The sequence below is a fragment of the Terriglobus roseus genome (assembly GCF_900102185.1).
GTDB lineage: Bacteria > Acidobacteriota > Terriglobia > Terriglobales > Acidobacteriaceae > Terriglobus > Terriglobus roseus_A.
Window position 1 is genome coordinate 4,028,046 of sequence record NZ_LT629690.1, and the last position, 115,343, is coordinate 4,143,388.

General features: G+C 57.6%; 105 protein-coding genes and 1 tRNA gene (2 of these 106 cut by a window edge). 58 read left to right on the top strand and 48 right to left on the bottom strand.

Translation table 11 applies throughout. From position 1 onward, the window contains the following. On the bottom strand, positions 1-369 hold the 5' portion of the coding sequence (locus BLT38_RS16830; RefSeq protein ID WP_083346224.1) for a CDP-alcohol phosphatidyltransferase family protein. Its footprint begins 210 nt before the window's first position; 369 of the gene's 579 nt are visible here — the first part of the coding sequence; its start codon is at positions 367-369; its stop codon lies off the left edge, out of view. A gap of 151 nt (positions 370-520) precedes the next feature. Between BLT38_RS16830 and BLT38_RS16835 the strand changes: the two genes are divergently transcribed. The 3 genes from BLT38_RS16835 to BLT38_RS16845 all read left to right on the top strand — a co-directional run bounded on the left by BLT38_RS16835 (position 521) and on the right by BLT38_RS16845 (position 2,608). Continuing rightward, positions 521-1,126 carry a hypothetical protein gene (locus BLT38_RS16835; protein WP_083346225.1) on the top strand — a complete coding sequence of 202 codons (606 nt, stop codon included), beginning with the start codon at positions 521-523 and terminating at the stop codon, positions 1,124-1,126. A 102-nt stretch (positions 1,127-1,228) separates the two neighbouring features. After that, positions 1,229-1,305: transfer RNA gene (locus tag BLT38_RS16840), tRNA-Val, on the top strand. Between the two features lie 214 nt (positions 1,306-1,519). After that, complete coding sequence (locus BLT38_RS16845) at positions 1,520-2,608, top strand: alpha/beta fold hydrolase (RefSeq protein WP_269456848.1); 1,089 nt, start codon at positions 1,520-1,522, stop codon at positions 2,606-2,608. Positions 2,609-2,636: 28 nt separating this feature from the next. Here BLT38_RS16845 and BLT38_RS16850 read toward each other — a convergent pair whose 3' ends face one another. The 3 genes from BLT38_RS16850 to BLT38_RS16860 all read right to left on the bottom strand — a co-directional run bounded on the left by BLT38_RS16850 (position 2,637) and on the right by BLT38_RS16860 (position 9,794). After that, positions 2,637-4,058: an HD-GYP domain-containing protein gene (locus BLT38_RS16850; RefSeq protein ID WP_083346227.1), complete on the bottom strand. Its 1,422-nt coding sequence runs from the start codon at positions 4,056-4,058 to the stop codon at positions 2,637-2,639. A 119-nt stretch (positions 4,059-4,177) separates the two neighbouring features. Further along, positions 4,178-5,278, bottom strand: a complete 1,101-nt coding sequence (gene pal, locus BLT38_RS16855) for a peptidoglycan-associated lipoprotein Pal (protein WP_083346228.1) — start codon at positions 5,276-5,278, stop codon at positions 4,178-4,180. Positions 5,279-5,366: 88 nt separating this feature from the next. Further along, positions 5,367-9,794: a beta strand repeat-containing protein gene (locus BLT38_RS16860; protein WP_083346229.1), complete on the bottom strand. Its 4,428-nt coding sequence runs from the start codon at positions 9,792-9,794 to the stop codon at positions 5,367-5,369. 636 nt (positions 9,795-10,430) lie between these two features. Here BLT38_RS16860 and BLT38_RS16865 point away from each other — a divergent pair. Next, the gene (locus BLT38_RS16865) at positions 10,431-10,652 is read left to right on the top strand and encodes a toxin-antitoxin system HicB family antitoxin (protein ID WP_083346230.1); all 222 of its coding nucleotides are present in this window, start codon (positions 10,431-10,433) and stop codon (positions 10,650-10,652) included. A gap of 98 nt (positions 10,653-10,750) precedes the next feature. Here the strand turns inward: BLT38_RS16865 and BLT38_RS21210 are convergent, their stop codons facing one another. The 13 genes from BLT38_RS21210 to BLT38_RS16925 form a co-directional block, all read right to left on the bottom strand. Then, positions 10,751-11,254 (bottom strand): TadE/TadG family type IV pilus assembly protein, encoded by a 504-nt coding sequence (locus BLT38_RS21210; RefSeq protein WP_083346231.1) that lies wholly within the window; start codon positions 11,252-11,254, stop codon positions 10,751-10,753. After that, positions 11,241-11,723: a TadE/TadG family type IV pilus assembly protein gene (locus BLT38_RS16875; protein ID WP_083346232.1), complete on the bottom strand. Its 483-nt coding sequence runs from the start codon at positions 11,721-11,723 to the stop codon at positions 11,241-11,243. The genes BLT38_RS21210 and BLT38_RS16875 overlap by 14 nt, the downstream gene beginning before the upstream one ends. After that, entirely contained in the window at positions 11,720-13,147 is a 1,428-nt protein-coding gene (locus BLT38_RS16880; protein WP_083346233.1) for a Tad domain-containing protein, read from the bottom strand. The genes BLT38_RS16875 and BLT38_RS16880 overlap by 4 nt, the downstream gene beginning before the upstream one ends. Beyond that, positions 13,122-13,505: a DUF192 domain-containing protein gene (locus BLT38_RS16885; RefSeq protein WP_156785179.1), complete on the bottom strand. Its 384-nt coding sequence runs from the start codon at positions 13,503-13,505 to the stop codon at positions 13,122-13,124. Before BLT38_RS16885 ends, BLT38_RS16880 begins: the two co-directional genes overlap by 26 nt. A 17-nt stretch (positions 13,506-13,522) precedes the next feature. Further along, positions 13,523-13,615, bottom strand: coding sequence for an LPXTG cell wall anchor domain-containing protein (locus BLT38_RS20575; protein WP_156785180.1), 93 nt, complete (start codon positions 13,613-13,615; stop codon positions 13,523-13,525). Between the two features lie 70 nt (positions 13,616-13,685). Continuing rightward, positions 13,686-14,579, bottom strand: a complete 894-nt coding sequence (locus BLT38_RS16890) for a type II secretion system F family protein (RefSeq protein WP_083346235.1) — start codon at positions 14,577-14,579, stop codon at positions 13,686-13,688. Between the two features lie 4 nt (positions 14,580-14,583). Then, entirely contained in the window at positions 14,584-15,546 is a 963-nt protein-coding gene (locus tag BLT38_RS16895; protein WP_083346236.1) for a type II secretion system F family protein, read from the bottom strand. Positions 15,547-15,550: 4 nt separating this feature from the next. Beyond that, entirely contained in the window at positions 15,551-16,849 is a 1,299-nt protein-coding gene (locus BLT38_RS16900; RefSeq protein ID WP_231966576.1) for a CpaF family protein, read from the bottom strand. 83 nt (positions 16,850-16,932) lie between these two features. Beyond that, positions 16,933-18,171 carry an AAA family ATPase gene (locus tag BLT38_RS16905; protein ID WP_083346238.1) on the bottom strand — a complete coding sequence of 413 codons (1,239 nt, stop codon included), beginning with the start codon at positions 18,169-18,171 and terminating at the stop codon, positions 16,933-16,935. Between the two features lie 42 nt (positions 18,172-18,213). Next, entirely contained in the window at positions 18,214-19,716 is a 1,503-nt protein-coding gene (locus BLT38_RS16910; protein ID WP_083346239.1) for a type II and III secretion system protein family protein, read from the bottom strand. After that, the gene (gene cpaB, locus BLT38_RS16915) at positions 19,716-20,543 is read right to left on the bottom strand and encodes a Flp pilus assembly protein CpaB (RefSeq protein ID WP_083346240.1); all 828 of its coding nucleotides are present in this window, start codon (positions 20,541-20,543) and stop codon (positions 19,716-19,718) included. Before cpaB ends, BLT38_RS16910 begins: the two co-directional genes overlap by 1 nt. Positions 20,544-20,547: 4 nt before the next feature. Continuing rightward, positions 20,548-21,084, bottom strand: a complete 537-nt coding sequence (locus BLT38_RS16920) for an A24 family peptidase (RefSeq protein WP_083346241.1) — start codon at positions 21,082-21,084, stop codon at positions 20,548-20,550. A gap of 72 nt (positions 21,085-21,156) precedes the next feature. Beyond that, positions 21,157-21,336 carry a Flp family type IVb pilin gene (locus BLT38_RS16925; RefSeq protein ID WP_083346242.1) on the bottom strand — a complete coding sequence of 60 codons (180 nt, stop codon included), beginning with the start codon at positions 21,334-21,336 and terminating at the stop codon, positions 21,157-21,159. A 361-nt stretch (positions 21,337-21,697) separates the two neighbouring features. Between BLT38_RS16925 and BLT38_RS16930 the strand changes: the two genes are divergently transcribed. The 3 genes from BLT38_RS16930 (at position 21,698) to BLT38_RS16935 (ending at position 25,182) form a co-directional block, all read left to right on the top strand. After that, positions 21,698-23,929 carry a putative bifunctional diguanylate cyclase/phosphodiesterase gene (locus BLT38_RS16930; protein WP_083346243.1) on the top strand — a complete coding sequence of 744 codons (2,232 nt, stop codon included), beginning with the start codon at positions 21,698-21,700 and terminating at the stop codon, positions 23,927-23,929. Between the two features lie 141 nt (positions 23,930-24,070). Continuing rightward, the gene (locus tag BLT38_RS21215; RefSeq protein WP_419865779.1) at positions 24,071-24,262 is read left to right on the top strand and encodes a toxin-antitoxin system HicB family antitoxin; all 192 of its coding nucleotides are present in this window, start codon (positions 24,071-24,073) and stop codon (positions 24,260-24,262) included. 149 nt (positions 24,263-24,411) lie between these two features. Next, complete coding sequence (locus BLT38_RS16935) at positions 24,412-25,182, top strand: SDR family oxidoreductase (protein WP_083347153.1); 771 nt, start codon at positions 24,412-24,414, stop codon at positions 25,180-25,182. Positions 25,183-25,233: 51 nt separating this feature from the next. Here the strand turns inward: BLT38_RS16935 and BLT38_RS16940 are convergent, their stop codons facing one another. Genes BLT38_RS16940 through BLT38_RS16950 form a run of 3 tightly spaced genes read right to left on the bottom strand, consistent with a single transcriptional unit; the run spans position 25,234 to position 28,230 of the window. Further along, complete coding sequence (locus tag BLT38_RS16940; protein ID WP_083346244.1) at positions 25,234-26,664, bottom strand: MFS transporter; 1,431 nt, start codon at positions 26,662-26,664, stop codon at positions 25,234-25,236. Between the two features lie 35 nt (positions 26,665-26,699). Continuing rightward, positions 26,700-27,680 carry a nucleoside hydrolase gene (locus BLT38_RS16945; RefSeq protein WP_083346245.1) on the bottom strand — a complete coding sequence of 327 codons (981 nt, stop codon included), beginning with the start codon at positions 27,678-27,680 and terminating at the stop codon, positions 26,700-26,702. A gap of 19 nt (positions 27,681-27,699) precedes the next feature. Then, a complete protein-coding gene (locus tag BLT38_RS16950; protein WP_047491774.1) occupies positions 27,700-28,230 on the bottom strand; it encodes an inorganic diphosphatase in 531 nt (176 codons plus the stop codon). 175 nt (positions 28,231-28,405) lie between these two features. On the opposite strand from BLT38_RS16950, the gene purS reads away from it, so the two are divergent. Next, positions 28,406-28,651, top strand: a complete 246-nt coding sequence (purS, locus tag BLT38_RS16955) for a phosphoribosylformylglycinamidine synthase subunit PurS (RefSeq protein WP_047494718.1) — start codon at positions 28,406-28,408, stop codon at positions 28,649-28,651. Positions 28,652-28,728: 77 nt separating this feature from the next. Here purS and frr read toward each other — a convergent pair whose 3' ends face one another. Next, positions 28,729-29,313, bottom strand: a complete 585-nt coding sequence (frr, locus tag BLT38_RS16960) for a ribosome recycling factor (RefSeq protein ID WP_083346246.1) — start codon at positions 29,311-29,313, stop codon at positions 28,729-28,731. Between the two features lie 219 nt (positions 29,314-29,532). Between frr and BLT38_RS16965 the strand changes: the two genes are divergently transcribed. Next, positions 29,533-29,880, top strand: a complete 348-nt coding sequence (locus BLT38_RS16965) for a hypothetical protein (protein ID WP_083346247.1) — start codon at positions 29,533-29,535, stop codon at positions 29,878-29,880. Positions 29,881-29,886: 6 nt separating this feature from the next. Here the strand turns inward: BLT38_RS16965 and BLT38_RS16970 are convergent, their stop codons facing one another. Then, positions 29,887-30,528, bottom strand: coding sequence for a flavin reductase family protein (locus BLT38_RS16970; RefSeq protein WP_083346248.1), 642 nt, complete (start codon positions 30,526-30,528; stop codon positions 29,887-29,889). A 118-nt stretch (positions 30,529-30,646) separates the two neighbouring features. Between BLT38_RS16970 and BLT38_RS16975 the strand changes: the two genes are divergently transcribed. The 3 genes from BLT38_RS16975 (at position 30,647) to BLT38_RS16985 (ending at position 34,544) form a co-directional block, all read left to right on the top strand. Then, positions 30,647-31,447, top strand: coding sequence for a TIGR03435 family protein (locus BLT38_RS16975; RefSeq protein ID WP_172838322.1), 801 nt, complete (start codon positions 30,647-30,649; stop codon positions 31,445-31,447). Positions 31,448-31,490: 43 nt separating this feature from the next. Then, a complete protein-coding gene (gene alr / locus BLT38_RS16980) occupies positions 31,491-32,735 on the top strand; it encodes an alanine racemase (protein ID WP_083346250.1) in 1,245 nt (414 codons plus the stop codon). Between the two features lie 78 nt (positions 32,736-32,813). Further along, complete coding sequence (locus BLT38_RS16985; RefSeq protein ID WP_083346251.1) at positions 32,814-34,544, top strand: coagulation factor 5/8 type domain-containing protein; 1,731 nt, start codon at positions 32,814-32,816, stop codon at positions 34,542-34,544. 6 nt (positions 34,545-34,550) lie between these two features. Here the strand turns inward: BLT38_RS16985 and glmM are convergent, their stop codons facing one another. From glmM to BLT38_RS17000, 3 genes are read right to left on the bottom strand one after another with little or no spacing between them, the layout of a single operon-like run. Then, a complete protein-coding gene (gene glmM, locus BLT38_RS16990; protein ID WP_083346252.1) occupies positions 34,551-35,900 on the bottom strand; it encodes a phosphoglucosamine mutase in 1,350 nt (449 codons plus the stop codon). Between the two features lie 60 nt (positions 35,901-35,960). After that, a complete protein-coding gene (gene xseA / locus BLT38_RS16995) occupies positions 35,961-37,526 on the bottom strand; it encodes an exodeoxyribonuclease VII large subunit (protein WP_083346253.1) in 1,566 nt (521 codons plus the stop codon). A 23-nt stretch (positions 37,527-37,549) separates the two neighbouring features. Then, positions 37,550-38,287, bottom strand: a complete 738-nt coding sequence (locus BLT38_RS17000) for a tetratricopeptide repeat protein (RefSeq protein WP_083346254.1) — start codon at positions 38,285-38,287, stop codon at positions 37,550-37,552. Between the two features lie 156 nt (positions 38,288-38,443). Here BLT38_RS17000 and BLT38_RS17005 point away from each other — a divergent pair, with 156 nt between their 5' ends. Beyond that, positions 38,444-39,202 (top strand): TIGR03435 family protein, encoded by a 759-nt coding sequence (locus BLT38_RS17005; protein ID WP_083346255.1) that lies wholly within the window; start codon positions 38,444-38,446, stop codon positions 39,200-39,202. Between the two features lie 4 nt (positions 39,203-39,206). Here the strand turns inward: BLT38_RS17005 and BLT38_RS17010 are convergent, their stop codons facing one another. Both BLT38_RS17010 and BLT38_RS17015 read right to left on the bottom strand, forming a co-directional pair. Beyond that, the gene (locus BLT38_RS17010; protein WP_083346256.1) at positions 39,207-40,037 is read right to left on the bottom strand and encodes a hypothetical protein; all 831 of its coding nucleotides are present in this window, start codon (positions 40,035-40,037) and stop codon (positions 39,207-39,209) included. After that, entirely contained in the window at positions 40,030-41,382 is a 1,353-nt protein-coding gene (locus BLT38_RS17015) for a multicopper oxidase family protein (RefSeq protein WP_083346257.1), read from the bottom strand. The genes BLT38_RS17010 and BLT38_RS17015 overlap by 8 nt, the downstream gene beginning before the upstream one ends. 242 nt (positions 41,383-41,624) lie before the next feature. On the opposite strand from BLT38_RS17015, the gene BLT38_RS17020 reads away from it, so the two are divergent. From BLT38_RS17020 to BLT38_RS17040, 5 genes are all read left to right on the top strand, one after another. Next, positions 41,625-42,059 carry a hypothetical protein gene (locus BLT38_RS17020; protein ID WP_083346258.1) on the top strand — a complete coding sequence of 145 codons (435 nt, stop codon included), beginning with the start codon at positions 41,625-41,627 and terminating at the stop codon, positions 42,057-42,059. A gap of 136 nt (positions 42,060-42,195) precedes the next feature. Beyond that, positions 42,196-43,335, top strand: coding sequence for a lactonase family protein (locus BLT38_RS17025; protein ID WP_172838323.1), 1,140 nt, complete (start codon positions 42,196-42,198; stop codon positions 43,333-43,335). Positions 43,336-43,359: 24 nt separating this feature from the next. Beyond that, on the top strand, positions 43,360-43,626 hold the full coding sequence (locus BLT38_RS17030; RefSeq protein WP_083346260.1) for a hypothetical protein: 267 nt from the start codon (positions 43,360-43,362) through the stop codon (positions 43,624-43,626). Between the two features lie 27 nt (positions 43,627-43,653). Then, entirely contained in the window at positions 43,654-44,811 is a 1,158-nt protein-coding gene (locus tag BLT38_RS17035) for a lactonase family protein (RefSeq protein ID WP_156785182.1), read from the top strand. A 31-nt stretch (positions 44,812-44,842) separates the two neighbouring features. Next, entirely contained in the window at positions 44,843-45,889 is a 1,047-nt protein-coding gene (locus BLT38_RS17040) for a lactonase family protein (RefSeq protein WP_083346262.1), read from the top strand. 85 nt (positions 45,890-45,974) lie between these two features. Here BLT38_RS17040 and BLT38_RS17045 read toward each other — a convergent pair whose 3' ends face one another. Beyond that, positions 45,975-46,514: an adenine phosphoribosyltransferase gene (locus BLT38_RS17045; RefSeq protein WP_083347154.1), complete on the bottom strand. Its 540-nt coding sequence runs from the start codon at positions 46,512-46,514 to the stop codon at positions 45,975-45,977. 135 nt (positions 46,515-46,649) lie between these two features. On the opposite strand from BLT38_RS17045, the gene BLT38_RS17050 reads away from it, so the two are divergent. Next, a complete protein-coding gene (locus BLT38_RS17050; RefSeq protein ID WP_083346263.1) occupies positions 46,650-46,856 on the top strand; it encodes a DUF2188 domain-containing protein in 207 nt (68 codons plus the stop codon). 30 nt (positions 46,857-46,886) lie between these two features. On the opposite strand, the gene BLT38_RS17055 is transcribed toward BLT38_RS17050, so the two are convergent. Genes BLT38_RS17055 through BLT38_RS17065 form a run of 3 tightly spaced genes read right to left on the bottom strand, consistent with a single transcriptional unit; the run spans position 46,887 to position 48,617 of the window. After that, positions 46,887-47,192, bottom strand: a complete 306-nt coding sequence (locus BLT38_RS17055; RefSeq protein ID WP_419865719.1) for an acylphosphatase — start codon at positions 47,190-47,192, stop codon at positions 46,887-46,889. Beyond that, positions 47,189-48,091 (bottom strand): alpha/beta fold hydrolase, encoded by a 903-nt coding sequence (locus BLT38_RS17060; protein WP_083346264.1) that lies wholly within the window; start codon positions 48,089-48,091, stop codon positions 47,189-47,191. Before BLT38_RS17060 ends, BLT38_RS17055 begins: the two co-directional genes overlap by 4 nt. A 52-nt stretch (positions 48,092-48,143) precedes the next feature. Beyond that, the gene (locus BLT38_RS17065) at positions 48,144-48,617 is read right to left on the bottom strand and encodes a YybH family protein (RefSeq protein WP_083346265.1); all 474 of its coding nucleotides are present in this window, start codon (positions 48,615-48,617) and stop codon (positions 48,144-48,146) included. A 23-nt stretch (positions 48,618-48,640) separates the two neighbouring features. Between BLT38_RS17065 and BLT38_RS17070 the strand changes: the two genes are divergently transcribed. From BLT38_RS17070 to trpE, 4 genes are all read left to right on the top strand, one after another. Continuing rightward, positions 48,641-50,845, top strand: a complete 2,205-nt coding sequence (locus BLT38_RS17070; protein WP_331711385.1) for a molybdopterin-dependent oxidoreductase — start codon at positions 48,641-48,643, stop codon at positions 50,843-50,845. Between the two features lie 105 nt (positions 50,846-50,950). Then, the gene (locus tag BLT38_RS17075) at positions 50,951-52,678 is read left to right on the top strand and encodes a hypothetical protein (RefSeq protein ID WP_083346266.1); all 1,728 of its coding nucleotides are present in this window, start codon (positions 50,951-50,953) and stop codon (positions 52,676-52,678) included. Positions 52,679-52,743: 65 nt separating this feature from the next. Then, positions 52,744-53,697, top strand: coding sequence for a VWA domain-containing protein (locus BLT38_RS17080; RefSeq protein ID WP_083346267.1), 954 nt, complete (start codon positions 52,744-52,746; stop codon positions 53,695-53,697). A 40-nt stretch (positions 53,698-53,737) separates the two neighbouring features. After that, positions 53,738-55,255 (top strand): anthranilate synthase component I, encoded by a 1,518-nt coding sequence (trpE, locus tag BLT38_RS17085; RefSeq protein WP_083346268.1) that lies wholly within the window; start codon positions 53,738-53,740, stop codon positions 55,253-55,255. Here the strand turns inward: trpE and BLT38_RS17090 are convergent. Continuing rightward, the gene (locus BLT38_RS17090; RefSeq protein WP_083346269.1) at positions 55,252-57,174 is read right to left on the bottom strand and encodes an ArnT family glycosyltransferase; all 1,923 of its coding nucleotides are present in this window, start codon (positions 57,172-57,174) and stop codon (positions 55,252-55,254) included. The two genes, trpE and BLT38_RS17090, sit on opposite strands and share 4 nt — an antisense overlap. A gap of 26 nt (positions 57,175-57,200) precedes the next feature. After that, a complete protein-coding gene (locus BLT38_RS17095) occupies positions 57,201-58,568 on the bottom strand; it encodes an RDD family protein (protein ID WP_083346270.1) in 1,368 nt (455 codons plus the stop codon). A 148-nt stretch (positions 58,569-58,716) separates the two neighbouring features. Between BLT38_RS17095 and BLT38_RS17100 the strand changes: the two genes are divergently transcribed. From BLT38_RS17100 to BLT38_RS17125, 7 genes are read left to right on the top strand one after another with little or no spacing between them, the layout of a single operon-like run. Further along, on the top strand, positions 58,717-61,224 hold the full coding sequence (locus BLT38_RS17100) for an LPS-assembly protein LptD (protein ID WP_231966579.1): 2,508 nt from the start codon (positions 58,717-58,719) through the stop codon (positions 61,222-61,224). A 21-nt stretch (positions 61,225-61,245) separates the two neighbouring features. Next, a complete protein-coding gene (locus BLT38_RS17105) occupies positions 61,246-62,040 on the top strand; it encodes an SDR family NAD(P)-dependent oxidoreductase (protein ID WP_083346271.1) in 795 nt (264 codons plus the stop codon). An 18-nt stretch (positions 62,041-62,058) separates the two neighbouring features. Further along, positions 62,059-62,928, top strand: a complete 870-nt coding sequence (locus BLT38_RS20715; protein WP_172838324.1) for a hypothetical protein — start codon at positions 62,059-62,061, stop codon at positions 62,926-62,928. Positions 62,929-62,947: 19 nt separating this feature from the next. Further along, a complete protein-coding gene (locus BLT38_RS17110) occupies positions 62,948-63,511 on the top strand; it encodes a DUF4232 domain-containing protein (RefSeq protein ID WP_172838325.1) in 564 nt (187 codons plus the stop codon). 49 nt (positions 63,512-63,560) lie between these two features. Continuing rightward, positions 63,561-64,097, top strand: coding sequence for a 3-hydroxyacyl-ACP dehydratase FabZ (gene fabZ / locus BLT38_RS17115; protein ID WP_083346273.1), 537 nt, complete (start codon positions 63,561-63,563; stop codon positions 64,095-64,097). 4 nt (positions 64,098-64,101) lie between these two features. Continuing rightward, on the top strand, positions 64,102-64,887 hold the full coding sequence (gene lpxA, locus BLT38_RS17120) for an acyl-ACP--UDP-N-acetylglucosamine O-acyltransferase (protein ID WP_083346274.1): 786 nt from the start codon (positions 64,102-64,104) through the stop codon (positions 64,885-64,887). A gap of 46 nt (positions 64,888-64,933) precedes the next feature. Then, the gene (locus BLT38_RS17125; RefSeq protein ID WP_083346275.1) at positions 64,934-65,356 is read left to right on the top strand and encodes an EamA family transporter; all 423 of its coding nucleotides are present in this window, start codon (positions 64,934-64,936) and stop codon (positions 65,354-65,356) included. A 19-nt stretch (positions 65,357-65,375) separates the two neighbouring features. Here the strand turns inward: BLT38_RS17125 and BLT38_RS17130 are convergent, their stop codons facing one another. After that, complete coding sequence (locus tag BLT38_RS17130; protein ID WP_172838326.1) at positions 65,376-66,008, bottom strand: hypothetical protein; 633 nt, start codon at positions 66,006-66,008, stop codon at positions 65,376-65,378. A gap of 78 nt (positions 66,009-66,086) precedes the next feature. Here BLT38_RS17130 and BLT38_RS17135 point away from each other — a divergent pair, with 78 nt between their 5' ends. From BLT38_RS17135 to BLT38_RS17145, 3 genes are all read left to right on the top strand, one after another. Continuing rightward, on the top strand, positions 66,087-66,944 hold the full coding sequence (locus tag BLT38_RS17135; protein ID WP_083346277.1) for an LpxI family protein: 858 nt from the start codon (positions 66,087-66,089) through the stop codon (positions 66,942-66,944). 109 nt (positions 66,945-67,053) lie between these two features. Next, positions 67,054-67,614: a peroxiredoxin gene (locus BLT38_RS17140; RefSeq protein ID WP_083346278.1), complete on the top strand. Its 561-nt coding sequence runs from the start codon at positions 67,054-67,056 to the stop codon at positions 67,612-67,614. Positions 67,615-67,691: 77 nt separating this feature from the next. Next, positions 67,692-68,156: a GNAT family N-acetyltransferase gene (locus BLT38_RS17145; RefSeq protein ID WP_083346279.1), complete on the top strand. Its 465-nt coding sequence runs from the start codon at positions 67,692-67,694 to the stop codon at positions 68,154-68,156. A 169-nt stretch (positions 68,157-68,325) separates the two neighbouring features. On the opposite strand, the gene BLT38_RS20815 is transcribed toward BLT38_RS17145, so the two are convergent. Further along, positions 68,326-69,339: a hypothetical protein gene (locus tag BLT38_RS20815; RefSeq protein ID WP_197674900.1), complete on the bottom strand. Its 1,014-nt coding sequence runs from the start codon at positions 69,337-69,339 to the stop codon at positions 68,326-68,328. A gap of 277 nt (positions 69,340-69,616) precedes the next feature. Between BLT38_RS20815 and hisS the strand changes: the two genes are divergently transcribed. Next, positions 69,617-70,954 carry a histidine--tRNA ligase gene (gene hisS, locus BLT38_RS17155; protein WP_083346280.1) on the top strand — a complete coding sequence of 446 codons (1,338 nt, stop codon included), beginning with the start codon at positions 69,617-69,619 and terminating at the stop codon, positions 70,952-70,954. Positions 70,955-71,014: 60 nt separating this feature from the next. Here the strand turns inward: hisS and BLT38_RS17160 are convergent, their stop codons facing one another. From BLT38_RS17160 to BLT38_RS17170, 3 genes are all read right to left on the bottom strand, one after another. Next, positions 71,015-71,860: a TIGR03435 family protein gene (locus BLT38_RS17160; protein WP_083346281.1), complete on the bottom strand. Its 846-nt coding sequence runs from the start codon at positions 71,858-71,860 to the stop codon at positions 71,015-71,017. A 73-nt stretch (positions 71,861-71,933) separates the two neighbouring features. Beyond that, positions 71,934-72,494, bottom strand: a complete 561-nt coding sequence (efp, locus tag BLT38_RS17165; protein ID WP_083346282.1) for an elongation factor P — start codon at positions 72,492-72,494, stop codon at positions 71,934-71,936. A 121-nt stretch (positions 72,495-72,615) separates the two neighbouring features. Then, positions 72,616-73,797, bottom strand: coding sequence for a M20 family metallopeptidase (locus BLT38_RS17170; RefSeq protein ID WP_083346283.1), 1,182 nt, complete (start codon positions 73,795-73,797; stop codon positions 72,616-72,618). Positions 73,798-73,980: 183 nt separating this feature from the next. Here BLT38_RS17170 and lpxC point away from each other — a divergent pair, with 183 nt between their 5' ends. From lpxC to BLT38_RS17200, 6 genes are all read left to right on the top strand, one after another. Beyond that, positions 73,981-74,883, top strand: a complete 903-nt coding sequence (gene lpxC / locus BLT38_RS17175; protein WP_231966584.1) for a UDP-3-O-acyl-N-acetylglucosamine deacetylase — start codon at positions 73,981-73,983, stop codon at positions 74,881-74,883. A gap of 7 nt (positions 74,884-74,890) precedes the next feature. Continuing rightward, complete coding sequence (gene folK / locus BLT38_RS17180) at positions 74,891-75,367, top strand: 2-amino-4-hydroxy-6-hydroxymethyldihydropteridine diphosphokinase (protein ID WP_083347160.1); 477 nt, start codon at positions 74,891-74,893, stop codon at positions 75,365-75,367. A gap of 18 nt (positions 75,368-75,385) precedes the next feature. Then, on the top strand, positions 75,386-75,706 hold the full coding sequence (locus tag BLT38_RS17185; protein WP_083346284.1) for an ArsR/SmtB family transcription factor: 321 nt from the start codon (positions 75,386-75,388) through the stop codon (positions 75,704-75,706). A gap of 131 nt (positions 75,707-75,837) precedes the next feature. After that, positions 75,838-76,587, top strand: coding sequence for an SDR family NAD(P)-dependent oxidoreductase (locus BLT38_RS17190; protein ID WP_083346285.1), 750 nt, complete (start codon positions 75,838-75,840; stop codon positions 76,585-76,587). Positions 76,588-76,695: 108 nt separating this feature from the next. Beyond that, positions 76,696-77,823 carry a tRNA guanosine(34) transglycosylase Tgt gene (gene tgt, locus BLT38_RS17195; RefSeq protein WP_083347161.1) on the top strand — a complete coding sequence of 376 codons (1,128 nt, stop codon included), beginning with the start codon at positions 76,696-76,698 and terminating at the stop codon, positions 77,821-77,823. 202 nt (positions 77,824-78,025) lie between these two features. Continuing rightward, positions 78,026-79,057, top strand: a complete 1,032-nt coding sequence (locus tag BLT38_RS17200) for a LacI family DNA-binding transcriptional regulator (RefSeq protein WP_083346286.1) — start codon at positions 78,026-78,028, stop codon at positions 79,055-79,057. Between the two features lie 49 nt (positions 79,058-79,106). On the opposite strand, the gene BLT38_RS17205 is transcribed toward BLT38_RS17200, so the two are convergent. Beyond that, positions 79,107-79,835, bottom strand: a complete 729-nt coding sequence (locus BLT38_RS17205) for an SDR family oxidoreductase (protein ID WP_083346287.1) — start codon at positions 79,833-79,835, stop codon at positions 79,107-79,109. 245 nt (positions 79,836-80,080) lie between these two features. Between BLT38_RS17205 and BLT38_RS17210 the strand changes: the two genes are divergently transcribed. From BLT38_RS17210 to BLT38_RS17220, 3 genes are read left to right on the top strand one after another with little or no spacing between them, the layout of a single operon-like run. Further along, complete coding sequence (locus BLT38_RS17210) at positions 80,081-82,423, top strand: PQQ-binding-like beta-propeller repeat protein (protein ID WP_156785185.1); 2,343 nt, start codon at positions 80,081-80,083, stop codon at positions 82,421-82,423. A 5-nt stretch (positions 82,424-82,428) separates the two neighbouring features. Then, positions 82,429-83,469 (top strand): sugar phosphate isomerase/epimerase family protein, encoded by a 1,041-nt coding sequence (locus tag BLT38_RS17215; protein WP_083346289.1) that lies wholly within the window; start codon positions 82,429-82,431, stop codon positions 83,467-83,469. Further along, a complete protein-coding gene (locus BLT38_RS17220; RefSeq protein ID WP_083346290.1) occupies positions 83,466-84,728 on the top strand; it encodes an MFS transporter in 1,263 nt (420 codons plus the stop codon). The genes BLT38_RS17215 and BLT38_RS17220 overlap by 4 nt, the downstream gene beginning before the upstream one ends. 72 nt (positions 84,729-84,800) lie before the next feature. Here BLT38_RS17220 and BLT38_RS17225 read toward each other — a convergent pair whose 3' ends face one another. After that, complete coding sequence (locus BLT38_RS17225; RefSeq protein ID WP_172838327.1) at positions 84,801-85,568, bottom strand: SDR family NAD(P)-dependent oxidoreductase; 768 nt, start codon at positions 85,566-85,568, stop codon at positions 84,801-84,803. 275 nt (positions 85,569-85,843) lie between these two features. On the opposite strand from BLT38_RS17225, the gene BLT38_RS17230 reads away from it, so the two are divergent. From BLT38_RS17230 to BLT38_RS17240, 3 genes are all read left to right on the top strand, one after another. After that, positions 85,844-89,194, top strand: coding sequence for a TonB-dependent receptor (locus BLT38_RS17230; RefSeq protein WP_083346292.1), 3,351 nt, complete (start codon positions 85,844-85,846; stop codon positions 89,192-89,194). A 130-nt stretch (positions 89,195-89,324) separates the two neighbouring features. Next, positions 89,325-90,314: an N-acetylglucosamine kinase gene (locus BLT38_RS17235; RefSeq protein ID WP_083346293.1), complete on the top strand. Its 990-nt coding sequence runs from the start codon at positions 89,325-89,327 to the stop codon at positions 90,312-90,314. After that, entirely contained in the window at positions 90,289-92,457 is a 2,169-nt protein-coding gene (locus BLT38_RS17240) for a PQQ-binding-like beta-propeller repeat protein (RefSeq protein WP_083346294.1), read from the top strand. The genes BLT38_RS17235 and BLT38_RS17240 overlap by 26 nt, the downstream gene beginning before the upstream one ends. Here BLT38_RS17240 and BLT38_RS17245 read toward each other — a convergent pair. The 5 genes from BLT38_RS17245 to BLT38_RS17265 form a co-directional block, all read right to left on the bottom strand. After that, positions 92,441-94,042, bottom strand: coding sequence for an arylsulfatase (locus tag BLT38_RS17245; protein ID WP_083346295.1), 1,602 nt, complete (start codon positions 94,040-94,042; stop codon positions 92,441-92,443). The two genes, BLT38_RS17240 and BLT38_RS17245, sit on opposite strands and share 17 nt — an antisense overlap. Positions 94,043-94,083: 41 nt before the next feature. After that, a complete protein-coding gene (locus BLT38_RS17250) occupies positions 94,084-94,797 on the bottom strand; it encodes a copper homeostasis protein CutC (RefSeq protein ID WP_083346296.1) in 714 nt (237 codons plus the stop codon). Positions 94,798-94,823: 26 nt separating this feature from the next. Beyond that, complete coding sequence (locus tag BLT38_RS17255; protein WP_083346297.1) at positions 94,824-95,972, bottom strand: sugar phosphate isomerase/epimerase family protein; 1,149 nt, start codon at positions 95,970-95,972, stop codon at positions 94,824-94,826. A gap of 42 nt (positions 95,973-96,014) precedes the next feature. Further along, positions 96,015-97,553, bottom strand: a complete 1,539-nt coding sequence (locus tag BLT38_RS17260) for a M81 family metallopeptidase (protein WP_083346298.1) — start codon at positions 97,551-97,553, stop codon at positions 96,015-96,017. Between the two features lie 79 nt (positions 97,554-97,632). Beyond that, entirely contained in the window at positions 97,633-101,007 is a 3,375-nt protein-coding gene (locus BLT38_RS17265; RefSeq protein WP_083346299.1) for a TonB-dependent receptor, read from the bottom strand. Positions 101,008-101,364: 357 nt separating this feature from the next. On the opposite strand from BLT38_RS17265, the gene BLT38_RS17270 reads away from it, so the two are divergent. The 8 genes from BLT38_RS17270 to BLT38_RS17305 are packed head-to-tail and all read left to right on the top strand — an operon-like array spanning position 101,365 to position 109,420. Further along, positions 101,365-102,507 (top strand): ROK family protein, encoded by a 1,143-nt coding sequence (locus BLT38_RS17270; protein ID WP_083346300.1) that lies wholly within the window; start codon positions 101,365-101,367, stop codon positions 102,505-102,507. A 29-nt stretch (positions 102,508-102,536) separates the two neighbouring features. Beyond that, a complete protein-coding gene (locus BLT38_RS17275; protein ID WP_083346301.1) occupies positions 102,537-103,529 on the top strand; it encodes a sugar phosphate isomerase/epimerase family protein in 993 nt (330 codons plus the stop codon). A gap of 23 nt (positions 103,530-103,552) precedes the next feature. Then, positions 103,553-104,815 carry a Gfo/Idh/MocA family protein gene (locus tag BLT38_RS17280; protein WP_083346302.1) on the top strand — a complete coding sequence of 421 codons (1,263 nt, stop codon included), beginning with the start codon at positions 103,553-103,555 and terminating at the stop codon, positions 104,813-104,815. A 14-nt stretch (positions 104,816-104,829) separates the two neighbouring features. Beyond that, the gene (locus tag BLT38_RS17285; protein WP_231966585.1) at positions 104,830-105,879 is read left to right on the top strand and encodes an oxidoreductase; all 1,050 of its coding nucleotides are present in this window, start codon (positions 104,830-104,832) and stop codon (positions 105,877-105,879) included. 22 nt (positions 105,880-105,901) lie between these two features. Further along, positions 105,902-107,032 carry an SIS domain-containing protein gene (locus BLT38_RS17290; protein WP_083346304.1) on the top strand — a complete coding sequence of 377 codons (1,131 nt, stop codon included), beginning with the start codon at positions 105,902-105,904 and terminating at the stop codon, positions 107,030-107,032. Between the two features lie 59 nt (positions 107,033-107,091). Next, on the top strand, positions 107,092-107,598 hold the full coding sequence (gene msrA / locus BLT38_RS17295; RefSeq protein WP_083346305.1) for a peptide-methionine (S)-S-oxide reductase MsrA: 507 nt from the start codon (positions 107,092-107,094) through the stop codon (positions 107,596-107,598). Between the two features lie 20 nt (positions 107,599-107,618). Continuing rightward, positions 107,619-108,587, top strand: a complete 969-nt coding sequence (locus tag BLT38_RS17300) for a Gfo/Idh/MocA family protein (RefSeq protein ID WP_083346306.1) — start codon at positions 107,619-107,621, stop codon at positions 108,585-108,587. Then, positions 108,578-109,420: a sugar phosphate isomerase/epimerase family protein gene (locus tag BLT38_RS17305; RefSeq protein ID WP_197674901.1), complete on the top strand. Its 843-nt coding sequence runs from the start codon at positions 108,578-108,580 to the stop codon at positions 109,418-109,420. Before BLT38_RS17300 ends, BLT38_RS17305 begins: the two co-directional genes overlap by 10 nt. Before the next feature lie 67 nt (positions 109,421-109,487). Here BLT38_RS17305 and BLT38_RS17310 read toward each other — a convergent pair whose 3' ends face one another. Next, on the bottom strand, positions 109,488-109,691 hold the full coding sequence (locus BLT38_RS17310) for a cold-shock protein (protein WP_083346307.1): 204 nt from the start codon (positions 109,689-109,691) through the stop codon (positions 109,488-109,490). 216 nt (positions 109,692-109,907) lie between these two features. Beyond that, on the bottom strand, positions 109,908-111,296 hold the full coding sequence (gene dnaB / locus BLT38_RS17315; RefSeq protein ID WP_047491592.1) for a replicative DNA helicase: 1,389 nt from the start codon (positions 111,294-111,296) through the stop codon (positions 109,908-109,910). Between the two features lie 321 nt (positions 111,297-111,617). On the opposite strand from dnaB, the gene BLT38_RS17320 reads away from it, so the two are divergent. The 4 genes from BLT38_RS17320 (at position 111,618) to BLT38_RS17335 (ending at position 115,158) form a co-directional block, all read left to right on the top strand. Beyond that, complete coding sequence (locus tag BLT38_RS17320; protein WP_052200661.1) at positions 111,618-111,914, top strand: DUF5076 domain-containing protein; 297 nt, start codon at positions 111,618-111,620, stop codon at positions 111,912-111,914. Between the two features lie 15 nt (positions 111,915-111,929). Beyond that, positions 111,930-112,304: a VOC family protein gene (locus BLT38_RS17325; protein ID WP_083346308.1), complete on the top strand. Its 375-nt coding sequence runs from the start codon at positions 111,930-111,932 to the stop codon at positions 112,302-112,304. A 57-nt stretch (positions 112,305-112,361) separates the two neighbouring features. Further along, positions 112,362-114,116 carry an amidase gene (locus BLT38_RS17330; protein ID WP_083346309.1) on the top strand — a complete coding sequence of 585 codons (1,755 nt, stop codon included), beginning with the start codon at positions 112,362-112,364 and terminating at the stop codon, positions 114,114-114,116. A gap of 235 nt (positions 114,117-114,351) precedes the next feature. Continuing rightward, positions 114,352-115,158: a hypothetical protein gene (locus tag BLT38_RS17335; protein ID WP_231966586.1), complete on the top strand. Its 807-nt coding sequence runs from the start codon at positions 114,352-114,354 to the stop codon at positions 115,156-115,158. Positions 115,159-115,278: 120 nt separating this feature from the next. On the opposite strand, the gene BLT38_RS17340 is transcribed toward BLT38_RS17335, so the two are convergent. Continuing rightward, positions 115,279-115,343, bottom strand: partial view of an acido-empty-quinoprotein group A gene (locus BLT38_RS17340; RefSeq protein WP_083346311.1) — the 3' portion only. 1,597 nt of this gene lie beyond the right edge of the window; 65 of the gene's 1,662 nt are visible here — the last part of the coding sequence; the start codon falls outside the window, past its right edge; its stop codon occupies positions 115,279-115,281.

Consider the following 115,343-nt stretch of genomic DNA (forward strand, 5'->3'; position numbering starts at 1 on the left):
TCGGAAATCCCGCATGGTGCCTGAAAAAAAGAGCAGGATGCTGATACAGAGAATGCCGATATCGCGCGCAAATACCAGTACTGTCACATACTTAGGAACCAGCCCTACCCAGGTGACGGTCAGGAAGAGCGTAGAAAGCATCAGCTTGTCTGCGATGGGATCCAGATACTGACCGAGACGTGTGGTCTGGTTCAGTCTGCGGGCAAGGCGTCCGTCCACAGCGTCAGTGGCACCAGCAACTACGAAGATCAGTAGCGCAATCTCCTCGTGCTGCGCCAGAATCGCTTCCACCAGGAACGGCACCGCCAGCAGGCGCAGAAGCGTCAGCAGGTTTGGCGCGGCACGGAGCTGTCGAAGGAGCGAATTCATACTGGCGCTGAAGGAATCACTTCAATCATATGCGGCAAACGCGGTGGCGCATGGGTTGTCTTGAAGGTACGGTCCTGCGACTTCTGCGCCACTCCCTGTTGTTTTTTCCCGAGATCGAGCCGATATAGTCCGGTGAAGGACTTCCGAACAAATGCGCGTTGTTTATCAGTGGACACAGGCGGAGTGGGATGAGGCACTGCGGCTGGCCACAGAGCGTCAACGGCGACCGGGCGGCATTCCGGGAATGACGTACGCCGTGATTCTTGTCCCACTGGTGGGTGCGTCTTTGAGCGGTCTGCTGAGTCTGCGTCGTGAAGGAAAGCTGACCGATGCAGGTCTTGAGGTACCGCTTCTCTTGGGATTGGCTGCCCTCTGCGTCGTCGTTTGGATAGCGGGGATGATCTGGAAACGACAGCGTCGCAAAGCCGCAGCGGCTCCAGTTCCGACATGCGATTGCGAAGCCATTCTGCAGGAGAGTGGATGGTGCTTCCGCATTCCCAACCGCGAAGATGCCAGGGGCACAATCCGAGCGATGTCTTCCAGAATCGACATCGCCGCACAGGCGGAATCTTTGCTGTCTCCATGGACCAGCCTTACCGGGATGCGGCGAGGGAATCGCGTGGTGGTGTTTCTGCATGAGGGAGGCTTCTCTGCACTGCCAATCCGCTGCCTGACAGAAGATCAGGCGGGGCATATGCAGCGACTGATCACGCGCAAGTTGCGTCCACAAACAGCACGAGTTTCTTCTGCAAAGTAAGCCTGCTCACGAGGCAATGGTTTGCCACGAGAGATGGCGAGAGTTACACTGAAGGAAGTCGGCAGCCCGCCCGGGCAGCCCGGGAGCAATCCCACCAAACGCAGGCGCGTAGCTCAGTTGGTTAGAGCGCTACCTTGACACGGTAGAGGTCGATGGTTCGAATCCATTCGTGCCTACCATTTTCTCCTCCATATCCAAACAACATTCGCCTTGGCGGTCGCTCGCATCTCTGTACCGTCGTAGCTTGATATCCGTGTGTGTCGCCAAGCTTTCGTAGGTTCGGGATCGAGCGCTGTAGATTGTTTTCGATGGTCTGCACGTGAATCGGGCTGAATAGTAAGCACGACCGGAGGAGTGATGGTACGAGTGCGTATTGCACGACATTGCATAGCGATGATTTGTGCTTTCCTGCTTTCTTCAATATGCCGAGCAGAACCCGGCAGGCTAATCTCTGCAACGGAGATATCGGGTGCTCCTGCCGGGGCGAAGGCGTGGCGCATACGCTATGAGACCTCGGATCAGGCGGGGCACGTAACAGAGTCAACCGGCATTCTTGTTTCACCCTTGGGCGCGGCGCCAAAAGAAGGAAGGAATGTGATTGCGTGGGCACACGGCACAACTGGCATTGCCGAAAGCTGTGCACCTTCCCAGAGTCCACACGCCTTTAGCTCGATTCCCTCCTTGGACCAGTTGGTGGGCAAGGGATGGGTTGTGGTGGCAACTGATTATCCCGGCCTTGGCACACCCGGTCCGCACGCTTATCTCGTTGGCAAGGCGGCCGCACACGCGGTGCTTGATTCAGTGCGCGCGGCACGGCATGTGCCGAAGGTGAATGCGAGTTCGCATTACATTGTTTGGGGATTGTCGCAGGGTGCTCATGCAGCGCTCTTCACTGGCGAAGAAGCTCATCCGTATGCCCCGGAGCTGCACCTGGTGGGAGTCGCGGCGGCTGCACCTCCGACTGATTTGACGAAGAATCTAGCAGCCACTGGCAATCCGGTGGTGCACACCATTCTGACTGCGTTCGCGGCTGAGAGTTGGTCGCAGGTGTATCACGCGGATCTATCGACCATTCTTTCGCCGATGAAACAACGCGTACTTCATCGCCTTGCGCAAACTTGCGGGAGCGAAGATCCAGCGCTTCGTACGAAGATTCAAGTCCTGCGGCTACGCGATCTCGGAAAGATCGACCTCTCAGCGATTGAGCCGTGGCGCAGCCTGTTGAACACAAATTCCGCTGGCCATCAGCCTGTTGGCGCACCACTCTTCATCGCGCAAGGAACGAAAGATGTTGTGGTGTCTCCGAACGTCACCAAGCAGTTCGTAGATGAGGCATGCAAGCGCGGCGAACGAGTTCGGTTTATGTCGATTCCTGACGGCGTTCATCGTACGACAGCCATGGCATCCTCAACAGAGGCCATACGGTGGATGACAGACCTGTTCGCAGGAAAGCCCGCCTCGAATGGATGTCCACTCAATTAAGGCTCTCCAGGTCTCGCGACAGTGAGACTCAAGGCACGATGTTGAAATGCTTTGCCTGCATCAGGATGTTCTTGAGAGCCGCGACGCAGTCGGCATCCAGCAGATGCGGCGTTAGCGTCTCCATGATCCTTAGCACGGTGTCTGGCTCCAGATTGTTTCGGTAAGGACGGGGCGAGCAGATGGCGTCATACACGTCGGCCACGCTGAGGATGCGCGTGGGCAGATCAATGTCTGCTGCGGTGAGTCCCTGCGGATAACCGGAGCCATCCAGACGCTCATGATGATCGCGTGCGATGCGTGCAATGTCTTCAAAGCCGCGCACTTTGCACAAGAGGTTATAGCTGTGCTGAGCATGTTCGCGAACTGAGGACCACTGCTGCTGTGTGAGCGGGCCTTCTTTATCCATGATGGCGTTCGAGATTCCCAACATGCCGATGTCATGCAGCAGGGCCGCGCGACGCAGAGATGTGATCTGATCTTCGGGCAAATGCATCTGTCGAGCGATCGCTTCTGTGAGCATGGCGACGTTCTGCGAATGCATGAATGTGTAATGCGACTTGGCGTCGATCATGTCTGCGAACGCAGAGCAGATGTTCTCAAACGCGTCGTAGTCGCAGGCAATACTGTCTGGATCCGGATCGCGCGAGATCACTTCCCGCATAAGGTCAGGAGTATCTGCACCGTTCCACAGGGTGCCTTCCTCATGCATGATGATGACGAGAGCCACAAGCCCGGGATCAAACCAGGTGCCAGAGCGGGCTTCAATGATGCGGACCGCTTCGTCGCGCCCCAGGAGAGTGTCCAGCGATTCAAGCGTCTGCGCAATGGAACACGTCTGAGCCATCAACGGGATCTCATGTTTCTTCAGTCCCGCAGGACCTCCCGAACCATCCCATCGTTCATCCACGCATCGGATGGCGTCAATCGTAGCTTCTGAACGCGCGACCTTACGTGCGATGAGTTCGCTTGTAACCGCACGTGGGCGAGCGGACTGCCATACAAGACGTCGATTCCGCAGAAGTCGAAATATAGGTTTCAGTCTGGATGGCCATGACCGATCGCGGAAAGAGTGACGGAAGACAAAGCGTATCTGCGGCCATGTGATCTTCGTCCAATCGAAGACGCGTAGCGCCTGGCGGCAGAGGTGTTCCTCCATACCCATTCGTTCGCAGATGTCGACGGTGTTGCTCGTGGTCCCTACATCTTTGAGAAGCAAGGCGTAATAGAGTTCGTTCATCCACTCCTGCGAGGGGCAGATATTTCGTCCCAGGTTCATACCCAGAACACAGGTTCGTAGTGTGTGCCCAGAGTGTTCGCCTGAGCCCAGATCGAAAGCATCAGTAAGCCCCGCAACGAGTTCGCTGAACACTGCGGGCCTAGACGGAAATTTGAGCACGGCGGCTTGCCTGTGCTCATCCTGCATGGCGGGATTGGGGGTATCGAGCTGCATATCAAGACAGGGAGTTCGGGGACTCCTCAGATTTCCATCCTTTCAAGATTGGAGAGCCGACGGAATCGCGGCTCTCCAACTTTCATTGGCACAAAAGCAATGCTCAAGACATCAGTTGCTCATCGAGAGTGATTCTCGAGAGAGGCTCGACGGTTCTTTTGGAAACACGCCTCGTTATCGTCGCTGCACGACGGTTTTTCTTTGCCATAGCTGACAACATCCAGCTTGGAGGGAGATACACCATCCGCGATGAGTTGATCACGCACAGCCTGCGCACGTTTTTGCCCCAGCGCAATGTTGTATTCAGCCGTGCCGCGCTCATCGGCATATCCGGCCACAACAATGTCCAGATCAGGATGCGACTTGAGATACGTGGCGTTTTTCAGTACTGCAGCCAGAGCATCCGGACGGAGTTCGTAACTGTCGTAATTGAAATATGCACTCTCTACGCTTTGGTCGAAATCCGCGCCGGACGACGCAGGTGCTGCAATGGTGGTGGAAGTTGCTGGCGGCGGTGGAGGTGGTGGCGGCGCTGCAGCTACGACCGGAGCCTCTGGCTTGGCATCATGCGCTTGCTTCTCCATGTCGCGCTGCACCTTGTAGGCATCGTTACGTGAGGAATCGTCACGATATGCGCTGCCAAACCGGAACAGAAGGCCAGTACTGAAAACCGTGTGGTTCTGCTTGTTGTTTCCGGCATTTGGAAAGCTTGTCTTCAGATACTCCACCTGGGCTGCGCGAACACCAACGTGACGCGTAAGACCAATGTCGATACCACCGCCAGTGCTGATCGCAAAACTGGTGGCAGAGCTGCTGACGGAATTACCAGATGGGAAATACGAATCGCTGCCTTGAGCAGCACCGAAGAGTCCGTGACCAAAGAACTCAAAGCGACCTGCGGGCACAACGATCTGCGGACCGAAGGTGTAAGTGATGAGCGTCAGATCCTGACCGAGGCTTCCGATGTGATTCGCGTGGCTTCCGGTGACTTCACCAGCGACACGAAACCACGGCAAAACAGAGTAAGCAGCGGATAGATATCCGCCATTGGCGCCAAAACAGTTGCATTGGCTGGGGGGTGCGTTGGAACGCACGTTGGCATAACCAACGGACAATGTGGTGCGCGGTGCAGACCAATCAGCGCCACTGGGGCGCGCTTGCGCAAAGGCCAGGGGAGATGCAATGGATGCAACGAGAAGAACAGACATGATGCGAGTCATAAAAATCCTTTTCTGAACGAGGACTTTGGAAGTCTCCGGATGTGGAGTGAGGTTGGTATTTGCCAACCCCACTCCGCATCGCGGTGAGTTAGTACAGCAGCGCCGTGTAAGGAGCCGTGCTCAGCGCACCACCCTCCAGGATCACGAAGCGTCCGGGCGACAGAGCGTAGACCACACGCGTGCCATCGATCAGGAAGCGTCCTGCCGTTGCATCGGTGACGGTGTACGTACTGCTTCCTGTGACACCCAACTGCAGGATGTTCAGGTTGCCCACGCCGACGTTGGTATCCGTGGTGTAAGTGACGTTCCCAGCCCCATCTGCGGTGAAGGTTCCATCACCGTCGATGGTGGCCAGGCTGCTTGCCGGTACCGTTCCGTAGATATAGGTGCCGTTCAGAGTTGCCGTGGTGAACGGTCCTGCTGCCTGCGCTTCCAAGTGACCGAGGCCTGCGTAACCGGTCTCCAGGAAGTAGCCCTCGTTGTTGCCGGTGAGATAAACCACACGCGCCGGCGGCGGATCGGTTCCGAGTCCCAGAAGGGCCAGAATCGGGCTGAGGATGTTGTTGGGTGCGGGGTAGTTGTAGACAGCGCGTCCGTTGCTGGCCACAGCACAGCTGCTGTTACCCAGTGACTGATACGTGCCAAGGATTGCGTTCAGGACGTTGACGCCGCCGCCGAGACCGGTCAACGAGTTGACCAGGCCGGTGAGGCCGCCTACATCGACGTTGGTGGTGGTGCAGGTGCCGTTGCTGTTACCCGTGCCACGGATGATGGTGGCCGAGGACAGATTGAGCACGGCGTCTACCGTCTTACCCACAAGGCCAGGGTTGACCGGAGCGTTCTCATAGCCGACGAACGGACCGTTGAGCGACGCGTTGCTGAACGTTGTCTGAGACTGCGACAGAATGGTGCCTGCCTGCAGCACATAGGACGAGTGCTTGTCCGTGGACATGATGAATGCGTGGGTCTGATCCACCAGGTACACAGCGTAGTGAGTTGGGTATGCCACTCCGGAGAGCTTGGAGCTGGTCAGGGTCATACCGACGCGGCCATTGGTGTCCGCAGCGGAGCTGGCGCCTGAGAGCGTGGAGCTGGCGTAGTTAGTGCTGGCGACATTTGCATCGCCCACACCGGTGATGGTTCCACCGTTGGCTGTGAACTGTCCGACCGATGCAACCGGTCCGGCGATGAGGCCGATGGTGCAGGTGGGCAGGCAGGGAGTGTCACCGGAGACACCGTAGGCATAGCCTCCGTTGAGACCGTTGCCGTACACGTTGGCGTTCTGCGCCAACAGCGTTCCGGATCCCTTGGTTGCAAGGAGGACGGTACCATCCGACTCAATCATGCTGCCGCTGGAGGAAGCCGTGGCCGGAGCCGTGGGCAACTTCAGCGCGAGTGAGTACAGGGTGGTGTTGCCCGCCGTGCCATCAGCATTGATGGTGGTTACGGCAAGAGTGCCGCGGCCATCTGTACCGATGGTGTACGTGCCCAGCAGTTCATTGCTGGCGATGATGTTGCCGGTGGGGTTAGAGGACTGGTGATTGCTGTCGAGTTCGCCAGCGGTCAGCAGGCCATTGCCATCTGCGGTGATGCTGCCGATGGTTGCAGTCTGGTATGCGAGTACACCTGCCACCACATCGTCATAGCCCTGGAAGAGGAACGCGTACGGTCCCTTCAGGAGAGCGTCAGACGGCGTGGACGGATAGACAACCTGCATGGTCAGCGGGAGGCTGGCCTGCTGCGGCGTTGTCTGGCTGTCAGTTGCGGTAATGGTGAAGCTGCTTGCGCCCACCGCAGTTGGGGTTCCGCTGACAACACCGGCGCTGGAGAGCGAGAGACCCGCTGGCAGCGATCCGGAGGTGACAGTGTAGGTGTACGGCGGGAGTCCGCCCGTGGCTTGCAGCGTCTGCGTGTATGCCACGCCGAGCGTTGCATTCGGCAGACCGCCGGTGAGCGTCAGAGGACTGATCGGGTTGACTGTCATGACAATGTTCGCGGTGCCGGTTTTGGCCGGGCTGGCCGAGTCGGTTGCCGTGACATTGAAGGTGGACGTGCCAGCCGTGGTTGGCGTGCCTGTGATGGCGCAGTTTGCGGCCATCGTCAGACCTGCAGGCAGGCTGCCGCTGTTGAGCGCGCAGGTGTACGGAGCGGTTCCGCCCGTGACACCAATGGCTCCGCTATACGGTGTGCTGACCGTTGCGTTCGCGGGTCCGGTCAGGGTGAGCGATGACGTTGCGCCGAGGATGGTGATTGGCACAGCGGCAACGGTTGAGTTGACTGGGCTGGCCGAATCGTGGACAGCAACATTGACCGAGAACGTGCCTGCCGAGGTCGGCGTGCCCGAGAGGGTGCAGTCGCTGTGCAGCGTGAGGCCAGGAGGTATTGTGCCCGAAGACACCGAGCAGGTGTACGGCGGTGTTCCACCCAGTACGAGGATGACGCCGACGTAGGGTACGTTCACCACACCCACTGGAGGTGCCGTGAGTGTGAGGGTAATCAACGCGCCCTGCACCGTGATGGTGACCGGAGACGTCTTGGTGTTTGCAGGATTGGCGGAATCCGTGGCCGTGATGTTGACCGTGGATGCGCCAGGTGTGGTCGGTGTACCGGTGATCACGCAGTTGGCGTTCAGCGTGAGACCGGCAGGCAGAGTTCCCGACGCCACCGTGCAGGTGTAGGGAGCGATGCCGCCAACAACAGTGACCAGGCCAACGTAAGGCACGTTCACCACTGCGACCGGCGGCGCGGTGATGGTTAGCGTGAGCAGGCTTCCGATCACGGTGATGTTGACGGTGGTGGTCTTGGTATTTGCCGGGTTGGCGGAATCAGTAACCGTGATGCCTACCGTGGAAGTACCCGGCGTTTGCGGCGTTCCGGTGATGACGCAGTCCGAGCCCATGGTGAGACCATTGGGCAACGTACCCGAGACCAGCGTGCACTGATACGGAGCAGTGCCACCTGCGACAAGGATGGTTCCGACATACGGCACACCAACCACTGCCACTGGAGGAGCGGTGATGGTGAGCGTGATGAGGGGAGACTGCACCGTGACAGTGACAGTTGCTGTGGTGATGTTTGCAGGGTTGGTGGAATCGGTTGCTGTGACACCGATCGACGTGGTCCCTGCAACCAGCGGTGTGCCGTTGATGACGCAGTCCGAACCGAGCGTGAGGCCGGCAGGCATAGCGCCCGACGCGAGCACGCAGTGATACGGTGCGGTTCCACCGGTAACCGAGACAGCGCCGCTATAAGGCAGGCCAACGGTTGCTGGCGGAGGCGATGAGAGGACAAGCACTGCCGACGCAGGGTTGATGACGATGGTGATCAAACCTGTTCCAGAGTTAGTCGGGTTGGCAGCATCCGTGACATGCACTGTGAATGTGCTGGTGCCTGCGGTTGTAGGAATGCCGGTGACTGCGCAGTTGCTACCTAACGTGAGCCCCGCAGGAAGCGAACCAGAATCGACCGTGCAGGTGTAAGGAGCCGTGCCACCCGTGACAGTGATGCTGGCAGCGTAAGCAATCTGCACCGTGCCGCTGGGCAGTGTGGAAGTGGCGATGGTAAGCGTTCCGCCCGTCGATGCAGCGTTGATCTTCAGCGTGAGATTGAGTGTTGCGGTTGCGCCTGCGGCATCCTTCACCTGTGCGGTGAATGTGGATGTTCCTGCAGCCGTCGGCGTGCCCGAGATAATGCCGGTCGCGGAGAGGTTCAAGCCTGCTGGAAGCGTTCCGCTTGTAATGCTCCAGGTGTACGGGCTGGTACCGCCGCTGGCCTGCAATACAGAAACATAGGACACATTCACTGTGCCATCGGGCGTGGTTCCTACCGCCTGCAACGCAGAGTTAGAAGAGCTTGCGTTCACCTTCAGGGTGATCGTGGAAGTCACCGTGAAAGGCACATCGCTGGAATCTACAGCCTGAAGCGTAAATGTGCTGGTGCCGGCAGCCGTCGGCGTGCCGGAGAGGATACCAGTGGTGGTATTAAAGCTGAGTCCCGCAGGCAGAGTGCCCTTTACTGCAAGCCATTTCAATGCGGGCGTGCCGCCTGAAAGAGCAAATGTCGTGCTGTACGCCGTGCCAACCGTTGCATCGGGCGCTGTGCCGCTGATCTGCGGAGCCGGATTGACGATGATGGTCGTTGTGCTGGTGGATTGAGTTCCGGTGACCGTACTTGTAAGCGTTACCGTCATCTGCTGCGTCACAGAGGGAGCGACATAAGTAGCTCCCAGTGCAGATCCATCGCTCAACGTGCCACATGTCTGGCCAGAGCATGCTGCGCCAGAAAGTGACCAAGTGAGGGGAAGATTAGAAGGATTGGTAGCCACGTCCAGGAAGGTCTGGCCGCTATCAATGGTGATTTTGGAAGATGCCAGGCTTGGAACAACACCGCCGGCATAGCCGCCACCGCAGCCAGCGATGACAACACACATGAGAAATAGGGCGAGCTGAGTTAAGAACAGCCCTCCGCGCAGAAACCGTATTGGTCTCTCTTTGATGACACTGGGAAGATCAAGCATGGTGCCTCCAACAACGTTCCGGGGAGATTTGCGAAGGGGAAAGCGCAGCCGTTGCCGTCGCTCAGGCTCCTATCGTCGAAAGCAACCATAACTTGTAAAAACCCCGAAAAATGGGCCGGAAATGATATTCCAAAGTTTTGATATCACTGGGGATATCAGGGAGTCTCGCGACCTATAGGGGATGGTGCATAGTTCTAACCAAGCACTAACTTCGCGAGGAAACGATGCGAAGAACTGTGTAGGTAAGTAGACGAATAGTTCCATTTTGGAACTATTCGAATGTGTTCTGTACCATGCCTTTTCTCGCCACAGCATTGTTGCTAACGCTAGGAGGGACTAAAAGGGCAATGTTGTTCAGGAAGGAATTTTGGGGAGATTAAGTTAATGACTCCAGCCGATATCTCTACTTGCAGAACAGGACAGAACTTATCGCAAACAATGTCGGGTACCGGGCGATAAACGACATACTCCACGTGCGATCATTTGATCGCTGGTCGTGTCAACATCCCCCGTACTTATAGATGGATTGCTTCAACAACGAACCAGCATCGCTCTATCAAAATCGAAGATACAGCGATGTAAACGCACACCAAATCGGTCTGACTTTGCCGCGAGTGTGCAATGTGAAAAAGGGCTATGGAACAAAAGAAAGTACTGAGTTTTCCTCTCCGTCTGAGTCCGTCGGTACGCATGCAAGCCACAGATCTTGCGCGTCTGGAAGGTATCTCCCTCAACCACTTCATCAGTCTGGCCGTCGCAGAGAAGATCAGCCGCATGGAACATGAAAGCTGGCTGCGACAGCAAGGTAAGACTGCATCCACCAGCTTGCCGATGCAGACACCCATGCGTCGCTTCTGAGTTACTTGCTCTTCTCTGTGTTGTCCATAGTTATCGACGGATAACTATAGGATCACGTTATCGCTTACTAAACTGGTATTTCTTACGAGCTGTCTTGCTTATTGAGAAATTATCGTGGATCGACTTGCGGAGAGGGTAATGCCTTTATTCAAGGGCGCAGGAAGCATAAAGGTAAACGGGTAGCTGACGGTTACGGTCACCATGCATCCCGGACTATTACTTCCCTGCGCTGTATCGCATGCGCCAGATGCTCCCGATGTACCCGGCCATGATGCTGTGACAGATATGTTGGATGCACTAATTCCTGGCGCCACATTTGTTCGAATGTAGTTCTGGATGTCGCTCGCTCCCGCCTCACAATAGTTTGAATTTGACGTTGCGCACATTGTGCCGCTGTATGTAGAACCCCGCACTGTGGCATACCGAGCACCTGCAGATGCAGCCCATTCGACGTAGTGCTCGGTATACACCGCCAGAGAACATTCCATAATGCCGAGAATGACGAGCAGCACAAGGCTGAGACACAGTGACGTCTCCAGCAATGTGCTGCCTGTTTCCTCGCATAAGACTTCACCTGCACGAAGATGTTTAACGTGACGCACGGAGTCTCACCTTCGCTGTAAGAGGAATGGTAGTAGAAATACCAGGCCATGGAAGCAAGGGTGTATAGGTGGAACTGGTATCCAACTCCACGTAGTACACGCTGTTCATGGAGCTGGAGCAGGTTGGTTCAGACGAACAGGAAGCAATAGCACTCGTGCCGTCTGAACATTCACAACCGTACGTCGCGACAGGCTTCACAGTGATAAGTGTGGACGCATCGGTTTGCGCCGCAAGCTTCATGCCCGCAACGTCAGTTGGATAATGAATGCCGTATGCAGTGCCCGTACGCGCTGCCGCGTTCACGATCATAGCGGCACGAAAACCGCGGCCAATGTCTACAGCACCGGCAAGCAGGAGAAGCAAAACGGGAAGTACAAGGGCCGTTTCAATCAGGCTGTTGCCGTCCTGGCGCTGTGCGAGCGATGCCGATTGTGCGATGAGACGAAACAACGGAATTTGTTGACTCATTGCACCAGCTCCGAATGATCTCCGCCCAACGGTGAGCCGGACTGGAGTGAGGAGTAATCGTTGGAAATAGTGCTGAGCACGCCTGCGTTGAATTGCACCTTATCCGCCACGATGCCGTTGTAACCACCGCCCGCGTTAATGACATTTACCGCGTAACTAACAGTTGCTCCTGGTTCGTAAATGACACCATTCAACTGTTGACCAGACAGAAGTGTGGGGGCCAGGAAGGTACCTGTGTTAGTGATGTTTTTGGCCTGCCAAAACAGAATGCCGCCATATTGTCCGCTGGTTGGTGCACTGAAAGCGAAGTTCGACAATCCAAGGGGCAGGGTGGGAAGCGTGAGAGATATGCCGTTGTTGCTTTGGTTATAAAACATCACTCCCTTGCCTTGAATTGTGCTGAGAGCCGCGACGCTAATGACAAATCCAGAGCTAACAGGAGCCGGCGTGTTGCCGAAGATATCTTTCGGTGCTTGATAGTTGCTGATGATGTATGTTCCAGGATTAAACGTGATCGTGGAGCCGACAGACGCCGTGATAGTAATACCGCCACAGTAGACGCCGGGGTTGAAGGTTATATTCGCAAGGATGGGCAGAATGGTCACGGGACCAGGAGCCCCTGTATAAGGAGAGCCCGTAGTTTTGCCGCATGGCGCATTGGGTTGAGCTGGTGCGGGGAGGTACGCGAGAGGATCTGCAGGGACAGGGAGAGGAGCTTGCGTGACTCGTGTATTTCCAAGACACAGAAGGCTGGCACCTCCTCCAGTTGGAGAGACCTGTACGTACGGCGCGGTGACACCGAGACCCACGAGGCAATTCACGGAACTGGGGCTGCTAGATTCGACGACAACGCCACAGTTGGCCCTGAAGCCAAGGCCGACCGCCACATTGAGCGTGCCAGAATCGGTAGGATTGAGCGCATAGAGACAGGGCCCGCCGATGCCACGTGCTGCCTGCGCGCGCGCTTTAAGGGAAAATCCCGTGAAACCGAAGATCCGCGAGAAGTACAACGGCGCCGTCTCAGAAACCTGAGTCTCCACATAATTGAGACGGTTCAGCGTCGTCGAACCAGAGGTCATCGTATTTGTAACGATGCATGTGGGGTTGTTCACCATAACAGTGAGCCCAGTTCCAGCGGACGCGCATTGCGTGATGAGAGTGGCTCCGCTGTATCCGTTCTCTACCATCGCCTTCTGCACCGCGGTTTGCATTGTCCCGCAGTTGGACGTACTGCCACAGACTCGCACCTCGAGTGCTGCCGCCAATGCAGTGGCATCGGCAGCGTTCTGCAGGCGCCGTTGCTCATGGCGGACGGCGCCAATGTCCACGGCCAGACCGAGAAATCCAATCAGTACGACCATGCACAAAGCGGCGACGACCAGTACCTGGCCGCTGTCATCACGAAGTTGGGATAGGCGCCTCATGTAACAGGCCGGACTCCTGAATGCGAAGTTGGTCCCCTAGCTGCAGGCCGGATTCGACGATCCTGCCTGCAGCGAGTTCGAGGACGGTGCGTACCGACGGCACGATGGCAGTGAGGCGATACGGTTTGAGCGAAGGCCAGAGACGCACCACGCGAAGCTGTGCGTCCAGGCCAACTACGTCGATCGGAAAGCGCATGCCGATGGTATGCACGCCCGAAGACGGTTTGATCCAGATGCCTTCTTCCCGCTGAAGATGGCTGCGGCCCAGCAAGCCGACTGCGCGACTAACGGATGTATCAGCGACCATAACGCTTGAAGCTACGACAACATCTTCCGCAAGCGTATGAACGGATACCATGCGTTTGTTCCGCATGGTTATGCCTGTTTACGGCGGCGATACACAATCACTGCAAGAATCAATACCGCGAGAACACCGGCTGCTACGCGGATCATTGTGGTCATGTCCATTGGAACTATCTCCTTTAGGTTTATGTTTCGATTTCGTTGATCAAACTAACTGGGTGGATCTCAACTTGAACTACTGGAGGTCTTTAAAGACTCCGGACAAACTAATAATTGCCGGTGCCAACAAGACCAGGAACAGGCAGGGGAAGATAAAGAAGACCAGAGGAAATACAATTTTGACGCGGGTTTTAGCAGCGGCTTCCTCAGCCCGTTGCCTTCGGTTCATGCGCAAATCGTCTGCAAATCGACTAAGTGCGCGCGCAATGGGTGTTCCAAATCGCTCGGACTGGATAAGCATTCCAACAAACGATCGAACTTCTTCTAAGTCGGACCGTTCTGCAAACCGTTTCCAGGCGTCCATTCTTACCCCGCCCACACGCTGCTCTAACAAGACACGTTGAAACTCCCCATGTAGCTCCCGGTGACTTAGCGCCAACTCGTCAGAGACGCGCACCATTGCTTGATCCAAACCGAGCCCAGCTTCCACGCAGATGTTCAGCAGATCAAGTGCATCTGGCAGGGATCGTACGAGACTCGCCTTATACAAACGAATGCGGCGTCGCAACCAGATATCTGGACCGAGATAGCCAATCGCAGCAAGAGTCACACATGCGAGCAGCATATTGCTGCGAACAAAGGTACCGAGAAAAAGCCCGGCCAAAGGCGCGATGCCTTGCGCCAGAGCATAGGTGTCCCTTTGCAGCGAAGTTCTCAGTCCCGCAGCCTCAAGCTTTTCTCTTGCCTGTTCGCTTTGGCGTGTGCCGGCACGCGGCCGTAGCACTGCAGTCCAACGAGCCAGAACTTCTCTCAACCGCGGTGACTTTGGCTTTACTTCAACATCCTTTACCTGTACCAAGTGCCGAAGACGATCCGAGTTGGCAGACTCGTTCCAGACCATGGGCATGGCAAGGAGCAGGACGACGGAGAAGAGCATGAAGCCGGCGGACCCTATAAGAAGAAAACTCATACAATCACACTTCTATCCCGCGGATGATCTGACGAATGGTGAACACACCGAGGCATAAGAGAACGACACCTGTGTAGAGAAGCTTGCGGCCCATGGGATCGGTGAAGAGGATGCGCGAATATCCCGGGCTCATGGCGTTGATAACGAGCATCAGTCCTACCGGTAACAGACAGAGAATCCATCCGGTGAGTCGGCCTTGCGCGGTATGTGTACGCACCTCTCCTTGAATGCGAACGCGATCGCGAATGACTGCAACGATGCGATCCATCACGTCAGGAAGATTGCCACCTGTATCTTTCTGGATGAGGAGCCCGGTGACAAAGATACGCAAGTCACGGGAGGGAACACGCTCCAGCATGGAGGAAAATGCATCGCGGATGGGCAAGCCATAGTTCTGGTCGCGGTGCACTTCCGCAAAGTCCAGACGCACGGCAAGAGGCGCTTCTTCTGCAAGCACACCAATGGCAACCGGAATCGCATGGCCTGCGCGCAGAGAACGCGCAAACATTTCCAGCGCTTGCGGAAGTGCAGATTCAAAGTCTTTGATACGACGCTGCCGCTTAATACGAAGCCACAATACCGGAGCAAAAGAAAAAGCGAATGCGGCGGCTGTGAGAATGGGGTTCGCCGTTACAAGGTATGTCAACAGTGGCAATGCAACAGCAATGCAGACCACCGTGAGAATGACTCCGCCCGGACTCCAATCGCTTCTGGACTGCAACAGCAGTAAACGGATGTGGCGCAGGAGACGAGTGCCTTCAAGATACTTCTCTACCCAGGAGTACGAATTTGGAACCTTCTTCTCCAGGCTGGCCTGCAGCGTCTTTGGCTGCGACGGCTTCGTAAAGACGACAAGTGTCTGCAGACGCAGCTCCGCTTCCGTGGCTACCTTCGAAGGTGTGGTGCCATACATTACGGCACCGAAGATGATCGATGTGAGCAGGGCGAAGCAAAGAGCGATCCACATGCCGTTAGACCTCCACGCTCACGTTCAGGAGTTCCGCAAGGGCCTGAGGCGGTATGTCATGAAGTCTGCCTGCAAAGCGAGGAAGAATGCCCGGTGAGTAAAAGCGACCAGCGACCTTGCCGGCAGCATCAGTCCCCTTACGTTCAAAAAGATAAAGGTCATTCAGTGCGACGATCTCAGCCTGTGTTCCCACAACTTCTGCAATGTGCGTGATGCGGCGTGAACCATCGCTCATACGAGCTACCTGCACAATGAGGTGAACTGCCGATGCAATCTGATTACGGATCGCTTTTTCCGGAAGACCAACGTTGGCCATCATGGCCATGGTTTCAAGACGGGCAACGGCGTCGCGCGGAGAGTTTGCATGGATGGTCGTAATAGAACCATCGTGGCCTGTATTCATCGCCTGCAACATATCCAGTGTTTCTTCGCCACGGACTTCGCCGACCACAATGCGGTCGGGACGCATACGCAGTGCGTTGATGATGAGTTCGCGTTGACGAATAGCACCGTGCCCCTCCAGATTTGGCGGACGCGTTTCAAGACGTACGACATGCTCCTGGCGAAGCAAGAGTTCGGCGGAGTCTTCCACCGTAACGATGCGTTCACGACCAGAGATAAATCCTGACAGCACATTCAACAGCGTCGTCTTACCGGCACCGGTGCCTCCGGAAACCACGATGTTCAAACGCGCTTCCACAGCCATGCGAAGAACCTCAAGCATGGAAGGTGCAAGCATCTTCGAACGGATGAGATCTTCCGCAGTGAGAGGTGTATTGCCGAAGCGACGGATTGAGAGGATTGGCCCGTCAATCGCCAGCGGCGGAATGATGGCGTTCACACGCGAACCATCCGGCAAGCGGGCGTCGACCATGGGCGACATCTCATCCACACGCCTCCCCACCGCCGACACGATCTTCTCAATGATGTGCATCAGGTGGCGGTTGTCTTTGAAGACGATATTGGTCTTCTCAAGAAGGCCGCGACGCTCTACATACACTGAGTTCCAGGTGTTAACGAGAATGTCGCTGACTGTTGGATCGTGGAGCAGGGGTTCGATAGGGCCGAGGCCGAAGACCTCATTCAATACCTCTTGCGTCAGGCGATCGCGCTCCGCTGCACTCAGCGGAATTCCCTGCTCGGTAACGATGCGATGGATGATGCCAAAGAGCTGTTGCTGGCTGGAACGTGTCTCATTGAACTCGGCCAGACGTTCAAGATCGAGCCTCTTCAGGAGCTCACGATGCACCGCCGACTTCACCTCCTGCTGGGTGGCCTCCGAGATGCTATGACGAATGGGCATTGTGATCTCCCCCTCATCGATCGTGATCATGCTGTTAACAGCCATTGGCTTCTACGTTCCTTCGTTCAATAGGTGAGGTCCGACTACCAGGCAGGTATGAGCTGCCGCCAGCGGGAAGCCAGCTTCTCTTCTTTACGTTTGGGTGCGGGTTTCGTGCTGACGTCCGCTAGCTTGCTGCTCCACGCGTGCAGACCCGCCGCAAGCTGGCTTGGGCCAGGGAACTTGAGCGTCTTACCTGCGTTGGAAGCGAAAACCATTTCGCCAGGGCTGTCCTGAAGCTTGAGCGCAATAGGAAGCTTCAGAACTTTCTCAATCTGATCTGCGGCCACGGCATGCGGCGCGTTATAGCGATTGAGAATGACCTTTAGCTTTGACGATGCACCTTCTGTCACAACAAGACCGTCAGCAATGCGAGAGAGATCGCGCACGGCAGCAACTTCCGGTGTGGTAACCATCAGAATCTCGGACGAAGTAGCCACCAGGCTGGGCCAGAGATCCGTCTGCCTGCGATCGCAGTCCAGAATGATGTAGTCGTATTCCCCGCGCAAAAACTCGAGTGCACGCGTGAACTCTTGTGCAGGAACGGGTTCCTGATTGTCGGGCACATCCGGCGAGGACAGGATATCGAGACCGCTGAAATGATGCGCGACAAAGCCGTGGAGTAACTCGCTGTCCATGCGCTTCAGATTGCGAACAAACTCTCCAAGCGTGTGGTGTTCGCCGTCAATCCCCAGATACACGCAAGCGTTGCCCAGCATCTGTTGCTGATCAATAAGCAGCGTTCTCTTCTGGTGGTACTGAGCAAGGTACGCAGCGAGGTGCACTGCAATGCTGGTCGACCCAACTCCTCCCTTGGCTCCGAGAATGGAGAGGACGGTGCCGTTGGTGGCGTTGTTCCCTACCTCAGTGAAGCAGTAATCCTGAAAGCGATCGAGAAGTACATCCAGTTCCTGTTGCGAAGAGTGCTTGGTGAAGTACTCGCTGCAGCCCGCGCGCATGGCAGCCAGGATGGCTGTCGACGTGGGACGCTTGCCCACAGCAACGATAAGGACTTTCCCAGGAAAAGCCTTCGAAAGATACTGTGCGGTTTCGGCCGCTTCATCGGGATTGCGATCGTAATCAACAAACGCAAGACAGCCGTTCGAAGACGAGATGTACTGCCCAATGGATGGGTGCCGGAGCGATGTGAGATACCGCTCAAAATGAAATGCGCTGCTGGACCAATTGCGCATATTCACCACATCAAGAAGTTCCCGGGTGACGCGTTCTTCCGTTCCGATTGTGAGCACAACGACATCAAGAGTTCCGTTCATCTGATACATTCCCTGCGTCCTTCCTGACACCTCTGTCCGGGCGTGTCTTTTCTAGTGTTTTGTTGATTTCTGCATCTTTTGATCAAAGACTGGCCGATCAAGCATCTTCACTGCCAATGCTGGCTCTTTCACCTGCTCCTTCGATGGATCAACAATCTCGGGCGTGACCAGAACCAACAATTCTGAAGTGGAGTGATTAATGTTTTTGCTCTTAAACAGATTCCCAATGATCGGAATGCTGGCAGCACCAGGTGTACGGCCTAGCTGGTCCGTCGTACGTTGATCCAAAAGTCCGGAGATTGCAAACGTCTGTCCGTCACGAAGTACCACCTCCGTATCCGCTCGGCGGCTCGAGATGGCAGGAATGGTGTAACCGCTGATCTGTACGGCATTGGTGTAATCCAGCGCACTTACTTCTGGTGCGACCTTCAGGTCAATGGAACCGTCGGTATTTATCTGCGGAAGAAATTCAAGCTTTACGCCATAAGGCCGAAATTGAACCGTGATGGAAGTAAGACCGCTAACGCCTCCCTGAACTACAGGAAACGGAAATTCACCACCCGCGAGGAAGTTGGCTTTTTCGCCACTTAGAGTGGTGATATTCGGCTCTGCGAGAATCTGCAGAACATTCCGCTGCTCCAGATCCTGGATCATGGCACCGAGATTTAGATCGGCGCTATAGAGCAGAAAGTTCAATGGATTGGTAACGGAAACAGTCTTGCCTCCTACGGTGTAGGTATTGTTGGTGCTCCCACTGCTGCCGCTGCTACTTCCCGTTGTTGTCGTAAGAGAGGAGGGAAACTGCGAGGTGCTACTGGTCGCCAATGTATTGCCGCCGGCACTGAAGAGGTTGAAGCCCATCTGCTCCAGTTTGGTTCGATCGACCTCCACGATACGAACATGCAGACGGACCTGACGTGAGGTTGCAGGATTCACAACGATCGCGTTAGATACATCTTTGGAATACTGGCCAGCGAGCTTTTCTGCGGTTTGATAAGACGTGACATTACCAACCGTGCCAGAAAGCAGAATGCGTGAGCCTTCCGCCTGCACCTTAATGTTCTCGTTGGGCAGCGCCGACTTCAACACGCTTTCCAGCAGCGATGTCTCCGTGTCAGCCGAGTAGAAATAGGTGTGCGTTTCACCACTTTCATCCCAGATCATGAGCGAACTTACACCCGGCTCCTTCGCGGTAACCAACACTTCATTGGGAGTGGCGGTATACGCAGACAACACATTGGGGTTGGTGATGTACACGCGCGACAGACGTTTTTGAGAGGTGACATATGCCGAACGGCCAATGAGAAGATGCGTTGGCGCATCGGACAGCACTGCACTCTCCATTCCCGATCCTGCCGATTGATTGGAAGAACTCGCACCGTCAGGGCTATCCGCTACAGGTTGCGCAGTAGCCGCACTGCTCTTCTCCGCATCGGTAGGCGCCGAAGCAGTGCGTGGCTGCGGACGCTCCGCGTACACCGACGTTGACGCGAGCGTTGCCGCAAGGGCAACGCAGCAGATGGATCGATCAAGGAAAGCATTCAGGCGATACATTAAAAGGTCTCCACGGAATCCTTATCGCCGCGGCGAACCTGGATGCTGTAAGTGGCGGGAGTCGACTTGGTGTGAACTGGCTGAGCCTGAGTGTGCGCCGGTGCATGAGGGACAGCAGCGGGTGCAACCGTAGAGGATGCCTGAACACCGAGTGCGGAAAGACTCATCGGAGCATTAGCTGCCACGACATGATCTCCGCCGTTTCTGAGAACGAAGTGAACTGTTCCCTGCGTACTGGCGAGCACAATCTTTTCTGCTTCTTCCGGCGATACCAACAACGTGACAACGTCTACCTTGCTGGCGTGACCATCGGGATCGGGCTGCATCTTTTCGCCAGCGGTAAGCACCTGCGCGTCTTGAAGCACGATGGATGTCACAGGATCTGTAGAAGAAGCCGCGCGCACTGTCACCAGCACATCTACGTGCGTGCCGGGCAGAAGATATCCAGCAACACCAACCACCTCATTCGACTTGAGTGAGATAGCGCGCATGCCAGCAGGAATGTGAGCAGAAAGGCCAGCGCTGGTAGCGAGCTGACGTGCCGTCAGTGGCTCGCCTGCCTGCAAGGGATAGAGAGCCGACTTGCCGATAACTTCATCGGTACGGACAAAAGCACCAGGCAGAGGCACATCGGACGGCCACGAAACCTGCTTCAAGTCGTCTGCAGCAATGATCTGTCCTGGGTCCAGATTCTTAGCGAGAGCAACATACTTCGTGGATCCGGAGCTACTGCCCCGATGCGACAACCTGGTACCCAGCCAAAGCGTGAACAGACCAGAGACGACGAGTGCAACTGTAAGTGCAATGAGGATGCGGCGTGGCTGCATGATGTTATTGCCCCACCTTCTCAAGGGAAATCGTCAGCAGCGTACCGGCGGTAATGGCCAGCGCATACGGCAGACGAAGATTGCGTTTGTTGCGAACGTTCAATTCCGGATGTGGCTCCAAACCGTTCTCACAGTGATGCGCGACGATGCGGCCAACATTCCTCACGGAATGCCACACCCGCCGATGCCACACGATGACAACGATTGCCATCACTCCTCCGCACAATGCGGTAAGAACAAGAAGGGCTCCAGTATTCGAGAGGCCAATCCCTGCTGCAATCGCAGCAATCAGCTTTACATCTCCTCCGCCCATTCCTCCTGCCAGAAACAACACGAGGAAGAGAGAGCCTGCAAGCACGGACGCGACGAACGATAGCGCTAGTGCATGCAGGCCTCCGATGGTCACCTGCAGTATGAGGGCTCCAACGAGCGTTGGAAGAGTAAACCAATTTGGAATGCGGCGCGATCGGACATCCATAACAGCAGCACAAAGTGCCACCGCTGCGGTGTACGACTGCAACACGTTTGCATGCGATATCATCGCCGCTTTTACCTCCTGGCAGAAATACGGAACAAGGGCACGAGGCCAAAAAGTGGTACCGGGTGTTGTTGTCTAGGTAGTCGGGGTAAGTGCCGTCACAACTCTGCCCAGAGCGTTCTGGATAGCGGTAGCGAGTCCAGAGAGGGCGGTGACGCAAACAGCGCCGACGAGTCCTGCGACCAGTGCGTATTCGATGAGGTCCTGTCCTGATTCGTCCTGTGCGAGATCATTCCAAATGCGATGAAGTTTCATTCCGTGCTCCTTGAGTGTTCTAGGTAATGCGTTGGGGGTTCGTTGCTGTTCCCTCCGTATCCTGTTCCGCCCAGTAACTGCGCAAAAACTGAAATTCAGAGGAACTGCTCCACTATCTTGCAACGAGAAATGACTATTGGTCACCACGGCGAGTTACCTAAATCCAAATAAAACTTGATTTTGATATCAGGGGTGATATCGCCACTAAAGAGCAAGGGCAACATAGCGATTTGCACGGTACAAAGAGACAGGACGCACATGAACTTTCGGTGCTCGGTTAAGTGACTTAACGGCAGTTTGCGAGGTCACTTGAGGCTGCTATTTGCCGATAAGTGGAGATGAAGAGAAAGGAAGCTGTAACTTGTACCCAGCCTTCGAAATCCAGGGATTGCAACTCACAATGGCGCACCAACCGCAGGGTGTTGCTGCTGGCTTCCTGTTGATGCTGCTTACCATGTTCAGTGCCTTTCGATTCGCCGAGGCTCTTACCTCTGTTGACGAGAGGCGCAGGAATCTATGGACGATTGGGGCCGCTATCATTGCGGGTTATGGTCGTTTCTCGGTTCAACTTTGCTTTCTGTCTTTGTTCCAGGTGCCGCAGAGTACTTCCTTTGATCTGTCATTGTTTGCACTTGCTCTACTGGTAACCGTCCTTGGGCGGACAATCGCGTTTCGTAGTGTCATTCGCGAGAACATTCGGATGCGTATGCTTCTTCCGTCGAGCCTGCTGGAAGCGTCGACGATCCTCTTTTCCCAACAGTTGTTGTTAGTGGCATCGCACGTCCGGTATCCCTCGCGCCCCATGAGTGTCGCCGCCACATTTTTCCTTGCGATTGCTTTGTGCTTTCTTTCGCAGATCATCGTCGCGAGTCTGCTGCGGAGGACAGCATCACGGCGTGGCACACGCTTTGCGTATCCAATCATCAGCGTGATGTCCTCAGCTTTGGTTACCTATCTGATCTGGACGTGGGCCAAACACGCACCGCCACCTCAGCACATCGTTCTCGACACTGCTTCTATGCAGCTGCAGTCATCGCCATTCATTGTGCCGATTGCGATTGGAATCGCCGTATTGATACTGTGTGGGACGGATGCCGGGCTGTTTCTTTACTCGAGAAGCGTCCGGTGGAGCCGCGGACTTGCGGAAGCAGAACAAGAGAAAGAGATTGCAAAAGCTCTCGCAGAACAGAGAGCGATGCGAATGCAGAACGAAGCTCTTCTGGAAGAAATCAGAGAGCGAAAGCGGGCAGAAGCAAAGTTGGCCGCATTCGCATTTAGTGATCCAGTAACAGGCCTGAACAACCGCAGCTACCTCAATGATCGTCTGCGCACATTGCTTCAAAAGAAAGTCGCTCGCGGCTACTCATATCACGCGCTGCTCTACATCGATCTGGATAACTTCAAATCCGCGAATGACATGCTCGGCCACGCGCAGGGTGATTCCCTTCTAAAGGAAGTCGCAACACGTCTACGGACGCTTGCGACGAATGACGATGTACCGGTGCGAATCGGAGGAGATGAATTCGCCATGCTCGTCAATTGCGCATCGGACGCTGAGTGTGCAATGCGATTTGCGCGGCAAGTTTTGACGATTCTGGAACGACCTTTTGAGTTCGCGGGAAACTCACTTCACCTTTCCGCCTCCGTTGGTTTGTGCACGATTGATAGTAGCTATACCGATCCGGACTCGGTACTTCGTGATGCGGATCTCGCCATGTATTGCTCCAAACGTGAAGGCGGAGCGCGTGTTACGGTCTTCGCTCAAGAGATGTACTCCAACATGCTGCGTGCGATTGAAGACCGCAAAGAGCTGAAGCGGGCCATTGCAGAAGAGGAATTTGTGTTGTGGTACCAACCACTCGTGGATATGAAGGATGGTTCCATCTATGGCTCTGAGGCATTGATTCGTTGGCAACATCCGGTGCGAGGTCTGCTCGGCCCCTATACCTTTATTCGTCTCGCCGAAGAGACCGGACACATCATCGAAATTGGAAACTGGGTTCTCCGCAAGGCATGCAGTGACTTTCATAAGTTCCAGGAAAAATCGTCTAGGCCGCTCTTGCTTTCTCTTAATGTCTCTTCGAAGCAATTGGAGCTTCCTGGATACTTTGACCTTCTGACACGGACACTGCAGGAAACGGGTATGCCGCCTGATCACTTGCAGCTGGAGATTACAGAGAGCATTCTCATGAGCGAACCTGCGTTAATGGGGCCGCTTCTGCAGAGGATTCGAGCGCTGGGGATCAAGATTGCCTTTGATGATTTCGGGACAGGCTACTCATCCCTGAGCTATATCCAGAAGTTCCCTGTTGACACCTTGAAAATCGATCAGAGCTTTGTTCGCTCCGTCGTCGATTCCTCTGTCAACGGGAAGATCATCCAATTCATCATGGGAATGAGTGAGGCGTTGGGCATGAGCGTTTCAGTGGAAGGTGTAGAAACAGAATTTGAAGCAACAACGTTGTTGGGCTTCGGATGCCGCATTGCACAAGGCTTTTTGTATAGCAGGCCAGTGGAGAGAGAAACCTTCTTTGGCCTTCTAAAAAGAAAAAGCTTAATACCGTCAGAAGTAATTCGTATACCCGCCGCATAAGTCGGATATAAGGCATAATTTTTCCCGAATTGGGATAAGCTCTGAAGTTTTTGAATTGTTAGTTCTGCTTTTTAAACAGCCACGCCTAAGATATGAAAATTATTTGTGGCAATTTCTGCGTTGATTTCTCTTGAGGCACTTATGGACTCCCTACGTCACGAAAACATTCCGGTTCGAATCGCACTTTCTCTTCGGCAACAGGCTGAAGACCTTGCGCGTCAACAGGGGATATCTCTCAACCATTTTGTTACGCAAGCGCTGGAAGAAAAGATGTGGCGCATGCAACACCCGGCACTACCAAGTTTGGCAAGTCGTCTGCGGTCTGCGAGCTGATCCCCCGCGATCCGTTTTGGGGATGGCCGCCGCGACGCGATTCGAGTTTGGCAAGAGGGCAGCTTGAAACACTGCCCCTTTTTTTCCGTTTACAGAAAAGCGATCTCTCATGGCGCATAATCTTGCATAGCATTGCGGGAGAAGACACCATGCAGATCAAAGACAACACAATTCTGATCACCGGCGGTGGCAGCGGCATTGGTCGCGGGCTGGCCGAGGCATTTCATAAAGAAGGTAACCACGTCATCATTGCAGGACGTCGTAAGTCTGTTCTGGATGAAGTGGCCGCAGCAAACCCTGGCATGAGCGCTGAGGTGCTGGATATTGACAGCGCAGAGGCCACCAAGGCGTTCGCGACCAGCCTGATTGCAAAGTATCCGAAGCTGAATGCCGTGCTGCATAACGCTGGCATCATGCGGAACGAAAAGCTAGCCGACGGCAACGCGGAAGATGCCGAAGCCATGATTGCAACCAACTTGTTAGGGCCGATCCGTCTGAACTCCGCCCTGCTGCCGCATCTGTTGAAGCAGCCCTCAGCCACCGTAATGACCGTTACCAGCGGATTGGCCTATGTTCCCCTTGCCATGACGCCGACCTACTGCGCCACGAAAGCTGCCATTCACAGCTACACCCAGTCGCTGCGTTTCCAGTTGCGAGACACGGGCGTTCAGGTAATCGAAATCATTCCGCCGTATGTGCAAACAGAACTGATGGGCGACCGCCAGAAGAATGATCCTGCGGCGATGCCGTTGGCGGACTATCTGCATGACACGTTCGCTATCCTGCGCGATCAGCCGGATGTGGAGGAAGTCGTCATTGATCGCGTAAAGCCACTTCGTTTTGCCGCAGAAAACGGTGATTACGCAAACTTCTTCCACATCTTTAACGAACGCATGGTTGCAGCTCGTCCCAACGGATAATCGGGCCGTTGGATAGAGAAAGGGCATGGCTTAAGCCATGCCCTTTCTTTCTTAGATCAGTGCTGATTCTGCTTCTCCAATCTCTGGTTGATGACCGCTGGTGTCTGCGCCTGCATCGTGGGGCAGTGCAAGGCTGTCAAAGACCGGCCCCAGCGCCACGACGGACATCAAGAGAATTGCCCAGCGGAAATCTGCTAGATGCGGAGTGGCTGCGGAATGTCCACGTGCGTGAGCTACAGAACGCAGAGTCACCGCGCCCACAGCCACTCCCATACCGACGCTCAACTGCATGATGGCGCTCAAGAATCCGTTCGCGCGACTCATGCGCTCTGGTGGGATCTCTGAGTAAGCCAACGTCGTGAGGCACGTGAATTCCATGGAGCGGCATGCTCCGTGCACAAACAGCACCAGAAGAAGCAGCACCACCGGTGTGGACGGCGAAAGAAACGCGCACACCACCATGGATAGCGCCGTGAGGATACCGTTCACGATGAGGATGCGGCGGAAGCCAAACCGCTTCAGCAGCGGCAGCACGATCGACTTCATGCTGAGATCGCCGCCGAAGAGAGCCAAAAGATAGAGGCCGCTACGGAACGCGTTCAAGCCAAACGCAATCTGGAACATCAGCGGCAAGAGAAACGGCAGGACCGATACGGCAACACGAAACGCACTGGCTCCATAGATGGAGAGTGAATAGGTCTTGTTCCGCATGGATTCAAAATCAATCAGCGAGGTCTCTTGCCTGCGCCGTGCATACACAATCGCCAGCACGCCGCACAACAAACTGAGCACAAGCATGGTCACTGGAACAGGCCAGCGAGTCTCGCCTCCGCCCAGTAGTTCCATGGCATACACACTTCCCGCAGAAGCTATGCCACCCAACGCGAACGTGCCCCAATCGAACGGATGGCGTTCCTCTGTGCGGACATTTTCAATCCACAACATGGCAAGGATGAGCGCGGCAATACCCAGCGGCACATTCATCAAAAAGATCCAATGCCAGCTTGCGTAGGTGGTAATGAATCCACCAAGAGGTGGCCCCAGGACAAGTGCTGTTAAGCCCGGCCACGAGATGTACGCAATCGCCTGTGCCAGCTTGTCTTTGGGTGTCTCGCGCAACACGATCAGGCGGCCTACCGGCACCATCATCGCGCCGCCCATGCCCTGCAGAATGCGCATCAGCGTGAACTCTGTAAGGTTCCGCGAAACCGCGCACAACAACGACGCCACAGTGAAGATACCGACTGCCGCAGCGAATACCGAACGCGATCCAAAACGATCCGTTACCCATCCGCTGATGGGGATCAGCACGGCCAGGGTGAGCATGTACGCCGTCATGCCAATGTTCAGGCTGACTGCGCTGGCATGGAAACTCTTCGCCATCTGCGGCAGTGCCGTGGCAATCACGGTGCCGTCCAGGTTCTCCATGAAGAACGCACCCGCAATGAGCGAGGTGACATAGAGCGGAGATCGAGGCTTCATACCTCTATGTTAGTTTCTTCGGCGTTTTTTCGTCTTTAGCGCGGCTGATACGGCGGCAAGTTATGCGTGGCAGTGAAGTGGTCCAAGTCGGCGAAGAAGTCCTTCCACAGCGTTGTCGTATCCACATGGCTAATGGTTTCCCAAGTGGCACCGTTCTGGCCTTGGGCGAAACGCACGCTATCCGTGAGTGATGGCCGAGGTACCGTCTCTGTGGTCACCAGTCCGCGGACATACGCCGCCGTGATGATGTCCCAGATCACGTGATTATGCGTGTAGTCCGTGGAGCGCAGGGGTTTGACATGCGAGAAGTACCACATGCGATATTCATCCCAGAGCCATGCACCGATGGGGCCACGGTTTGCCAGCATTTGCTGCGCCTGAGCGTAGCCCATGGACAGATCGTGGCGGCAGACTTCGCCCGTACCAATCGCCACCGGCACATGCGACTTCAGGATCGCCTGCCACGCATGCGGATCGTTCTCTACGTTAAATTCCTTAGCTCCCTCTGGCTTCAGATTGGTAAATCCCATCGCCACGATACGGATGCGGTCTGCGAGAGTCGGGTCCAGCAGCAGCGCGGAAGCCGTATCCGTGGCTGCTCCGATGGTGAGGACGGTGAGCCGGTTCGTCGAAGAGAATCCCTTGGACTGCTCCACCAGAAAGCGCGCGGCCGCGCTGGGCTGCGGCGTGGAGGCATCCGTCATGGGCGTGCTGGCGCCCTCCAACAGCGGCGGATGCACCGTGAGGCCCATGTGGTTCTCCACCTGGTCACGGAGGACACCCAGTGTCCAATGCGCGGAGGGATCAGGCAGCGTGGGCGCCTGCGCCGACAGAATGCCACGTACATCGAATGCCGGGTCGGTCAGGAGGTAGAGGATCACCCACTGATCGTCCACCTCATTGCCCGTGTCGGTGGACAGAATCACTGGCACAGGCGCTTTGGGAGCCTGTTGCGCTTCCAGAGACAGAAAGGCCGCACTTGCGGCAAAGATGAGGGCAAGTGCGGCCAATCGCATATCGTGTTTTCCTTTGGTCTTACTTTGCGTTCTTTTCCGCGTAAGCCTTGATGGACTTCTCAATGACTTCGTATGCGTAATCGACCGGCTTCCAGCCTTCGATCTTCACCGTCTTGCCTTCGAGATCCTTGTAGGTGGAGAAAAAGTGGACGATCTCCTTCAGCTTGTGCGGGTGAATCTGCTCATAGCTGGTGATGTCAAAGAAGCGCGGGTTGGCGCAGCCAACGGCAAGGATCTTTTCGTCGCCTTCGCCGCCGTCAATCATCTCCATCAGACCGATGGGACGCACTTCCTGCAGGCAGCCGGGAAAGCTGGGTTCATCGACCAGAACCAGCACATCCAACGGATCGCCGTCGTCGCCCAGGGTGGAAGGCAGGAAGCCGTAATCGCCGGGGTAATGCACCGGGCTGTACAGATTGCGGTCCAGCCGGAAGACTTCCAGTTGCTTGTCGTATTCAAATTTCATGCGGCCTTGGTAAGGGATTTCAATCACCGCGTTTACGACTTTTGGCGCTTTGGCGCCAACTGGCAACTTCAAATAGTTCGGCATAGGGCTCTTTTCGGGTCTCTTTGTCGAGAAGGTGTGGTCGCCGGGGAACAATACGCTCCGCAGTGGGTTTTCGGCAACACCGCATCAGTTTACCTTCGACGCCAGCTATCTCCAAACCACCCATTCGTGTGAGGACCAAAAGGCGTTGGATGGCCGAAATCGCTATAATCCGGGCATGCGCGCCCATGTTTACGTCACGTTGAAGACCACGGTTCTCGATGCCCAGGGGCAGACGATTGCCAATGCCCTTCGCCGCCTTCACCATCCGCAGGTAGAGTCTGTCCGCCAGGGCAAATACTTCGTTCTGACCCTTGCCGACAGCCTGACCGGCGACGCCGCAAAGGCCGAAGTTGAGCGCATTGCCAATGAAGTTCTGACGAACCCCGTGATTGAGGAATACACGTACCGGTTGGAAGAGTAGTCCCGGAAAAACGATTGAAAAAGGCCGTTACCTCGCGAGGGGTAACGGCCTTTCTGATGGTTGGAGCTGGCAACGGATCAGACCGTCATCAGTTCCTTTTCCTTCACCTTGAACATGTCGTCCAACTGCTTGATCTGCGCGTCGGTCATCTGCTGGATCTCTTCCGTAGCGCGCTTTTCATCGTCGGCGCTGATCAGCTTGTCCTTGGCAGATTTCTTCACACTGTCGTTGCCGTCGCGGCGGATGTTGCGGATGGCCGTCTTATGGTCTTCCAGGATGCCTGAGAGCTGCTTCACGGCGTCGCGGCGTCGCTCTTCGGTCATGGGAGGGATCGGCACGCGGATGATCTTGCCGTCATGCATGGGGTTGAAGCCCTGACCGCTGGTACGGATAGCCTTTTCAATCAGGCCCACCGTGCCCACGTCGAACGGCTGCACCACAATCTGCTGCGGTTCCGGCGCGGACAACTGCGCAAGCTGATTGATGGGCATTTCGCTGCCGTAATAATCCACGCGAATGTTGTCCAGCATGTGCACGCTGGCGCGGCCGGTGCGCACTGCCAGCAGGTTGGTGCGGAAATCTTCCACAGCCTTGGTCATGCGGGTGCTGAGCTGTCCGTGCAGGTCCTTCAGCGCGGGGATATTTGCCATCTGGGATGCCATCGTTTTGTTCCTCTACGGCGCGATGTGCGCAACGGGGTTGATTTTATCGGAATCGCCGCCGACCTGCCTCCTGCGCGATATCACAGTGCATTTTGCACAGCCGCATTCGTTGCCGTGCAGGGAACATTCCGGATCATTCGATCCGTATTGCCAGAAACGTGCGGCGCAGTGGTCGCAGGTTTCGCATCACCCTCAGTTTGAGGAAAGGACCACATCGAAATGCTGACACGCATCGCAGCCGCACTCCTATGCACGCTTTCAACCGCAGCCCTGGCCCAGGCACCGTCCGTGAGCGGACAGTGGAACGTCCACATTGACGTGATGGGCAACGAACGCGACTTCTCCTGCAAATGGACACAGGAAGACAAAAAGCTCACCGGCGCTTGCGGCGATATGTCTGACTTCGTGGGTTCAGTAGATGGCAGTAACGTGACCTGGCAGGCCAAGGGCGATCAGGCATCGCTGAAATTCAACGGCAAACTGAACAGCGACGGCACCATCACTGGCACCGTCAATGTCATCGAATACAGCGTGGACGGCGAGTTCAAAGCCACTCCCGTGAAGTAGCCGAAGCTACTTCTTTGGAAAGTCCTTCCATGCAATTCGCGGGATCGTGAAAGTGTCGCGCGTGCGCATGTAGTCCCCTGCTCCACCCATGCGGCCAATGAGGTTCAGCTTGGCGTTATCGATGTAAAGCCGTTCCTCATCTGCAAACACGTCGCGGCGAATGTGCAAGCGTTCGCCGCGCGCGATCAGCACCGTGGATGATCCGCCGGTTTCAATCCATTGAAACGTCCGGCATTCAATCGACACCGGTGATGCTGCAATGCGCGGTGGCAGCACAACTTCGCTGGGAGCGATCTCAAGCCCCGCGATGACCAACTCGTCCAGCCCACGCGGCGCATCCGTCGCCGTAATGTTCATCGCCTCAGCCAGCTCTTCCGAAACAAGGTTGATAACCAGTTCGCCTGATGCGCGGATGTTCGCCAGCGTATCTTTGCCCTCACGGTCAGGAGCAGCCGAAAATCCCACGCAGAACAGTGGAGGATCAGAACTGATCACATTGAAGAAGGAAAACGGCGCAGCATTCGGCCGCCCGTGGGCGTCCAGCGTGGTAATCCACGCGATAGGGCGCGGCGTAACCGCGGAAGCCAGCAATTTGTAGGTATCAGGAAGCGAAAGCGTAGTCAGATCAAAACTGCGGTGCGAACTCATGGATACCTATTGGATGCAGCCACCACCTGCACGGAATCAGGTCTGTAATCCGGCAAAGAGACATCTCCCAAGGGAACATCGGCAAAGATCACACGTATAAACGGTTATGGAAAATCCTTTGTCTCGTATCCGGCGATGGAACACGCCTGTCACGCTCGCATCCTTGCTGGTGCTCTGCAGCATTGTTCCTTCCGCAGCATTCGGACAAAAGGCGATGCCCGCAAATGCCGACCCGGACTGGGAAGTCGCATCGGTAAAAGCCACCGATCCCACGGAGACACGCGGCCAGCACATCAACATGGATGGAAGACGCGTGCTACTGCTTGGCACCACCGTGCAACAACTTCTGCTGATTGGCTATGGCATGCAAAAAGTTCAGATCGCCAATATCCCGGCGTGGGCCGAGACACAACGCTGGGACATTGCTGGGGTCCCGGACACAGAAGGATCACCCAGCCTGACTCAGGTACAGACGTTGATGCGGAAGATCCTGGCGGAACGCTTTGGACTGCAACTACACCACGAACAGCGGGAGATACCCGTGTTCGTGTTGACCGTGGCAAAGGGTGGCTCAAAGATGGTCGCGAACACGAGCAAACCCAATGGCCCGATGGACCAGAGAAACAGCCACTCCAGCGCGCTGCACGTGGAGAATCTTACGAACACGGCCATCTCCGAACTTGTGTTGATCCTGCAATTCAGCGTGAACCGGCCTATCGTGGACCAGACAGGGCTGAAGGGACGTTATGACCTGAAGCTGGAATGGGCACCGGACGATGCTCCGCCCAGTGACGCTGCCGACGCACCACCGGGCCTGTTCACGACAATCCAGTCACAAGCCGGGCTGAAGCTACAGCCAGTGAAAGCACCCGCGGATACGCTCGTGATCGACGCGATATCGAAGCCAAAGCCAGACTGATCTGTACTGTGCAATCGCAGAACGATAGCATCAGAACAGCCGTATGCGATCTGTACTTCCAAGCCACACGCGCCCCATCTGGGCGGAGATTTCCGCTTCACGCCTTGTCGCCAACTACCGCGCACTGCAGGCCGCTGCAGGACCGCAGGTGGAGATGCTTGCCGTCATCAAGGCAAACGCCTACGGCCACGGAGCCACGGAATGCGCACCGATTCTCGCCGCTGCTGGTGCGAAGTGGCTTGGTGTTACATCCGTAGAAGAGGGTGTGGCAGTACGGCAATCGCTGGGCATTCTGCCGCAGGGCATGCCGCAACCTCGACTGTTGGTGATGTGCAGCGTTTGGTTTGGCGAAGAAGCTTCGGTCCTCGATTACGGCCTCACTCCAGTTGTGTGGGAGACGTACCACCTGGATCTGCTGGAAGCAGAAGCAAAGCGGCGAAGACTCCCTGCGCGATCGCTTGCTGTGCATGTGGAGATCGACACCGGCATGTCACGACAGGGCGTTGCTCCCGGTGCGTTGCTGCAGCAACTGCTGGCGCGCTTCACTGAAGAATCGCCGCTGCTGCTGGAAGGTGTGATGACACATCTTGCATCAACGGAGATCGCCGACGATCCGCAGGACCGTCGCCAGATGCGCGACTTCAAACTTGCGTTGGAACAAGTGGCCGCGGCGGAATTACAGCCAGCATACGTACACGCAGGAAACACCTCATCCACTGATAGTGGCTACATGCCCACCGCGATTCCCGCGTTGGCGGCTGAACTGGGCGCAAAGGCTATGACGCGCGCGGGGCTTGCACTGTACGGCTATACGCTACCGCTGGAGCTGTGCATGAGCGGCGGCTTCCCTGAACCGCACGTTGGCTGTTCTCTTCGACCAGTGATGACGTGGAAGACGCGCGTGGTGAGTCTCCGCGATATCGCTGAGGGAACAAGCATTGGTTATAACTCCACTTTCGTTGCAACCAAGCCGATGCGGGTGGCTCTGTTACCAGTGGGTTATGCGGATGGCTTCCGTCGTGGACTTTCTTCTTCGACAGAAGAGGCAGGTGGATATGTTTTGCTGCACGGCATGCGCGCGGCGATTCTGGGCCGCGTATCCATGGACCTGACTGTTGTGGACGTGACACATCTCCCACAAACCAAGATTGGTGACGAGGTGGTGTTGGTTGGCAGCATGGGCACAGAGTTTGTAGGAGCCAACGAGCAGGCCCGGATTGCAGGCACCAGCGTGTACGAAGTCCTATGCGGCATTAGCGATCGCGTGCCACGCGTCGTGGTGGAATAACGCACACGCAATTTACACTCAGTCGATCTCGCGCGTGAACGATCGCGCGCTGCCACTTCGTTGGGAGAGTTTCACGCAATGCTTCTGCGCATCCTCACGGCAACTGCTGTTCTTCTGCTTGCTGGCTCATCGCTTGCACAACATGCAACGAAAGCACCCGACCTGGGCCCGAATGTGTTCGTCTACTCTCCCAAAGACAACGCAGAAACGATGCAGGCAAAGATCGACACAGTCTATGCCGAACAGCACCACAGCGAATTCGGCAGCGGCCGTTATGCCTTCATCTTTCTTCCGGGCCAATATCACTTAAATGTTCCTGTGGGCTTTTACACACAAGTCATCGGTGCAGGTGCGTCGCCTGAGGATGTGCGCATCTCTGGCGATGTCCACTCCGATGCTGCGTTGAAGAACAACAATGCCACCACCACGTTCTGGCGCGGCGTCGAAGGATTCTCCGTAACCCCGACAAACGGAACGATGCAGTGGGCTGTGTCGCAGGCAATCTTCTTTCGCCGCATGCATGTGTATGGCGACGTGGTGCTGCACCAGCAACATGGATGGGCGAGCGGCGGATGGATGAGCGACACGGTTGTGGATGGAGTCGTCGATTCCGGGTCGCAACAACAGTGGCTCTCCCGCAATACCGAATGGCAACGCTGGACCGGCTCGAACTGGAACATGGTCTTCGTTGGTACGAACAACATGCCTGAAGGCGAGTGGCCTAAACCGCCCTACACGAAAGTTGCGAAGACCCCTGTGGTGCGTGAGAAGCCATTCCTCTTCGTCGGTGCGAAAGGCATATGGTCTGTGCGCGTACCTGCGTTGCAACACGACTCCGTGGGTGCGACATGGCATGGCGGAAACACTCCAGGCCACAACATTCCTCTGTCGCGCTTTTTCATCGCACATCCCGAACACGACACTGCAGACACCATGAATGCCGCGCTGGCGCAAGGCAAACACCTGCTGCTGACACCAGGCACATACGACCTGAACAAGCCATTGCGTGTAACTCACGCGAACACTGTTGTACTTGGTCTGGGTTTCGCAACGCTGCACCCTGTTGCAGGCACAGAAGCGATGACGGTTGCCGATGAAGACGGCATCACCGTCTCTGGGCTGTTGTTTGATGCAGGCGAAAAGAAGTCGCCTTCGCTGCTGGAAGTGGGAACACAGCACAGCGTTCGCTATCACGCGGCGAACCCGATCTCACTGCATGATGTGTTCTTCCGCGTTGGCGGAGCAACCGTTGGAAAGGCGGGCGCGAATCTTGTGATCAACAGCAACGACACGATTGTGGATCACACTTGGATCTGGCGCGCTGATCACGGAAAGCCCGGCACCGTTGGCTGGAACATCAATGAAAGCGACAACGGCCTGATCGTCAATGGCAATCGCGTAACGATCTACGGCCTCTTCGTAGAACACCATCAGCAGTATCAGGTGCTGTGGAATGGCGAAGCCGGACGCACCTACTTCTACCAATCCGAAATTCCCTATGACCCGCCGACACAATCCGCATGGACAGACACAAACGGCGCAAAGGGTTGGGCCTCATACAAAGTAGCGGACAACGTGAAACAGCACGAGGCGTGGGGTCTGGGCATTTACAGCGTCTTCCGCCATCCGGACGTGGATCTGGATCGAGCCATCGAAGTGCCGAACACGCCACAGGTGCGTTTTCATCACATGATCACGGTGGCCCTGGATAACCTGGGTGCCATTCGCAACGTGATTAACGACACAGGTGGAAGTACTCAGACAAAGCCGCGCAAAACACCGCAAGTGGCCGAGTACCCCACACCTTAGAGCGCGTTAAACGCCAAGCTCTGCGCGAATCGCATCCGCAATGGCCGAAGCGTGGAGCTTCATGGAAGACTCGTCTTCGGCTTCAATCATCACGCGTGCCAGCGCTTCGGTTCCGCTGTAACGAATGACCACGCGTCCCGTATCGGCGAGCGCGTTTTCAGCTTCACGAATCTTTTCCGCAACAGAAGGAATACCCTCCAGCGGTTTCTTCTCGCGCACCTTCACGTTGACGATGACCTGCGGGAATGTCTTCAGATCTTCCGCCAGCTTCGCTAACGATGTTCCGCTGCGATGCACAATGTCCAACAGCAACAGCGCTGTCAGCAGACCGTCGCCCGTTGTGGATTTGCCTGTGAACAGGATGTGGCCGCTCTGTTCGCCGCCCAGCGAGGCTCCGGTGCCCTTCATCTGTTCCAGAACATATTTATCGCCCACGGGTGCACGAAGCATGCGGATGCCGCTGCGCTTCAATGCGGCTTCAAGCCCCATGTTGCTCATGGTGGTGGCCACGACTGTGTTGTCATGCAGCAATCCGCGTGCCTGCAGATCACGCGCGGCAAGCAGCATGACCGCATCGCCATTGATCACGCGACCATTCTCGTCGGCAAACATGGCGCGATCCGCGTCACCGTCAAAAGTGATGCCGATGTCGGCCTTATCTTCAAGCACGTACTTCGCTACAACTTCAGGCTTGGTTGCGCCACACTCGACATTGATGTTGCGTCCATCAGGGCTGGCGTTGCGGATGCGAACCTCGCCTCCGAGTCCCGCGAACAACTGGGGTGCAACTGCCGACGCAGCTCCATTCGCGCAATCGACCACGAGGCGCTTGCCATCCAGCGATAGACCCGGGACTGCGGCCAGCAACGAACGCACATACTCCGCTCGATCGGCTTCTTCCACGGCAGGGGCCGCGGTGTGAATCGACGAGTGGTTCGAGTTCGACTCCAACTGACGGAAAATCTCTTCTTCAATGGCAAGCTCGGTTGCGTCAGGCAGCTTGTATCCGTCCGGACCGAAGACCTTGATGCCGTTGTCCTGCCATGGATTGTGAGACGCAGAGATGACCACACCCGCAGAAAAGCCGTGGGAACGAGTCAGGAACGCAATCGCCGGCGTGGTGATAACGCCTGCGGATTCCACCACGGCACCGCCATTGCGGAGTCCTTCGGTGATGGCAGCAGCAATCCATTCACTGGATTCGCGCGTGTCCATACCGAGGATGACCTTCGGTTGTGTGCCGGGGGCGGCAATATGATGCGCCAGTGCAACGCCAACTGCGTGGACTGTGCGAGGGTCGAGGGGGGCTTGTCCTGCAACGGCGCGGATGCCGTCTGTTCCGAAGAGCTTTCTCATTCGTGTCTGATTCCTGCCGTATCCATTCTAGGCGTGGGATATGAGAAATTGACGGCGATATTAGGGATTCCGCGTGTTTCCGCTAACTATCGCACGGACTGCACCATGCGCCACACGCGCCGTAATGGTTTCTCCCTCCGCCGTGCTCGATGCGTCCCTGAGGAGGGAGCCATCTTCGCGATACACCAAGGCGTAACCGCGTTCCAGAATGGCCGTGGGTGAAAGCGCATACAGACGTGCCCCTGCACGCTCCAAGCGCTGTCGAGAGTGCACCACGAGCCCAGCCGCCGTGCGCTCCAGTCGCTGCTGCAAATGCTGCTGTTGCGCTGTCGCCAGCAATACCCGACGATGGACATCCTGCCGCTGCAGCCGTTCCGAAACCTGACGAAGCTGTGCGGCACGCGCCTGCAAAAGCCGCTGCGAAAGCGCCTCCAGGCGGAAACGCGCACTGTCCACACGCTGATGACGGCGGTTGATGCTGTCACGAAGGCGTGCGAAAGTACCCTCTGCGGACACGCGCAGAAAACGCTGTCGCGCATGCATCTGCTGGAAACGGACAGCCCGAAACAACCGCGCTTCCAATGACTGCACACGCTCTTCAATGCGATGTTGCGCCGCAGTAACAATCTCAGCAGCGGCAGAGGGCGTGGGAGCGCGCAGATCTGCTACGAAATCCGCGATAGTGAAGTCCGTTTCATGACCAATAGCAGAGACAACGGGAATGTCGCTGCTGGCGATGGCCCGCGCCAGAGCCTCGTCGTTAAAACCGCTCAAGTCCTCCGCTGAACCGCCCCCGCGCGCGATCAGGATGACGTCCACGCGATGCGCTTCCGGCGCGTCATTGAAGTAGCGCAGGCCACGCATCACATCCGGAGCGCACGTTGGCCCCTGCACCGTCGCGGCAAACACCAGAAGATTCAACCTTGCATGCCGCCGCCGCACCACCGTGGCAATGTCGCGCAGCACGGCACCCTGCGTGCTGGTAATCACGCCAACCGTGCGTGGAAACGGTGGCAGCGGGCGCTTCCGATCCTCGTCAAACAGCCCTTCGGCACGCAGTTTCGCCTTCAATTGTTCAAAGGCAAGCTGTAACGCGCCCGCGCCGCGCGGTTCCAGTGAATTTGCAATCAGCTGCAGCTGCCCACGGCTCTCAAACACGCTGACACGCCCGCGCGCCAATACACTAAGGCCATCTGTAGGTTTGAATTTCAGCAGCGCTGCTTCACGACGGAAAAGCACCACCGGCAACTGCGCATCGCCGTCCTTCAGCGTGAAATACAAATGACCTGACGGCGCGGGGCGGCAATTGGAAACTTCGCCCTCAACCCACACATCCGCGTACTCGCGCTCCACGCGAAAACGCAACGCCGAAACCAATTCCGCGACGGACCAGAGCCTGCGCTCTGGAACCCTCTCATCTTCGCGTTCAGGGAGAGCTTCCGGCTCATCTTCTTCTGCAACTGCCTCTACCTCAGGCTCGGCAAAGAGAAGCCCAAACTGGCCCAGCCGATCAGCCACGGGAGGCTTTGTCGCAGACGGCGATGGCGGCTCCTTTGGCCTTCCGGCACTGGAGCGTCGACGAATCAACTCTGCCAATGTTGCCGGTGGTTTCTCGGGAGCCGCCATGCGGTGTTCCTTTTACGTGTTACTTAGCGTGCCGCGGGGCCGTTCAGCTTTTCGCTGGCCAGTTCAGCAGCGGCGCTCTTCGGATCCTTATCCTTGATCTCCGCGTAAATCTTCTTCGCGTCGGCAGACTTGCCGTCAGCATCGTACATTTCCGCAAGCTGCAGCTTCGCCAGACCAGAAGGCACCAGGTTCGACGGCTTGGCGATGATGCGGTTGTACTCTGCCACGGCGTCGCTGGTGCGGCCCGTCTGGTGGTACAGACCGGCCAGCGCCAACCCCGCCAAGTTCGAGATATCGCGATTCCAGCTTCCGGCGGACTTCTTCAGCAACTCCTCAGCCGAGGCATTCTGGCCGGTCTGCAGGGCGGTCAAGCCCTCCAGATACAGCGCATTGCGGCCTGCATCGGTCATGCCGTAGGTATCGGCAATAGCCTTGAACTCTGCATTGGCAGCCTTTGCACGCTCATCCGTGGAACCAAAGCTGCGCGTGCTGGCGGGAACTGGATTCTCCGCGGAACGGATGGGTGCCGCGTAGGTCTGCATGGCAGCAGAAAGCTGGTTCGCAGCCTCAGCGGAGCGGTGGTTGTACACCAGAACGCCTGCCGCCACGACAACGACCACAACCACCACAGCGATGGCCAGGTTCAATGCGAGCTTGCGGTTATTTGCAAGGCTGTCCAGAACGCCTGTCTTCTTGGTCACGAACGATGCGTCAGCGTGAACGGGCAGCGGCGAGGTACGGGTGCGGTTGGGTGTGTCCAAGAGTCAGAATCCTTTTGCGTGCGGCGGTCGCCTTCTTCTTGAGGCCCGGGCGCGAATGAGTCGGCGCAAATTCCGCCAAGCGTAAGTTTAGCAGTGAAGGGTAGCGGCAGCGGATAGCAGGCTGTATGCTGCCCCGAAAGTGGTGCAGGAGGCAGAATGAGCGGTTGTAACTTTCTGGTTGCAGCTCTGTTGACCATGCCATGCATGGCACAGATACCAACACCACCCACAGGCTTTGAGGTGGCGACCATCAAACCGACACCGCTTGTGAATGACGGGCGCAGTCATATCAACTATCCGCAGGGTGGCGACTTCAGCACATCCAACGTGACGCTGATGCAGTTGATTTCATGGGCATTTGATATGCAGCCAAAGCGCATTTTGAATGGACCAGACTGGATCAACAACCAACGGATCGATATTCAGGCGAAAACCGATGCCTCGGCAGATGCCAAGCTGCGAACGATGTCGAACACCGATGCCAACGCCGAGAAGCGTCGCATGGTGCAGGCGTTGCTGGTGGAGCGGTTTGCTTTAAAGGTGCACCGGGAGACGCAGACGCTGAATGCGTTCGATCTGATTGTCGATGGCCAATCCAAACTGACAGCCAGCACCACCAACGACAACCGCTGGGATGGTGGAAGGACATATCTGCGCGGTACGGGCTTCTCAACAGACATACTCGCAGAGCAGCTGAGCCGACCAGCGGGCAAGGTGGTGGTAAACCACACCGGCCTGGCTGGCCGCTACGATGTGAAGCTGGAATGGTCACCCGACGACGGGAGCGCTCCCAACAGCGACGCACCGGGCTTCTTCAAGGCCGTCCAGGAGCAGCTTGGGTTAAAGCTCGTGCCAGCGAAGGAACCTCTGGACGTGCTGGTGCTGGACCATGTGGAGCAGCCCTCGCAGAACTAGCCGCTTATTCCACCTCAGACGGCTTCTTCCAGGAAAACCGGCGGCCGAGGATGAACTTCACAATTAGGTGATCCGTCGCTGCCGTGGCGCCTAATCCAGCGCCGAAATTGATCTCCCATTTTGGCGACACGTTCAGATCTGTGACCAGAAAGATCTGCTGCTGCTGGTTATGAAGGTTGTCGAACTGACCTAACCGGCCGTAGTCCGCATAGTATTCCGGCCCAATGCTGACGGCACGATTTACGTCATAGCTGACTTTGACGCCGGGCGCAAAACCCAATCCCTGCCCAACATCCGGACCATGCCAGGTGCGTTCCAGCGCTGGATTTAAGGCGAAATACCATCGGCCCACCGACTTATCGAGAATCGGACGGATCTCCCACGTCCACGTATCCGGTGAGTAGACCGCGCGTTGATAACCAACCTCTGTGGATAGGCTGACACCAATCGGCCAATGCCAGCTATCCGGCACGCGGACGCGTGGACGAATATGATCGCCCACCCACTGAAGGCCATGCCCATCCTGCTCGCTGGTGAAGATGTAAAAGCCCACCTCTGACCAGTCGTTCAGTCCCTGCGTGATCTCAATGGTTTCGTGTTGCTGATGATTGGTGGGGTAGACGCCCTGCAACGTGTAACGCTGGCCCTTCGCGGTGAAGTTCGAATGGAGCTCCACCATGGTGTTGCCACGAGGCACCGTGTCCGAGCCATAGACCTGAATCTCGTAATTGCCCTGCGCCATGACACTGCGTGAGGCACACAGGCCTGCCGTGGCTATCGCCGTCAGCAACCAGCCCCGCGCGTTCGTCCATCGCTGTGCCGTTTTCTCAGGCATAGCGGAACACCATCATGAAGCCTAGATCCATGTGGTTTTGCTGGTGGCAGTGCAACAGCGAAAGGCCCGGATTGGACGCGGTAAACTCCACCGCCGTCTCCGCGCCAGCAGGCACCAGCACCGTGTCTTTCATGACACCGCGGGTCCGCCTTCCGCCAGCCAGTTCTCGCAGTTCAAACGTGTGACGATGCAGATGCATCGGGTGGTCGTCCATGCTCTTGTTTTGAAAACGCAGACGATAGCGACGACCCTGCACCAGCACTGGCATATCGGTATCGGGATAGGACTTGCCGTTGATCATCCAACGTTCCTGCGAGCCGTGCCCCTTGAAACGGCTCTCCAGCACAAGCGGAATCTCTTCTACTTCCGAAGCGGCCACTGCATCTGCGTCGGCGGTTCCGAACTGCGCATAATCCCAGGCCAACGACGAAGACTGTAACCACGCCGGCTTCTTCGTGCTTCCGGCATACTCAATCACCGTGCCCATGCCAGCCGCTTGAATGTGTTTGCGGACCTCGCCCAGCACCCACACGCCCGGATGATCCATCTCAACCCACGCGGACACGCGCTCTGCTGGCGCAAGGCGAAGCATCGTAGCCGTAGAAGGCGTAGCGACTGGATTGCCATCCAGTGCAATGACATGAAAGGTATGCCCCGCCAGCCCGATCCAGTGCACCTCAGTCGGCGAAGAATTCAGGATGTGGAACAGAACACGTTGCCCCTGCTTTACGCGAATGGGTTCGCCATAGCCGAGCATGCGGCCGTTCACCGTGCTGATGTCATACGTGGGATTCATGGAGCCGTCGTCGCCGCCGGTCAGATATCCGTTCCAGTCGTGCAGCGCCAGAAAATGTTCCGCGTCATAGTTGCCCGGCTCATTTGCCGATTCCACGTACAGAAATCCGTGCTGGCCGCTGTACTGCGCCTTCCGCAAATCGTTCCCGGCAAAGGTATGCGTGTGATACCAGCGGAAACCTGCCGGTTGGGGCGTCATCTGGAATTGCACCGTGGCGCCCGGCGCCACCATGGGCGTTCCCTCTTCCATTGCGCCGTCAATCGCAGAGGGAAGGTGCAGACCATGCCAGTGCACAATCTCCTCCGACTTGGTGCGATTCACCACTCGGATAGTGCTGGCGCGCCCTTCACGCAAGCGCAGCAAGGGCCCAGGAACCTGGCCGTACCCAACAGTGCGGATAAGGTGCTTCGGCGAAGCTTCCACGGTGCAGGCATCAATGGTGACGATGTGGTCCGGAGTCTCTTGCGCACGGGAATCCAGCAAACCCACACAGGCAGCCGCGCCTGTGGCCATCATGAAGTCACGCCGATTCCATGTGCGGGGTTGCATCGAAAAGCTCCTTCGGAGGAGGACAGCGTTTGAGGGAGCTGTTCTGCTATCTCTCGCTACGCTAACCCGCACCCCATCGGACACTTCCAGTCCGAGAAGCCCTGTTTTCGCCAATTTCCCTGTTTTAGGCCTCAAGATGAACAAGATGTCATGCATCTCGCCAATCCAGAGCGCCACGGCTTGCCCATCGCCGGAGGAATCCTTAGTCTGGAAGCAGCACCCGCTGCGAGAGGACCCTGCTGATGTACGAGGATTTCACCGTCGAAGATAAGTGGACCGAAGAAAAGCTGCACTGCGTCTGGAAGGGCACGGTTGTCGCCATTGCCACGCGCCACGCGGACGCCACGGACATTCGCTTTGACGTGAGCGGCCGCCCGGTTTGGATTGCCATGCCCAACGTGGCCTGGGTGCAGATGAAGCGCGCCACCGGTTTCGTTATCACCGACTATGCCGCCGCGCAGGCCGCAGGCAAGTATCTGAAGACCATCATCCAGAACGGCTACGACAATGGTCGCGAGATGTACACCATGACCATCGATGAAGTGCTGGCAAACGTGAAGGCCGTGGTGGACGAAGCCGGATCGACTGGCAACCTGCCCGCGCTTCCCGTGATTAATGACAACGTGGCACCGGAAAACTACTTTGGCCATCTGCCGGCTGAAGGCGGCACGCTGTAAGTTAGCTTTTGAATTTCAGTGGTTACGAAAGGAGCGCCCTGGGCGCTCCTTCACTGTTTGCTATGAACAACATCTGAGGCCGCGTGGCGGGTTGCATGAAGGCGTATGCTGGTGGCGCGTCCCCGGAGCCCTCGCAATGAATCGTCGTCACTTCGCCTTTGGCCTGCCTGCTACCGCCTTTGCCTTACGCTCCTTTGCCATCCAGCCGACACTGTCGCTCCATCGCAAAACAGCCTTCATCGGCACCACGGGCAAGGAGGCGCAGGGCATCTTCCAGACCTCGTTCGATGCGAAGACCGGCACCTTCGCGCCGCCGGATATGGCAGCCAAACTTCCTGGCAACGACTCCATGACGTTGAATCCGCACCAGCGCAATCGTCTTTACACCACCGCCATAGTGGAAGGGATTGCAGCGGTACAGGGCTTCGAGATTACTGGCAATGCAGAACAGCCGTTGCGGCCCATCAATCAGCAGACCGCCAAGGGCAGCATCCCAAACTTTATTTCCATTGACCCCAGCGGACGCGTGGCCATGGTGGCCGATTGGGGTAGCGGCGACGTGAGCACCTACCGCGTTGATCACAACGGCGAGCTATCACCTTATGTCGAACACATCGAATACGGCGCAGACCACCACGGCCCACAACCCGCGCAACCGCACAGCCGTTGCCACTCCATTCTGACCGCGCCAGGTGGCCGCTTTGTGCTCGTGAACGACTTCGGCTGCGACCGCATTTACGTCTATGCATTCAACGCAGAGACGGCAAAGCTCACACCGCATGACCCACCGTTCTACACAGCGGCGCCCGGTTCTGCACCACGGCATCTTGTGTTTCACCCCAACGGCAAGTGGATCTACTGCAATAACGAACTCACGAATACCGTCGATCTGTTGGACTGGGATGCGAAGCGCGGCACGCTGAAACTTCGTGAAAGCGTGAGCACGCTTCCGGTAGACGCTCCGCCAAAGTGCCGCACGGCGGACATGGCGCTTTCAGCAGACAACCGTTTTCTTTATTGCAGCGTGCGCACGCTCGAAAGCTTCGTCACTTACGCTGTGCAGCCCGACGGAACGCTGCGGCGCATCCAGTTCCTGGCATCGCAGGGAGTGGAGAACCGCTGCATCACGCTGGATGCCACAGGGCACTGGTTGATTGCAGCAAACCAACGAAGCAACGATGTATCCGTCTTGCCGCGCAATCCAAAGACCGGCCTGCTGAGTGCGCAGGTGAGCAGCATCAAACTGCCGGGTGCCTGCTTCGTCCTTTGGGCTTAGCGCGAATGCGCTACCATCGCACCCATGTTCGTTCGTCGCATTGCGCTGGAAGTGGTCCACGAAGACGGCGCCACTTCTCCTGTTCCGTTGAAGGGGCTGGACAGTTTCGCCATGCGCAACTTCACCAACGACGCGATATTCGACGACACGCTCCCACTTGCGGACGGCCTGATGGAAGTGGGCCTGCGCGTTCCGCTGGACCTGCTGCGCGATCGCATGGAGGACTGGCTGCGCCGCAAGGGCTATCTTGGTAGGGACGAAAAACTGCGAGTGAGCGAAGTGTCTGAATGAGGCTTCGCTGAAAAAGGAGTGAAGCGGGTGCAGACACGGCGTGAGTTTCTGGCGGGATCGGCGGCAGTAGGAGCCTCAATGATGGTGCGTGGCGCGGCAGCGCAGGCAAAGGGGCAGCGGTTGTTCATTGGCACCGCCAACACCGCGCGTGACGGCTCCGGCATTGGCCCCGGCATCTTCGCCGCACAGTTTGTCGATGGCAAACTCACCCAGCCCGAGTTGATTGCGAAGATCGATAGCCCCGGATTCCTCGCTACAGCGAAAGGAATGCTCTTCGCGCAGGCTACCGCATCGAACGCCGCAGGCAAGCGCGTCTCGGTGGCCGTGAGCTACCGCATTGGCAGCGGTCATTCCATCTCGGAACTCGGCCGCGCGTTCTCGCAGGATGGCGGCGGATGCCACATTGGCGTGTCGAAGGATGCGCGTGCGGCTTTCATTTCGAACTACGGCCCGGGCAACGTCTCGTCATTTCTTGTGGAGCCGAGCGGCAAGATGAGCGAGGCCAGCTTCATTCAGTTCCCCGCCAGCGAACATGGCCCTGACAAGGATCGCCAGACGAGCGCGCACGCTCATTCCGGACTCACGTCGCCGGATGGCGATTTTGTTTTCGTCAACGATCTGGGCTGCGATCGCATTCACGTCTTCCGCCTCGATCACGCAACCGCAAAACTAGAGCCGCATAAGCCAGATCACTGGGCAGGAACCGCAGGCGCAGGCCCACGCCATCTTGTGTTCCATCCCAACGGCGAATGGGTTTACAACATCAACGAAATGGGTTCGAGCGTAGACCAGCTTCTGTGGAATCCAACCCACGGCGTGCTGACCACCAAGGGCACATGGAGCACGATTCCCAACGGCGCACCCGGCAAGGATCAATCGCGTTCGTGCGAGATGTGTTTCTCCAAAGACTTCCGCTTTCTATACGCATCGAACCGTATCCACGAAAGCTTCGCCGTTTTCGCGATTGATGCCGCCACCGGCAACTTGAAACTGATCCAGGAGCGCATGAACCCAGGCCACGAGTCGCGCCATATGGCGATTGACGCCAGCGGTAAGTGGTTTCTGAGCGCCAACCAGTTCTCTGGCGACATTTCGGTCTTCCCCATCGACACCGCGACAGGAAAACTGGGCGAGCGCACCTCGCAGGTGCAGATTGCCGGGCCAAGCTGCCTGCTGTTTGCCTGAAAACAAAGCATCATAAGAAGCAGGAGAAGCAATGAGTCAGGAACGTGTTTTCATTGGCACCAGTAGCGGTGGCCGCGGCATCTATAAAGCCTCCTTCGATTCGGAGCGAGGTCTGCTGACCGAGCCGGAACTGGTGTCCGATGCGCCCAAGCCAAGCTGGCTGCGGTTTGCTGGAAACGGCAGCCTGTTGACCACATCGCAGCCATCGGGTGACGGTGTACCCGGCGAAATCATCGCCTTTGCTGTGGACGCTGATGGAAAGCTCACCCAACAGAGCCGTGCCGCGACTGGCGGCCAAAATGCCGTGGCTTTTGACGAGCGTGACGGCATCGTTGTCGCAGCGAACTACCTCAGCGGATCGGCAGCATCCTTCCAGTTCTCTCTTGGTGGACTGCTGACACCGGAGACGCTGGCGACCTTTGACGCCGAAGAACACGGCCCCGATCCGAAGCGTCAGGACCACAGCTACGCGCACGATGCGACGTTCTCGCCCTGCGGCAATTACGTCTTCATCAACGACCTTGGCTGTGACCGCATCCGCATCCTGAAAGTGGATCGTCCCAGCGGAAAACTGAGCGAATACGGAGCATGGCTGGCTACGCCGTGCGAGGGGCCGCGTCACGTTGCGATTCACCCCAACGGCGTGTGGGTTTACAACATCAACGAGATGGGCTGCACGATTGACCAGCTTGCCTGGGATGCCGCCGCCGGTACGTTGACGACACTGTCCACGGTACGCACCCTACCGCCAGGTGTTTCCAAGGTGGACGTGCGCGCCAGCGAAGTCATCTTCGGCAAGGATCTGCGCTTCCTCTACGCCTCCAACCGCGTGCATGAAGACTTTGTGGTGTACGCCATTCACCCGGAAACTGGCGGACTGCTGGAGGTACAGCGCCTCGCCAACCCCGGCAAGGAGTCGCGCCACATTGCTATTGATCCCACAGGCCGCTGGTTCCTGAGCGCCAACCAGTTCACAGATGAAGTGTTGGTGTTCCCCATCGACGAAGCAACAGGATTCCTGCAGCCGACCGTCTCCGGTGCGGCTGTGAAATCACCAAGCTGCATTCTGTTTGGTTAAATCTCAACGCAACGAAAAATCCCGGATCATTCTCAGCGATTGAGAATGATCCGGGATTTTCTGACTTAAACGCGCAGAGTTCGGGTTACTCGTTGTAATGCAGGAGCGAGTACACATCGACATCCGGGAACTTCTGGCGACCCTTCAGGAAGTCCAGTTCCACGGCAAATGCCACACCGGCAATCTCTCCACCAAGCTGCTTCACAAGCTGCACCGTAGCCTGCATGGTGCCGCCGGTTGCCAGCAGGTCATCCACAATGACCACACGCTGGCCGGGCTGGATGGCATCCAGATGGATCTCCAGCGAGTCCGAACCGTACTCGAGGTCATAGGTCACGCGAGCGGTGGGAGCGGGCAGCTTCTTCGGCTTACGCACGGGCACAAAACCTGCGTTCAGGCGATACGCCATCGCCGGCCCAAAGATAAAGCCACGGGCCTCAATGCCCAGAACCAGGTCAATCTGCTTGTCGATGTAATACGCCGCAAAGGCGTCAATCATCTGCGCAAAGCCAGCTTTGTCTTTTAGCAGCGTGGTGATGTCGTAAAAGAGGATGCCGGGCTTGGGAAAGTCAGGGACCGTGCGGATGAGGTCCTTCAGAGGTTCGCAGTTGATGAGGTGGGACATGCCTCCATTGTAGCCAGATGGCGCGTGGAAACGTTGCCTGATCTGCACCACGCAAAGCACCGTCCTGCCGGTTGCCGCCACCCGATTCAACGGCTGCGGAGCCGGAGGCATCTCACAGCAGCAAGGAGATGCGTAATGTCCACAAACAAGCACTATTTCGTCGAAAAGAACGAGGGCGGCAAGTTCGCGGTGCGTGCGCAGGGTTCCCACCACGCCAGCAGCCTGCACGCAACGCAAGAAGAGGCCATTGCAGAGGCAAAACGCCTGAATCCCGCCGACCACCCGAACGTGGAGCGTGTACGTAATGTGGGAGCTGGCCCGGATAAGTGGCGCGCCGCATAGGCACGTCGCTTCCCGTGAAAGGCGCCTACGTTACACGGCGCCTTCAATACGAAATTCCGTGAGCGAATCCGCTTCCGCATCCTCAAGGTTGTGGATGCGGATTCGATCCACTCGAGATCCCCTGCTGCCGCGTTGCAGAGCGGTTTCCAATTCCGCAATTTGCTCCGGTGAGCCCGCGGCAACCGCCTCCACGTGGCCATGAGGAGAGTTGCGCACCCATCCTCGCAGGCCGATTTCCGCGGCCTCGCGCTGCACAAACCAGCGAAAACCCACGCCCTGGACGCGGCCCTCCACCTGGTAATGCCGCACGATCAAACCCTGTTCCTGTTCACTCACGCGTTTGGCTCCAGCAGGTGTTGCAGAATTGCGTCCGTTACAGGGCCCGGTTGTTCACGTTGCGGGAAATGCCCCACACCCTCCAACAGCAACCGGCGATAGCCGTTGGTGAAGTGCCTGCCTGCACCGTCGGTGGTCTCGGGCAACACGCAGTAATCTTCCATTCCGTGAACCAGCAGCGTAGGCACATCCAACGTCACCGTTGCATCGTAACGCGCCTGCTGCACGGCATATTGCGGATCAGCTTCTGCATGACCCCAGCGCACACGGTAGTAGTGCAACACCACGTCGACAAAATCCTTGTTCGTCCAGCATTGCGCGGCGGCGGCCAGTTCCTGTTCTGAGAACCAACCCTCCGGTCCCCACGTATGCCACTGGCGTTTGCAGAATGCCAGCGGATCCACGCGGAACGCCGCTTCGCCAGGCTTGGTGCACAGAAACCACTGGTACCAGTACGCCTCTGATTGCGACAACTTCGGAGCTTTCAGCGAACCAGGTTGAAACGCCACAGACAATGTCACCATGCGGTTCAGCCGCTTGGGATGCAGTGCCGCCAGCGTGTAGCCAACGCGCGCACCCCAATCGTGACCAACAAAATCGAACGTCTTCCACTTCAACGCATCCGCCAGATCAAGAACATCCTGCGCAAGAGCAACAGCCTGCCCCGTGCGACGAGGCTTGCGGCCAAGCAACGGCGAGCGAAACTCCGTGGCGCCATAACCGCGCAGATACGGGACGACAGTGCGATACCCCGCGCCATGCAATGCTGGCAATAGCTTGTCAAAAGTTCGCGGCGAATCCGGCCAGCCATGCACCAGCATCAGCGGCCTGCCATTCTTTGGGCCACCCTCTTCGTACACAAGCTTCAGGGTGGAGGTCTTCACTTCGTGAACGCGCATATCTTTAGGATGCACCCCTTGTGCAGTTTGAAACACACAACCGATTCGGAAATCAGGTGGTGTGGTCCAGAACAATCTTCCATCCCTCTGCTGTTTTCTCAAGCACCAGGGAGAACGTGCCGGACGCATTGCCACCTTTGTTCTTGGCGCGTTCCAGCGAATACCTGCCCGTGGCCATGGCAAAACGAGCATCCAGAATGTGTGGCTCCAGATCGCTGAAGGTCAGCACGCCCATGGTGGCCCGGTCGGGATAATTTTTCTTGTATGTGGCCTCTACATCTTCAAAACCGTGTGCCACACCATTGCTGATCACAATCAGGTCTGGCGATTTCTTATACAAACTCAGGAAGCCGTTGAGATCACCCGCGTTCCATGCGCGTTCCTGCGAGAGCAACACTTTCACCACATCCAGCTCGGCCTGCGGCAGCACCTTCATCTGCTCGCCTTCGGTACGCTGCGCGGAGGCACACAGCGGCGTAGTCACCACTGCGATTGCAAAAACCACACTGCGGATGATGCGACGCATTCCCGGAAAGCCTCCGCTGCAGATTGACCGTTCTCTTTGCCACATGGAACTTCTACAATCATCTTATGGGCAGCGGGAACGAACTCGCGTCGGCAACACGCACAGTCCATGTGACCTGCTCGCTGGACTGCCCGGATAGTTGCGGCATCATCGCCACCGTCGACAACGCAACGGAGCGAGTCGTCCGCATCACCGGCGATCCAGAGCATCCTGTCACGCGAGGATTCCTCTGCGGCAAGGTCGCGCGATACCTCGACCGGGTTTACGCACCGGACCGCCTGCTGCACCCCATGAAGCGTAAGGCGAATGTGCCGAAAGGCCCGCTGAAGCACGGCGAAGAGTTCGCTGCATTCGAGCGCATTTCGTGGGATGAAGCGCTGGACACCATCGCGCAGCGCCTGCAATTCATCAGCGATGAGCACGGGCCGGAATCAGTTCTGCCCTACAGCTACGCAGGAACCATCGGCCAGCTTGGCTACGGCTCCATGGATCGCCGTTTCTTTCATCGCCTGGGAGCGTCGCAGCTTGATCGCACCATCTGCGCCAGTGCGGGGTCAGCCGCGCTGAATACGGTTTATGGCGTACGAATTGGGCCGGAGCCGCAGAGCTTTGTTCACGCGAAGCTGATCCTTGCATGGGGTGCGAATCTGCACGGCAACAGCATCCACCTTTGGCCCTTCGTAGAGGAGGCACGCCGCAATGGTGCTCGTCTTGTGGTGATTGATCCGTATCAGACGAAGACAGCAAAGCTTGCAGATGAACACATTGCTCTGACACCCGGTACAGACACCGCACTGGCCATGAGCATGATGCATGTGATCCTTCGCGATGGATTGGAGGATCGCGACTACATTGCCGCATGTACGCATGGCTTTGAAGCATTGCGTGAACGTGTGATGACTGCGGAATACGCTCCGGAGAATATAGCGAAGATTTGCGGCATTGACGTAGAAACCATCGTCACGCTGGCACGCCGCTATGCCACTACAAAGCCTGCGGTCATCCGCATGAACTACGGCATTCAGCGCACCGATAACGGTGGCACAGCCGCGCGCGCCGTGGGCATGCTGCCGTTGCTCACCGGCGCATGGAAACACCATGGCGGCGGCCTGATGTTGTCGTCATCAAATGCGTTCGGCTTCAACTCTGCAAAGCTGCAGATGCCGGAGCTGATGCACGCGAGTCCGCTTCATCGTGAAGCACGCATGGTAAACATGAGCCAGCTTGGCCATGCTCTGACCGAACTAACCACGCCGCACATTCATGCGTTGTTCGTCTACAACTCCAATCCCGGAGCCGTTGCGCCCAATCAGAATGCGGTGTTGCGTGGCATGCGTCGTGATGATCTCTTCACCGTCGTACACGATTGCTTCCTGACAGACACGACGGACTATGCGGACATTGTTCTGCCATCGCCCTCGTTCCTGGAACAAGATGACGTGCAAGGAGCCTACGGCCATTACGTGGCACAGCTTTCTTTGCGCGCCATGCAGCCACAGGGCGAAGCACGCAGCAATGCATGGCTGTTCGGCCAGCTTGCGCAACGCATGGGATTCGATGAGCCATGCTTCCGCGATACAGAACACGATCTGATCCGACAGGCGCTGGACACGCAGCATCCATGGCACCAAGGCATCACCATGGAAGCACTTCAAGCGCACGGAAACATGATGCAGTTGACATTGCCGCGCAATGAATGCGGCGAGTTCATGCCTTTCACCGACGCATCGTGGTTCAGAACGCCTAGCGGAAAAGGCGAATTCTATTCGGAATCACTGTTGGAACAAGGACTGGACCCGCTGCCGGCGTACGTTGCCGCCCCTGAGCGCAAAGACAGCACGCAACCGCTCCGCATGCTGGCACGCAAGGCAGACAACTGGATGAACTCCACCTTTGCGAACATGGCGAAACATCGCGGCATGGAAGATGCGCGCATTGGCTTAAACATTGTAGAGATGCATCCAGACGATGCTTCTGCCCGTGGTCTGCATGAAGGTGATGAAGTCGAAGTAGCGAATGAACGCGGCTCGATTCGCTTGGAGGTTGCTTTCACTGGTCGTGTGGTGAAAGGCACGGTCGCTACATCGTTGGGCTGGAACAAGCTGTCGCGCGACGGCAACGGAGTCAACGTGCTCACCAGCGAACGCGTCACCGACATTGGCGGCGGAGCCACCTTTTACGCCGTCAACGTGCAGGTTTCGCGTGCTGCAACATCCGTCCTGCAGTAGAAACAGGAACTGGTTCGCTCATAAGACCCTCTTTCGATACCGAAATTCAAGAACCTTTCAACAACTGTGGCAACATCTTCGGGCACCTCATGGCTCAAACGGAGGATGATTCGTCGCCTTGCCCTGATCCTGTTTCTCGCGACGCCGATTGTCGCCACTGCACAGAATCCGCTTCTTGATCAGACGATCAAATCTGGTGCCTTTGCAGAGTCGGTCACTACGATTTGCTCCCAGAAAAATCCTCGCGGAGCACAGCAATACAACGCTGCGCTGGCAGCATGGAAGCAGCGCAACCACTGGGACGCCATTCTGCCCAAGGCGACGCCGGGCGCGTACGACGAGGCCTCCGCAACGGCAGTGCAGGCGCTTCGCAGGCAGGGCTCCAAGGCAATCGCCCTGTGCCTGGATATGAACAAAACTTTGAGTGCCTTTGACCCGTCGCGGCAACATGCGCAGGAGCTGGCACAACTCGCCTCCGGTGAAGGTGAAGCTCCAAGCAATGGAACGCAGTCGCAGCCACCAACCATCACGGCGCAAACCCCGTCGCCATCGCCCAGTGCGCCCACCGTCGCACAACAGGCCGCGACACAACCGACTGCACCACCCGCCACAACTCCACCACAACAAGCACCAGTGGTTGCCGCTGCGGCAGGTGGCAGAGCACAGGTGGGCGACGCCAGCTTCGTCGTCCCCGCTACGTGGCGCGCTGGTAAAACAACCGCAACGGGCGCACTCTATCAACGCCCTGCGAAGGACCGAGGCTCGTTCACTGCATTCGTGCTGGAACAGAAGCCAATGCAGGGCGATCCCAAGTCTTCCTTTGCAATGAGTGTGCGTGGCATGTTTCCGGGCAAGACGCCGCAGCTGAAATACATTTACGAAGCAAAGACCCGCACGGGTCTTGCCGCCTTTCAGGTACGCGATGGCAGCCAGTTGATGACTGGCGGTCGCAGCAAATCGGTAGCGCTGCGCGCGGTTGGCGTGCAACTGCCCGGCAATCAGATGTTCGTGATTTTGCTCATCAGTTCCGACGGCTACTCCGGTAAGTCCGACGCAGAGAAAGAGCTTGGTGCCGTGGTCTCGTCTCTGAGCTTCCGTTCGCAGAGCAGCGGTCAACCTTGGGACCCATTGACGAACCACGGCAACGGCAATGCCACAGGCGTCTACTGGTACTCCACCATTACCAACATGCCCAATGCGTTTGGCGGCATGGATACACGCGCCGAGCGTAAGTATGTGGTGCTGTTGCCGGGAGGGCGTGCATATCGCGACCTGCCAAAGGGCGGTCATATCACGGACATGGACTTTGCCCGTGTCTGCAGCGATCCCAAAGCGATGCAAAACTGCGGCAGCTATGACCTGCAAGGCAGCACGGTAACGTTTCGCTGGCCATCAGATTTTGGCCTGATGAGTGTGAGTTCTGGCCCGTACGTTGCAGGCAAGTCGCTGAAAAACGAAGACTCTGAGTACTATTACGTCAAACCCGTGTCGGGAGACGTTCGGCTGAGTGGCCGCTACACCAGCTTCTTCGCAAGCGTGGGTTCTACTGCCTTTAGCTCAAACTCGGTCTCATCTGAAAAATCGATTACTTTCGCTCCGGATGGCCGTTATCAGAAGCAGGGGTTTTCCGCTGCCAGCTTCACCAACTCAGGTGCCGCAGGTACATTTGGCGGTAACAAAGCGCCTACGCAGGGCACGTATCAGATCAATGGCTACGAGTTGATTCTCAAACCTTCCAGCGGACCACCAGAGAGCTACACCGTTGTTTTTGAAGAGCAGAGTGCTCATCCCAAAGCCGTGTTCATTGACGATGATGGGTACCTGGCGAAGTAGCGGTATGCTTGTGCGTATCGATTTCGCTGTAGGCCGGTGCGGAGTCATCTTTAGGTAGACGTCGAATGCCTTCCCTTCCACGCATCTCCGTGTTGTTGGTGTCCTCCATGGTGTTTGGAGTTGCCATGTACGCACAGGATGTGCAGGTGGAAACGCTGCATGTGACGTCGCGTTTGGTGGAAGTCTCCGCCGTAGTGACAGACAAGACTGGTGAGCCACACACCGGCCTTACCAAAGACGACTTCACCCTGAAACAGGATGGCAAAGAGCAGACGATCCAGTACTTCTCTCAGGGCAATGAACTGCCGCTGACCTTCATCGTGATGATTGACACCAGCGGTAGCCAGCGCACCTTCATTGACGATGAACAACGCGCCTGCGATGTCTTCTTTGAAACCGTGCTCGGTCGGCCACAGGACCGCGCCGCGCTGATTGAGGTGAACGCCAACGTCCTCGCGCACAGCGATCTGACCAACGATCCGGGCAAACTGCACCTGGCGCTGTATGGGCTGCACTACGAGCAGCGGGCCGCTAACGCCACTCGCTTGAACGATGCCATCTACGCCCTCAGCAAAAACGTGCTTGCAAACGTTCGTGGACGCAAAGCGATCATCCTGATCAGCGACGGCGGTGACAACGGCAGCGCCACGAAACGCGCCGACGCCATTGCGGAAGCGCAGCGCGACAACGTGCCTATCTACGCTGTGTCTTACAGCGCATGGAGCGGTCTTCCGCAGCCCGCCTTCGCCAACTCCCCTGGGCGTTCCGGTGGCGATCCCGGGATGGAGAATCTGCAGGCGTGGTCTTCCGCCACCGGTGGGCATGTGTATCAGGTCAGCGCCGGCAGGACGCTCAAACACATCTTTGAAGACATTGGCCAGGAACTGCGCACGCAGTACGAAATTGGCTATAGCTTACCCTCCGACACCACGCCAAAGCAGTTCCACAAGCTGGAACTGAAGACGAAGGACAAGTCGCTACGAGTGCAGGCACGCAACGGCTTCTTCACGAATCCCTAAACGGCGATGCGGACAGTCCAGTACCATTAGTTCAGCCGCCATGCCACGCACCATTTCCGCCACGCCCGATCTGAAGAGCTTCCTCGCGCTCGTGAAGAAGAAGCACACGCTCATCCCTGTCTACCGCACGGTCACCGCCGATCTGGAGACGCCGGTAAGCGCCTTCCTGCGCATTGCCGCGGAAGAGCCGGAAGCATTTCTGCTGGAGTCGGTCGAAGGCGGCGAACGCATTGGCCGTTACACGTTCATTGGCATCCGTCCGTATCGCAAGCTGGAATCGCGTGGCCGCTCCATCACGGCGATCGATGGCAAGAAGACACGGCAGTATGAAGGCGACATCTTCCACGAGCTGAAGTCTGCGTTGAGCGAACACAAACCCGCGAAGCTGCCGGGCCTGCCACCCTTCACTGCTGGTGCCGTTGGTTTCTTTGCATACGACGTGGTGCGCCAGATTGAACGTCTTCCAGAGTCCGCAAAGGACGAGCTCGGCGTGCCCGACGCATGCCTGATGTTCTTCGACGAAGTGCTTGCGTTCGATCATGTGAAGAAGGAAATCTTCCTCATCATTACGGCCGATCTGAAACGCGAACCGGATGCGGAGAGAGCGTATGCAAAGGCTGTTCGCCGTCTGGATCGCCTTGAGAAACAGCTTGCGGGACCACTGCCTGCAATGAAGAAGCACAAGCCGCTGGGTCCGCTGCAGCTGACGCCTCGCACCGCCAAACGCGATTACATGAAGGCAGTTGCAAAGGTGAAGGATTACGTCACCGCTGGCGACATCTTCCAGTGTGTTCTGTCGCAGCGCTTCGATTGCCAGCCCGGCGTCGATCCATTTGAGATTTATCGTTCGCTGCGCATCGTGAATCCGTCGCCGTACATGTATTTCCTGCGCTTCCCGATGAAGAAGCCAGGCTCAAAGACAGAGACGCCTGCGCACATTGTGGGTTCATCGCCGGAACTGCTCGTACGCGTTCACGGCGGACAGATTGAGTATCACCCTATTGCCGGAACGCGCCCGCGCGGCGCTGACGAAGCCAGTGATAAGCAACTGGAAGCAGACTTGTTGCAGGACACGAAGGAAACCGCCGAACACGTCATGCTGGTCGACCTGGGCCGCAATGACCTGGGCCGCGTCAGCCAGTTTGGCTCCGTTGAAGTGAAGAAGTTGATGTTCATTGAGCGCTACTCGCACGTGATGCACCTGGTGAGCGCGCTTGAGGGCAAGCTGCGGCCTGATCTTGCTCCGATTGATGCGTTCAGATCCTGCTTCCCGGCAGGCACTCTCAGCGGCGCACCGAAGATCCGCGCCATGGAGATCATTGAAGAGCTGGAACCCACGCGCCGCGGCGTTTATGGCGGCAGCATCTTCTATGCTGATTTCAGCGGCAACCTGGATAGCTGCATCGCCATCCGCACGCTCTTCATGCACGGCAAGGACGGCTACATTCAGTCCGGTGGCGGCGTCGTGGCCGACTCTGTTCCGCAGACTGAGTACGAAGAGACCGTGAACAAATCTAAAGCTGTTGTGCGGGCGATTGAACGCGCGCGGTCGCGTTAGTAGATCGTGTCGCGGTTGCTGATGATCTGCTTTCCGCCACCTTCTGCAACGATGTAAGTTCTGCCCGGCAACACGGGCAGCTTGCCCGTCTCTGTCCACACAAAGATGCGCTGCACGCCCGTCCAGCGCAGGCGCATGGATGCGTCCGTCTCAAAAATATCTGGCGCATCCGTGAAGAACGAGCCATACCAAAGGCTCGACGAGCGTCCATTCCAGATATGAATGTTGTCGCGATGCAGATAGAAAGCAAGTGACGATGCTGACTCATACTTACCGTTGAACACAATCAGATCATCAGGCCGCAAATCTTCCTTGATCGTCAGAGCCAATCGTTCACTGCTGAGTACCGGAGCGAAGGTTTGCAACCCCTTATGCGCTGCAACAAGAAACATCGCAGTAGCAATGCCCAAAACGATGTTGGCATGATGCGGGCGATAGTTTTTTCGCAACCACCAAGCGACCAACGTGCCCATAAACAAAGCAATTGCAGCCAGCGTCAACGGATCGCGAAAAGCCCCCAAAGCGGTTGTATTCAGATCAAGAACATGCCCTAACAACGACGCGTGACCACCGCGATTCTGTCGCAGCATGGTTGCGAGATCGAATGTTGGCGGAGGCTCTTTCGCATGAAACAGAAAGAAGACGCAGACCAGCGAAGCAAGAGTTCCGAGCGCCACCAGGACAGCGGCGATGCGTTGACCACTCTGCCCTAACGGTGACGGAATCACTCCGTCCTCAACCTCGGTCGCTTCACGATCTATCCAGCCGCCAATCAAGATCGCAAAGAACGGCAGCGAGGGCAAAACGTAATACTCCTGCCGCGTGGAGAAGGAGAAGAGCACCAGCGGCGATAACGCAGCAATGGTCAGTAGCAGCAGCGTTTTCTGATCGTTGTTTAATGACGCGGCAACGCTGCGCGAACGAAACGCACGCCACGGTGCAGCGCCAACTGCCTTGAACAAAAACGCGCTCCACGGCATCATCCACACCAGCAGCAGCGCCCAGAACAACAGCAGCGGCACAGTGTCATAATCTCGTGGCATGCGAAGATTCAGGTAACGCAACAGGTGCTCGTTCATGAAGTAGAACCAGGTCCACCCATGCACGTTGCCATACGTCGGCTGGCCCACTTGCCAGCCCTTCCAGAACAGCGGAAAGATGTGCCCCGCATGCGTTAAACCTGCGGGATGCCCTTCCGTTGGGTTCGCGTGATCAACGGCAACATGCCACGGCGCACCGATAAGCAGGAATGCCACCAACGCCGAGATGGGGTGCAGCTTCCACATGCGGCGCAGAGTTCCCGCAAAGCCACGCGTGAGCAGCAGATACAGCACGATTGTGCCGATGGGAAGGACAACTCCGATCAATCCCTTGGTGAGGATGTTCAACGCGCAAGCCGCACCAAATCCAATGGCAGGTAAACGCCACGGATGCTCGCCCTGCTGCTCTGTGATCCAGAAGCAATACAGCGAAGCCGTGAGCCAGAGACACACGATGACGTCGGGTATCAGGATGCGCGTGAAGATGAATATCCCGAAGCTCAACAGCAACAACATCGACGCATAGAGACCTGCGCGTGCACTGCGAAAAGCACGGCGCGCGAAGCTCTCAGCCACCAGAAACATCGCCAGCGCGAACAGTGCCAGCGGCAGGCGCGCTGCAATGATTCCCACGCCGAACAGCTTCATACTGGCCGCCATGGACCAGTAAAGAAGCGGCGCTTTCTCCAGATAACGGATGCCGTTGGCGTACGGCGTGACGAGGTCGACGCGCTGCATCATCTCACGCGCGACTTCTGCATTCACAGAATCTGCGCCATCCAGCAGTGGCGGCACAATCAGCGTGAACGACGCGTAGAGAAACAGCCACAGCGCTATGAGGATTTTGCGATTACGGCTCGGGGTAAGCTCATACGCCATGGCCCCTTCAGCCTATCGCGAACGCATTAGTACCCACGCGGATACATGCGCGAAATGCGGTCGTGCCAACCGAGATTCTCTTCGTCCATGCACGCCCACAACAGCCCCAACCCCAACGGCATACCCGCCAGCAGCAGAGCAAAGATCCGATGCAGCATCGCCTTGCGCGTGGGGTTTTCATCGCTGAAGGTGCACAGCCCAATGCGCGCGTAACGCATGCCGGGTGTGGTGCCGCTCAGGGAGAAGAACAGTGCCTGGTAGCCAATGGCAAACGCAAACAGAGTTCCGACAGATGCAAGCACCGCGGGCAGTCCCGTGGGCAGAACCGGCGAAGCGTAAGCCGCCACAGTGACTGCCATCAAGAATCCGGTGACAACGCAGCAGGCATCCACCAGGAACGCCATCATGCGTTGGCTGCCCGGTGCCACGTAGAGCGGCATGGCAAACGAGATCTGCGCATCCGGCGACTCGGCCAGCCGGACCGGCGCATCCATGTCCAGACGGATGGTGTGCCACTCCGGCAGAACGCTTTCCACCACGGGTTCGATAGAGACTGCGCTGGCTTCCACCTCAAAGATACGAAGCTGTGCGCGCTCGGGTGTGGCATCTGCCTCGTCACGCAGAGGGCCTTCCGCCAGACGCGGACGAGCCTTACGCGCAGCCACAAGCTGGCGAGGAAATTCGATTAGGTTCGTCGGCAGCGCGACAGCAGAATCCAACGGTCCGGTAGCCAGCCCCAGGCGCTCAGCCAAGGTCGCCGGTCGTTCCTGAATCTCATTGACCGCAGCGGTGAACACCTGCGCAAAATCCGGACGAGCCGGAGCTGCGGGAACAACCGGCTCGGACACAACGGGCGCAGCTACAGATTCTGCCAACTGAACACGCAGTTCGGGAGCGCTCACTGGCTCTTCAACCGCAACGATTCTGGCTTCTGTAAGAGCCTCAGAAACGCCCAGCGGCGATTCCGTTTCCACCGGCGCAGCAAAGGTGATGACCTCGGCAGGGCCATGAGCTTCCGGCTGGGGCGCTACTGGTTCATTCCACTGCTCAATCTCTTCCAGAAGCTGCTGCTGCGCAGCGGCAATGGCTTTTGCATTGCGGCGGGCCACTTCGGCGGCTGCCTCGGCCTGCCGGATGGCGGCCTCCGCTTCCTGCTTCAGAAAATCGCTATAGGAGACGGAGCGGGCATAGCGAGCAGCCACGGAATCCGCAACACGATGGCGAGGCGCGGGGACTTCAATAGGCAGCGAAGCCTGCGTCTCGGCGGGCCGTCCGCGGCGCTGACGATGTTCGGCCAGGCGGTTGGCGATCTCACGCTTGAGGGCGCGTGCTTCCTCTTCAGAAACGGTGCCAGCGGGTAGCGGCTGTAGGGGGAGAGGGCTCGCGGTGCTCAAGGCGTCTCACTTTCGTAGAATAGAAACTTCAGTGAGCAGCAACGCCATTTTCCGGAAGAACGTAACGCAGACATCCAGCACGCGCTCCGGGGTGTTGCCGCCTGGCTTCGCATCCGTGCGCGAAGCCTGTATTTGCTGGTGTATCACTTTGGCAGCGACGTTTGGAGTGTCTGCGACGGCACAGCAGGTAACTGCCAAGGAACCCCCTGCGGATACATCCTCTGCCGCAGCGCCGCAACAGCGCGATCTGCCGCAGGATCCGGGCACGGAACGGTTTCCCACAGCCATTCCTGTGCCGGAGCCCTCCGCAAAAAAGATCACCATCGACAGCGACCGCCAGAGCCGAAATGGCAACATGCTTCTTCTGGACGGCAACGTGGTGGTCACCTACGGCGACTATCGGCTGGAAGCCGACCACATCCGCTATGACCAGACCACCGGCGACGCGGAAGCCGAAGGCCATGTGCACATCACGGCGGACAGTGGCCGCGAAAGCATGCAGGCCACTCGCGCCCTGTTGAACATCCATACGGAAAACGGCCGCATGTACAACGTGTCCGGCTCCATTGGCGTAAAGCTGTCGACACGCGGCACCACGTACACCACGGACAACCCATTCCTCTTTACGGGCCGTGAAGTGATCCGCACGGGGCCTCAGCAGATGGAGATTATCGAGGGCACTGTCACCAGTTGCCAGTTGCCGCACCCCGATTGGCAGTTGGCTGCCGGACACTTCCTGATACGTGACGGCAAGGCCCGCGCCAAGAACACCATGTTCCGCCTGTACAACATCCCCGTGTTCTTCCTGCCGTACGCCACGCACCCCACCGACAGCGAAGAACGCCAGAGCGGCTTCATGATTCCCATCATCGGCAACTCGACGACCAAGGGCATCGTGATTGGCGAGCAGTTTTACATGACGCTGGGCCGTTCGGCCGATCTGACGGTGGGAGCGGAATACTTCTCGAAGCGCGGATGGGAACAATCCGCCAGCTTCCGCATGCAGGGCCGCAACAACGACTTCCTCCGCGCACGCTACTCAGGACTGCTGGACCGCGGCTTCTATCAGGCAACCTCCACCACGGTGAATGGCCAAACCACGACGACGAACGCCTATGTGAATCAGGGTGGTGAAGATGTAGCGTTCTCCGGCCGCAAAGACTTCACGCTGCATACACGCGTCGCCGCCGATGCCGAATACCTGAGCAGCTACATCTATCGCGAAGCCTTCACGGACAACTTCAATCAGGCCGTGTCGTCCGACATCAAGTCGTATCTGTATGGCACGACCGCTCGCAACGGCTATGTGGCCGCCTTCGAAACAGATCGTTATCAGGGTCTCAAGATTGTCAGCACGGGCGAGCAGATTCGTATCTTCCACGCACCTGTGTTCGATCTGGATTCGCTGGAACGCCGCATTGGCACCACACCGCTTCTGTGGAGTTCCACCATGCAGTATGCAGGGCTGAAGCGTACACAGGGCACACCGTCAGCGCAGACAGGGTTTGCGTCGGATCTGGTGAGCCGGTACGACGTTCATCCTCAGCTTGCCATGCCCTTTGGCTTTGCAGGATTCCGTTTCCGGCCCTCGGTCGGCCTGCATGACACGTATTACTCGCACTCGCGGTCTGCAACAGCTCTACCGGGTCCGGTGCCAACGGAACGCGCACCCGGCCTGAACCGCTTTGTTACGGAAGCCGGCATGGAGATGCGTTTCCCTGTTCTGGAACGCACCTTCGACACAGGAGCTTTCAGCAAAATATTGGGACGCGAAGCGCGCCACACCATCGAACCCGAAATGACATACCGCTATGCCAGCGGTGTTACGGACTTCGCCCGTACGCTACGCTTTGACGACACCGATGTCGTCGCGAATCGTAACGAGCTGGAGTACGGATTCACTCAGCGCCTTTTCCTGCGCCCCTCGAAGGAACGTGCCTGCGGTGCGAACGAAGATCCCGCAGAAACCAACTCGCCCTGCGGCGGCACACGCGAAACCATTCGTTGGAAGCTGGTGCAGCGCCACTACTTCGACGACACCTTCGGCGGATACCTGACGACCACAAATCCCAACGGCGTGCTGGTGCTGAATCGCCGGAACGTTCTGGACAGCACGCTCGATTTGAGCGGCATTGCATTCCTTACCGACTTTCGCAGCGCCTCGCCCATTGTGAGCGAGATGAAACTCAGCGCGACCGACCACATCGACCTGGAATGGGATTCGGCTTATGACCTGCACGCCGGACGCATGCGTCAGAGCAACGTCTTTCTGGACTTCCATCAGGGCAACTTCTTTGGCGGATTGAGCCACGCTCGCCTTTACGCTCCGGGACGCTTCACCGCGGACACCGGCAGCGGCAGCACCGCCACGTCGCTCATCAGCGACTTCAGCCAACTCCGCGTCCTGCTCGGCTATGGCACGCCCGTTAAGCCGGGTCTGAGTATTGCTGCCAACGCAGGTGTGGACCTCAAACTGAGCCAGGTCCAATACGCTGCGGGACAGGTTTCCTACAACTGGAATTGCTGCGGCATCTCCGGCGAATACCGCAAATACGAACTGGGAACCATCCGTAACGAAAACGCCTATCGCTTCAACTTCACGCTGGCCAACATTGGCACTGCGGGCAATCTGCGTCGGGCGGAGCGTCTGTTCTAACGCATCGTGTAGCGTGAACACATGCAACATGAAGGTGTCTCACTCTCTCTGGAAGGCCGCGTCGCTCTCATCACTGGCGGATCGCGCGGCATTGGCGCGGCTGCTGTCCGGTTGTTTCGCAAAGCAGGTGCGAAGGTCGCGTTTTCTTACCGAGCGGCAGAAGCGCAGGCTCTGGCATTACAAGAAGAGTGCGGTGGACCAGAATGGTGCTTGGCCATTCGCCAGGAACTTGCTACCGCTGCCGATGGCGACTCCCTCGTAAAAGCCGCCGTGTGTCACTTCGGCTCATTGAACATTCTCGTTGGCAATCACGGCATCTGGCCACCACATGATGCGCCCATCGGCAGCATGACGGATGCGCAATGGAACGGCACCATCGGCATTAATCTGGACAGCGTTTTCGGCCTCATCCGCGCCTCGGTCGCGCAGATGCAGACGCAGGAACCCATCGACGGTGTGCGCGGCCATGTCATCCTTGTCAGTTCCACCGCCGGACAGCGCGGAGAAGCCTTCCACGCCGACTATGCCGCCACCAAGGGCGCACTCATCAGCATGACCAAAGGCCTATCCACAGAACTAGCGCCGCAGAGCATCCGCGTGAACTGTGTTGCGCCGGGTTGGGTGCATACCGAGATGACTGAAAGTACTCTCACCGATCCAATCGCGTCTAAGAAGGTGTTCAGCGCCATTCCGCTGGGCCGTGTCGCCACGCCGGAAGAGATCGCAGGCCCCATCCTGTTCCTGTGCACACCGCTTGCAGGATTTGTGACGGGTGAGATCTTCAACGTGAATGGCGGGGCCGTGCTAGTTGGATAAGAGGCTATGGAGAGATCGATGAAAAAGCGCGTTCGCAACGGGATCACAACAATCGCTGCGTGCTGCTTTCTGATGCCGTTCGTTGCTCATACGCAGGAACGGGTGCTGACGCTCCCTCCCAAACAAGAGAACAAGCGCGAAGAGCAGATCATTGTCACGCAGCCCAAGCCCGGCGAAGAGATTGATCAGGCCAAGGCCCGCGCCGCGCTGAACACCATGTACACCGCGCTGGGCGGACAGAAGTGGCTGAACCGCGGCGACTACATTCTGCGCGGCCGCACCTCGTCGTTCTATAAAAACGAGCCCACCGGCGTGGGCGAATACATACAGTTCCACCACGCGCTGCCCAACAATCAGTGGGAAGACCGTATTGAGCTAACGAAGAAGCGCGACATCGTGCAGATATGGACGACCACCGAAGGCGTGGAAGTGACCTATCGCGGTCGTAAACCGCTGCCCAAAGAAGATCAGCAGGCATACTTTCGCCGCATTCATTACTCCATCGACTCCATTGCCAACACCTGGCTCACCGATCCGAAGACGCTATTGATTTACGGCGGACACAAGGTCGTCGCTCGCCGTGAAGTGGAAGAGGTCACGCTCATCGACAAGGACAATGACTCCGTCACGGTCGATATTGAGCTAAGCAATCACTACCCGCTGCGCCGTGTTTTCCAGTTCCGCAACGAAAAGTACCAGGACTTTGACGAAGACGTGGAAGAGTACAGCGACTGGCACGACGTGGATGGCATTCCCACGCCTTACGTCACCACCCGCTACTTCAACGGAGACATGGTGGCGCAGCGCTTCGTGGAAGAGATTCACTACAAGCCGGTCGATCCGGCACTCTTCGCACCGAACGCGCCCATCGGCAAGCACAAGGACTAACAGCCGCATCCAACCGAAGATGAAGAAAGCATCATGTCTGGGGATCGCCGCCTTCCTGCTTCTGTCGTGTGGCTGTTCCTCGCCATCTCGCGGGAAAGGTCTGGTCACTCCCCCGCAGCCGCAGCAAGAGTCGAAGCCATCCGCCTGCGCGGCGCTCGACATCGCTCTGAGCTTTGACTCCGCCGACGGTGAGTTCAACGGCATGTCCCACTCTGGCGCCTATCTTGTGCTGACCAACATAGGGCTGCGAACCTGCACGGTTCCGCGACGCCCGCAGGTCACCTGGTTGGACATCACCAACGCTACCCTCAACGCCCAGGCGGACACACCCAAAGGCATGCACCCCGGCCCGGTGCTAACGCCTGTAGCTCTCGCTCCGGGCAAGTCCGCCCGTGCAGCTCTACGCTGGGTCTCCGGCGAGGTCTATGACCACAACAAATGCGTGAATGTGGCAAAAGGCACCGTGAAACTGGATAAGGGCGAGGTCTCCGCTCCGCTGCAAGCGAAAATGTGCGGCGACGCCACCACCGGTCCGCGCTTCGAGGAGCAGTGGCTACAGCCAAATGAGCCATCTGTTCACTGAAACGTAATCGGAACGTGAGAAGACTCGGCGAACTATACTCACAAGAGTCATGAGTGAGATCGTCGCCCCCGTCATGGATGTGCAGCAGATCATGAAGCTGCTGCCGCACCGCTATCCGTTCTTGTTGATTGACCGCGTCCTTGAGGTCGAGCCGAAGCAGCGCATCGTCTGCCTGAAGAACATCTCAGTCAACGAACCGCAGTTCACCGGCCACTTCCCGGACTACCCGCTGATGCCGGGCGTGCTGATCATTGAGGCCATTGCACAGGCGGGCGGCTTGCTGCTGCTGAACGAAATCCCTGACCGCGAGAACAAACTGATGGTCTTCACGGGCATTGATGGCGCGAAGTTCCGCAAGCCCGTCGTTCCCGGCGACCAGTTGAAGATTGAAGTCACCGTGCTGAACTGGCGTTCGCGCGCAGTGAAGATGCATGGTGTGGCCACGGTTGATGGCAAGGTAGCCTGCGAAGCCACCGTAATGTGCCAGCTCGTGCCGCGTCCATCGCAGACTGCTGCTCCGGCAAAGACTGCTGGCGAATCAAACCCGCAGCAGGACGGCCCGACGCTTCCTGAGGCTGCAGTCTAGTTCCATGGCAATTCATCCCACCAGCTTCGTTGCGCCGGGTGCGGTCATTCCCGAAAGCTGCGCCGTGGGCCCCTTCTGCACCGTCGGACCCAACGTTGTGCTGGGCGAGCGCTGTGAACTGGTAAGCCACGTTGTGTTGGACGGCCACCTGACCATGGGCGACGACAACCGCGTCTTCCCGTTCTCATCGGTCGGCTGCAGTCCGCAGGACCTGAAGTACAAGGGCGAGCCAACAAAGCTGACCATCGGCAACGGCAACACCATTCGCGAATGCGTAACCATCAGCCGCGGCACGGTTGGCGGCGGTGGTGAAACCATGATCGGCGACGGTTGCCTGATCATGGCTTACGTCCACATCGGCCACGACTCAAAGATTGGCAACGGCTGCATTCTTCCCAATGGCTCCACACTTGCCGGCCATGTCACGGTGGAGGACTACGCCGTCCTCAGTGCCAACGCGCCTGTACACCAGTTCTGCACCATCGGCGCGTACGCCTACATTGGCGGCGGCACCACCATCACGCAGGACGTGTTGCCGTACAGCCTGACCAGCGTGCGCCGCGAGAACAAGGCCTTCGGCATCAACAAGGTTGGCCTGGAGCGTCGCGGCTTTACCCCGGAAGAGATCAAGCAGCTTCGTCAGGCCTATCGCCTGCTGCAGGCAAGCGGGCTGAACACCACGCAGGCGCTCGAAGCGATCCGCGAAAAGGTAGCCAGCGGCGAGTTCGGCGAGCGTGTCGTTTATCTCGCAGAGTTCATCGCCAAGAGCGAACGCGGCGTCATCAAGTAAGCGCGCCAACCATTCATCGCAAGGATGAGCGCGGAGAGGATGCACGATGGGATGGATGTCCTGGGCGTTATTGTCCGCACTCTTCGCCGCATTGACAGCGATTCTGGCGAAGAAAGGCGTCGCGCACGTCGAGCCAAATCTAGCGACCGCAATCCGAACGACTGTGGTGGTCGTGTTTGCGTGGGCCATCGCGATTGCATTCGGACGGCCGCATGAGTTGGGTTCGCTTGACCGCAAAACATATGCGCTATTAGCGCTCTCAGGAATAGCAACAGGCCTATCGTGGATCTGCTACTTCCGGGCGCTGTCACTTGGGCAGGCATCGAAGGTCGCGCCAGTCGACAAGCTGAGCGTCGTCTTCGTACTGCTGCTTGCGTGGCCTCTCCTCGGTGAACAACTGTCCCTCGGAAAGATTTTGGGCGCAGGACTCATCGCTGCTGGAGCCATTGTGCTAGCGGTTCTGCCTTAGGGCGCTGGCAAGATGCCCTCTACTGCGCCACCGTCACAGCCTTCGATTCAATCCGGATACTCGTTCCCTCGCCCACCACGTCTGGCACAAACCGGATGGGGACATTCAGAGTGCGGTTGCAGGTGCGGACGGTCCATATCTCATTCCACGCGGCGCGTGCAACGGCCGGAACGGGGCCGTCGAGCTTCGTATCCAGCACATCCACCGGACAGGTCTTGCCTTTGACGACGAACTCCGCCGTTGCTTTGATCAGCGGCATCTGCGCGTCGGTTTCCAACTGCGGCGTCGCGATGCTCTCCCCCGGCAGCAGCGGCGCAACGGCCGCGTGGCCGCCGCGGATGGTTACCAGAACACGATAGCGACGATGTTCGCCACACGCCGTGCCGGGAACACTCTCCACCCACGTCGCATTGTTCAGGTTGCCGTCATCGCCCGTGACCGGCTTGCCATAAATCTTGTGCGATGCAGCGTTCCAGTCTGGAGTGACCGTGGGGCAGTGCGTGCTGAGGCGCGCTTCGTACCCCTGGAAGTTCTTCAATGCCGCATCGCGAAAGCCCGGCGATGTTTCCACTGTGTGCACGGCGGCATCCTGCGCAGCGGCAGGTACAGCAACGGATAAAACGGCAAGGGCGGCAAACAGGCTTCGCATCACGCTTAAGGGTATCGCGAACGGTCAGACAGCATGCGCGCCATTGGACGAATCCGCCCCGACATGGCACGATGACGCTTGATGGACAGGCTTGGATTAATCGCTGGTAACGGACGCTTCCCTTTTCTTCTGCTTGAGGCCGCACGCGCACGCGGGCTGCATGTTGTGGTTGCCGCAATCAAAGAAGAGACCGATCCGGAGATGGATACACGCGCCGCAAACGACAACGGCATGGAAGTCCACTGGATGAGCCTGGGCGAACTCTCAAAGCTGATCGACACCTTCCAGAAGGCTGGCGTGCACAACGCCGTGATGGCCGGGCAGGTGCGACACAAGCAGATATTTTCTGGCATCCGCCCGGATTGGCGGCTGGCGAAACTGCTGATGAGCCTGAGCACACGCAACACCGACATGCTGCTGGGCGCTGTGGCCAAAGTGCTGAGCGATGAAGGTATTGAACTCATCAGCTCCACGGCGTACCTGGAGCCCATGCTCGCCAAGCAGGGTGTGCTGACACAACGCACGCCAAACGAAACCGAGCGCAACGACATTGCCTACGGCCTAACGGTGGCGCGCGGTATCGCGGGGTTCGATCTTGGTCAGACAGTCGTGATTGCCGCAGGCGCATGCGTGGCCGTGGAAGCGATGGAAGGCACAGACGCCTGCATTGCCCGCGCCGGTGCGCTGATGGGTTCGCTGGACGATGACGCATCCACGCTGGCGCGTTCGCTGACCGTGGTGAAAGTCGCCAAACCCAAGCAGGATCTTCGTTTTGACGTTCCGGTGGTGGGCGTTCCCACCATTCGTGCGATGCAGGCTGCGGGAGCCACATGCCTGGCGATCGAAGCAGGTCGCACGCTCCTCTTCGACGAAGAGAACATGCTGCGTGAAGCGAATGCGGCGGGCATCGCCGTGGTGGGTGAGCAGCGCCCCGCCTGATTCGCGTCAGAATGGCGCGGCCCTCGATGAAAAAATTACAAATTCACCGTTACCCGGGACCATGCGCCTGAGTCATACTGTCACCGGAAGATTCCCAAGGGAGATATTTATGCAGCGTGCAGGATTGTGGTCCATGGTGTTGGTAGCCGCATTGGCGGTGGCAGGAACGGCGCGTATGGCAATGGCCGCAGCGGCCGCTGGTTTGTTGGAAACGGGCACGGCTGCCCCGAACTTCACTCTTCCCTCGCAGGAAGACAAACAGGTGAGCCTGTCGCAGTACAAGGGCAAGTGGGTAGTTCTCTACTTCTATCCGAAGGATCAGACACAGGGCTGCACCATTGAAGCGCACAACTTTCAGCGCGACCAGGCCATGTATGACAAGGCCAACGCCGCCGTTCTGGGTGTGAGCCTGGACACCGCCGACAGCCACAAGGCGTTCTGCACCAAGGAGAACCTGACCTTCAAGCTGCTGGCTGACCCCGAACACAAGGTTGTGGACGAGTACGGCGTGCCCGTTGTGGCTGCCGGCCCCAACCACTTCGCCAAGCGCGTCACCTTCCTCATCTCGCCCAAGGGCAAGATCGTAAAGGTATGGCCCGATGTGAAGGTGCAGAACCACAGCGAAGAGGTTCTGGCCGCCATCGACGAAGCGAAGAAGGCAAAGTCCTAAACACTCTTTAAGCGCGACACAGCAAGGGCGGGCCTTCATCGGCCCGCTCTTCGTTTTCTCCCCGAAGGAAGGATCCCATGATCATTCGCCCCGTCGAGGACGACGATATTGTTCCGATGGTCAAGATCCGTGCCGTCGAATGGGGTGACGAGGCTTATTGGCTGAACAGGATCACCGCCTACAGGGATGGCAGAGTCTCACCCCAATTCGGCTTACCGGAACGCGCACTCTTCGTCGCCGTGGAAGACGACAGCATCGTAGGCTTCGTTGCGGGAAATAAAACGACACGACACAACTGTCAGGGCGAACTGGAGTGGCTCAACGTCGCAGCCAACAAACGAGGCCGAGGCATTGCCGATCAATTGATTGCGCGCATGGGCGCGTGGTTTGTGGAACAGGGCGCCGGTCGCATCTGTGTGAACGCAGCGGTGGACAATGTGGCGGCACGTCGCGTCTACAGCCGGTGCGGTGCCGAGCCTATGAATGATCACTGGATGATATGGGCCGATGCAAGACGGATAGCTCCGCCGCCATCCATGTAAACAGACTGACGCCATAGCCAAAAATCTTTTCCAAACAGGAATAAGCAGTCCGCCGAACTTATCTCCGGACGCAAAAAGGCCCGGAGCCTCACGAAGAGGAGCCGGGCCTTTTTGCTTGCCTTAACTACGTGCAGCCGGTTACCCGTCTGCGGTTAGGAGAATGCCAGAACTACTTGGTGGCCTTCTTGGTTGCGGTCTTCTTGGCGGCCTTCTTAACAGCCTTCTTAACGGCCTTCTTTGCAACAGTCTTCTTCGCTGCTGCCTTCTTTGCCGGAGCCTTCTTCGCAACAGTCTTCTTCGCTGCGGCCTTCTTCGCCGGAGCCTTCTTCACGGCAGTCTTCTTTGCCGCGGCCTTCTTTGCAGGTGCCTTCTTGGTTGCCAAGGATTTTCCTCGCTGGTTGGATTTCGCCGCCTTCTTACTGGCGACGTTGCCGCCACGTTTCGTCACAGACGATTTCGTGGCAGACTTCTTAGCTCCCGCTACTTTCTTAGCCACGGTTTTCTTCGCTGCCGCCTTCTTCGCGGTGGCTTTCTTTGCCGTGGTCTTCTTTGCGGGTGCTGACTTTTTCACCGCCACCTTTTTCGCTGCTTTTTTCGCGGCCTTCTTTGCTACCTTCTTGGCTGCCTTCTTTGCTGCGGGTGGGGGAGATTTCTTTGCGGCCTTCTTTGCGGCCTTCTTCGCCGCTTTCTTGGCTGCCTTCTTAGCAGCCTTCTTCGGTGCCGGAGCCGCGGCTTTCTTTGCGACCGCCTTCTTGGCCGGAGCCTTCTTCGCAACAGCCTTCTTTGCGGCAGGCTTCTTCACAGCCTGCGCTGCTGAGATCAGAGCTGCTCCTACCGAAACTTCGGCTACGTTCTCTTCCGGCTCAACCGATTCGCTATCTGCGGGTGTGTAAGGATCCGCCTGCGACGAAGGCGATGCCTTCAGCGTGGCCTGTTCCGCGTGGTGCTCGCTGTGAAGCATGCGGTCCGCGCCTTCGGTGTCGTCGTCCGTGTCCGGCTCGTCGTCGATGTCGTCTTCCTCATCGTCCAGCGTGCGGTCATCATCGTCTGAGGTGGTGGTCACTTCGTCTTCCTCGTCCTCTTCGTCGTCGTCGAAGTCATCCTCTTCATCGTCGTCGTCGAGTTCAGGCTCGTAGTCGTCGTGCGCCGCTGCGTAGTACTTCAGATCTTCATCAGACATCATGGTCTACAAACCTCCGCTACCGATGCTGGGTAGGATGCAACATCTTCTTCATGCGTGTTGCAGGTGGCCAATGAAAACACATCGGATGCGAACACAGCAATATGGTGCACCGTGATTAGTGCAATAGCAAGAAGAAGTTTTCATGCATGAGCAGATTTTGATACTGCTATCGCGCCCGTGCTGTCGTCATCATCGACATAACGACAGATATCGGCGCGCGAAACAGCCCATGTCTTCTGCAAGATCACGCAGCACAAGCTCCGATAAACTGATGTGTATGGCTTCTATTGTGAAAGCAATCCGCGGCACGCGCGATCTGCTTCCCCCTGAAACTTCTTTGTGGAACCGCGTGGAGAGCACCGTCCGCGCCGTCTTTGCTCGCTACAACTTTGGTGAAATACGCACACCTGTATTGGAAGCAACGGAACTGTTTGCACGCGGCGTGGGTGAAGAAACCGACATCGTCAGCAAAGAGATGTACACGTGGGAAGATCGCGCTCGCGCTGCCAGCGAGAAGGCGCAGTCGTTAACGCTGCGTCCGGAAAACACCGCAGGCGTGGTCCGCGCTTACATCGAACACAAGCTCGGTGACACTGGCCAGCTGCAGAAGCTCTATTACATTGGCCCCATGTTTCGCCGCGAGCGTCCGCAAAAGGGACGCTATCGTCAGTTCTTCCAGATTGGCGCGGAAGTCATTGGCCCCGCAACGTCTGGCAGCGAATCCGCTTTGCGCGATGCGGAAGTGCTGGAGATGCTGGCCACGCTGCTCGACGAACTCGGCATCCCGCGCGCCTCTGCCGCGAATGAATACAAGGGATGGAAGCTGCACCTGAACTCGGTCGGCTCATCGACGGATCGTCCGCGCTACATTGCGGCACTGCGTGAAGCTCTGGCGCCCGTGAAAGACAAGATGTGTCCGGACAATCAGCGCCGCGCAGAGACGAATCCGCTGCGCGTGCTGGACAGCAAGGATGAGGCCGATCAGGAGATCATCAACGCGCTGCCCAAGATCGCCGACTACCTCGACGAAGCCTCCACGGAGCACTTCGTGCAGGTGAAGGCCGCGCTGGATGCCTGCGGCGTTCCCTACGAAGTGAATCCACGCCTCGTGCGCGGACTGGACTACTACACGCGCACCACGTTTGAGTTCACCGTTGATCTCGGTCTCGGCACGCAGAACGCGCTGCTCGGCGGTGGACGCTATGACGGCTTAAGCGAAATGCTGGGTGGCCCCAAGGCTCCTGGCATTGGCTTTGCGATTGGTGAAGACCGCTTGATCCTGACGCTGCAGGCACTGGAAGAGTCGCGTGCTGTGGCCGAAGGCGAACCTGCCGCGACAAAAATCGACGCGTACATCGCACCACTGTCTACATCGCAGAATCCTGCCGCACTGGCACTCGCACGTTCGCTGCGCGCGGCAGGTCTGGAAGTGGAAGTGGGCGACGGCAACTTCCGTCTGAAGAAGAAGTTCGATAATGCAGACCGCATTGCGCGCAGCATCGTCATCCTGGGTGAAGACGAAGTTGCCGCAGAGACCGCAACCGTAAAGCACTTTGCTGGCGGCGAACAAAGCAAGGTAGCCTTCGCCGATCTTGTGGCGGCATTGAAGAAATAACTGCAACAAGCAAAGAACGAAAAGGGCACGGATGCCTCCGTGCCCTTTTCGTTTTTGTCGCTAGTTGTCTGATGGCGGGTCGATGTGATCGACGACGAGGATCGGAATCGTCATCTTCGCGGGCTGCAGCTTTAACCCAAGTTGTTCCTGCAGCGCGGTGAAGAGGTCCGGATCATTGCTGTCCGTGTTGCTCGTCGCTCCAAGATTCGACGATGAGAAGTGCAGATCCATGTCATACGAGCCAGTCAGTCCTGTCTTGTCCACGATCTTTCTGTCTGCCGGCATCTCCAGAATGGACGCGAAGAACACAATCGGAACCGCCTTGCCATTGATCTTGCCCGACGAGAATGAGAGCGTTCCATGATTCGGGTCGGACTCGGTCGTCTTCACCTTCGCACCACCCTTGGCTTCGGTCAGCGTGTACACGTTGCGTTCGCCGGTGGTCCAATGCACCTTCAGGTGAAATCGTTCGATGAGCAGTTGTTGCTCCATCAGCATCTGTCCGGTGTAGGTGCGTGTCTTGAATGCCGTGATCGTGTCTGCCGTCGACAAGTCAGAGAGCTTCTTGTAAGCGGGCACATCCTCAGGAGCGACGCGGGCCTCAACGTCGTATCGTGCGGACTTGGCCCAGCCTGGCAGGCCTTCCACCTCGTCGTCACGCATGGGCATGATGCCGAAGTTATAGGCCTGCGAAATCAGTGAGGCCAACGGCGCACCCTTCTCCGAAAGGCCATTGGCCTGATCGCTTGCTGAAGCATTGTTCTCATGCGCGGGGTCCATCTGGTGGATGGAAACAGCCATCCACTGCAGAGGTGCGCCACCGGGCGGCACAGGCTGCGCCGATTGCGCAAACACCGAACAGCTTAAGAATGACAACGCCATCGTAATCGCGGTGCGCAACTTCATCTTCGCGTCTCCCTCCGAAAGCAAAAAGGCTGCGCGATGTGCGCAGCCCTCTCGTGTGTCTCTTTTGCCGTGCTTACGCGCGGCTCATGTATGCGCCTTCGGCGGTGTCGATGCGGATCTTCTCGCCTTCGTTGATGAACGGCGGCACCTGCACGATCAGACCGGTCTCGGTCTTCGCAGGCTTGGTCACGGACGACGCAGTCGCGGACTTGATGCCCGGCTCCGTCTCAACAACCGTCATCTCGACAACGTTGGGCAGTTCCACGCCCACCGGCTTGCCGTCGATAAAGCTGATGTCCACCTTGATGTTCGGCAGCATGTAGTCCACGGCATCGCCCAGAATCTCGCGCGAGAGCGAGGTCTGTTCGTAGTTGCTCATGTCCATGAAGATGTACTCATCGCCATCCTGGTACAGGAACTCCATCTGGACATCGTCCACGATCACGCGGTCGATCGCATCGCCGGAGCGGAAGCGGTGCTCAAACATGGCGCCCGATTCCAGGTTGCGCAGCTTTGCCTGGATGAAGGCGCGGAGGTTGCCGGGGGTACGGTGCTCAACGGAGAAAACCGAGTGCAGCTTCTCGTTGTGCTTGATGACCATGCCGGGGCGCATCTGTGTGGCGGGAATCGCCATGGTGAAAACTCCTAACGTCTTACCTTGAACTGGTGGGAATATGCGCGCGAAAGGCTTTCAAAGTCCCGTCGTTCATTGTATCCCGCCGAGCCGCTGGGCCTGAAGGACCGCCATATCGCGGCTACTCCCTGGAAGCGATCATTGCCGCCAGCAATGATGTCCGTGGCAACAAATGATCCAACAACAGCGACTCATGTGCCGCGTGCGCACCTTCACCCACCGCGCCCATGCCGTCCAGTGTCGGCACGCCAATGCCAGCGGTGAAGTTGCCGTCTGATCCACCGCCGGTGGCCGCTTCCTTCAACTCCATGCCTAAGCGCGAAGCCAGCGAACGAGCCTGCTCAAACAAACGCACTGTCCCCTCACCGCGCTCCATCGGTGGACGATTGATGCCTCCGCTAACCTGCAAAGAACAGGCAGGATCATCAACAGCAAGCCCATGAAATAACCGATCGACACGTTCCGCATCGGCCGCGCGCGCAATGCGAACATCCACCTCAGCCCATGCATGCGCTGCGATTACGTTCGAACGCGTTCCGCCGCCAATCACGCCGGGATTCACCGTCAGCCCCGTCTCCAGGTCCGTGAACTGCTCCACCTTCAGCAACAGGCGCGCCAGTTCCAGCACCGCCGAACGCCCGCGCGTGAAGTCCACACCCGAATGCGAGGCCACGCCCGTCACATCCAGCCGGTAATGCCCAACGCCCTTTCGCGCCGTTTTGTACGCAGCATCATCCGCGCTACCGGGTAATCCCTGCGCCGGTTCCATCACAAAAACTGCCTCACACTCCCGCGCAATCCGCTCGGTATGAGGCCGCGAAACCTCCGACCCGGTCTCCTCATCGGGGTTCAACAACAGCACAACCGGCTGCAAGAGGCCGCCATTTTGCTGCACCACTTCCACCGCCGCCAGCGCCATCACGACGCCAGCCTTCATATCCAGAACGCCCGGTCCCCACAGCCGCATACGCCCCTGCGCGTCGCCTTCCCGCCGCCACGGCATCCCAGCAAGAGTCCCCATGGGCCAAACCGTGTCCAAATGCCCCAATAACATCAATGGTTTACGGCCATCGGCCTGCTCCCCAAACCAAAGCTCGACCACATCGCCATAGCCTGTTTGGGGATGACGCACCACGCGTCCGCCAAGCTCCTCAGCCCATGCAATCGCCATATCCATAGCGCGGTTCACCGCTGCCGCATCTTCCGTCGGCGATTCGCATTCCACCAACTCCCGTAAGCGGGAGAGCCATCGGTCGCTGGTTTCAGTCAGGGTGCTTTGTAGCTGATGCAGGTCGGAAGACATGGCCCGATTCTACGTCCGGTCCTGGCATGTAATCGATAAACTGTGTCCAATCAGACACACTTGCACAATCCCAAATGGGTGTACGCTGTCCTTCGCCGGATTTTGCAGCGCGCCCCACGTTGCATTCTCCAAGTTTCATCAGGAGCGCTGGATTTGGGTCAATCGCCACACAGGGAATGCACGTTGCAGGAGGCAGTCAGCTTCAGCGGCGTGGGTTTGCATTCTGGCGCACCTGTGACCATGCGACTTGTACCCGCCGCCCCCGGCTCTGGCATCGTCTTCCGCCGCACCGATCTGGATAACTTTGAAATCCCCGCCAACGGTCGCAATGTGGCCAAGGTTTCGTACGCGACATCGCTGATGCGCCAGAGCGTTCTGATTTCGACGACAGAACACCTCCTCAGTGCGCTCATCGGCTGCGGCGTGGACAACGTCATCGTCGAAATCGACAATCTGGAAGTGCCCATCCTGGATGGCTCAGCGCTGCCCTATGTGGAAGCATTCGAGCGTGTGGGAATTCAGCAGCAGCGTCGCCGCCGCGAATATCTCCGCATCCTGAAGCCAGTGGAAGTCACTGAAAAGAGCAAGGATGGCCTGAAGTTCATCGGCGTATACCCCGGCAAGGGCTACCAGATCGATTACTCCATCGACTTTCCCGCACCCATCGGCACATCACGCTTTCTGGGCGACCTGCAGACGGGCGCCTATGCCGACCTGATCGCGCCAGCCCGCACCTTTGGCTTCCGCGAAGACGAACCCATGCTGCGCAACATGGGCCTGATCCGCGGCGCGGACGACACCTGCGCCATCATCATCGGCGATAAGAAAGTCCAGAACGGCCCACTGCGTTTTGCGGATGAGTTTGTCCGCCATAAGGTTCTGGATCTCATTGGTGACCTTGCCCTTGCGGGCCGTCGCATCCAAGGCCGAGTGGTGGCCGAACGCGCAGGACACGCCATGCATACCGCGCTGGTCAGCACGCTCTTGAAAGATCGTTCCGCGTGGGAACTGGCTCCGGAATTTGATGAAGAACCCGCCATGGAATCCTCTCTGAACGCCGCGTTTGCTACGCCGGTCCACGCCTGATTTCGCCGTGCCTCTCGCCGCCATCGCATTGGGATCGAACCTGGGTGACCGCAAGGCCACTCTCGCAGACGCTATTCGCTCGTTAGTCTCTGTTGGCAGGGTGGTTGCGGTTTCGCCTTGGATTGAAACGGAACCCGTGGGATACACCGATCAGCCCGAGTTTGTGAACGGTGCAGCACTCATCGAAACAGAACTGCCACCTGAGCTTCTGCTGCAAAAGCTGCTGCAAATCGAACGTGATCACGGCCGCGACCGCTCGCACGGCATCCAGAAAGGTCCGCGCACGCTGGACTTGGATTTGCTGCTGTATGCCGATACCGTTCTGGAAACGCCAGAGCTGACACTTCCGCATCCAGAGATGCATCGCCGACGCTTTGTGCTGGAACCACTTGCAGCGATTGCGCCGGAAATGAGCCACCCCCTGCTGCATCGCACAGTCGGTCAGCTTCTGCAGGAACTCGACGCGCCCGCGTATACTTCGTGAATTGCAGGCGGTTCCCCCATGGCAAAGAAAGACAAGACAGAACGGGAAGAAGCATCCGTACATCACAATGCGGAAGAACGCAGCATGATCGCCATTACGCGCGCCCTTGCTGACCCCACACGCCTTTCCGTCTTTCGCCGCATTGCAAATAAGGAAAACTCCACCTGCATGGATCTGCGCGGATGCCTGGAGATGAATCCGGCGACGCTATCGCATCACATCCGCCAACTGGAATCCGCTGGGCTGATTGAAACGCATCGCGATGGCAAGTTCGTGCGCGCGGAAGTGCGGCGCAAGGTTTGGAAAAACTACCTTTCTTATCTGAAAGAACTCGCCTGATCCGGAACGCCTGTTTTATTACATTTTCACAAGCGTCAAAATGTTTCCTGAATCCTTTCCCGCTCCAGAGCAATCATTTCGATAGACATTGAAATGTTCGAAGCGAGACGCTTCGGGAGGATCTAAGGATCATGGGTAAGCTCAGCGGGAAAGTTGCATTGGTAACAGGCGCCTCCAAAGGCATTGGCGCAGCCATCGCAGAAGATTTGGCAGCAAATGGTGCGTCGGTCGTTGTGAACTACGCTTCATCAAAAGCGGGCGCGGATGCGGTTGTTGAAAAGATCACCAAAGCCGGCGGCAAGGCGATTGCCGTAGGCGCAAACGTTGCCAACCCGGAAGAGATCGGCAAGCTGATCGACGAAACTGTGAAGGCATACGGCAAGATTGACGTTCTCGTGAACAACGCGGGCATCTTCGATCCGGCTCCTCTGGAAGCCATTACGCCCGAACACTTTCACAACCATTTCAACCTGAATGTACTGGGCCTACTGCTGACCACGCAGGCAGCTGTGCCGCACTTCCCGGCTGAAGGCGGATCTATCGTCAACATCAGCTCGGTTGTAGCCACGCTCGCACCTGCTGCACTCTCCGTCTACAACGCCACCAAGGGCGCAGTGGACACCATCACCCTGACGCTCTCAAAGGAACTGGGACCGAAGAAGATTCGCGTGAACAGCGTCAGCCCCGGCATGGTGGTCACCGAAGGTGCCATCAGCAAGGGTTTCATCGGCAGCCCGTTTGAAGCCAAGGCAGTGGAAGAGACGCCGCTTGGCCGCGTAGGTCAGCCGGACGATATCGCCGCAGCTACCACCTTCTTCGCCACGGACGATGCGCGCTGGGTGACTGGCCAGATCGTGAAGGTTTCTGGCGGCGCACGCTAAAAACAACAGGTTTCTCTGCGCCTAACCCTCCGAGCTGGCGCAGAGATTCAGGTGGGCGGCACTGCTATCTGCGCGGTGCCGCCCATCGTTTTTTACAATCAAAGGCAGATGTCTCTTCGTTTTGAAATCCATCGCACGGAAAACTCCATGCGCCGCGCCACGCTGCACCTTCCCCACGGCAGCGTGGAAACGCCCGTCTTCATGCCTGTGGGGACGGCAGCATCGGTAAAAGCAGTTCCACAGGACATCCTCGAAACACTGGGCGATGACGGTCGTGGTGCCGAAATCATTCTGGCAAACACCTATCACTTGTACCTGCGCCCCGGCCATGAACTGATTCGCCGCGCAGGCGGCGTGCACAAGTTCATGAGCTGGAATCGGCCCATGCTGACCGATAGCGGCGGCTTTCAGGTGTTCTCACTCGCCGCATTACGCAAAATCACCGCGGAAGGTGTAGAGTTCCGCTCGCATCTGGACGGTTCCAAGCATTTCTTCTCGCCGGAACATTCCATTGACGTGCAGATTGCGCTGGGTGCGGACATCATCATGGCCTTCGATGAGTGCACGGAGCATCCAGCCACCTACGAACGCACGCGCGACAGCATGGCACTGACGCACGCGTGGGCTCAACGTTCGCTGGATCACTTCCACTCGCATTGCCAGGACGTGCCATGGTTCAACGAACTGGGCCAGCGGCAGAACCTCTACGGCATTGTGCAGGGCGGCATGTACAAAGATCTACGCACGGAGAGCGCGAACCGTCTGCTCGAGATGCGCGCGCCCAATGGCGAAGGCTTTGACGGTTATGCCATTGGTGGTTTGGCCGTCGGCGAACCGCGTGAAGTCACACGCGAGATCATTGCGCACACACTGGAACTGCTGCCCAAAGATAAGCCGCGCTACGTCATGGGCGTAGGCTATCCGGACGAGATCGTGGAATACGCGCAGATGGGTGTGGACCAGATGGACTGCGTGCTACCCACACGCGCTGCGCGGCATGCCCTGCTGTTCACCAGCGAAGGCCGCCTGAACATTCGTGGCAAGAAATTCAGTGAAGATCACGGTCAGGCCGATCCAGAGTGTCACTGCCCCGTTTGCCGACGTTATTCGCGAGCCTATCTCCGTCACCTGTTCCACACCGGCGAGCCGCTGGCCGCAACGCTGGCTTCAGTACATAACCTGTCGTTTTATTTAGACACAATGAGAAAACTTCGCGGAGAACGGATTGCCGGGTAAATTGCGCCGCCAGTTCTTCGTCACAGAGAATTGCAAAGAGGACACATTCCTGAGGTATGCTTTTTCGGAAACCTTTCCGAAAAATGCTTTCTTCGGGTATTGTTTGTCCGTGGCGCCTCCGGGAAGTTTGCGCCGACTCAAAAACTAAAGACAGGAACTCGCCGGTTTACGAAGCCCAATCTTCCTCCGGCACACGTGATTGATGGTGAAGAACGGAAACCCGGGAACAGGCGGTGTGACACTGCAGGCGGTGGCAGAAGCCGCAGGTGTCACCATTGCAACCGCATCGCGATCCCTGAACGATGCCTACGGCGTGCATCCAGAAACCAAGGCGCGCGTGCAGCGTATTGCGGAAGAACTGCACTACAAGCCCAACCGTTTTGCGCGCGGACTGGTAACGGGCCGATCGGACATGGTGGGCCTCATCGTCAGCGATATCCGTAACTCATACTTCGCTGAAGTGGCGCGTGGCGTGGAAGATGCCGCACTGGAATCCGGCCGCGACGTAATGCTGTGCAACAGTGATCTGAACGCTGAACGCCAGATGAAATCCGTGAACTCGCTGCTGGACAAGCGTGCGGAAGCCATCATCATGAACTCGGTCGCGTCGCTTTCGCGTGAGGATCAGCAGAAGATTGCCGCAGCGGGCGTGCCCATTGTGCTGCTGAATCGCCCCGGACGCGACACCACCTTCTCCACGGTGAATGCTGATAACGACAAGGGCGGACGGCTGGCCGCAGAATGTCTTTTGCGTAATGGGCATCGCAAGGTCATCAACCTCACAGGCCCGAAGAAACACGCCAACCTTTCCCGCCGCTCCACCGCATTCATTAAGACCATGGAAGCGCAGCGTGGCGCGCGCGTGAACACCATCCACACCATCAACACCATGCAGGGTGGCTACGAAGCGGCGATTGAAATCTTCCGCAATCTCAACGGCGAAACCGCGATTGCGACCGGCAACGACGCGATGGCATTTGGCGTGATGCGTGCTGCCATTGAAGCAGGCGTGCGGATCCCGCGCGATATCTCACTCATCGGTTTTGACGACGTTGAGTTGTCCGCCATGACCTTCCCACCGCTCACCACGGTTCGCCAACCGAAATATGAAGTCGGTCGTGCGGCGGTTGAGATTGTGCAACAGCTACTTAGCAGTGGCTCGAAGACGCCCATCCATCGAGTGGTGGATGTGGAACTGGTGGAACGCTCATCGGTGGCAAAACTCACCAAGTAAAAGCCAAAAGCCCCGGAGAATCCGGGGCTTCTGCTTGGATGAAATCCGATTATGCCTGAGAAGGAACCATTAGTAGCTCCGTAATGGTGACATGCGCGGGCGTCTTCATCACGTGGACAATCGTCTCCGCAACATCCTTAGGTTGCAGTGCTTTCTCTAGCGTGTCGGCAGAGAGTTTCTCTGGCCGCTTCTCCACCAGTTCCGTATTCGTCAGGCCGGGCATGAGGCAACAAGTGCGAATGCCGTTCATGCGCTCCTCGAGGCGGATGGCATGCGCCAGCCCCAACACGCCGCGCTTGGAAGCCTGGTACGCGGCGCCGGAGAGATCGGCAATCGCACCCGCCGTCGACGAAACAAACACTATGTGCCCTGCTCCTGCTGAACGCATACCCGGCAGCACGGCATGCGCCAAGTGAAACGCGCCAGTCAGGTTCACCTCCAGCACCTCATTCCACACCGCAGGCGGCATCACCTTCATCGCGCGTTGCGGCGTATTGGTACCGCTGGCGTAAACCGCAATCGCGATGTTTCCAATGTTCTTCTCTACATCCGCGACCATCGCCTGCATCTCTTCCAACGAAGTGACATCGGCTTTGCGCACGTGCAGCGTAATTCCCTCGGAAGCAAGCTGCTGCTTCATGGCGATCAGCCTGTCTTCACGACGCGCAACCGCCACCACCACTGCGCCTTCGCGCGCTGCGAGCTCCGCCGTGGCCTGCCCAATGCCGCTGGAAGCACCCACCACCAGCACCACTTTCCCCTGAAGCGATTCCGACATCCCAACTCCTCTTTGCACGTCTGCAATCTCAATTTTCGGAAGCGCTTACAAAGCTACCACTCCCGCCCCGCGAAAGGCGAGGGTATCCGATGTCGCAATACGGAGGTTGACAGCCGCGCGATGCTTGCCTGAAGATTCCTCGGAAGCGTTTCCGACACACAGGACCGGCACGAAATCCACACAGGAGAACACGGACGCGGACCGGGCCTTTGGAGGGCCAGTTCCGGGCTGGATCACCGCAGAACATGAATCGAAAACAAACCAGCTTCGGCCACTCCGCCACCCGCACCTTGGCTGCAGTGTTCTTTTGCGCCGCGACTGTTCTAACACTGCCCGCTCAAACGCCATCAGCCGCATCCGGCAAAGCCAAGTACAACAACTTCTGTGTTGGCTGCCATGGGACGGACGGCAGCGGAACGGAACACGCGCCAAAGCTGGCCGATAACCCCGACCTCCGCGGCAAAGACATTGCACGCATCCACAGCATCATCGCCGCCGGATTTCCCGCACAGGGCATGCCTCCGTTTGGCAGCATGCCATCCGCAGACATTGATGACCTGGCTGCTTACGTCCGCTCGTTGAACGTCACAGCGTCGGAAGGCACCGCCATCGGCAACGCCGAAGCAGGCAAACAGTTTTTCTGGAACGACGGCAAGTGCAGCACCTGCCACATGGTGCGCGGTGTGGGTTCCGCAACAGGCCCAGACTTGTCTGATGTTGGATCGCGCATGAGCGCACCGGCCATCCGCGCAGCACTGACCGCGCCGGACCTGCACATCACACCCGGTTACGAACTGGCCACCGCGATCACGAATGGCAAAACACTCCGCGGCTATCTGCGCAATCGCACCAACTACGACATTCACCTGCAAGACAAAGACGGCGGCACCATCCATCTGCTGCCGCTCTCGCAAGTAACCAAGCTAACCGTCGACGATCGCGCCGCAATGAAGCCGCTCACGCTGCCTGAAAAGCAGATGGACGATCTCACCGCGTACCTCGGCAGCCTGACCGGCGTGGATGGCCCCATGCCGGAGAAGAACACCGTCGTCACGCCCGGCGCCAGCATCATTGAGTTCAATGAAATCCTGCATCCGCGCAAGGGCGAATGGCCTTCGTACAACGGCAAGCTCAACGCAAATCGTTACAGCGACCTGACAAGCATCAACCGCACCAACGTCAGCCAGCTTCTCCTGAAATGGATTGCACCGATGCCTCAGCTTGGCCTGGAGGCCACGCCCATCGTCGTCGGCGACATCATGTACTTCTCTGGCCAGAATCGCGTGAGCGCGCTGGATGCAAAGACGGGCCGCACCATCTGGACATGGTTCCGCCCGCCCACATCAGGCCTTGTTGGCGATGCGTCGGTCGGCACGAATCGCGGCGCTGCGGTCTTCCGCGACAAGGTGTACATCACCACCGACAACGCGCATCTCATCGCCCTGAACCGTGTCACCGGCAAGCCTGTGTGGGAACAGACCATGCCGGAAGAGAAGATGAAGTACGGTTCCACCGTCGCGCCCATGATCCTGAACGACACCGTCATCGGTGGTGTCTCTGGCGGCGATTGGGGCGTACGAGGCTTCCTCGTCTGCTACGACGCTGAGACCGGCAAGATGCTGTGGCGCCACTGGACACTGCCCGGCCCCGGCGAACCCGGCATTGAAACATGGGGACCGGAATGGCCCAAGCTCGGCGGTGGATCAACCTGGCTGCACGGTTCGTACGATCCCGAAACCGACACGCTGTTCTGGCCAACTGGCAATCCGTGGCCTGACTCCGACGACCGCACGCGTCCCGGCGACAACCTGTACACCAACAGCATCCTTGCGATGAATCCGCACGATGGCAAAGTGAAGTGGTACTTCCAATTCACACCGCATGACCTTGCCGACCGCGACGCCGTAGAACCACCCGTCCTCGTCAACACAACATTCCAGGGCCAGCCACGCAAACTGTTGCTGCACGCCGATCGCAACGGTTTCTTCTACGTCTTTGATCGCACCAACGGCAAACTGCTGCTGTCGAAGCCTTTCCTGAAGCGCATCAACTGGGCAACCGGCATCGACGCGAATGGCCGCCCCATCCTGAACAAGTCGCTGCCCTCCACCATGCCCACCAAGCAGCGCAACTGCCCGGATAACGGCGCCAACTGGACCTCCACCGCATTCAGCCCAACAACGCATTGGTATTACATGATGACGATTGAGGCATGCGGCGATCCGAAAGCTGCCCCCGGAACGCCCGCAGCACAAGGCCTGCAACAGCGCTTCGTTCGCGCCATCGACATCGAAACTGCCGAAACGAAATGGGAGATTGCACAACCCGGGGCGCTTGTTCTGAAGACATGGTCCGGCGTGATCGCCACGGCAGGAGGACTTGTCTTCTATGCCGATCCCAACGGCGCATTCTGTGCCGCCGATGAGAAGACCGGCAAAATTCTTTGGCATTACGACACCAACGTGGGCATGAAAGGTCCGCCGATGACCTACGCCGTAGACGGCAAGCAGTATGTCTCCGTCACGGCAGGGTCAACGCTGCTGACCTTTGCACTGCCCGCAACCACCACATCGACCGCAAAGAGGTAACGCACATGCAGAACGAAACAGAATGGGGAATGTCACGCCGATCGCTTCTGCTGGGCGCAGCCATGGCAGGCGCAGCACAGGCTTTTGGAACAACGATGCGTGCTGAATCCACACGCAACATCACACCTACACCACCCGCCGGCCCGTTGAAGGTTTCCATCTTCTCCAAGCATCTGCAGTTCATGCCCATTGGAGAAGCTGCGATTGCCGCAAAGGACATGGGTTTTGACGCAATCGATATGACCGTGCGCGCAGAAGGCCACGTGCTACCGGAGAACGTCACCACCGATCTGCCGAAGGCCGTTGCTGCTGTGCGCAAAGCCGGACTGGAAGTCTCCATGGTCAGCACGGAGATCACGCCCGCCACCATGCCCATGGCGAAGAAGATTCTGGAAGCAGCCGCCGGCGAAGGCATCCATCACTATCGCTGGGGCGGCCTTAAGTACGAAACGAACAAGCCCATCGTGGCGCAATTGGATGCGATGCGTCCCGGCGTACGCGCACTCGCAGACCTCAGCCAAAAAACCGGCGTTGCCGCTATGTATCACACACACTCCGGCCCGGAAGCCATTGGCGCAACCATCTGGGATCTGTGGGAGATGTTCCGCGGAATCGACCCCAAATGGTTTGGCTTCAACTACGACATAGGCCATGCCACGGTGGAAGGCGGTTACGGCGGATGGATTTGCACCAGCAAACTATCTGCAGACTGGATGCGTGGTATCGCGCTGAAAGACTTCCTGTGGGCGCGCAATGAAAAGGGTTCAACGCATGCAGATCCCTATGACAAGAGCCTCGGCGCCGCTGGCGCATTTGTGCCGCACTGGTGCCCCATCAACGAGGGCATGGTGCACTTCGATCAGTTCCTCGGCATCGTAAAGGCGCAGAACTTCAACGGCCCGCTGCAACTGCACTTTGAATATCCGCTCGGCGGCGCAGAGAACGGCAAGACCACACTCACGCTGCCGCGCGAACAGGTGCTGGCCACTATGAAGAAGGATCTGCAAGCCGTGCGGGCGCACCTCGCAAAGCAGGGACTCGCATGAGCACATCAGCAATCACCAATCCATCCGCAGAAACAACTGCGACATTCACGTTGAGCCGTATGCGATGGGCCATGCTTGCCATGGCCTTTTTCGCTACGGTGATCAATTACCTGGATCGACAGACGCTCTCCGTTATGGCGCCTGTGCTGTTGGATCAGTTCCACATCTCCGCAGGCACGTACAGCCAAATCATCTTCGCTTTCATGCTGGCGTACACCATCATGAACGGCATCTCCGGGCCGTTGCTGGATCGTCTCGGCAGCCGCAAAGGATATTCGCTAACCATTGCATTCTGGTCTGCCGCAGAGATTCTCACCAGCCTTACCACTGGTGCATTCTCGCTCGGCATCTATCGCTTCCTGCTGGGTATGGGCGAGGCGGGCAACTATCCCGCAGGCGTAAAAGTCATCGGCGAATGGTTCCCCGCACGTGAACGTTCGCTTGCTTCGGGCATCTTCAACAGCGGTGCGGCCATCGGAGCCATGCTCGCACCACCACTGCTCGCGTGGTGTGCCATTAGCTTCGGATGGAAGGCATCGTTCGCCATCGTTGGCGTACTCGGATTCATCTGGATCGCGGTGTGGCTGCTCATCTATCGCACGCCACCCGTCAATCCTGCAGAGCCAACACTTCCCGCGCCATCCGTCCTCTCGCTCATTCAGGATCGCTTCGTGTGGCAGTTCACACTGAGCAAGGTATTCGCGGATCCCGTCTGGTACTTCTACACCTTCTGGTTCCCGCAATACCTGAAGATCGGTCACGGCTACACACTGGCGCAGATTGGAAAGATTGGTTGGATTCCCTTCGCCACCGCAGGCCTTGGCAACCTCGCTGGAGGCTTTCTAACCGCACTCATCATGAAGCGCGGTATTAACGATCAGACGGCACGACGCATCAGCGTTCTGTTCTTCTCCGCATGCATGGTCTGCGCATTTCCGGCGGCCATGGTCAGTAGTGCGGCACTCAGCATCGCACTGATCTCCACGGCTACCTTCGGCTACAGCGGCGCGCTGGCAAACGTACTCGCCATTCCGCGTGACCTGTATCCCAAGAACGCTGTCGCCTCGATCTGGGGTCTGGCCAGCATGGGTTCCGGCTTCGGCGGCATGGTCTTCAGCCTGTGCACCGGATGGCTCGTCGATCACTACTCATTCCGGCCAGTGTTCATGCTGTTTGGAACGCTGCCCATCATCGCAGCAACGCTCGTCTGGACACTGCCGCGCATTGCGCGCCAGCGTGAAAGTGCTCCGGCCCTCTGACCTCCGAACGGATGGCCACATTACAAAGGGCGCCCCACAGGGCGCCCTTCTTCTTTGTCTTCGTTCGGCAACTTACGCCATGAAGAATCCGCCATTGATCTCAATCACCTGGCCATGGATGAACGTGGCCTGATCGCTGGACAGAAACACCACCAGATCCGCAATCTCTTCCGCCGTTCCCAGCCTGCCGATCGGCGTTGCAGCACGCACACCATCCAGGCCTTCCTGCGTAGAGAACGAGCGGTGATAACCCGTATCTACCGTGCCAGGCGAGATGCAGTTCACACGCACACCCTGCGGCGCAAACTCCTTCGTCAGCCCCTTCGTCATCGTCGAAACCGCAGCCTTCGCCGACGAATAAGCCAGCGCACCCAAGCCGCCGCCGAAGCGTGCAGCCACTGACGACATGTTGATGATCACGCCGCTCTTGCGTTCGCTCATGCCACGCAGCACCGCCTGCGACAGGAAGAAGGCGCTGGTGAGATTCAGCATCATCACCTTCTCCCAAAGCTCATGCGTGAATTCCAACACGCGCGTGCGCTGCACAAGCGATCCAGCGTTGTTCACCAGGATGTCGATCTTCCGCCCCTCGGCATAACGGCAGAGAACCTGCGTTCCCTCCCATGAGACCAGGTCGGCCTGCACGATCTCGCCATCGGAACCGGCAGCACGGACCTGCTCCAGAACCTTCTGCGCCTCGTCGGCCTGCGTGTTGTAGTGGATCAGGACGTGGGCTCCCGCGGCTGCCAACGCCACTGCCGAGGCGGCGCCAATGCCGCTGCTGGCGCCGGTCACCAGCGCAATCTTTCCATTCAGTTGTTGTGTCTGCAAGCTGCTCATAGTTTCAGAAACCAGTCTTTCGTAGACGCCAGAGTTGGAAGCGTTTCCGACGATCATCCCTGCTGCATGATTCCTTTGTCAATCCACAGCGGAAGCGTTTCCGACAAAATTGTGCCACAGGTGCCTTTCGGGTGACGATTTTATTGACAACACATGTCGACAATGCGTATTTTCGGAAACGCTTCCGATTCTGCCAGATCCGCGCAGCCTTCTGATCGTCGAAAACGCTTCCGGAATCCCGGCAAAATCAAAACATTCAGACGGAGCAGACTCCTATGACACCGCTGCGCTTTTCCCGGAAGGCCATCCTCTCTGTATCGCTTGCACTTGCCTGCGTCACCGCGACCCACGCACAGTCCAACACCGGCACCATCCTCGGCACCGTGCAGGACGACACCGGTGCCGCCATTCCCGGCGCAACCGTAACCATTCGCAACCTGGGCACGGGTGAAACACGCACCGCCACCTCTGACAGCAGCGGCGTTTACAACGTTCCCAACCTGCAAATCGGCCATTACTCCATCACCATTGCGCATGACGGTTTCACCTCAGCGCAGATTGCCGATACCGAGCTGCAAGTGGCGCAACGCGCCACCATCAACCCTGTACTTCACGTCGGCGCAATCTCTGACAAGGTCGACGTCATCGCGTCGCAAACACCGTTGCTGAATGAAGCGTCTTCCGCTGTGGGCCAGGTCATTGATACGCAGACGGTGCAGAACGTGCCGTTGAACGGCCGCAATTTCTGGCAACTCACGCAGCTTACGCCGGGCGTCAGCTTCATTCAGGGTGGACAGAACATTGCCTCAGGCGGAACATCCATCCGCGCCAGCGCAGTCAACGTCAACGTGAACGGCCTGTCGCCGTCGTGGACCGGCTGGTATCTCGACGGCTCGAACATCACCGAATCGCAGCTTGGCGGCACGCTCATCTCGCCCAACGTCGACGCATTGCAGGAATTCAAGGTGGAATCCAGCAACATGCCCGCCGACTACGGTCACAGCCCTACCATCGTGAACGCCACGCTGAAGAGCGGCACCAACGCTTACCACGGCACGGCATACGAGTTCCTGCGCAACAACGCCTTCGACGCGAAGAACTACTTCTACGTTCCGCCCGCAGGTTCCACACGCCGCAACCAGCCGCTGCATCGCAACCAGTTCGGCTTCGCTGTCGGCGGCCCCATCGTGAAGGATCACACCTTCTTCTTCCTCGACTTGCAATCCACGCTGTACACGCTGGGTCAGAATTTTGACAACATCGTGCCCAGCGCTGCGATGCGAGGCGGAAACTATCAGGGCACGGGCATCACTCTGAAAGACCCGCTCACGGGACTGGCGTTTGCGAATAACACCATCCCATCCAACCGCATTGTCCCGCAGGCTCAGTTCTTCCTGAAGTATCTGCCGGCTGCGAACCAGGTTCGCGGCACCGTCTCTCACGCGGTACTGACAAACCGCCTGAAGCAGCAACTGGATCAGGGCGATATCCGCATTGACCAGACCTTGTTCTCAAAAGATCGCCTCATGGGTCGCTACTCCATCACCGACAACCATGAGACAGACCCGAACGCCTTCCCTGCTCTCGGCGGCTTCCCGCTACGCAGCCGAGGCCAGAATGTGGTGCTTCGAGAGACGCATATCTTCTCGCCGAAGTGGCTGACGGAAGCGCAGTTCTCGTACTACCGCAGTGTCTTCTTCTTCACCAGCTCACTGCAGGGTCAGAACATCAATCAGCAGGCTGGCATCAAGGGACTGGAAGGCCTCTCGCCCGATCAGTACCAGGGCATGCCGCAACTCAGCATCTCCAACTACGCCAGCTTCACCGGCCAAAGCGGCAACTACCCCAAACAAAACAAGATTCGTTCGTGGCAGTACGTTATCCGCTCCACATACACCAGCGGCAAACATGAAATTCGCTTCGGCTACGAAAACTTCCACGACACCAACACCTATCTCTTCGGTTCAAACTCAGTCGGCACGTTTACCTTCAGCAACTCCTACTCAGGCGACAACTTCGCGGACTTCCTGCTCGGCTATCCCGCATCCGCCCTGCGCAGCTACTTCCGCCAGCCCTGGGGCAACTACGTCAACTTCCAGACCATGTACGTGCAGGACGACTACAAGGCCACATCCAAACTCACGATCAACGCTGGCCTGCGCTACGAAATCAATCCCTTCTACAACGGCATCAAGGGCCAAACCTCTGGCTGGAACCCTGCCAATGGCAAGCTAGTCATCCCGTCCGATTTCTCCATGAACGCGCAGCCCGGCACCCCCTATCTGTACTCGCTGTTCTCAGACCGCATTCAAGGCAGCAACGACCTTGGTCTGCCAACATCCATTCGTCCCGCAGCCCGCGTCAATATGGGTCCACGCATTGGTCTTGCTTACAAGGCAGAAGAGAACACTGTTCTACGCGCAGGCTACGGCATCTTCTATCTCTTCCCGGATAACAACGCCATCAACAACACGCAAAACGTCGTTCCGTTCATCGCATCGCAAACTCTGAACAACAACAACACGCCAAACTCAGCGAATGTACGCGTTCCCAACCTCACCTTCGGCGACTTCTACTCCGGTCAGCCCATCGTCGCCGCCAACACCAGCAACTCAGTCTGCTCATTTGGATATGTAGCGCTCTCCTGCTCGCAACCCAGCCTCACCACCATGGATCTCCGCGTGAAGAATACGTACGCGCAGGAATACAACCTGGCCGTGCAGCATCAGTTTGGCCGCAAAATCTCACTGGACGTGGCGTACGTTGGCAATCGCACACAGCACATCGTGCAGCCCTTCCAGATCAACGATCCGTTCCCCGGCGCGGGCACCATCCAAACGCGTCGTCCCTTCCCGCAGTGGGGCACCATCGGCCTCTCAAAGTACGCTGGCAACGCCAACTACAACTCACTGCAAACCAAGTTTGAAGCGCGCGCCTTCAACGGAGCCACATTCCTCGCCTCGTACACCTACGGAGCCTGCCTGACCGACGGCACCTTCAATGGCCAGACACGCGAGCAAAGCAGCAACATCCGTTATTACGGCCCCTGCAATTACGACATCAAACACAACTTCGTCACCAGCGGCCTGTATGAACTGCCCTTCGGCAAAGGCAAGGCGTTTGCCTCGGGCGCAAGCGGTGTGGTGCAGGGTCTCATTGGCAACTGGAGCCTCTCCGGCGTAGGCACCATGCAATCCGGCCTGCCCTTCACGCTGACCATCAGCACCGACCAGGCAAACACCGGCCTCGGTGGCCAGCGCCCCAACCTCACCGGTCGCCCGCAGATGGTTCGCAAACCTACCTGCTGGTACTACGACTCGCGCAACGCCTCCTGCCCGGCAGGTGGCACGGATATGTTCACTGTCCCCGCGCAATACACCTACGGCAACGGCGGTTCCAACACCATGCGCAACGACGGCTTGGTGCAGTTTGACGTCTCCGTTCTGAAGAAGGTCCCTTTCGGCGACACCCGCTCGCTGGAGTTCCGCGGATCGTTCTTCAACGTCTTCAACCACACCACCTTCGCCACGCCCGTGACGAATATCGACTCGTCCTCGGCAGGCCAGATTACGTCAACGCTCAATGCCGCCCGTTCCATCGAACTGGCAGCAAAAATCTACTTCTAAAACGCAATGAGAAGGCCGCGGCGGAGAATTATTCCGTCGCGGCCTTTTTTGTTTGGAAATGCGGTAATAACATGGGACTTTCGGGGTGCAATACGCCCCATTCATGGCTTCAGCCAAGTAAAGTTACCTTATGGCGTATTTTCTGGCGATTGATGCGGGCGGCACAAAAACGGACTTTGTACTGGCCGATGAAACACGCACGCTGGCGCGGCAGCGCACCGGCACCATCAAGCGTCTTCGCACCGATGCAGATACAGCCCTAAAGAACCTGGAAGAAGGCCTTCGTGGCCTCACCGCGCAGAGTGGCATTGCCATGTCATCCGTGCTGCGCACCTGCGTAGGCACAGCAGGCGAGACCGTTCCCATGGTCGCCGATTGGCTGCGCGAAACCATCGCAGAACGCGTCAGTGGACAACTATTGCTTCTGGGCGATGTTGAGATCGCGCTCGACGCCGCCTTCCGTGGCGGCCCTGGCATTCTCGTACTGGCAGGAACTGGCTCCAACGTTGCGGGCCGCACACCTTCAGGCAAGATGGCCAACACCGGTGGATGGGGTCCTGTGCTCTCCGATCAGGGTTCCGGCCATGCCATTGGCCTGCGCGCCATCCGATCCGTATTCATGGCCATTGACGAAGGCCGCACCACGGCTTTGCAACAGGCCGTGATGGATTTCTGGAATCTTCCCTCGCTCGATCTGTTAATTGAATACGCGAACCGCACACCCGCACCGGATGTCTCGCGACTCGCGCAGCTTGTGTACAGCGTGGCGCAGCACGGCGATCCCGTTGCACAGGAAGTATTGAAAGCTGAAGGCGAAGCGCTTGCTCATCTTGTGCGTCTGTTGATTCGCAAGCTGCAAACATTGCAGGGCGATCCGGCTTTCGTTCCGCAGCTTGCATTTGCAGGCAGCATCATGGAACGCGTGGTGCCCGTGCGCGAAGCATTGATTGCATCGTTGCGCAAAGATTTTCCGTCGCTGCAAACGCGCGATGGCGTGGTTGATCCGATTGAGGGAGCGTTGTGGCGCGCACGCGACCAGCAGGCATTTGAAGCACGCGCACATGCAATCGAACAACGGACCACGGAGTCAGTCGATGCCACCACGGCACAACCTGCTTAGCTCTCTTGCCTTCACCAGTGTTCTCATCGCAACATCAGCCTTCGCACAAACAGCCGCAGACCCGCATGCAACATGGCGTGCCTACGGCGGCTCAGAAGACGGCACGCAATACTCATCGCTGAAGCAGATCGACCGAACCAACGTCAGCCATCTGCAGGAAGCATGGCGCGTCTCCACTGGCGATGGACGTGGTTACGTCTTCAATCCGCTCATCATCGGCACAACGATGTATGTGCTGGCACAGGACAACAGCATTGTTGCGCTGGACGCAGGCACCGGCAAGCAACTGTGGTCGCACCCGTTGCAGGCGAAGACACCACTGGTTCCCACGCGCGGCCTTGCGTATTGGCAGAGCACAGATGGCAAGGATCAGCGACTCATCTTCGCAGTCGACAATCAGCTCCGCGAAATTAACGCGGCCACCGGCAAATCCATCACCAGCTTCGGCAAAGAAGGCAACGTCGATCTACGTGAAGGCCTGGGCCGCGACATCAACAAGCTGACGCTGGTGCAGTCTTACAATCCTGGCCGCGTCTTCGGCGACCTGATCATCCTTGGCTCGGCCACCAACGAAGAATACGATTCCGCACCCGGCGACATCCGTGCCTACAACGTGCTCACCGGCAAGATGACGTGGATTTTCCACACCATTCCGCATCCCGGCGAATATGGTTACGACACATGGCCGAAGGACGCATGGAAGACCGTGGGCGGAGCGAATGCATGGGGCGGCATGGCGCTCGATGTAAAGCGCGGAATCCTGTACGTTCCCACCGCCAGCCCCAAGTACAACTTCTACGGTGCCAATCGCACCGGCTCAAACCTCTATGGCGACTCGCTGATTGCCATCAACGCAAACACCGGCAAGCGCATATGGCACTTCCAGATGGTGCACCACGACATCTGGGATTACGACAACCCAAACACACCCATGCTGCTCACCGTGAAACACAACGGCAAGGATGTGGACGTTGTCGCACAGACCAGCAAGACAGGCTACCTGTGGGTCTTTGATCGTGTAACCGGCAAGTCGTTGTGGCCCATTGAAGAGAAACCCGTACCGCAGGATGCAATGCCCGGCGAACACGTTTCGCCCACGCAGCCTGTACCTACAAAGTTAGAACCGTTCAGCCGTCAGACGTTCACCTCGAAAGACCTGAGCCCGTACCTCTCACCCGAAGAACACGCTCTACTCAAGAAGCAGATTGACGCAGCGCGCAACGAAGGCATCTTCACACCGCCCACAACCAAGGACACGGTAGAGATGCCCGGCAACAACGGCGGTGTGAATTACGGTGGCGCAGCCGTCGATCCAACGCACGGCTATCTTTACGTCGTATCCAAAGACCTTCCTGCAATGCTGAAACTGCAACTGCCTCCCGCAGTGCCAGTCGGCAATACTCCGGAAGCACGCGGCGCAGGCGTTTATGCCAACACATGCAGCCTGTGCCACGGCACCAATCGCGAAGGCAAAGCACCCGTCATCCCCACGCTGGTCGACATCAACAAACGACTCACCGAAGAGCAGATTCGTCAGACTGTTCGCTACGGCAAGAATCAAATGCCATCCTTCGGCAGCCTGCCCACTGCGCAAGTCGACGACCTGATGAAGTTTCTGAAGAATCCGGGTCTGCCCATCATTGAGAGCACAAACGCTGTACCCTCGGGCGATCCCGCAACACTGCGTTATCGCAGCGGCTTCGGCTTCATGTTTGCGGAAAGCGGATTGCCAGTCATCGCTCCGCCGTGGGCCACACTCACTGCATACGATCTGAACACCGGCAATGTCCGTTGGAAGATTCCACTGGGTGAAGTGCCGGAGCTGGCAGCCAAAGGCATCACCAACACCGGCGCGCATTTTCCAAAGGTGAACCCTGTCGTCACAGCAGGCGGACTCATCTTCACTGGCACACGCGATCGAAAGATTCGCGCACTCGATGCGGCCACCGGCAAAGTCCTGTGGGAGCACGAAGTGGACGCCGCACTGGAAGGCATGCCTGCCATCTACGAGATCAACGGCAAGGAATACGTTGTCTTCTGCGCCGCCGCTCGCGCCACCACATACACACACGCCGTCCCCGGACATCCCGCAGCGCAGGGTCCAATCCCCGGCGCATACATCGCATTTACCCTGCCCAACTAAGCAGCGGAATCTCTTTGGAATAACCCGGGAAGTTCGGCGAGTAAAGATCGTTACCTTTACGAATCGCCGGCTTCCCGTCCTGCACCCAATGCGGCCCGCGCACCTCAAGATGCTTCACCATGCGCGCACGCCACATCGCCAATGTCTCCGCATGCGCAGCCTCCGCAGACAGATCATGTAACTCAGCACGATCCTCCGCCAGATGAAACAACTGCTCCGTGCCGTCATAGCAATGGAAGATGTACTTCCATCTGCCATCGGTCAATGCCGTCCAATGATTGCTGGGGTCATATGTGATGGCATGTTCCAAATCAAGATACTCACGCCACTCCGTCTTACCGCGTAGCAATCCAAGCAGACTCTTTCCTTCCACATCTTCAGGAATCGCCACACCAGCCGCATCCAGAAATGTTGGCAACAGATCACGAATCTCCACCACCTGTGACATGCGCTTCCCTGCAATCTGCAACTGCTGAGACTTTGCAGGCCGCACCAACATAGGAATGTGCGCGGATGATTCATACGCATACGACTTGCGCCACATATTGTGATCACCCAACATGTCGCCATGATCGCTGAAGTACACAATCATGGTGTTGTCCAACATGCCGCGCTGTTCCAGCACGCGGAGGATGCGACCAATCTGCTCATCCACAAAACTCACACCGGCGTAGTATCCCTGCCGTGAGTTATGAATCTCCGCATCGCTGAACTTGCCATGCCACAGATCATCACGCTCGCTCGCGTGTGGCTCATACTTCTTCGCCCAATCACCCACAGCAGCTTTCGGCAGATCACGCTCATACATGCGAAAGAACCGTTCCGGCGGGTCATACGGGCTATGCGGTCGAATGAACGACACCTTCAGAAAGAACGGCTCGTCGCGCTCATACTGCTGTACAAAACGCACCGCCGTCTCACCTGTCCAGTGCGTGGCGTGCATCTCTTCGGGATAAGCAAACGGCTTGCTGCTGCGATCATTCCATCCCAGTCCCGTTGCATGCGGGTCTTTGTCCGGCATCTGCGACCAGAACCACGACTCATAATCGCAACGCGGCTCCGCGGACTGCGCATGTTTTCCTTCGCCCTTGTGGAACCAGTAGCTGCAATGTTCATCACTCACAAGGTGGTGATAGCCATGCGGATTCGTAATGGGATAGTAGTGATTCTTGCCGACGGACGTGGTGTAATACCCCGCCTTCGCCATGGCGGCGGCCTTCTCCGTCGTGTAAGGATTCGTGGCGATCGTGCCGTAGCCAAGCATTCCATGTCCCCACGGACTGCGCCCTGTCATCAACGCGCTGCGTGCGGGCGTGCAGCTCGGCGTGGACGAATACGCGTTTTCGAACACCACGCCTTCAAGCGCAATGCGATCCATGTTGGGCGTACGAATAGCCTTGTTGCCATACGCACCCATGCAATCCCATCGATGCTGATCCGCCATCAGCATGACGATGTTCACCTTACTCGAAGGTCGATACGGCTTGACCGGCAATGTCGTCGCGCTCTGCTGCGCTTCACCTTCCGCAAGCGGTCCATGTAGCAGCGTCGCACCACTCAACGACAAAAACGTTCGGCGATCCATGTCAGTCTCCCGCAACAGAATTCAACACATCCGCGTAGAAGTCACGCGTGATGCATCAACTCCGCCACCAGGCGAATATCCTCAGCCTCAACGCGAGCCTCGCCCTGCTGCCACAACACATCACGAACCTCTTCCGTCTTAGGCTTACGGCGAAACGATCCATGCAGATCAAGTCCCGGGACCTGCGCCAGCAGCGCAGCATTCTGCAGAGACACACCACCACCCGCAGCAATGCGAATCCGGTCCTCCGCAATCTCCGTTAACTCAATCAACATCTCAAGGCCTTCCGTCACAGTAGGTTCTCCACCGGATGTAAGCACACGACTACAACCAAGATCGATGACCACACGCAACGACTCATGCAGGTCACGCGCAAGATCAAACGCACGATGAAACGTGACAGCGCGCCCATTCGCAATTCGAATCAACTCCGCTGTCTGCGCCACATCGACAGCGCTATCCGCAGTCAATGAGCCAACAACAATCCCTGCAGCGCCAAGCGATAACGCCATCTCTGCATCCGCACAGGCCATGCGAAACTCCGCGGCGGAATACACAAAATTGCCACTGCGCGGACGCACCAGTGCATGCACTGGAATGCGTGAGGCTGCAATGGCCTCACGCAAAAATCCAACACCAGCAGTAACGCCGCCCTCACTGAGGGCGGCGCACAATTCAATGCGATCGGCGCCACCCGCATTTGCTGCTTCACATGCCTGCAGTGTCTCCGCACATATTTCCAGTTCTCGTTGCAATACTGCCTCCGCGAAACCAGCGCCTGTTACAGCGCTGCCTTCACTTGCTCAAACAGATACTTGGCGCCCTCCACACCATCCCAGGGTCCGTCCTCGTACTCCAGCGCAAACACGCCGGTGTAGCCATTGTTCATCATGATGCGCACATTGCGCTGCACATCAATATGCGTGCCCTGACCAAACGCATTGTCCCAACGATCCCAATGCTTCGCATGACACGTGGTGTGTGCATACGGAGCCAGATCATTCAGTGCGTGATAGACAAGGTACTTATGTTCCCAGTTGCCAAAGTCCGGCGACGCTTCGCACCAACGGCTGTTCACTTCTTCAATGATGGTGCGGATGTTGATGGGATTCGCCGTCAGACCCCAGTGATTTTCCAGCGTCACCTTCACGCCAACCTTCGAACCGTGTTCCGCCATTTCCTTGAACGACTGGATGCACTGATCCATGTACTTCTCCAGCTCCGGGTTCTTCGGATAGCTGGTTTCATTCGGCTGTGGTGACGGCGCAATACGCGGGCCGCCGCTGTTCACACGCATGCTCTTCGCGCCGATGATCGCTGCACCGTCCAGCCACTTCTTTGCAACAGCAACGCCAGCCTTGCGCTTCGCTTCATCCAGTTCGCAGATATCGCGCGGCGCATTGTTTGAAATATGGTGGCAGAAGACGCCTTCTTCCTTCTGCTTTGCTGCCAGCTTCTCCAACCACTTCACGCCGTTGGGGCTGCCCGGATTGAACTCCGTAATCTGACGTTCTTTGCCGTTGTATCCCATGACCATCATGGGCTCGTACTGGCTCTCATCGGTAATGTCGCCGAACAAGCTGGACCAGATATCGAACTTCGTCACACCCGGAAAGAGTTTCTTCGCGTACGCAGGATACTCAAGCGCCGTGATGCTGCCATACTTCGCCTGCATCTTTTGAACGGTCGCCTTATCACCCACATTGTTGCGGTTCTTGAAGATCCAACGCAGCGGATAGCTATTCGCTGCAATGCGGTCCAGCTTCTCGCTCTCAGTCAAAGGACGGAAGGCACTACCCTTCTCAATGGTTTCGGGTGTTGCGCTCTTCTGTTGCGCAAATGCCTCGCCTGCCAATATGCTGGCGGCCGCTGCGCCACCCGCGCCCCTCAGAAAATTCCGGCGATCCAGTTGCATCTTGCTTGACTCCATTGCCTTCTCTCCTCCTGCTGCATGCTGCGTTTCGACGAGTGTTTACGCCTGTTTGGGGCTGCGCGCCGAAATATACACCTTCGGCGTGTACGTGAGGTCATCCACAAACGGGTAGGTTGGCGGACGATTCTGATTCTTCGGCAAATGCACAATGTCCTGATTGATTGCGCCATCCGTCAGCGCCATCAGGTTTGCCTTCGCCATCTGCTTGATCTCCGGTTCCAGATAGCCAGACTTCACCACAACGATCTTCGCCGCATGCGGATCAATACCCAGCTTTGTAAAGTCCTCGATGAGGTGATACGGCCTACGATACGCGCTAAGGATCAGCGTGATCCCTTGGATCTGCACCGCAGCTTCGCGCTTCGCAGGATCAACATTCTGCAGCAGCGCCTTCACCGTGGCCTGAACCTTCACCGGCTTACTTGCAAGCGGATCAAGCGTTGCGCCAATGGATAGCGGAATCGTCTTGCCAACACCTGCTGCATAACAAGCGTCTGTTGCAGGCTTATCAGCAATGCCGCCAAAGACAACATCCTTCGCGCCAGCCTTCAACAACGCTTCGAGCACTGTGGCCTGATCGCCGTTACCACCACCCGTTGGATTGTCACCCGAGTCAGCAAGGACCAGCGGATGAACATCTGACTTCATTGCCTTCGCAATGCACTCATCCAACGGACACACCGGATCGCCAAATGCAAATTCTTTGCGCGCATCCCAATATTGCTGCGCAAGGTTCGTTGCAACCTTCTCTTCGTTCGCAGGATTGGTTCCGGTTACAACAACAGATGCCGCAGATCGCGACTGATCAGCCCACACATAACCCACCAGCATAGATACATCCATCACACCCGGAGTCTTATTCAACTCCGGCAACTGCGCCCACAAACGTTGCGCAGGCTGCCAGCTTGTGGAACTGCGCTCGCCCGGCATCAATACAGGAATTGTTGCCCATTCCAACGTGGGACGGATGTTCTCCTTGATGCATTTCACCAGCATGTCGCACGCTCGGAACATCGTCTGCTTCTGATCGACGTGTGGCGCAGTGCGATACGCAGACATCATGTCCAACGAATCAATAATGCGCTTGCTGATATTGCCGTGCAAATCGTAGCTCGCGGACATCAGGCACTTCGGCCCAACAACATTCCGCGCAGCTTCATACCAGTCAGCTTCAGCATCATCCAGACCATCCACGGTCATCGCACCATGCATCGGTAGATAAAGACCATCAAGCGGCAGCAACGCTTTCAAACGATCAAGAAACTCGGCCTTGATCTTGTCGTAAGCATCACGCGCAACCGGCCCGCCGGGAACGGCCGTGGCAACAATTGTGCCCATGAACGGAACGTCAGGATAACGCTCCTTCAATACGGCGAAGCGAGGCATCGCATTCAACGCATCGCCACGCGTAATCGTGAATTCGTCATAGCGCGTACGGATGTGACCGTACGTGCTGCATTCAATTGCAATCCCGCCAAACGCAATGCGCGGTGCATTCGTTGCTTTGGAAGTTTTACATCCAACAACGGTGGCCAACGCGGCCAGGGAACCGGCCTTGAGAAACGAACGTCGCTGCATCAACGCAAATCTCCTGAGATAAGAACAGCAGTGAAAAGAATCGGGCGGCTCATGATTGAGCCGCCCGACATTGTTTTGGTTAGAACTTCACTCGAGCCGCGAACTGAATCAGACGCGGGTTGTAGGCATTGCCTGTTGCCGTAATGGCGCCGTATCCAGCCGCTGGCGCGAAGCCAGCAACCGGGAAGCCGTTACAAGCCGTGGTGCAGGCTGCGTAGTTCAGCGATGCAGACGGATTGACGAACTGTGCCGTGTTTAGGACGTTGAACGCTTCGGTACGGAACTCGAGCTTGAAGCGCTCGGTCAGATCGAAGTTCTTGAACAGCGACAGATCAACACGCTGGATGCCAGGACCGTACAGCTGGTTACGGCGTTGCGTGCTCGTGGTTCCAAGCGCCTGCCAAACAAAGGAGTTCGTATCAAACCACTTCGTGATCGTCGGATGACCAACGCGTCCGTTTCCAATCATCAGCGCGCGATCGCTGTTGGTTGCAGTCGGACGTGTGCCGGAACGGTTCGCTGCATTGGTTACAGAGAACGGAAGACCTGTTCCCCATACAACGATGCCGTTTGCCTGCCATCCCTTCGCAAGGACACCCACAAAGCCGTGCGTGTTCTGGCCGAAGGGCAGCGCGTAGTTGAAGGTGCCGGTGATACGGCTACGCATGTCCAGGTTGCCGTTGCCGTACTCGATAGAGTTGATCAGCTCCGCAGTGGAACCAAAACCGTTGCCACCGTTGTTCGAGATGGATTCAGAGTTGTCCAACAGGCGCGACTGCGTATAAGCCACCTGCAAATCGAGACCCTTGCTGAAGCGGCGCTTCAACACAGCCTGCATGCCGTGGTAGCTGCTGGCACCCGTGCTGCGATACAGCGGGATACCAAGCAGAGCGCTGTTGCCAGGTGTGTTGGCAAAGCGACGCAGGGAGTTATAAGTGGAGGTCGCTACAGGAGCAGCCGTCGTGCTACCCGCATTCGTAAAGGCCTGCGGCGCCTGTGCGAGCGGGATGGTGTTGAAGTCCGACAGATAGTAAGCGTTGCGACGACCGAGCTCCCCCACATACGAGAGCGTGCCGACGAAACCGGCAAACTCACGTTCGACGGTCAGGTTGAACTGCTCGATGTAGGTCGACTTGAAGTTTGGGTCGAGTGCCGCCGTTGCGCTGCCTGTAGGGTTGATGTACGGATTCGCAGTCGGTGTAGGCATACCGCTTGCAAACTTGGTGAACCCAGCCGGAGCATTTGGCTGCGTGTAGGGTCCAAGCGTTGCAGTGAAGGGCTGGTTCACAAGCGCCGCGCCAGAGGTTGTATTTTCCGGAGCGAACGTGAGACCGAAGCCGCCACGGATTACAGTCTTCGGCAACGGCGTATAGGCAAAGCCGAAACGCGGAGCGAAGTTGCTGTAGTCCGTCTTGATTCCACCGTGGCCATCCGCATTGATACCGGCAACAACAAACTTCGCCTGCACAATGTCAAAGTTCGACAGGATGTTGTTGGTTTCGGTGTAAGGCGTGAACAGGTCATAACGCACACCCAGGTTCAGGGTCAGGTTCTGCGTCGCGTGATAGTCGTCCTGGAAGTACACATGCGGTTCCCAGGTGCGGTTATGCGGCGTGTACAGAATCTGGTTACGAGCAGCAGTGTTGTAGTCGCCTGAGAGCAGCTTGGCAAAGTTATCGAACACCCAGTTGCCGTTAGCTGTATCTGTCTGCGTCGTGGAATCCTGACGACGGATCACACCGCCACCCACCTTGATGATCTGCTTGCCCTTGATGTAGGTGACGTTGCCTTCATACTGATAAGTGTTCTCGTGATAGATGATCGGCGGACGGTTGCCCAGCGTAGCGCCACCGAGAGTAACGTTGATGGCCGAAAGTTCAGCAGTACGTCCATCCACGTTGAGGTTCGGCTGACCAAAGGCAGAGTTGATTGCTTTGCCAAAGTTCAGCGGGAACTGCGCGTTGTCGAGGAGGGTATAACCCGCCTTCAGTTCCAACAGAACATTCGGCGTAAACGAGTGCACATAGTTCAGGTGAGCCTGGTGTGCGCGCGTAAGAGCAGGTCCGGGATAAGAACCGAGGTTGCCACCCGGGAAGATGACACCAGCAGCAGAGTTGACTGCCGGGAACAGGCTGCCAATGCTCGTGTCCACACGGTTATACGTGTAGCGAATGTAGAACAGATCGCCATTCTTGAAGCGCTGATCGCCGCGAACATCGCCCACTTTTGAGAACTGCGAATCAGGACGCGCTGCCGTGTAGTTGTTTGCAACCGTGGCTGCGGTACCCGTGTTGGGCAGCGGGAACAGGTTGAAGTACTGCTGTGCAACCTTGTCGAAGTTCGCAGCGGGAACGATCGTGTTGATACCCGGGTTATCAGTGAAGTTGCCAGGGTTGTTGCGCTCAAACAGCGTGGGAACCGTCGTGGACGAAGGGTTCTGATTGAAGACCTTGTTCAGTCCCTCGTAGTCCGCGAAGAAGAACGTCTTGTCCTTGAAGATCGGTCCGCCGATGCTGCCGCCAAACTGGTTCTGGCGATACTTCGGCTTCGGAATCGCTGCGCCAAACTTGAACGGGTTCGCGTTCAGCTTGTCATGGCGGAAGAACTCATACAGCGTGCCGTGGAACTGGTTGCTACCAGACTTGGTGATAACGTTCACGATGGCGCCAGCCGCACGGCCCACTTCTGCCGTGAACACGTTCGTCTGCACGCTGACTTCCTGAATCGAATCCACCGACGGACGAACGCCGATCGAACCGATAACACGCTCGTTGTTATCGATACCGTCGATCGTTTGGTTGTTCATCATGTCGGCCTGGCCGTTCATCGAGATCGACGACGTCTGACGGCGATCATCAGGACGGTTGCCGCTGGCCAGACCGTTGTTCAGGCCCTCTGTGGCGCCCGGCGTCACCTGCACCAGGTTGATGAAGTTACGTCCATTCAGCGGCAGTTCCTGCGTAGCCTTTTCCGTCACCGTAGTAATGATGGCAGCGGAGTCTGTGCGCAACGCGGGCGTGGTCGCTTCCACGTTGACCGTTTCGCCTTCGCTACCGACAGCCAGATGTGCATCTTCACGCGCACGGTCACCGGCTGAGAGATTGAACGTGGTGATCTGGAAAGTCTTGAATCCGCTCGCCGTAACTGACAGCGAGTACGTCCCAGGATTCAGCAGCGTGAACGTGTATTCGCCACCAGAACCTGCCTTGACGGTACGCGTTAAGTGCGTGTTCACGTCGGTCAACGTCACCGTCGCATTCGGCACCACGGCGCCTGATACGTCCGTTGCAGTGCCGACGACGTCGGCGGTAGTGGTCTGAGCAAAGGCTGGTGAAACCGCCGCGGCAAACATGCCGGCGATGGCCATACTACGCAACGCGCCTTTGGTCACAGTGAAGCGCTGCGCATCCGCAGTGCCTCGCGACTGGGTACAGATTTTTGATAGGTCCTTCATGGTCCGGGTCTCCCGAGTGATATTCCGCCTGGTAACGCCCTGTGTCGTGATTACGCGTGCGCACAGGAATCTTCGTGTGCCGAAAGGGAAATAGAATCCTTCCCCGGCGAAAAAGCGCTTACTCCCCTGCCAGCTGCACTCCATCCGATCCGATCGACTCGCCTATAAATTCACTTGGTGAATAAATTGGAGTCAATCCTGGTGCGGCTGATGTAGTATTGCGAAGGTAATCAGGTCAACAATGTTTCGGTAGGTGGATCATATCCACCACCCCGTGAAGGGTCAAGAAGGATTTACATCCCTGTCACCCTGACGCAACATCCCGGCAACACATCCCGGGGTACGGAGAGCTTTCTCATGAAGGTGTCCTTCCGGTCTGCAAAGACCGCCGTGATTGCTGCATTGCTCGAAAACGACCAGCTTTCCCGGCTGGAATTGAGCGATCGTGCGGGTGTAAGCCCGGCCGCCATCACGGAAGTGACCCAACACCTGCTTCAACAAGGACTTCTTCTGGAAACGCCTGCCATGAACGCAGGCAAGCGCCGCGGACGCCCCACGGTCCAGCTGTCTCTCCAGGCCTCCCACTCCTGCTTCGTCGGCGTCAGTATTAACGAAGAGAAGATACAACTCGCCATCACCGATTTGCGAGGCGAAGTTCTCGGACACGAAGAAGTCACGGAGCACAACGACCTTGACGGTCTGCCCGCAGCCATCCAGGCCAGCTTCACCCGCATGCTCCGTAAATCCGGCGTGGCACGCAGTCGCGTTCGCGGAGTCGGTATCTCCGTCGCTGGCATCGTCGATGCTGAGGCCGGTATCTGCCGTTACTCCGCCGGTCTCGACTGGCGTGATGTTCCCATTGCAGAAAAGATTGCAGCCGCACTAAAGCTCCCCGCATGGGCAGACAACGACGCCAACGCTATCGCTATGGGAGAAAAGATCTTCGGTCGCGGCCGCGAGTATGACAACTTTTCCATCGTCATGCTGGGACGCACCATTGGTTCCGCGCATTATATGAACGGGATGCTCTATCGCGGACATGACGGCAGCGCGGGCGAAATCGGTCACATCACAGTTGACCCCAAAGGCCCGCCTTGCCGCTGCGGACGCAACGGCTGTCTGGATACGCTTGCGGGTGGTTACGCATTGCGTCAGGCTGCCAAGAAGGCAGGGCTTTCCATTCAAAACATGCGTGATCTGGAAGACCTGGCCATGCGCGGCAATGCCAAAGCCATCAAGCTGTTGCGCGATGCAGGCGCGGCCCTCGGCAGCGCCATCGCCACACTTGTTCACTTGAACGATCCTGCGGCGGTGCTGTTTACAGATTTGGAGGGCTTTGAAAATGGCCTATTCCGAACCGCCACACGACAGGCCATTGAGAACGGCATTCTGCCGCGTTTCCTTGCTTCCACACAGATCATTTTTGGCGATGGAGAGCCGGTCTCGCTGCCACGCAGCGCAGCCTCTATCGCGGCCTTTAACTATCTGATCGCCCTGTAGCTATCAGAACCATACGGAGGGGAAAGTACATGCAGGAGCAGCACACACAGCAAGGAGAAGCCGTGGGCCTGACGCGTCGTGGCTTTTTGAAGCACGCGGCCACCGCAGCCGCCCTGGCCACCGTCGCAGGAAAGATTGCACTGCCCAACCGCGCTGAAGCGCAGGGCATGAAGCGCACACACGCTCCCATGGCTCTGGGCCTGCTCATCAAGCCCTTCCCAGATGCTGAAGCCCGCATCAAGTTGGTGCACGATCTCGGCTTCACCACCTGCTTCCTCTCTCTCGATAACTACATCGGCAAGTTCACGCCCGCGCTGGCGAAGCAGTTCAACGAATACTTCGACAAGTATCAGGTGGTTCCGACCACAGCCGAAGTGGTGCAGCCACTGCCCCTGAAGTGGAACTTTGTGGAAGGCCCGTCGACCATCGGTGTTGTGCCACCCGCATATCGTGCGGCTCGTGTCGATGCACTGAAGCAAACTTCAGATTTCGCCAAGCTCATCGGCGTGGGCCGCGTTCAAACGCACTGCGGCTTCATTCCTGAAGATCCGCATGATCCTCTTTACGATGGAACCGTAAAGGCCATTCGCGAACTCACTGAGCATTGCGCGGCCAACGGCCAACAGTTCCTGATGGAGACCGGCCAGGAAACGCCCACCACCATGCTGCGCATGATTAAGGACGTGAACAATCCCGCACTTGGCGTTGGATTGGATACGGCGAACCTCATCCTCTACGGCAAAGCAAATCCGGTGGATGCATTGAAGGTTCTCGGACCGCATGTAAAGGCCATGCACGCAAAGGATGGCAAGTGGCCCACCGATCCTGACAAGCTTGGTCAGGAAGTGCAGATCGGCAAGGGCGAAGTCGACTTCCCCACCGTGTTGAAGATGCTTAAGCAGCTTAACTACACCGGCGCTGTCAGCATTGAACGGGAAACATCGGGCCCGCAGCAGGTCCAGGATGTGAAGGAAGAGAAGATCTACCTCGAAAACATCCTCAACAAGCTCAGCCACGCCTAAGCGACATCGGAGAGAGAACAAAAATGGATCGCAGAAAATTTCTCAAAGGAACCGGCGCAGCTTGCGGTCTCCTGATCGTGAAACCTTCCACGGCCTTTGGTTATGCCGCCAACTCCGCAGTGCGTTATGGCCTGTTGGGATGCGGCAACCGCGGCACCTCCGTCGCAACATCGTTCGCGAAGAACACCGACGCGCGCATCGTCGCACTCGGCGACATCTTCCCGGACCAGCTTGCCAAGGGCAAGCAGCACTTTGATCAGGTGAACGCTGCACTGGGCAAGCCTGCCGTTGACCCAAAGCTGACCTTCCACGGATGGGATGCATACAAGGCGATGGCCGCCAACCCCAACATTGACGCGGTACAAATCTCCACGCCTCCAATCTTCCACGTGGAGCACCTCGACATCCTCACCGCAGGCGGCAAGCACGTCTACGTCGAAAAGCCTGTGGGCGTTGACATTCCGCAGACACGTCGCGCACTCGACATCGCCAAGCGCATCGACGGCAAAGTAAGCGTCGCTGTTGGATTCCAGATCCGCAAGGCGCCGCCGTTCGTTGAAATCGTCAACCGTATCCACAACGGCGACATCGGCAAGATTGCATCGCTCAACGGCTATTACAACTCGCCTCCGGCTGTCTTCCACGATGTGCCGAACATCTCGCAGGAAGAGTTCCGCCTGCGCAACTGGCTGCGTGACAAGAAGCTCTCCGGCGACATTCTGTTAGAGCAGAACATCCACGTCATCGACGTCTGCAACTGGATCATGGGCGCGCATCCCATCAAGGCCGACGCACGCGCCAGCCGCAAGGTCGTCACTACCTACGGCAACACCAACGACAACTACGAAGTCATCTTCACCTATCCCGGCGATGTACAGTTCGTCTTCAATTCCACGCAGTTCAACTTCAAGGGCTTCTTCGATGTTGCCGAACACATCTTCGGCAGCGAAGGCATCGCAGAAGCGCCATACAAGGGGCCGCTGCGCATCCTTGGACCGAAGGCATGGACATGGAGCGGTGGCCCTGCAAAGACTGACAGCAAGTTCGCTGCAGACGGCGCCTTCAACGACAACCTAGCCGAAGCCGACAAGATGAAAGATCAGGACTTCATCGGCAGCATCACCGGCAACAAGTATCAGAACCAGATTGCAACCGGCGTAGAAAGCGCACGCAGCTGCATGCTCGGTCGTATGTCTGCGGAACTGGGCCGCGTTGCCACATGGGATGAACTCATGGCCAACAACGAAGCCTACGAACTGGGCCTCGACATCAAGAAGTACCACTAAGCCTGACGATGACCATGCAACCTGTTCGCGCTGCCCTCCTCGGTTTCGGCTATGCCGGCCGCACATTTCATGCGCCTCTGCTTGAGGCCGTGGAGGGCATCGCATTTTCGCTCGTCGGCTCCAGCCGTCCTGACGATGTGCACGCACTCTATCCAAACGTGCGTGTATCCAGCGCACAGGATGCTGTCGTCGATCCTGAAATTGATCTCGTGGTCATTGCCACACCAAACGATTCACACTTCCCGCTCGCAGCCGCAGCGTTGCGCGCAGGAAAACATGTTGTCGTCGACAAGCCCTTCACGCTGAACCTGCAGGAAGCAAAAGACCTTCAACAGATCGCCAACGAACACAACCGCATCCTCAGCGTCTTTCACAATCGTCGTTGGGAAAGCGAAATCAAAGGCGCGCGCGAAGTTTTGCAGTCCGGCGTTCTGGGCCAGGTGACGCATTACGAACTGCACATGGATCGCTTCCGTCCCAACGTGCGTCAGCGTTGGCGTGAAGATCCCGGCCCCGGTGCAGGTCTGTGGTTCGATCTCGGCCCACACATGATCGACGCGTCCGTCTATCTCTTCGGTATGCCGCAAGCAATTCAGGGCAGCCTCGCAACACTGCGCCACGGCGGTAAGACCGACGACTGGGGCCACGCCGTTCTCCACTACCCGCACATGCGCATCGTGTTGAACGCATCCTTGTTAGTAGCAGGCACAGGCCCGCGTTCCACTCTGCATGGCACTGCAGGAACATGGATGAAATACGGTGCAGACCCGCAGGAGCCGCAACTGCAATCCGGCATGTCACCTAACGATCCTGCATTTGGCATTGACCCCGATGGTGGTGTCATCATCAATGGAGCAACTGGCGAGATAACCCCTGCGACACCACAACGTGGTTGCCAGCAGAAGTATTACGAAAGCATCCGCGACGCCATCCGCACAGGCGCAGCGCCCGCCATCAACGCGCAAGACGCAGTGAATGTCATGACCGTGCTGGACGCCTTCTATCTTTCCGCCCGTGAAGGGCGCACCGTGCCTTTACCGCACGGATCGAATCAACAGGAATAACAAGAACAAAGAGGTAAACACTGTGAGCGATACACCTGCACCATACCCCCACTGGATGCTCCGCGAAATCCACGAACAGCCGGAGACGCTGGCCGCTACCCTCGCCGCCTACGCCACCGCAGAAGGATTCCGCGACGACACCTGCTCCTCCATTCGCCAATGGCTGCGTGAAGCACAGCGCGACATCGTCATCGCCGCCAGCGGTTCCAGCCGCCACGCCGGCCTCGTTGCAGAGCTGCTCATTGAAGACAAAGCGGGCATCCACGTCGACGTGGAATACGCCAGCGAATACAGCTACCGCTCGGAACACTCACTCAAGAGTGCCGCTGTCATGATCATCTCGCAAAGCGGCGAAACGGTAGACACACTCGCCGCACTGCGTAAGGCAAACATCGCCGGCCATCACACACTGGCCATCACCAATGTTCCCGGCTCGTCCATGGCGCGTGAAGCCTCTGTGTCCATGCCGACTTTCGCAGGCCGCGAACGCGCCGTGCCCGCCACCAAGAGCTTCACCGCACAACTGCTGAACCTCTATCTCCTCTCGCTGCTCGCAGCAGAAGAGCGTGGCGTTCTGGTCAAGCCGGAACTCGACAAGCTCCTCGCAGAACTCAGCACACTCTCTGACCGTGTACGTCGTCAGTTGCCGCTGTGGGAGAGCCGCGTACGCGAAATCGCCGCACAGATTGCAAACGCAAAAGCATTCCTCTTCGTAGGCCGCAGCGTCCACTACGCCATCGCACGCGAAGGCGCGCTGAAGCTGAAGGAGTCCGCATACATCAACGCCGAAGGCTATCCCAGCGGCGAACTCAAGCACGGCCCAAACGCACTCGTCAGCAAGGAAACACCGCTGGTCATGATCGCCACCGTCGATCGCACCGACAGCGAATCCGTCGAGCGCTACGAAAAAGTCGTGCAGCTCATGCAGGACATGCGCACGCAGGGCTCCACCATTCTCGCCATCGGCAACGCGGGCGACACCGCCGTTGAAAAGCTCGCGGACTTCTTCGTTCCCGTAGAGGAATCCAGTGAAGGCATGCTCACCATTTGCGAAGTGATTCCGCTGCAGATTCTGTCCTACTGCATGGCTATCCAGAATGGCATCAACGTGGACAGCCCGCGCAACCTCAACAAGGCAGTGCTCGCCGAGTAGCGACTGCCTCGAAAACACCCCTCTGTGCATCCAAATGTGCAGAGGGGTACCTTCTACTTATGGCTACAGAGACAGCAATTCTGGCAGGCGGATGCTTCTGGGGTGTGCAGGAACTTCTGCGCAGCTATCCCGGCGTCATCTCCACACGCGTGGGTTACAGCGGCGGCGACGTGCCCAACGCAACCTATCGCAACCACGGCACGCACGCCGAAGCCGTTGAAATCGTATTCGATCCAGCAAAGCTCACCTATCGCACACTGCTGGAGTTCTTCTTCCAGCTACACGATCCCAGCACGCTCAATCGCCAGGGCAATGATGTCGGCACCAGCTATCGTTCGGCCATTTACTACACGACGCCAGAACAGAAGAAGATCGCCGAAGACACCATCCTCGACGTGAACTCCAGTGGCCTGTGGCCCGGCAAAGTCGTAACAGAAATCGCACCCGCAGGCCCCTTCTGGGAAGCCGAACCGGAACACCAGGATTACCTGCAACGCATCCCCAACGGCTACACCTGTCACTGGATTCGTCCGGACTGGAAGCTGCCCAAACGCAACGGCGCTTGAGGAATAACGAGAAAGACACAATGAACATCGGACTCATCGGATATGGCTTCATGGGCGGCGCACACGCTGCGGCCATCATGCACATTCCCGGCGCTACTCTTGCAGCCGTCGCCTCCCATAACAAGCCATCCGCAGATGGCCCCACACGCGGCAACCTCGATCTGAAAACCGAACCACTGCCTGACACCGTTCGCTGGACACCGAACTGGCAGGAAGTCGTCGACGATCCCACCATCGACGCCGTCGATATCTGCCTGCCCACGCCCATGCACCGCGAAGCCATTGAACGCGCCTTCGCGAATGGCAAACATGTGCTCTGCGAAAAGCCGATGGCGCTAAGCAATCAGGATTGCGAAGAACTACTCGCGCTCGCAAAAGCCAGCGGCAAGATCTTCATGATCGCGCACGTTCTGCGCTGGATGCAGCCATATCCGTATGCGTTCGACTTCGTGAAGAAAACAAACAACATCACCACCGCAACACTGCGTCGCAGCACCGGCTATCCACACTGGAGCGGCTGGCTGCGCGACATTAAAGTCAGCGGCGGAGCCATCCCTGATCTTCTTCTTCACGATCTCGATCAGGCGCTGCAATGGTTCGGCGATCCCGCCACCGTAAGCGCCACTAGCATCGGCGAAGTGGACACCATGCGTGCAAGCCTTCGCTACGCAGACAAGGAAATCATCGTCGAAGGTGGATGGCTCGCGCCGGAAACACCCTTCGCCGCCTCCTTCTCCATCACTGCCAACGATGCGTCGCTCACCTTCGCAGACGGCAAACTCACCGAAACCCACGGCAACGAATCGCAGGAAGTTAAGCTTCCCGAACACGACGCTTACTACGACGAGATTGCTTACTTCGTCGAATGCTGCCGCACCGGCAGCGCACCCACGCTCTGCACGCCTGAAAGCTCTGCAAAGGCTGTTCGCCTGGCGTTGCTGCTCATGCAATCACGCGACAACAACGGAAAGGAACTCTCATGGCAGTAGCAGAACCATTGGAAACAGGCCTCATCTTCTGGACGGAAAAGGATGCCAACACGCATCTTCAACACTTGAAGAGCTTCGGTCTGCGTGTATGTCAGCTTGGCATCGCGCCCACGCTCGATTGCGCTGCGGCGGTCAACGAATGGAAAGAAGCGATTGCACGTGAAGGCGTCATCGTCTCCGGCGCTGCCGTTGCGTATCGCGGAGAAGACTACGCCAACCTCGCAAAGGTGCATGAGACCGTAGGATTCACCGCACCGGGCTACGCTGCGGAACGCATTGCACGCACGAAGGAAGCGTCGAACTTCGCTGCGGCTCTTGGCATCACCTCGCTGTCATGCCACATCGGTTTCATCCCCGAAGAACCCGCATCGCCCATCTTCACCGAACTCGTTGGCATTGCACGCGAACTCTGCGATGCATGCGCCGCCAACGGTCAGAGCTTCACTCTGGAAACAGGACAGGAAAGCGCCTACACGCTGCTGCAATTCCTCGCAGAGGTGAAGAAGCCAAACCTGCGTGTGAACTTCGATCCCGCCAACATCACCCTCTACGGCATCGGCGATCCCATCGTTGCGCTCGACTTGCTGCAGAAGCATGTACTCTCAGTGCACTGCAAAGACGGCACATCGCCAAAAGCACTGGGTGAGCTCGGCCATGAAGTCGCGCTGGGCGAAGGTGAAGTGGACTTCCCCGCTTTCATCGCTCTGCTGAAGAAGATCGGCTTTACCGGCCCGCTCATCATCGAACGCGAAGAACCCAACGCAGAACAGCGCGACAAGGACATTAGCCTCGCCATCGAGCGCATCGCGCAGTGGAAGCAGCAACTCGCATAACTCCGTAGCAAGCAAGAAGAAAGGGGATGGCCTAAGGCCATCCCCTTCTTGTTACTGAAACCTTCGCTTACAGAGGGCGAACGTTCTCAGCCTGCAGACCCTTCGGTCCCTTGGTCACTTCGAACTCAACCGTCTGGCCTTCTGCCAGCGAACGGAAGCCCGAGGACTGCACTGCGGTGTGGTGAACGAATACATCACCACCACCGTTTGCACGGCTGATAAATCCAAAACCCTTTGCATCGTTGAACCACTTAACTGTGCCCTGTTCCATGTTCTGTTCCTTGTAAAGCTGAATGTACCGACGAACGCAATGTGGAGGTAATGCGGTGACGGTGGAACCAGAAACACGCAAAATGACCAGATCGAATCCTACGATCCTTAATAGGATACCAGCCCGCCACTTTTTGGTTGGCCGGGGCACTCATCTAACTGAATTTATTCGCGCGAAGCCCGAACCACGCCGGAGCGTCGAGAACCGCACGAAGTACTAGTAATCCCCGCCGCCGCCACCACTCGGTGCAAGATTCTCAAAGCGCGTGTAATCCGATAGATACGCCATCTTCACCGAACCCGTAGGGCCGTTACGTTGCTTGGCGATGATGATCTCCGCCTGCCCCTTCACATCCTCGTTTTCGCGGTCGTAGTACTCCTCGCGATGGATGAAGCACACCACGTCCGCGTCCTGCTCGATCGAACCCGATTCACGAAGATCCGAAAGCAGCGGTTTCTTATCGCCCTGTCGCTGTTCGCTTCCACGTGACAACTGCGACAGCGCAATCACCGGCACATTCATTTCCTTGGCCAGCGCCTTCAAACCACGCGAAATCTGTGACACTTCCTGCGTACGGTTTTCCGGCTTGCGTCCGCCAGGGCCACTCGCCGCAATCGTCATCAGCTGCAGGTAGTCGATCAAGATCAGGTCCAGCGAACCCTCCTGCTGCTTCAAACGACGCACCTTCGCGCGCATCTCCGTCAGCGTAATGCCCGGCGTATCGTCAATGAACATCTTCGAACTCATCAGCCGATCCAGCGCATTGATGAGTTTCTGCTTGTCCTCACGCGGCAAAAAGCCTGTCTGAATCTTGCGGCTGTTCACCAGCGCCTCGCTGGCCAACATACGGCGCAGCAACGACTCCTTCGACATTTCCAGCGAGAAGACCGCAACCACCTTCTGATCGCGCACACTGCAGTTCTGCGCAATGTTGATGGCCCACGCCGTCTTGCCCATGGAAGGACGCGCCGCGATGATCATCAGATCGGCCTTCTGCAAGCCGCTCGTCATGCGATCGAACTCGGTGTAATGCGTCTCCAGGCCGGTGATCTCGCGGCCCTGTTCGTAAAGCTGGTCAATGGAACCAAAGCTCTCCGTAACAATCTGCCCAATATCAGAGAACCCGCGCTTGATGGCGCTTTCGCTGATCTCCATCAGCCGGTTCTCCACATCGCCCAACACATCCAGCGACACTTCGCTCTGATCGGCGGCGCGATTCAAACCCATCTCGCACACCTGCATCAGCTTGCGCAGGATCGACTTGTCCTTCACCACCTGCACATAGTTTTCAATCGCCAGGTGGCGCGGCAAATCTTCCGTCAGCGAGATCAGATACGGACGCCCGCCAATCGCCTCCAATTCCTTGCGACGGATCAACACTTCGGCCACCGTCACAAAGTCGATGGCATGGCCCATGTCTGACAGTTCCTGCATGCAGCCATAAATGCGTTTGTGCGAGTCCAGCGAAAAGTCGTCCGCAATCAGCTTCGCCGTGGCATCCACAACGGCAACCGGGTCGGACAACATGGCGCCAAGGATCACGCGTTCCGTATGTACGGAAGCGGGAAGCCCGTCGCGCTCGACGATCTGGAGGAAGGTTGCCATGGGTGTGTTCTCCTGCGCTTAACTACCGGCGCTCGTGGAGCGGGTGCAGCATTGCGTCTTTACAGAATATGCAGTCCGCGCTCCTACGAAACAGGTATTGCCGCGGCTGCCCTGTTCAGAGTACAGCCTCTTCCACAGGCCTGCTTTTGCCCAAACTATGCAGCAGTCGCAACTCCGTCGGACTCAATTATTCACAGTCTGTTAGCAAGCCATGTAAGCTCTCAGTTGCCTTTGTAGTTACGTTTGCACCAGTTATCCACACACAGCCTGTGGATTGCCTCTTGGAACTGTGGATTACTGTGAATCCTGAGGAAGAAACCCATGTCACAGAAAGACTCTTTACCCATTCCCGCCGCGGCATCGCGCGATCCCCGTTCGTTGGAGGTCCTGCGTGTATGGATTGCCAATGGCGAACAGCACGTGGCTCTCGCCTTTGGTATGTGGGAAGATCCCTCCGCATGGGGACTGCTGCTGGCTGACCTTGCACGCCACATCGCCGAAGCCCACGCCCAGCAGGACGAGCAGGTGGACGCCGAAGACTTCCTGGAACAGATCCGCGCCGGGTTTGAAGCCGAACTCGACGCACCAACGGACGACGTAAGCGGCAGCGTGCAATAGCAACCGGAGGCAGCCATGAATGGAAAGCTGATCGGATTCGCACCCATCACCGACGGTGATCGTGCCAAGGCGTTTTACGAAGGCATCCTGGGTCTCACGTTCGTGGGCGATGACGGCTTCGCCGTCGTCTTCCGCAGCGGCGCAAACATGGTCCGCCTCGCAAAGATGCCAAAGGTGGAACCCGCCCAGTTCACCATCCTGGGCTGGGAAACCACCTCCATTGAAGACGACGTGCAATCGCTCACAGCGAAGGGTGTCGAGTTCTCCCGATTCGGGTTTCTGGAACACGACGCGCTCGGCATCTGGACAGCTCCCGGCGGCGACAAAGTCGCATGGTTCAAAGACCCGGACGGCAACACACTCAGCCTGTCGCAACACATCACTGCGTAACGCGAACAGAACCGTGCTACAAACGGAGCATCCCTATTGCTTCTGAGGTTCCCACCGATGCGCCTTCTGCCGCTTGCGCTGGCTGTTGCCGTTGTTGCCTCCACCGCTGCCGCTCAGCAGCGAAGCACCTCACCGGAACCCATGTCGCCGCCGCCGATTCCCATACCGGCGAACCTGCCCGTGCTCCCCGCAGCGCAGCAGGCAAAGATGGATCACGACCTCCTCGAGATCAACATCGATCAACTGCACCAGCTCTACAAACAGCGCAAATACACGGTGGAACAGGTCACGCGCTGGTACATGGGCCGCATCACGAAATACAACGGCATCTACCGCGCGGTGCAAACGGTCAACACCGAAGACGCCCTCGCAACAGCGAAGGCGCAGGACACCGCAAAGTTCGACGCAACAAAACCGTTATGGGGCATCCCCGTAGTCATCAAGGCAAACACCGCAGTCAAAGGCCTGATCGACAGCGACGGATGGCAAGGCTTCGCACTGCCCGGCCACGAGTTCATCGCACCGAAGGATGCAACCGTCGTAGCCCGCCTGCGCGCAGCGGGAGCGATCATCCTCGGCATCACCAACATGCCGGACTTCGCCGCCAGCGACACCAACCGCTCCACCGCCTTCGGTCGCACCGGCAACGCGTATGACGTTCGCTTCTCTCCCGGTGGCTCCAGCGGAGGAACCGTCACCGCCGTCACCAGCAACATGGCCATGCTGGGCACCGGAACCGACACCGCCAACAGCATCCGCATGCCAGCGGGAACGAGCGCGGTCGTAGGCGTCCTCCCCACACGCGGCCTCGTCAGCATCGCCGGCATCGCGCCGCTCGACTGGCTGCTGGACAACACCGGCCCCATCGCTCGCAACGTCACCGACGCCGCGATCGCTCTCAGCGTGATGAACGGCAGCGGACACCCCGCCGATCCGCTCGACTTCCGAACCGAAGGCTCCGGCCGCACAGAAGGCGCGGACACAGCTCAGCTCGGCCCCTATCTTCCCTACCTGAAGAAGGACGCCCTCAAAGGCAAACGATTCGCCGTCCCAGCCTTCATGCTCAGCGGCAACACCGGCTTCGGCGTCTCAGTTACACCCCGCCCCACCAACGGCATGCGCCCCGAAACCCGCGCCATGTTGATGAAGACCATCGACCAGTTCCGCGCAGCCGGTGCGGAAGTCATCATCGACGACACCTTCATGCCCGACACCTTCGCCCAGGCCGTGCGCAAGGTCAATACACGCGCCTACCGCCGCGACGGCACCAACCAGTGGCTCGCCGAGTTCGGCCCCGCGGAATACCGCTCCGTCGACGCCTATGAAAAGGCCATCGGCTCACCGCTCCCCGCAACCGTCACCGGCATCAGTCCAGCGGGAGCACCCGCGAATCCGAACCGTCCGCAGACACCACAGGTTCTCCTCAAAGACGACGCCAAAGCCGACGAATCCTACTTTGCCCCGCGCAAAGCGGCGCTCGCACTCTTTCTCTCCGAACTCGACCGCCTGCACCTGGACGGCGTGATCTATCCCAGCGCGCAGATGCCGCCACCTGACGAAACCATGCCGCAGAACGGCCAGCTTTCCAGCGGCCCGCACTCCTCTACCGGCTGGAACAACAACATAGGCGTTCCCGCTGTGGTCGTCCCGGCTGGTTTCTATGACAGCGGCCTGCCTTTTGGCCTCGAAATCAGCACCCGCCCTTGGCACGACGGCGACCTCCTCGGCTGGGCCTACGCCTACGAGCAGTCCACCAAACTACGCAGGCCGCCGGTGCTGGTGGAGACCGGTCTATTACCGAACGCCCGCTAACATGGCCACGTAACAGTTCGGGTAACAGCAGGTAGAAAAGTCCCATCGGCCGCATACAAATCGGCATCCAATACCTGATACCTCATGAGGATGGCGTAGATCGTCGCTGTACGGCGCTGCGCCAATCAATGACACTGGACGTTTGGAAACGATGAAGCACGCGCGAAGGAATTCAATACTGCTCCTGGCCCTGTTACCAGCGCTGGGCGGTTGCCTTCGCACGACGCGCTCCGTCATGAAGACTCATCCGCCCGACCAGGTACTCACGTCGTCGCTCGATCAGGTAGTGAAGTCCACCTCCGACCGCTACAACAGCATTAAGACGCTGAAGGCTTCCGTGGAAATGCAGGCCTCCACCGGCGGTGGCAAACAGGGCAAGGTGGTCGACTACACATCGTTCAACGGCTACATCCTGATCCGCAAGCCCGGCGACTTCCACTTCCTCGGCCTGCTCCCCGCGATTCACACGCGCATGATCGACATGGTCACCAACGGGCAGACCTTCACGCTGGTCATCCCACCCAAGAGCCGCGCCGTCACAGGCTCCAACACGATCACAACGCCGTCGAAAAATCCGCTGGAAAACCTGCGACCTGACATGTTCACAGACTCGCTGCTGATCCAGAGCGCCAAGCCAGAAGAACTGGTCTCCATGACCTCTGACGATCGCATCTACCAGCCCGACCCTACGAAGAAATACATCGTGGACGAGCCAGAATACGAGTTCGGCATCTATCGCCCGGTACAGAACAGCCAGGAACTGAAGACACAGCGAGTCATCCACATTGGCCGTTCCACCCTGCTGCCCTATCAGCAGGACATTTATGACGAGAAGGGTCAGTTGGTCACCGTCGCAAACTACAGCGACTACAAAATGTTCGGCGATACCACCTTCGCTTCCAAGATCACTATCCGGCGTCCGCTGGACGAGATCACGCTGAACATGACCATCACCGAACTCTCCGTGAATCAGCCGCTCGAAGACGACCAGTTCGAAGCTCCCAAGATCCCAGCAAGCTACTCCGTAGAACGCCTTCCGTAGTCGCTCCCGAAGTTAGGTAAGAAACCTAAGTTTCAATGAAAATCATTAGCTCTCGATGACGAACTCAAACGTAAAAAGGCGGATGGCGTATGCCATCCGCCTTTCAGTTCTTACAGACACTTACAACAATTCAAACGCATACACCGTATCGCCCGACGCCGCGATGACATACTGATGTCCATCCA

Excerpts from the sequence above, each read along its gene's own strand:
- BLT38_RS17310 (WP_083346307.1), bottom strand. The coding sequence starts at position 109,691 with ATGGAACAGGGCACAGTTAAGTGGTTCAACGATGCAAAGGGTTTTGGA.
- dnaB (WP_047491592.1), bottom strand. The coding sequence starts at position 111,296 with ATGGCAACCTTCCTCCAGATCGTCGAGCGCGACGGGCTTCCCGCTTCC.
- BLT38_RS16860 (WP_083346229.1), bottom strand. The coding sequence starts at position 9,794 with ATGCTTGATCTTCCCAGTGTCATCAAAGAGAGACCAATACGGTTTCTG.
- BLT38_RS17045 (WP_083347154.1), bottom strand. The coding sequence starts at position 46,514 with ATGTCCCACCTCATCAACTGCGAACCTCTGAAGGACCTCATCCGCACG.
- BLT38_RS17060 (WP_083346264.1), bottom strand. The coding sequence starts at position 48,091 with ATGCGCGTTCACGAAGTGAAGACCTCCACCCTGAAGCTTGTGTACGAA.
- BLT38_RS17245 (WP_083346295.1), bottom strand. The coding sequence starts at position 94,042 with ATGGATCGCCGAACGTTTTTGTCGTTGAGTGGTGCGACGCTGCTACAT.
- BLT38_RS17255 (WP_083346297.1), bottom strand. The coding sequence starts at position 95,972 with ATGGAGTCAAGCAAGATGCAACTGGATCGCCGGAATTTTCTGAGGGGC.
- BLT38_RS17235 (WP_083346293.1), top strand. The coding sequence starts at position 89,325 with ATGGCGTATTTTCTGGCGATTGATGCGGGCGGCACAAAAACGGACTTT.
- BLT38_RS20575 (WP_156785180.1), bottom strand. The coding sequence starts at position 13,615 with ATGGACATGACCACAATGATCCGCGTAGCAGCCGGTGTTCTCGCGGTA.
- BLT38_RS16940 (WP_083346244.1), bottom strand. The coding sequence starts at position 26,664 with ATGAAGCCTCGATCTCCGCTCTATGTCACCTCGCTCATTGCGGGTGCG.
- BLT38_RS17190 (WP_083346285.1), top strand. The coding sequence starts at position 75,838 with ATGGGTAAGCTCAGCGGGAAAGTTGCATTGGTAACAGGCGCCTCCAAA.
- BLT38_RS17020 (WP_083346258.1), top strand. The coding sequence starts at position 41,625 with ATGTACGAGGATTTCACCGTCGAAGATAAGTGGACCGAAGAAAAGCTG.
- pal (WP_083346228.1), bottom strand. The coding sequence starts at position 5,278 with ATGACTCGCATCATGTCTGTTCTTCTCGTTGCATCCATTGCATCTCCC.
- BLT38_RS17015 (WP_083346257.1), bottom strand. The coding sequence starts at position 41,382 with ATGCAACCCCGCACATGGAATCGGCGTGACTTCATGATGGCCACAGGC.
- BLT38_RS17185 (WP_083346284.1), top strand. The coding sequence starts at position 75,386 with ATGGCAAAGAAAGACAAGACAGAACGGGAAGAAGCATCCGTACATCAC.
- purS (WP_047494718.1), top strand. The coding sequence starts at position 28,406 with ATGCGCGCCCATGTTTACGTCACGTTGAAGACCACGGTTCTCGATGCC.
- frr (WP_083346246.1), bottom strand. The coding sequence starts at position 29,313 with ATGGCATCCCAGATGGCAAATATCCCCGCGCTGAAGGACCTGCACGGA.
- BLT38_RS17330 (WP_083346309.1), top strand. The coding sequence starts at position 112,362 with ATGCGCCTTCTGCCGCTTGCGCTGGCTGTTGCCGTTGTTGCCTCCACC.
- BLT38_RS17280 (WP_083346302.1), top strand. The coding sequence starts at position 103,553 with ATGGATCGCAGAAAATTTCTCAAAGGAACCGGCGCAGCTTGCGGTCTC.
- BLT38_RS17275 (WP_083346301.1), top strand. The coding sequence starts at position 102,537 with ATGCAGGAGCAGCACACACAGCAAGGAGAAGCCGTGGGCCTGACGCGT.
- BLT38_RS17270 (WP_083346300.1), top strand. The coding sequence starts at position 101,365 with ATGAAGGTGTCCTTCCGGTCTGCAAAGACCGCCGTGATTGCTGCATTG.
- BLT38_RS16910 (WP_083346239.1), bottom strand. The coding sequence starts at position 19,716 with ATGTATCGCCTGAATGCTTTCCTTGATCGATCCATCTGCTGCGTTGCC.
- BLT38_RS17110 (WP_172838325.1), top strand. The coding sequence starts at position 62,948 with ATGAAGAAAGCATCATGTCTGGGGATCGCCGCCTTCCTGCTTCTGTCG.
- lpxA (WP_083346274.1), top strand. The coding sequence starts at position 64,102 with ATGGCAATTCATCCCACCAGCTTCGTTGCGCCGGGTGCGGTCATTCCC.
- BLT38_RS16895 (WP_083346236.1), bottom strand. The coding sequence starts at position 15,546 with ATGTGGATCGCTCTTTGCTTCGCCCTGCTCACATCGATCATCTTCGGT.
- BLT38_RS17125 (WP_083346275.1), top strand. The coding sequence starts at position 64,934 with ATGGGATGGATGTCCTGGGCGTTATTGTCCGCACTCTTCGCCGCATTG.
- BLT38_RS17225 (WP_172838327.1), bottom strand. The coding sequence starts at position 85,568 with ATGAGCAGCTTGCAGACACAACAACTGAATGGAAAGATTGCGCTGGTG.
- BLT38_RS16950 (WP_047491774.1), bottom strand. The coding sequence starts at position 28,230 with ATGCCGAACTATTTGAAGTTGCCAGTTGGCGCCAAAGCGCCAAAAGTC.
- BLT38_RS17135 (WP_083346277.1), top strand. The coding sequence starts at position 66,087 with ATGGACAGGCTTGGATTAATCGCTGGTAACGGACGCTTCCCTTTTCTT.
- BLT38_RS17010 (WP_083346256.1), bottom strand. The coding sequence starts at position 40,037 with ATGCCTGAGAAAACGGCACAGCGATGGACGAACGCGCGGGGCTGGTTG.
- hisS (WP_083346280.1), top strand. The coding sequence starts at position 69,617 with ATGGCTTCTATTGTGAAAGCAATCCGCGGCACGCGCGATCTGCTTCCC.
- BLT38_RS16970 (WP_083346248.1), bottom strand. The coding sequence starts at position 30,528 with ATGAGTTCGCACCGCAGTTTTGATCTGACTACGCTTTCGCTTCCTGAT.
- BLT38_RS17160 (WP_083346281.1), bottom strand. The coding sequence starts at position 71,860 with ATGAAGTTGCGCACCGCGATTACGATGGCGTTGTCATTCTTAAGCTGT.
- BLT38_RS16845 (WP_269456848.1), top strand. The coding sequence starts at position 1,520 with ATGATTTGTGCTTTCCTGCTTTCTTCAATATGCCGAGCAGAACCCGGC.
- BLT38_RS17105 (WP_083346271.1), top strand. The coding sequence starts at position 61,246 with ATGCAACATGAAGGTGTCTCACTCTCTCTGGAAGGCCGCGTCGCTCTC.
- BLT38_RS17220 (WP_083346290.1), top strand. The coding sequence starts at position 83,466 with ATGAGCACATCAGCAATCACCAATCCATCCGCAGAAACAACTGCGACA.
- BLT38_RS16925 (WP_083346242.1), bottom strand. The coding sequence starts at position 21,336 with ATGAAACTTCATCGCATTTGGAATGATCTCGCACAGGACGAATCAGGA.
- BLT38_RS17075 (WP_083346266.1), top strand. The coding sequence starts at position 50,951 with ATGATTCGTCGCCTTGCCCTGATCCTGTTTCTCGCGACGCCGATTGTC.
- BLT38_RS17240 (WP_083346294.1), top strand. The coding sequence starts at position 90,289 with ATGCCACCACGGCACAACCTGCTTAGCTCTCTTGCCTTCACCAGTGTT.
- BLT38_RS16875 (WP_083346232.1), bottom strand. The coding sequence starts at position 11,723 with ATGAGTCAACAAATTCCGTTGTTTCGTCTCATCGCACAATCGGCATCG.
- BLT38_RS16835 (WP_083346225.1), top strand. The coding sequence starts at position 521 with ATGCGCGTTGTTTATCAGTGGACACAGGCGGAGTGGGATGAGGCACTG.
- BLT38_RS17140 (WP_083346278.1), top strand. The coding sequence starts at position 67,054 with ATGCAGCGTGCAGGATTGTGGTCCATGGTGTTGGTAGCCGCATTGGCG.
- BLT38_RS17320 (WP_052200661.1), top strand. The coding sequence starts at position 111,618 with ATGTCACAGAAAGACTCTTTACCCATTCCCGCCGCGGCATCGCGCGAT.
- BLT38_RS20715 (WP_172838324.1), top strand. The coding sequence starts at position 62,059 with ATGAAAAAGCGCGTTCGCAACGGGATCACAACAATCGCTGCGTGCTGC.
- alr (WP_083346250.1), top strand. The coding sequence starts at position 31,491 with ATGCGATCTGTACTTCCAAGCCACACGCGCCCCATCTGGGCGGAGATT.
- BLT38_RS17040 (WP_083346262.1), top strand. The coding sequence starts at position 44,843 with ATGAGTCAGGAACGTGTTTTCATTGGCACCAGTAGCGGTGGCCGCGGC.
- BLT38_RS17305 (WP_197674901.1), top strand. The coding sequence starts at position 108,578 with ATGGCAGTAGCAGAACCATTGGAAACAGGCCTCATCTTCTGGACGGAA.
- BLT38_RS16880 (WP_083346233.1), bottom strand. The coding sequence starts at position 13,147 with ATGAGGCGCCTATCCCAACTTCGTGATGACAGCGGCCAGGTACTGGTC.
- BLT38_RS17300 (WP_083346306.1), top strand. The coding sequence starts at position 107,619 with ATGAACATCGGACTCATCGGATATGGCTTCATGGGCGGCGCACACGCT.
- BLT38_RS16865 (WP_083346230.1), top strand. The coding sequence starts at position 10,431 with ATGGAACAAAAGAAAGTACTGAGTTTTCCTCTCCGTCTGAGTCCGTCG.
- BLT38_RS16905 (WP_083346238.1), bottom strand. The coding sequence starts at position 18,171 with ATGTATCAGATGAACGGAACTCTTGATGTCGTTGTGCTCACAATCGGA.
- BLT38_RS17325 (WP_083346308.1), top strand. The coding sequence starts at position 111,930 with ATGAATGGAAAGCTGATCGGATTCGCACCCATCACCGACGGTGATCGT.
- msrA (WP_083346305.1), top strand. The coding sequence starts at position 107,092 with ATGGCTACAGAGACAGCAATTCTGGCAGGCGGATGCTTCTGGGGTGTG.
- BLT38_RS17260 (WP_083346298.1), bottom strand. The coding sequence starts at position 97,553 with ATGCAGCGACGTTCGTTTCTCAAGGCCGGTTCCCTGGCCGCGTTGGCC.
- BLT38_RS16985 (WP_083346251.1), top strand. The coding sequence starts at position 32,814 with ATGCTTCTGCGCATCCTCACGGCAACTGCTGTTCTTCTGCTTGCTGGC.
- BLT38_RS17215 (WP_083346289.1), top strand. The coding sequence starts at position 82,429 with ATGCAGAACGAAACAGAATGGGGAATGTCACGCCGATCGCTTCTGCTG.
- BLT38_RS17145 (WP_083346279.1), top strand. The coding sequence starts at position 67,692 with ATGATCATTCGCCCCGTCGAGGACGACGATATTGTTCCGATGGTCAAG.
- BLT38_RS16900 (WP_231966576.1), bottom strand. The coding sequence starts at position 16,849 with ATGCCCATTCGTCATAGCATCTCGGAGGCCACCCAGCAGGAGGTGAAG.
- BLT38_RS17200 (WP_083346286.1), top strand. The coding sequence starts at position 78,026 with ATGGTGAAGAACGGAAACCCGGGAACAGGCGGTGTGACACTGCAGGCG.
- fabZ (WP_083346273.1), top strand. The coding sequence starts at position 63,561 with ATGAGTGAGATCGTCGCCCCCGTCATGGATGTGCAGCAGATCATGAAG.
- BLT38_RS17210 (WP_156785185.1), top strand. The coding sequence starts at position 80,081 with ATGAATCGAAAACAAACCAGCTTCGGCCACTCCGCCACCCGCACCTTG.
- glmM (WP_083346252.1), bottom strand. The coding sequence starts at position 35,900 with ATGAGAAAGCTCTTCGGAACAGACGGCATCCGCGCCGTTGCAGGACAA.
- BLT38_RS16945 (WP_083346245.1), bottom strand. The coding sequence starts at position 27,680 with ATGCGATTGGCCGCACTTGCCCTCATCTTTGCCGCAAGTGCGGCCTTT.
- xseA (WP_083346253.1), bottom strand. The coding sequence starts at position 37,526 with ATGGCGGCTCCCGAGAAACCACCGGCAACATTGGCAGAGTTGATTCGT.
- BLT38_RS17285 (WP_231966585.1), top strand. The coding sequence starts at position 104,830 with ATGCAACCTGTTCGCGCTGCCCTCCTCGGTTTCGGCTATGCCGGCCGC.
- BLT38_RS17025 (WP_172838323.1), top strand. The coding sequence starts at position 42,196 with ATGAATCGTCGTCACTTCGCCTTTGGCCTGCCTGCTACCGCCTTTGCC.
- BLT38_RS17005 (WP_083346255.1), top strand. The coding sequence starts at position 38,444 with ATGAGCGGTTGTAACTTTCTGGTTGCAGCTCTGTTGACCATGCCATGC.
- BLT38_RS16935 (WP_083347153.1), top strand. The coding sequence starts at position 24,412 with ATGCAGATCAAAGACAACACAATTCTGATCACCGGCGGTGGCAGCGGC.
- tgt (WP_083347161.1), top strand. The coding sequence starts at position 76,696 with ATGTCTCTTCGTTTTGAAATCCATCGCACGGAAAACTCCATGCGCCGC.
- BLT38_RS17230 (WP_083346292.1), top strand. The coding sequence starts at position 85,844 with ATGACACCGCTGCGCTTTTCCCGGAAGGCCATCCTCTCTGTATCGCTT.
- cpaB (WP_083346240.1), bottom strand. The coding sequence starts at position 20,543 with ATGCAGCCACGCCGCATCCTCATTGCACTTACAGTTGCACTCGTCGTC.
- BLT38_RS17205 (WP_083346287.1), bottom strand. The coding sequence starts at position 79,835 with ATGTCGGAATCGCTTCAGGGGAAAGTGGTGCTGGTGGTGGGTGCTTCC.
- BLT38_RS17030 (WP_083346260.1), top strand. The coding sequence starts at position 43,360 with ATGTTCGTTCGTCGCATTGCGCTGGAAGTGGTCCACGAAGACGGCGCC.
- BLT38_RS16965 (WP_083346247.1), top strand. The coding sequence starts at position 29,533 with ATGCTGACACGCATCGCAGCCGCACTCCTATGCACGCTTTCAACCGCA.
- BLT38_RS20815 (WP_197674900.1), bottom strand. The coding sequence starts at position 69,339 with ATGATGTCTGATGAAGATCTGAAGTACTACGCAGCGGCGCACGACGAC.
- BLT38_RS16920 (WP_083346241.1), bottom strand. The coding sequence starts at position 21,084 with ATGATATCGCATGCAAACGTGTTGCAGTCGTACACCGCAGCGGTGGCA.
- BLT38_RS16885 (WP_156785179.1), bottom strand. The coding sequence starts at position 13,505 with ATGGTATCCGTTCATACGCTTGCGGAAGATGTTGTCGTAGCTTCAAGC.
- BLT38_RS17065 (WP_083346265.1), bottom strand. The coding sequence starts at position 48,617 with ATGCGTCGCATCATCCGCAGTGTGGTTTTTGCAATCGCAGTGGTGACT.
- BLT38_RS17170 (WP_083346283.1), bottom strand. The coding sequence starts at position 73,797 with ATGTCTTCCGACCTGCATCAGCTACAAAGCACCCTGACTGAAACCAGC.
- BLT38_RS21215 (WP_419865779.1), top strand. The coding sequence starts at position 24,071 with ATGGACTCCCTACGTCACGAAAACATTCCGGTTCGAATCGCACTTTCT.
- BLT38_RS16850 (WP_083346227.1), bottom strand. The coding sequence starts at position 4,058 with ATGCAGCTCGATACCCCCAATCCCGCCATGCAGGATGAGCACAGGCAA.
- efp (WP_083346282.1), bottom strand. The coding sequence starts at position 72,494 with ATGGCGATTCCCGCCACACAGATGCGCCCCGGCATGGTCATCAAGCAC.
- trpE (WP_083346268.1), top strand. The coding sequence starts at position 53,738 with ATGCCACGCACCATTTCCGCCACGCCCGATCTGAAGAGCTTCCTCGCG.
- BLT38_RS17080 (WP_083346267.1), top strand. The coding sequence starts at position 52,744 with ATGCCTTCCCTTCCACGCATCTCCGTGTTGTTGGTGTCCTCCATGGTG.
- BLT38_RS16890 (WP_083346235.1), bottom strand. The coding sequence starts at position 14,579 with ATGAGTTTTCTTCTTATAGGGTCCGCCGGCTTCATGCTCTTCTCCGTC.
- BLT38_RS17335 (WP_231966586.1), top strand. The coding sequence starts at position 114,352 with ATGAAGACTCATCCGCCCGACCAGGTACTCACGTCGTCGCTCGATCAG.
- BLT38_RS17050 (WP_083346263.1), top strand. The coding sequence starts at position 46,650 with ATGTCCACAAACAAGCACTATTTCGTCGAAAAGAACGAGGGCGGCAAG.
- BLT38_RS17090 (WP_083346269.1), bottom strand. The coding sequence starts at position 57,174 with ATGGCGTATGAGCTTACCCCGAGCCGTAATCGCAAAATCCTCATAGCG.
- BLT38_RS17265 (WP_083346299.1), bottom strand. The coding sequence starts at position 101,007 with ATGAAGGACCTATCAAAAATCTGTACCCAGTCGCGAGGCACTGCGGAT.